Origin of the sequence: Francisella sp. XLW-1, assembly GCF_008711455.1 — a bacterium.
Lineage (GTDB): Bacteria > Pseudomonadota > Gammaproteobacteria > Francisellales > Francisellaceae > Francisella > Francisella salimarina.
The window spans coordinates 230,687-346,029 of record NZ_VXKP01000004.1; the positions used below are offsets into that span (position 1 = coordinate 230,687).

Below are 115,343 nucleotides of genomic sequence, written 5' to 3' on the forward strand. Positions count from 1 at the left end.
AGAGGCTAGTATTGTATGATTATCTATGTAAGAATTAGCTCTCTCGTAAGCAAAGTTGATCTTATCTAAATCTAAATATTTATAGCCATTGAGAATTAAAAACACAAAAATACCTATACTTAAAAAAAAGACTAAAATAAGCCTTTTAACAAGTAAGGAATTTATGAATTTCACAAGATTTTATAAAGAAAAAAATTTGATTAGAATACTCAATTAAGCTAAAGCAGCTTTTGCTTTTTCAACAACAGCAGCGAAAGCATCTTTGTTGTATACAGCTAATTCAGCTAATGCTTTTCTATCTAGCTCAACACCAGCTTTGTTTAAGCCATTGATCAATTGGCTATAGCTAATATCATGTTGTCTAGCAGCAGCATTAATACGAACAATCCAAAGAGATCTGAATGTTCTTTTTTTAACTTTGCGATCTCTATAAGCGTATTGACCAGCTTTAATTACAGCTTGCTTAGCTACTCTATATACTCTTGAACGAGCACCATAGTAACCTTTAGCTTGATTTAAAATCTTCTTATGACGTGCGCGTGCTGTTACGCCTCTTTTTACTCTTGACATTATTTAGTCTCCACTTTAAAAATTGATAAACAAACTTATGCGTATGGCATCTGTTGAACTAGGCTAGCTTGATCAACTTTAGCTACTTGATTCATACCTCTTAAATGACGCTTTCTTTTAGTAGTCATCTTAGTATTGATATGAGCACGATTTGCACAACGGTGTTTGAAACCACCCTTACCAGTCTTTTTAAAGCGCTTAGCAGCACCACTCTTAGTTTTTAACTTAGGCATTTTAAATACTCCGCATTGTATTAATTGTTATTATTATTGATTTACTACTTTTTCTTAGGTCCTAAAACCATAATCATTTGGCGACCTTCCATTTTAGGTTGGTGTTCCACCGCACCGTATTCAGCAGCATCGTTTGCCATACGCTTAAGCATTTCCATGCCTAGCTCTTTATGTGACATTTCTCTACCTCTGAATCTAAGTGTGACTTTTACTTTATCGCCCTTTTCTAGAAACTTTATCAGGTTGCGTAGTTTTACCTGATAGTCCCCTACATCAGTCACAGGTCTAAGCTTTACTTCTTTTACCTGTGTCTGCTTTTGGTTCTTTTTAGCTTGTGCTTTTTTCTTACCCTGTTCGAATAAGTACTTACCATAGTCCATCAAACGACAAACTGGTGGATTAGCATTAGCTACCATTTCAACCAAATCAACATTAGCTTCTTCAGCTAATGCTAAAGCCTCATTGATAGATACAATTCCTATTTGCTCTCCATCAACACCAACTAAACGCACCTCTTTTGCTCTGATTTGCTCATTTATAGGTGCTTTTTTATCCGTTTTAATAACTTTTTTCCTCCACAGAAATTATTATTTTTTTGCTTTAATTTGCTCACTTAAGAAAGTGCAAAAATCTCCTGTAGACATCTGCCCAAGATCTTCACCGTTATGCTTTCTTATAGTAACAATCTTTTGCTCTTGCTCGTTTTTACCCAATATAACAAGGTATGGAACACGCAAAAGAGTATGCTCACGTATTTTAAACCCTATTTTTTCATTTCTCAAGTCTAATTTCGCTCGAACACCATTTTTTTCTAAGGTTTCAAAGACTTCTTGACAATATTCATCTTGATGATTACTGATACCCATGACAGCTACTTGCACAGGTGTTAACCATAACGGCATATTCCCTGCATAATGCTCTATCAGCATCCCAATAAATCTTTCTAAAGATCCCACAATAGCTCTATGTAACATTACAGGAACTTGCTTATTACCATTTTTGTCAATATATGTAGCTCCAAGTCTATCAGGCATAGAGAAATCCAACTGTATTGTTCCGCACTGCCAACTTCTACCAATAGCATCTTTTAAATGAAACTCAATCTTAGGGCCATAAAATGCACCTTCACCTGGCAATAGCTCATAATTCACATTATGAGCATCAAGAGCATTTTTTAGCATTTGCTCAGACTTATCCCAGATCTCATCATCACCTATTCTCTTATCTGGTCTAAGTGCGATCTTGACTGTAAAATCATTGAACCCAAAATCTTGATAAACCTCAAAACATTGTTTAAACATTAAGATCACTTCTTCTTCAACTTGTTCTGGAGCACAAAAGACATGGCCATCATCTTGAGTAAAACTGCGCACCCTTAATAATCCATGCAAAGACCCTGATGGTTCATTCCTATGCACTATTCCAAACTCAGCCATTCTAATAGGCAGATCCCTATAACTGTGAAGCTTTGTATTATAAACTTGTACACAAGTTGGACAATTCATCGGTCTAATTGCAAAATCTCTATTTTCAGATTTTGTTGCAAACATATTCTCAGCATATTTTGAAGCATGTCCTGACTTTTCCCACAGACTAAAATCTGCTATCAAAGGAGTCCTTATTTCACTACACCCATATTTTTTATTTGAAGCACGCATGTAATCCTCTACTTCACGCCAAATTCTAACACCATTATCATGCCAAAAAGCAATGCCTGGTGAATCTTCTTGAAAGTGAAATAAATCCAAAGCTTTACCAATTTTTCTATGATCGCGCTTTTCTGCCTCTTCTAACATATTTAAGTACTGATCTAAATCTTCTTTAGTCGCCCAACACGTTCCATAGATACGAGTCAACATTTCATTATTAGAATCACCTCTCCAATATGCTCCTGCTAACTTAGTAAGCTTGAAAGCTTTGATAACAGATGTACTTGGTATATGTGGACCACGACAAAGATCACTAAACTCCCCTTGAGTGTAAATCTTAATTTGTTGATCTGCTGGAATACTATCTATTATATCAACTTTATAATTCTCACCTTGAGCTTTAAAAAACTCTATAGCCGCGTCTTTAGAAACAACTTTATAACTTACAGGCGTCCCTTTCTTAGCAAGCTCTTTCATTTTCTTTTCGATCTTCGGCAAATCCGCCTCACCGATAGCTTCTTTGAAAGAAAAATCATAATAAAATCCATTGTCAACAACAGGTCCAATCGTAACTTCTGTATTTGGATACAACTCTTTGACTGCATGAGCTAAAAGATGCGCACATGAATGGCGTAAAATTTCTAAGCCTTCAGAATCTTTTGTTGTGATAAGCCTTAATTCACAATCATTCTCAATAATATCTTTAGCATCTGTTAACTGGCCATTTATGTATACTCCCACAGTTACTTTAGCCAAACCTGGAGAAATAGATTTTGCAACTTGTAATGAATTAACGCCTTTTTCAAACTCTCTTATCGAGCCATCAGGAAATTTAATATTTATCATATCTACTAAGTCTTATCTGTTTAATAAAGTTATCGAAAATTTTATAGCGTTTATTATATGTTATAGGCTTTGCTATGTAAATTACATAATCAATTCATGGAATATAATTTGACACAAGTCTACTCTAACAATTTCAACATATAATAATATTATCAACATACCTAAAGCCATAATATAAATTTATGCAAAGTTTGAATTTATAACCTCAAGTCAATTGATATTTTATAAAATCTCACTTTATTAAATAAAAATTAAAGATATAAATTAACCAGTCATAATATTCATTAATTTTTAATTTAAAAGTCCTTTTTATTAATTTTCTGTAACCCGAAAGTATTAATACACAGGCATTTCAATTTACTTTTAGTAATTGATAATATAGAAATACAGGTATTTTATTGATATCTGTATTATTAGATAATGTAGATAAGGAGTCTTATTATGAAACTTAACAAAATCACTTTGACTACCGGGTTAATTTTATTAGCAAGCACACAAGCTTACTCACACGGATATGTTGAAAGTCCAGCTTCTCGTGCGCTGTTATGCAAAGAAGGGAAAAATAAAAATTGTGGAGCTCGTGCTCAGTACGAACCTCAATCAATTGAACAAGCAGATGGATTATTCAACTTAGGTGCTTTAGATAATAATATAGGTAGTGCTGATGTGGCAGGTTTTGAGCCATTAGATGAGCAAGAGCAAAGTCGCTGGGCAAAAACTGTAGTGCGTCCAGGACAACCACTACAAATAAAATGGTTCTTTACAGCTAATCACAAATCTAAGCATTTCAAATTCTATATAACTAAGCCTAATTGGGATCCAGACAAATTACTTACACGTGACAGTTTTGAAGAGCAACCTCTAAATTGCTACAACCCACAACCAACATGGATAGCTCCTAACCAGCCACCTCAGGAGGGTCTAACATTTACTTGTACACTACCTAGTAGATCAGGTTATCAAATTATAATGGCTGAATGGGATGTAGATGATACGAGAATGAGTTTTTACAATTTATTAGACTTAGACTTTACAAACGACAAGCCTGCTGGATCTGTTATCTTACCAAATGGTGATACTACCAACCCTAATGATAATTCAGGTGAATCTAGTATTCCTATATACGATCCTGCTAAATCTTATCCAACACCAGGAACAGAGGTCATCTTTGAAAATAAAATATATCAAAACAAATGGTATGTAAATCCTGGGCAAAAGCCTGGTGCTGGACAGTGGGGACCATGGGAATACGTTAGAGACCATGAACAACAAAATGATCCTACAGATAAGTTTCCAATAGAGGCAACTAAATTCACCATCAACCCTTTAAATATTAAAGAAGGCGATAAGATCACTTTACAACTGTTCAAAGATGGTACTATGTATGAATATCCTTTGCTAACGGTACCAAAAGCTATGAGCACAAGTGATTTATTTACACAGCTAACAAATAAGATAAATACTCTTAGCGCTACTGACTTAGATAATCATGTTATCGCAGGTGTTAAAGATGAAAACAATGATGTTGTTCCAAACAATAACGCTGTTTATGTTTATCAAACTGCTAACAAGCCATACAGTCAAATTAGTTTCTACTATCATCAAGCAGATCAAAATGTTAAAAATGAACTGCATTTGATGGACTTCAATAGTGAATATAGCGTTGGATCTGACAATAAACTATATATAAATGCTAAAATAATGTCTCACAGTTCAGCTAATGCAAATGTATCTGTTGTATTGCAAGATCAAAATGGTAATCAAGTTTATAGAAAATCAGATATTGAAATATCTCCAATGGATACATATAACTTAGCACTACAAATAGACAATATCAAAGCCGGAAATTATAAAATTGTTATTTCTAGTGAAATACCTGGAGCTGAAGCTTGGCAGAAAGATCTCAATATTAAAGTAACAAATTCAGAAGACTCAGGAGATACACCTCCTGCAGTCGACAAAGAAATAAATGTTACTATCAACGCGAATACTCCTTTCTATCAAGTTAATTCAGATGATAGTGTAACTGCACGAGCATGGTCTAGCAGCCTAGGAAATATAAATCTAGCTAATAATCAGATAACTATTACCCCTTGGAATAAAACTACTTCATCTAAAGGTAATGACAGCTCTGCATACATAAAATGTCCATTACCTACAAACAACCAAACAAGTGTTACATACCTGGTCAATGGTGACTTAAACAACATCTCTTGTGTAATAAAATAATTCTTAGATCTATTTATAACCACATATAAAATTATTCATATTTACATAGCTCTTATTAACTATTATGATTATCTAGATTATCACGATATATAAGGTGCATTGTTGCCAATGCATTATTCGTATTATATAGACCCTGATAACCATTCATTTTTGCATTGCACTTATTATTATATTTCTTGTTACACTTATCTAAGTAGTAAAGACAAAAGTCTAAAGATATTTTGGTATGAGTTTCATACTCTATACCTTTTTTAGGATTATATATTTTGCAATAATTAAGGTATTCATCACTAGCTTGACCAGATGATATAAGTAAAAATATAGAAATAAATAAAAAGAGTTTATTCAACATGACTCCTGTAATCTTCAGGGAGTAATAATTCTTCAGCCTCTCCAGGTTGAGACATCTCAATTTCAAACAACCATCCCTTTATATAGCACGATTGGTTAATCAACTTTGGATTATCTATCAACTCTTTATTTATACTTATAATCTTCCCTGATAGAGGTGTATAAATATCTGATGCCGTTTTAACAGATTCTATTACACAAATTTCATCATCTTTTGTATATTGATTACCTAATTTAGGCAAATCAACATAAACGATTTCTCCAAACTCATTTTGAGAATAATCATCTACTCCTACTCTTGCAGTATTATCCCTGATTTCAACCCATAAGTTAGAGTCTGTGTATAAGTAGTTTTGATTTATTTCAGCCATAATTCCTCTTTAACAAAACATCTTTATATTTTAGCTAATAGATGATAATAACATAAAAATCCTTTAAAATTAATTTGAAAATCAAAAGTTAATTTGTAGGTATTTATGAGCTTGAAAAACAAAAACATAATTATTACCGCTGGTGGTACTGGTGGACATATATATCCGGCTCTTGCAGTAGCTGAACTATTAAGAAAATACGAAGCTAATGTGATATGGGTTGGAACTCCTAATAGTATGGAGGCAGAAATTGTACCTACACACTTTAACATGCAACATATTAAATCTTCTGGAGTGAGAGGCAAAGGGATTATAAGAAAAATAACTTTTCCATTTAAACTTATATCAAGCACTCTAAAAGCACGTAAGATACTCAAAAAACTAAAAATAAACTTAGTTATAGGTTTTGGAGGTTATGTATCTGGGCCTATATGCCTAGCTGCTGCACAAAAAAATATTCCTATAATAATACATGAACAAAATGCAAAAATTGGCTTAACCAACAGAATACTAGCTAAACTTGCAACAAAAATATGCTTAGCCTTCGAGATACAGGATATACATGAACGACTTAATTCTAAACAGATGGCAAAAACAAAGATTGTTGGTAACCCTATTAGAGACGATATTGTTAATCTTAATAGTAAAGTAAAAAATATAACTAAAAACAGTGAATTAAATCTTCTTATTTTAGGAGGCAGTCAAGGAGCTAAAAGTATAAATGAGATTATACCAGAGCTAATTATCAATGCTGCTAAACAAAAGATAAACATAAATGTATGGCACCAAACAGGTAAGCTATCTTTTGAAGCCACTAAAAAGAGCTATGACAAAGTACCTCAAGGTCATATTAAGGATATATCTGCATATATAACAAATATGACCGAAGCTTATGAGTGGGCTGACATACTAATTTGTCGAGCAGGAGCTCTAACTGTTTCAGAATCTGCTATAGCTGGCGTCCCCGCAATATTTATACCATTACCATCAGCTGTAGATGATCACCAGTTTTTTAATGCTCAAACTATGGTAAAGAATCACGCAGGATTCTGTCTCAGACAAGATCAAATGACTTTAGAGAATTTAATAGATATAATAAAGCCACTTTATGATGATAAAAATAAACTCCAAGAATTATCAGAAAAAGCAAAAAAAACATTGATAAAAGACTCTAGTGAACAGATATTAAGATCTGTAGAAGAAATTTTGAATAAAAAATAAGGATTAAAAATGAACTTTGATATGTCAAAGCTAATGCAGCAAGCTCAAAAAATGCAAGAACAAATGAAAAAAGCTCAAGAAGAGCGTGAAAATATGGAAGTAACTGGTGAATCTGGAGCTGGACTTGTTAGCATAATAATGACTGGTAAGTATGATGTTAAAAAAGTCACTATAGATGACTCTCTACTGTCGGAAGATAAAGAAATGCTAGAAGACCTAATCGCAGCAGCGATAAATAGTGCAGTGAAAAAAGTAGAAAGTGACTCATCTTCTGCAGATATTGGTAAAATGGCAAAGGATGCCGGTATAGATTTACCTAATGGATTTAACTTCCCTTTTAAATAATGGACAGTAAGATATTCTCTCCTAAAATCACTGCTGTAATGGAGTCTTTACGTAAATTACCAACTATTGGTAAAAAATCATCACAAAGACTCACTTTACACCTGCTTGATAAGTCTCCAGAAACGGCTGTTGCAATTGCTAACTCACTCTTAGATGCGGCTGAAAACATCAAAAAATGTAAATACTGCCAATCTCTTACAGAAGAAGACATTTGTCAAATTTGTAGTAGCCAAAGTAGAGATGAATCTAAACTATGTATTATTGAGAGTATGCTAGATTTGATTGCTATCGAAGAAGCTGGTTTTTTCAAAGGGAAGTACTTTGTACTAAATGGTAGAATATCTCCTCTTGATGGTATCGGACCAAACGAGCTTAAACTTGATATCTTAGAGCAAATTATTACCGATAGAGATATCAGTGAAATCATCTTGGCAATTAGTCCTACCGTAGAGGGAGAGACAACAGCTCACTTTATTTCCCAAATGATTGATAAAAGTATAAAAATCTCTAGAATTGGATTTGGCGTCCCTTTTGGTGGTGAATTAGAATACTTAGACCAACAAACATTAATCCATGCTTTTAATGCTAGGACTAACATTTAAATAAAATTTATTTATTTATTTATTTAAGATTCTCTCAATATCCACACAAACATCTATTTTTCTTACTAAACGGATTAGTAAATATAACTCTCTTCTGTTCCTGACAACTACTACACAAGCAAGTTTCGCATGCTTTTTGTCAACAAACATCATATCAAAGCTTCTAATATTCACTCCTTCTCTTGCAAAAGTAGCCGTTATCTTAGCTATAGCTCCTGGAATGTTTTTGAGAGTAATAGAAAGTCTAGCTCTAAAACTAGGATCATCATCAGCATTTGTAAACCAGTCAGCATTGATTTGTTTTACTTGCCCATCTTTAGTTTTAGAGTAAAGTTCATTACAGCTTTTTCTATGCACCTCAACATTGCCATCATCGTTAACAATACCGATTATTTCATCATTTGGTAATGGTAAGCAACAATCTGCTATACGTGAATCATCTCCATAGCGAATTTGTATTTTAGACATAGATGATTTCTTATAAGCACTACGCATATCATTGAAGTTTTTAACAATAAAATCGATAAAATTATTAGGATCAATTAAGCCAAGCCCCGTATCTAAATAAAAACGATTTATAGTATCTATTCCTTCATAATTAAATAAAGCTCCATCTACAATTTCATTAGGAACCTCTCTCAAGTCTACACCAAGTAATCTAAGCTCCCCTTCTACAATATCTTTTCCTCGAATATAATCTATATTTTTATATTGTTGCTTCAAGAAATCTTTTATAGCTGATTTCGCCCTACTAGTTTCTGCAAACTCCAACCAAGCAGGGTTAGGATCAGCAACAGCTGAGGTTACAATTTCAATATTGTCACCCTGTTTTAAGCGATAATTTAGAGGTACTGGCTTTCTATTTACTCTAGCAGATATAGATTTATTACCAATATCTGTATGAATAAAGTAAGCAAAATCTATACATGTAGAATTAATAGGTAACTCAACGATATCTCCTTGAGGAGTAAATACAAACACATCATTACTAAATATATCTGATTTGACATTTTCTAAGAACTCAACTGAGCTAGCTGTATAAACATTTATATCTGATATCTTTTTAAGCCATCTTTGCAATGCTTTGTTAGTTTTCTCGCTTATTTTATAGCTCCAATGAGCTGCGATACCGTACTCCGCTTGACGATCCATATTATTTGTTTTTATCTGTATCTCTAAAGGTATGTTATATGGCCCTAAAACAACTGTATGTATAGAACGATAGCCATTAGCTTTTGGTGTAGCAATATAATCTTTAAACCTTTGAGGAATAGGCTTATAAAGCTCATGAACTTTACCAAGAGCAACATAACAATCAATTCTATTAGGAACAATAACTTTATAAGCATACATATCCATAATTTCATCAAATGAGATACCTTTTTTACGCATTTTATTATAAATGCTATATAAGGTTTTTTTACGTGCTTTGATACCATCATCGATAACAATACCACTTAGCTTATCAACCAATGCATCCTTAACTTGCTGAAAAACTTTTTCCTTATTTTTTTCTACTTTTTTTACTTTTTCTTCTAATATATGGTAACGGTATGGATTCATCCCTTCGAATGCAAGAGTTTCTAACTGCTCTTTAAGAGTGTTGATACCTAGCCTATGAGCTAGAGGAGCGAATACATCTAAAGTCTCTTTAGATATCCTACGCTTTTTCTCTGGCTTTAGTGGAGCCAGTGTTCTCATATTATGCAATCTATCAGCAAGTTTAATAAAAATGACTCTTACATCTTTAGTGACCGAAAGCAGCATTTTACGAAAATTTTCTGCTTGCTGCTCTATTTTGTTTTTATGCCTAATTTGTGTAAGCTTAGTTACTCCTTCAACCAGTTCTGCTACTTTATCTCCAAATAAGTTAGCAATATCCTCTGCTGTATGATCAGTATCTTCAACTACATCGTGTAGCAATGCGGCTATAATAGTGTCAACATCCATATGAAGTTCAGCAAGTATACAAGCTACAGCTACAGGGTGAGTAAAATAAGGCTCTCCTGAACTTCTTACTTGAGTTTCATGAGCATCAGCACCGAATATATATGCTCTAGCTATCTTAACTCTTTCTTCAATAGGAAGATATTTAGAAATTAAATGGTTTAGGCTATAAAAACAAAACATATTTAACCAATATTTTTTAATAATATCTAGTTAAATGATAAATTGAATTTAAGACCAAAGCAATTTATAACTACTTTGATTTGAAAGAAATTAAATATTTTCTTGAAATGAATGCCATAAAGGCTATCAATGCAATATCAATAATAAGTAATGCTGCTGCTAATGTAGTATTATATTTTTTCTGCGAGAACACAGCCCCCTGTCCAGGTGGAACTACAGTAGTTGGATTATAAGTCATACCATATGTTTTAATGATACTAGAGTTTATATCTCTAACATTTACTACAGGTATATCATCTTTCAAGAAATTAACAGCTACAGAGTTCACTTTACTATATTCAGGAGGGAGCTTAGTAGTTACTCCTGTAGGGAAACTATGTAGTTTAAGAATTTGCTCATCAGAACTTTTAGTAGTTGGTTTTTTATCTTTCTTTGACTTCTTATCAGAGTCTTCAACTTTTACTTTTGGCTGCTTCAAACCAATAGAAGCCATATTACCACCTACATTTACGTAAGCTTTTATACTATCCTCGCCTGCAGCTTCTTTGTACATTTTAAGACGCTTTGCAACAGAGGTGTTTGTAGAATCTTTATATGGAATATTAATTACCTTAAAGTCATTCCTTTTTATCGCATCATTTAATTTAAGTATAGCACCAGGAGTCATTCCATAACCATTATCATGAGAACCTCCCAAAGTAATACCTATAACATCATAATCAAAAACTCCTTTTTCAACTAAGTTCTTGTATATGTCAGGCCATGTAAATCCTGGTCTATTTGCACCAAACTGCGATGCTCCAGCTGAAAATATAATTAAAGGCTTAAGCTTCAATGTCTTAATAGCTGATAACATAGCTATATCTAATGCAGGGTACGACCCTGTTTCTTGTAATGCAACTGTATCGCCTTCTTTTAGATTGAGCTGGCTTAACCAACTAACAAATATAGCAGCCATATTAGGGTTGACAGAAGATCTTTTTGCATACAAATCACCAGAATCTGTAGTAATCTCAGTCATAGATAAACCTATAAGCCCTGTACAAGAGACATCACCCATCTTTCTACATAGATACCCTTTTGACATAAAGTATCTTTGAGTCAAATTGAATGCTTTTTCTGTCAATTCTGCTGCTTGCAATTTTTGAGTGTAACCCTTAGTTTCAACAACTAGGTTTTTCTCAACTATGTATAAAGATATAATCATAAAAATACTTAAAAATAAGATGATATACCTAGATAAAAATTTACGGTGCCAATACATCGTTTTCATATTATATTCCTACTATTTGAGGTCCAATTAAAACTATTAATAACAAACGTATAATAATAGAAGCAATCAATAAAGATCCTACTGTTTCGATAAGACCCTGTCTATCTATTGATAAAGTTATAAGTCCTGGAATAATATATCCTATAACCTGAATCTGATTTGAATAAAAACTCGTTGTCAGATATTGTGAGAACAATATATTAAAAATTGTGCCCAGTATAAATGATAAAAGGACTGTTATAGCAATTCTTCTTCTACCATAAATAATCATGAATTTTGACATAAATCTAACTATACCAAAGATTATGATTGATATAATAATAGTTACTATAACTCTGTCAGGAGCACCCATCTCTAGTGCAAAGTAACCTGGTACAACCATACCACCTGTAGATAAACCTAAAAGCGATACAAAAACTAAACCAACAATAAGACCAATACCTATCGAGAGCGTTAATGGATCCATATTTTCTCCTGTTTATTTTAAAAAATTATAAATTATGCTTTTGCTTATGACTCTGATCACAATAATCAACTAAGCTCATACCAATATCTTTAATATTACCAACTCCTACAAGCATATATGAGCCCGCGGGTTGTGTGGCATTAATCTTTTCCAAAATCTCTAAAGGCTGCATATCTTCACACACAGTAACTTGAGCAGGCTTAATACCTAAAGATTTAGAGTATTTTTTATAAAAGGAAACAAATACATCTGTACCAGTACCTATAAGAGTAACCAGGTCTGGTTTTTCCCAATTTAGTATAGCTTCTGCAATTTGCTTAGATCTATCTTCTCTATCAGCTCTACAGTTTACAACTAAAACTTTTTTATCACACTCTTTATATTTTTCATAAAGTTTATCCCAAAGCATCTTAGTTGAGACAGGATCATTCGCAGCAAAAGCATTAGCAAAATTCATTTCAGAATCTTTAATATTAAAATTATACTCCGTCATAGCACCAGGATCTGGAGTAGCCTCCCACATACCTTTAAGTGCGACATCTCTAGGAATCCCTAGATCATCAGTTATTTTTAAAGCTAGAGCAACATTAATTTTAAATTCAGAATAAACAAACTTATTGATTTCTTCTTCTGAAATTAACTCAGCATCATCTGCTGTAGCTACAACAAGCTCTGTACCTCTATCTTTACAAGCATACTCAAAAAAATCAATATGCACGTCTTCTGCTGTAAAGTACTTAGACTTTACAGGAACTGTTCCAGCTAAAGCTTTTGCTACATCTCTTTCAGTTGGACCCATAACATCTAAATGATCTGGGCGAGCATTAGTCAAAACACCATGAGTTGCTTTAATCAATTTCAATTCACACAACGATTGAAGTAATGGTTGAAGAGCCATACATTCAATTATTATAGCATCTGCTTTCGCACGTCTTGCTTTAAACATAATTTTAACCTGTTCAGCAATATTACTGAAACCAATCCTAAAAACTGGCGTCTCAGATCCATCAACATCTATATATCTAGCCAATGTACCGGTAGTTTTTGCTACAGTTCTATATCCTCCAGCCCTAACTCCAGCAGCAATTAACCTTGCAACACTTGATTTACCTCTGGTGCCATTTACATGAATTCTAACTGGAATGCTTTTGATACTAGCATTATGTACAATATTCTCTATTATCAGGTACAAACATAAAATTATGAATACTATTATAATTAACCAAAAATCCAAAGCATCTACTCCGTATATAACAAAATTCAAAAATAATTATAACACTATGATTAATAAATATACAGAACGAGAAAACTAAATTTATTTTTCACTAAACTTCCAGATGTCTTGTTTCAGGCATGAGATATACTACAGGTATCATGCATATTGAAGCCACAATCAAAAGCCATGCCGGAGCTAATAAACTTCCTGTAGACACAACTAGCGACGTTGCAATAAATGGGATTGTACCTCCAAAAAATGAATTACCAATATTGTAACTTAGACCATTACCACTATAACGATACTTCGTACTAAATAACTCTGGCGCCGCTGCACCATAAGCTCCCCATACAGCCATTAACGGTACACTCAGAACAATCATTGAAAGTACAAGTGCTGCAGTTCCTGTACCCATAATCATGAAACTAGGATAAGAAAAAAATAAATAAACTATAATAGAAAATTTGACCAATGGCTTCCTGCCTAAACGATCACTCAAGTATCCCCACAAAGGTGCTGAAAAAGAGAATATCAAACTAAATATGGTTACCACAGCTAAAGAGAAGAACTCAGAATAATTTAATTCAACAAAGTAATTACTCAAATAAGATAGAACCAAGTAATACATAATGTTCGCATACGCAGACAAAGCAATTGCAAAAAAGAGAGGTTTCTTTTGAATACTAAACATTTCCCTAACAGGCTTTACTGAAATATCACCTTGAGCCTCTAACTCTTCAAAAGAATTACTTTCGGGTATAAGCAATCTCATTACTAAAGCAAGTAATGCTAGAACAAGCCCAATAACATACCCCACTCTCCATCCCCACAGTTCAAGAACCTCATGACTAAATACCCCAAATAAAATCATTGCGACTAATGATGCTAAAAACACTCCCGTACCTGAAGACATCGTAGCAAAACTTGCAATAAACCCTCTTCGATCTGGTTTCGTAGACTCAATCATAAAAACCATAACACCACCATAAGATCCTCCAATAGAAAACCCTTGTAGTAGCCTCATCACAACCAAAATAATTGGAGCCAATACTCCAATACTTTGATATGTAGGAAGTATAGCGATTACAAATATTGGTAATATCATCATAACCACAGAAATAATTAAGGCTTTTTTGCGACCAAAACGGTCACCAAAACTCCCCATAACCATACTGCCAATAGGACCCATAAAGAAGCCCGCAGCAAAAACACCAAAAGTCATCAATATAGCAGTATATTTGCTAAAATCTGGAAAAAACACGCTTGCAATGATAGGTGTTAAGTAAGCAAAAAGCATAAAATCATACCATTCAACAATCGTACTTGCTGAAGCAAAAAAAACGTGTCTTTTTGAAAAACGATTCATTTATTATAAAAAAGTTTATATATTTGAGAATTATACTTTATATTTAAATATATGACTTTTCAATCACAAAATAGATATGATAAAAACTTTGTGAATATTTAAAAATAAATAGATATTTTTGTGGTGCGGACGGGGAGACTCGAACTCCCACGGTTGCCCGCTGGAACCTAAATCCAGTGCGTCTACCAATTTCGCCACGTCCGCAATATTCTGGGGTGATTGATGGGACTTGAACCCACGACAACCGGAATCACAATCCGGGGCTCTACCAACTGAGCTACAACCACCATTACAAATTGCTAATTTACATTGTAATGGCACGTCTGGCAGGATTCGAACCTGCTACCCTCGGCTTAGAAGGCCGATGCTCTATCCAGATGAGCTACAGACGCATCAAAAAATGGTCGGAGCAGAGGGATTTGAACCCCCGACCCTCTGGTCCCAAACCAGATGCGCTACCAAGCTGCGCTATGCTCCGACAATCTTAACTTAATGGTGGCCTGAGGCGGAATCGAACCACCGACACGAGGATTTTCAATCCTCTGCTCTACCGACTGAGCTATCAGGCCAATGACGAGTATTATACATACACCTACATGTTTAAGTCAACACTTTTATAAGTATTTTATTACATTTTTTCTTCATAAAAAGTTTTTAGATCATTTCCATCTGCATAAGCATATAAGGTCTGTGCTACAGATGTCGATCCTGAACAAATATTTCCTTTTTTATCAATAGCTATAAGACCAACATAATCTCCATAAACATCACTCTCAGCAATAGATTTATCTATTGCTTGCGATAATGACATCCCATCTTTGACTCTTGTCGCTATTTTTGCAGCTACTGCTTGATTGATAATATGCTCGCCAATACCAGTACATGATATACCCATACATTCGTTCGCAAAATTACCTGCAACAGTTGGACTGTCGCCTACTCTACCAGGATATTCAAAGCCTGCTCCTCCAGTTGAAGTAACTGCACAGATTTTGCCTTTAGAATCTAAAGCTACAACTCCTATTGTACCTGTGTAACCTTTTTTAAGTTCTAAATATTCTTGATATCTTTTTTTAGTCATTGGATCATATTCTGCTAAACCCATGACATCATGCGCAAATGTAGTAGCTTGATTCCCACCCAAAACACTATGATGTTGTTGCATTAATCTATTTGCAACATCTATAGGATTCTTTATATTTTGAATATTTATTACACCCGCAAACTTTTGTTTTTCGCTATCGATTATAGATGCAGACATTCTAATTTGTCCGTCTTGCTGAACTCTTGAACCTGTACCAGCATTAAATATCTCATCGTCTTCGAGAAGTTTAGCTGCAAACACTGCAGCCTCGTTTGCATCGTCGATATCTCTTAGGTAATTATATGCTTTTTGAACAATTGGTAATAAACGTTGGTGATAGTCGCCAAATGATGTGTTTTTATCTTCTCTAGCTCCACACCCACCATGAATTATAATTTTTTGCATAATAGCTCCAGTTTCAAATTATCACTCCATATTAAATAACGATTATATCTAAGATACTTAAAATGTCACACAACAAATATAAATGAAACTGGCTAAAAGATTAGAAGATAAATAAATTAGGTATAAATAAAGTATTAGAACTCTACAAGACAAGTATTAAGATCAAACTTTTGACCTTCTAAAAGCATATGCATACGAATATCAACTAAACTAATAGGAGCATTGTTGCGAGCATTATGTAGTGATGAATGCTTAAGGTGAGAGAAGTCTATAATAGTTACCATACCAGAACCAACAACCTCAATCACATTTTCAGAATTTAGTAATGCTGATGTATCTTCATCAATACCAACACCAACCATGTAAGGATTGTATGATAATGCAGCTAGAAGCCTCCCTAATCTATCTCTTTGAGAAAAATGCTGATCTACTAATAATTTATTAGTTAAACCTAATCCAGGAGCAAGGTTAACCATATTGCACCTAGGCATAAGACCTGCCTGACCACCTGCAATCATAAAGCCAGATATAAAGGCCGCACCAGCAGAAGTACCTGCAACATTTACACCTTTTGCATTTAATCTACGAATAAGCTGTGCTATTGGGGTACCACCAAGAGTAGTAGAAAGTAAAAGTTGATTCCCGCCTGTCATAAAGATACCTGTGCTTTGAGCAAGCTGATCTTGATAATCTTTATTAGTAGTCGCATCTAAGCGAGTTTCAATCTTTAGATTATAAACATCTTTGACTCCCATTTTAGAGAAAATATCAACATATATATCTCCTGTATCTGGCAGTTTTGATGCTGTAGGAATAACAGCTATCTTTGCGTCGCTTCCACCTGAAAGCTCAACAAATTTCTCTAGTACCGTTGGGCTTGCAAACTTATCTTCTCCACCACCAATTGGCATAATATACCCACGGTGATCTTTTTTTACTGGCTTAGACGGCATCTTGGAATTCTCCTTTTATAAAATTTATAAAAACTATGCATAATAATATTTTGTTAAAATAATACTAATTTATTAAACATTTTTCTATAAAAAAGGTTTATTTTTAGCATATAAATTGATACGCAGTTAATATTATTTACCCTTATTGTAATTGATGGTATGCTATGCGGTAAATATTACTATTAATTTTCAAGTATCTGTGAAATGAAAAAGATCAAAGCTCTAACAATCGGTGGCGCAACTCTTGACACCATTATAGAATATGAAGAAATGTTCACTATGAATATGCAAAAAAAGGATACAACTCAATCTTTTATGCTTCTCGAAGAAGGAGCTAAAATTGAAGTTACTGAGCAAAAATCTTTTTCAGGTGGTGGAGCAACTAATGCGGCAGTCTCTTTTAAGAAACAAAATATAGACGTTAGTTTCTTTGGAAAGATTGGCAAAGATATTGCAGGTGAACAAATAACTAACGAACTTAAAGAACACGGTATTGACATTTCTAACATTCGTTATTCAAACAGTTATGGTACAGCAACATCTTACGTTGTACCCACTCTAAGTGGAGATAGAACAATTTTTGCCTATAGGGGTGCTAACAAAGATATTTTGCAAGATGACCTACCATCCAAAGCAATTATAGAGAGCGACTTTATCTATATCACGTCGCTGAGCAAATCATCTGCTGCTAGACTACCAGAGATAGTCAAATTAGCAGCGGATAACAACACAAAAGTAGCCATAAACCCAGGTTCTAGTCAGCTAAGCGTTGGTGAAAGTTTTATCAAAGATTCAATGTTTGGTATAGATATTCTCGTTTTAAATTTCCAAGAAGCTCAAAAACTGATGTTGTCACTTTTGTCATCTGATGACAAAGATATTATAGAATCAAAAGATAGGCTGGAAACTCCTCTTGACAGTAATAAGAGTGACTTTTTGAACTCTACCTTTAGACTTAAAGATTTCTTTAGAATCTGTTTAGATTTAGGTGTAAGAATAATTGTAGTTACAGATGGTGCTAATGGTGTATATGCTGCTTCTAAAGACAAAATATACCATAGTGAATCTTTGAGAATTAATAACGTTGTTAACACTCTTGGTGCAGGTGACTCATTTAGCTCAACATTCTGTGCAAATATTTATAAAGATAAGCCTATAGAAGAGGCTATCAAATATGCTCTAATTAATTCTAGCCATGTAATACAGCACTCTGATGCAAAATCAGGTTTACAAACATCCGAAAATCTTGAAAAGATAAAATCAAAAATGAACAATGGTTTAGATAAAAAAATTACAATTACCTCTTGGTAATTTAATTTTAGGACTATTCACCTCGTCTCTCCCTCTATTTCACTCCATCATTCTCTTGTAGATGGGAATCTCATAAATCATAAGTACTAGCCTAAAGATACTCGCCTGCACGGGTATGACTATACATTTTGTAATTCTCTCGTATGAACAAATCTCTAAACATACGCCCTATCTAGGAGATCCTGAATCAAATTCAGGATGACAGTATCATTTGTTGTTATCTCCTAGCTAAATAATCACCCCCAAAAAATGACTCCACATCTGCGACATAATAATCTATTTCTTGATTATCATAAAAATTAGCCTCTGACTTATGATCATCTGCATGAACTAATACAGTTTGCATACCTAAATGTTTGGCAGGTATTAAATTGTGTGATGAATCTTCAAAGAATATTGCATTGGTAAAATCAATATCAAACTTGTCTCTACCTATCTCAAAATATTTAGTCTTTGGCTTGCAAACTAAGCCCGTATCTTCTATGGTTAAGATACCATCAAAACTCTCACCTAAACCTAACTGTTTTAAAACTCTATAAGTATGAAAGTTAGAAGCATTAGTAAAAATATAAGTACGATTATTTTTTCTTAAATCATTAATATGTTTATTTAATTTCTCATTTGGCTTGAAATGACTAATCTCAATATCATCAATATAATCAAGAAATTCTTTAGGTTCGATATTGTGATAACGCATCATGCCAAGCATAGTTGAACCAAACTCATAATATAGTTCATCACGAATTGCATTAGCTTTGTCGGTATCTGAAATATTTAGTTTTAGTTTGATATAATCACTCATTCTTGCCATTTGGCAATCAAACAAACCATTATTATATGGATATAGTGTATTATCCAAGTCAAATATGTAGGTTTTCATTTCATTCCTTAAAATTTTCTATAATAAATTAAGCTTTTTAAGTTCATCTTGGACAATACTCGCTGTCTTATCCCAATTAAAATCTTTTGCCCTATTTAGTGATTTACTTACTTTCTCAGCATACATTTTTTTATTATCTACAATCTGTTGCATCTGCTTAATCAACTCATCTGCACAATAAGGATCAAAATATAAGCCAGCATCTAATGCTATTTCCTGTAAGACTTCTATTTTAGAGGCTAAAACAGGAGTTCCACAAGCCATAGACTCTACTAATGGTAGCCCAAACCCTTCTTCAAAAGAAGGTAGTATAGTTGCTGTTGCTAATTGATAATATTTTGCCAAAACTTCATCAGTAGTGTCTAACCCTACTGTTTGTATCTTTGAAAGACAAATATTATATTTATGAGCATAGCATCGTAGTTTATGATCGACCTCTCCTGAGAATACTAAGTTATACTCATCATAATATTTAAAGTTTTTAAATGCTTTAAATATTATCTCAACATTCTTATGAGGACGTCTATTACCAATATATAAAAAATATTTTTGTTTAACTATAGTCGGGTTGTAATCAAAAGCCAATGATATTCCATTATAAGCAACTGTAATTTTATTACTGTTGATACCCGACCATGCTAGTATTTGATTTTTTGAAAAGTTTGAAACTGTCATAATTTTGACATTTTCTCTCTTAATAATCGGCTTTAGTATTTTTTCAAAATAGAGTTTTTTTATAAAGCTGCTCTCATATTTAGATGTAACCGGTATAAGATCATGTATTGTTATAAGTAGTGGTTTATCTGTTTTCAAAAATATTGATAACGGAACATTCGCAGCAAAAGTATAATATCCCTTAACTTCTTTTTTTCTAATCAAAAAACTTAAATAAAATAAATCTTTTAGTGAAAATGGTTTTATATGCTTGGAAGTAGCGATAAAGTTCTGGGGTAAATATTTGATTATTTCACAAGCATATCTACCTATTCCATGTTTACCTTGCCAGCGCATGTCTATTAATAATTTTGGCATAGCTATTCTTTAGTAATTCTTTTTGCGTTTAAGGTTTTTCTTAGCTTTTTCATAAAAAGATATATTCTCGCCATGAAATTAGGAAAGTAAAAAAAAATTTTATAATGTAACTTTACCTTAACTTCATTTTTCTTAGCTTTTTTATAATAAGACCTATACAAGAGTAATAATTTTTCTTTCATCACATTTTTGTTCTTATAACTATATGCATAGTGACCCACTAATGGTTTTAGTATACTCATGTAGATTAAGCTTGATAAATTAGGGTATTTTTTTAGTAGCTCTACAGTTTGTCTTCCATAAGCATATTTAAAACTATTATACTGGTGAATATTAAACTTCTCAGAAATACTCCCAGAAAGACCACTGTTTCTTTGAAAATAAAAGTACCCGACCTTATTACTGACTATAGCGATATCAATCCTTTGTAAAATTCTATAAAAAGCTTCAATATCTTCAAAAACAATTCCCTCCTTATACCTAATATCTCTAAATATTTCTTTATCCGCAAGCCAACCACAAGAAAAGCCTGGAATTATTCCTTTTGAATACGCTATTATAATCTGTTCTCTAGAGTATATCCTTAAAGTCTCTTTATCATAACCATTATATCTGCACACTGAATTTACACATTTCACATATGCTAAAAAAGAGATCTCCGCATCGCTTTCCATCAGATTTAAGTAAAGACTCTCGATATAATTCTTAGAAACCCAATCATCACTATCTATAAAAGAAATATACTGTCCATTACACACATCTAATCCCGTATTTCTAGCACTAGATAAACCTCCATTCTCTTTATCTATCAATATTACGCGATCATCTCTATTTGCATATTGTTGACATATTTCTAACGAATTATCACTAGACCCATCATTTACGATAATAATTTCTAAATTCTTATATGTCTGATTAATAATAGAATCTAAGCATCGATACAGATATTTTTCAGTGTTATATACTGGGACAATTATAGAGATCAAAGACAACATCTAGTACCTTTTTTTAAAATACGCTTTAAATACATTATAGACTTTAGTACTTCCAAACATATTATAGCTAAAAACTCTAAAAGCTTTATAAAAATAAAAGATATTTGCACAAAAAATATTTTTACCATTTTTTATAGCAACATTTTTACTTTCTCTTAATGTTTTCATTTTAGCTATACTACTTATCCCCTCTACAGAGAAATAGCTGAAAGCTTTATCTATAAAAGCACCACTATTAGTTTGTATAAGGAGCTTATTCAAAAAGTCTAAATCTGCAGCAATTTTAAAACTGGTGTCAAATTTAATATTTCTCACAAAATGGCTCTTAATAAATAAGCTCATATGAGACATTGGCATATATTGATACACTTTTTCTGCAATTTCACTTTCTGCTGTAACAAGCTCTTTCTTATCATTTTTGAAAAAATAAGTATTTGAGTATATATAATCATTATTATTGCTTTTCAAAGACTTGTTATACTCTTCAAAAATATTATTAGCATAATAATCATCTGAATTTAAAAAGCCTATATAATTACCCGTTGCTAGTGCTATACCTTTATTCATAGCATCATAGATACCATTATCAGGTTCTGAGATTAATACATCGATTATATCTTTATAATTTGAAATAATCTCTAAAGTCTTATCTGTTGAACCACCATCAATAATAATATACTCAATATTTTTATAAATTTGATCTTCGATACTTTTTAGAGTTCTTTGTATAGTTTTTTCTGAGTTGTAGCAGACCGTTATTACTGTGAATTTCATCTCTTCTCTATTCATTGGGTTTCTCAGATATTATCTGCTCATATAATCTAATATACTTCCTAGCAACTACTTCACTATCAAATTCTTTTAAGACTTTTTCACGAGCATTTTTACAAAGATCATTATAGTTTTCGTTGTTCAAAACCCACTCTATTCCACTTGCTAAATCTTGACTATCAAATGGTTTTGCTAAATAGCCATTTTTTTTGTGATCTATAATATCTATCAATCCGGTAGTTGCAAAACACACTACAGGAGTAGCACAAGATATAGACTCACAAGCAACTTGCCCAAATGCTTCTTGTATACTTGGAACAAGAGTCACATCCGCGGCATTATATAGAGTAGCCAAACTAACATCATCATTTAATACACCTACATAATGTGTCTTAAAATCAAACTGTGGTGGATTTTTAGGCTTACTACTGCCAAAAACGATCAGCTCAACATTTTTAATATTTAATCTACTAACTGCTTCTAATAAATAAATAAACCCTTTATTCATATCACTTGTGGCTCTCATTGCTCCAAAAAGTATTAACTTTTTGTTACTAGGTAAATTCCATAACTGCCTTGAAAATTTTTTATCAAACTGACTATAAACTTCAGTATTTATAGGGTTTGGAAGATTTATATGGTTTTTGTCTTTTAGCAATGGACTATCACTCGCAGTTTTACTTAGCCATTTACTAAGTCCAACAATAATCATTTTTTTTTGTTGGTATGCTTTTTGCTTTCTTTTAAACACCTTATTACTCAAGTCTTTAGTATTTTTACTAGAAAGTATTGGACAACTACCACAACTATTTTTATATTTCTGACAGTTCCACATTACATGGCATCCACCTGTAAAAGCCCAATTATCATGAAGTGACCATACTATTGGAGCTTTTATTTTAGACATATCTTCTATCTTTAACATCGCCTCATTAATCCAATGTAAATGGACAATATCAGGGGCAATGTGATTAATTTTCTTCACAAGACTTTTAGAAATTATATTAGCTGGACTAAAAAGGGATTTTTTCTTATTTTTATACTTTAATTTTACAAATATTTGTTCGACTCTAGGTTTTAAAAAGGCAGCTATTTTTTCAAATTTAGATTCTGGAGCTAGTACTATATAATCATCACTTTTTTTATCCATAACCAACATTTGACTATCAATACCTGCATTCAATAAAGACTGATGTAGTCTATAAGCAGCCCTTCCAGCACCTCCATAAATATCAGTATAATTTACTATTAGGATTTTCATTTAAAACCATATACAATTAGCTTACTAATTTTTACAAAAGATTCTATCACAGAAGTAGAAATATGCTCCTAACCAATTTTTTTTATAAAAAAAACACTTTAATAGTGATAACTTACTATATCCTATATTTCTATATGAAATAGCAAAAAATCTTTTAAAAATCTCTTTTCTAATAAATTTTATCTCAAAATCACTACCATAACTATAGAATTCAAACATTAACTTGTCAAAGTAATTGTCTAATTTATTCAAATTTATTATTTTACTATTTTCTATGTGTGCCAAATCTAAACTAAAGTGTATATTTTTTTCATATTCACTTCTTATAAAATTAGGATTAACTTCTTTAAGAAAACTATCTACTATCTTATTTAAAATCTCTTTTCTTTTATCTAAATTGTTTTTTGTATTTGCATTTTGGGTTATGCTCTCTCTGTGAACCCTATAATTTAATAAAACTTTTGGGATATTACTAAACTTAGTATGTTCAGCCAAATCCACCCAAAGCTTATAATCTTCAGCATCTTTATAATTTTCTCTGTATCTTAAATTATTTTGAATAAGAATACTTTTTCTGATAAACACTGATGGGTGTGCTACAGGCACTGAAAAAAGCAGCAAACTTTTTAATTTTTTATCATCTTTCTCAAGCTTCCAAACATATGTCTTAATATTTTTCCCAAACTTCTTTATCCATGATCCACATACTCCAATTTGTGGATTTGCATCCATAAACTCAACTTGATTAATAAACCTATCTGGTAAACTTATATCATCAGCATCCATCCTAGCAATATACTTTCCTCGAGATAATGCAATTCCCTCATTTAAAGAGTAAACAATGCCCTTATTTTCTCTACTGACAACAATGATTCTTGAGTCTATCTTTTTATATTCTTCTATTACTTCAAGACTTCTATCAGATGATCCATCATTTATAATAATAAACTCAAAATCTATAAATGTCTGGTTTAATATACTTTCAATCGCATCACTAATATATTTCTCAGCATTATAGACAGGCATTACTACAGATATAATAGGAGCATTTTCAACACTCATATTTTTAACCATCCATCGCACACAATATCTTGACTTTGCTCTTGCAATACAGTGGCTGCAAACCAGTTTTTTGGAGCTATCACGATCTTATTATCATCTTGATTAATCCAAGCACCCCACCAGCTAAAACTACTATTTGCTATAATGTTATTATTACAAAGACTCATAAGATAAATATCTTCATGAGGTACTCTGCCATGATTATCCACAAAAAAGATTTTATCATTATTAAAGAATTTCTTGCACCATACTATATCATCAGAAAAAATAAAAAAATTTGTGCATGGGTTATATGAGTTCACTATATCTATCGCTTTCATATAATAGTCTATAGAACAAACACCATGTACATTTATATTTTTATCACTAGTATAGTCTCCTCTACGGATATGCACTGAGCAACTCTTGTTTTTAGATATTTTTTCCTCCATAAGTCTTGTGTATTTTGATAATGGCTCCTGTATTATAAACTCTTTCAGAAGAATATTTCTTATATCTATAAAATATCTTTCACTTTGAAAGTATCCTTCTACATATTGCTTATTATTAAGATTTAAATATTTTGTGTCAAAATCTAAACTTTCTTCCTTTATAAAATAAAACTTTTTTATAATTTTATTCCTAATTTTTTGGAAGTAACTCTTTTTATCATAAATGGTATGAATAGATATACCATACCTATTAAGTTGATAACCTCCATGAAGTTTATATTTAGAAAACTCAGATATATCTATTTTTACATCATATCCCCTAGATTCCAAAGCTCTAGCATATGCATATTGAAACATCTGATTTCCTAAACCTCCAACAATTTTAACTATTATCATCTAAGTCCTTAACTATCTCACTTACAATTGTATTAGCAAAGACCTCAGCTCGAAACTCATCAACTTTATCACTATTCAAAAAGTCTTCAATTGCATCTAAGAAGCCAAAATATGTATTTTTATCCATTTTACTCATATAGTTATATACTTCTTCAAAAGAATTATATTTCCTTTTATCTATAAAACAATTTTCTGGTATGTAATCTGTTATATTTTTTGCTCCCCAATAAATCGGGATACATCCAGCAAAAAAACAATCAAAAATTTTTTCTGTTATGTATCCACTTTGATCTTTTATATTTTCATAACATATTGCAAATTTATAGTTTTGCATAGTTTCAAACTTAGATTTAACCAAACCTTTATAGGATTTAAAATAATTTTTTTTTCTTAAAAATTTTATTCGATTTAGTTTTCTACCTATATAGCCATGCCCAAATCTATATTGATCCCACTCCGTCCCATACAAATCAAAATCATCTAAATGATTTTTTTCAAACCATTTTATAAACTGAACTCTTTTAGTATAAAGTTCATCTGGATGATTTGCAGATTTATTCCCAGCAATTACACAACACAGTTTTCTATTATCGAATTGCTTAGGTATGGATTTAGGTATATCAAAAGCATAATTTACTTTAAAATATTTCTTATTATCTATTAAATCATCATTCCAAGTGAATATTTTTTTAAAGAGTTTATGACTTGACGTATCAATTAATGTACTATCTACATGGGGACTTTCAATGAGTAACAAATAAAGATTTCTATATCTGAACATTTTAGATGCTTCAATGGCTAATCCATTAAACAAAATAATAGTAGTATCGTTATCGTTAGGTTGATAATTATACTTAGTAAAAAAAGTGAAGCTATTTTGTTCAAACTCCTTCTTTAGCTTATAATAGAAAAAGTTACAATTGTCTCGACTATATCCAAAATAATCAGAGCAAGAATCATCGGTACAATTACTATAAAAAACAATATTATTCAACTTTAATTAAATCCCTTAACTTATAAAAACATGAACGCAAATATGTAGCTCTTTTAAATCTTCTAAAAGAAATTATTTTATAATTTATATTTACATTTTTTTCTGAGAAACCTTGCCACGTGTAATTAACACGATTATATTTGTGTAATTGCCAACTATTTGGAGTCGTATCGTTATACACAAAAACTATTTTTTCTTTATTGTATAATAATTCTCTTAGTCTATTAACTCTTTTTTTGTACTTATCAAATACTTGAGTGTAGTCATTTATGCCACGAGCTGAAAAATCATGTACGAAAAGCTGATGATATCTTTTACAATATACAGGTGTTACCATATCTTCACAGAGCTCATTATCCTTAAAAAGAAATCTTTTCGTTGGCTCTAGAAACGATAAATTAGAAAACTCTAAAAAACCTTCAAAGTCATTATTTATTAATTCTATTGAACTTGATATCGGAGAGACAATCCAATCAAAAGGAAAAGCTTCTCTTCTAAGATTTATACTCCTTAGATAATAAGCTACGTCACAATCTATACCTATAGGTACATAAATCTTTTTTGACCTGAACAAAAACATTAAAACATCCTTTCATAAGAAAAAGCATCCATCATTTTATAGTGCACTTTTTCTATGGTTTTTATTTGTTTTTGGCTAAGGTACTTTTTCCAGTCTTCCTTCTCTCCACTTCTTAAAAAACTAGCATTTTGGCGGTCATTTTTTTGCATAAATTCCTCTTTTTTAATTTTGAAGCTTTGTCTTTCTATTACACTTTCCAACTTATTTTTTGAGTAATTAATACCAAGCTCTTGAAGAATTCTTTCCATCACTACTTGAGTGTTTTCTAATAAATCCTCATATCTAACAATACAAATATCTTTTTGATTACTCCAAAACTCTACATGATTACTCCAGTTACCAACTTTCATAGCACCAGATCTATTTTTAAAATCATTAATTCTTGCTAAAACTGTTTTGTTCCAAGCCTTGTTAACATTAGCTATCTCAAAGTTAAATAAAAGTCTCATTAAAAATGATTTATTAATGTTTCTTTCTTGAAGACTTCTAAAATTATGAAAGAAAGCTGAAACAAATACAGCTCGAGGATCTCTTAATATATATATTTTTTTGCTTTCTAAAACTTTACATAAATCATTTGCCACATGTATTTTATGAATTATAAAATCTCCAGTCTTACCTGAGCTGTTCTCACTACTATTTATAAAATCATTATCAGACTCAACATATATATTGGAGTTAGTAATATCAGCCATAAGTCTTGATAACCAAGTATTTCCAGACTTTGGGAATCCAATAACATAAATTTCTTCCTTTAAATACATATTTTAGCTTTCCTATATTTATTTAATCTATTTTTAAACCAGAGAGACATCGACATACATAGTTTCGAATATCTGATTGCTCTTTTGTTGAATTGATAATAGCTCTTTCATTAGAATCATTTAGAATAATGAACCTCTTTTTGCTTAAAGCAACCAAAGCAACTTACAATCTATCCATATTGGTATACTCTGTAAACATTAAGCATAATTTTATATAACCCTAAGAAAATCTCAAACATATTCCCTTGACATAATAACTATATCATCTCAATATATACTTACCAGATATGTTCTTCAATATATAATAAAAAATATTATATTGGATTACCACAAAATAGGTAAGTTTGAACATTATGATTTTACTTAAAAAAACACTTAGGTTATTTTCATATATTTCAAAAAAAATCCTGAATTTTCTATTATGTGCTAAATAATTTATAGCAATGCTCTACCTATTCTGGGCTTTATATTTGTTAGATAAGCTTATATTTCCCTCATTAACACTATAAATCTTATCATATCCATCTATAGTAGAAAGTCTATGTGCTATTGTTATTATAGTTATATCTTTTAACTCTTTTATCACATTTGTTATTTCTTTTTCGGTGTCATTATCAAGTGCTGATGTTGCTTCATCCATAACTAATATTTGTGGATTTTGATATAATGCTCTAGCTATACCAAGTCGTTGGCGTTGACCACCTGATAGCCTAATACCATTCTCGCCAACAAAAGTATCCAAACCTTTATTCAAATTACTAACAAAATCATCAAGCTGTGCCATTTCTAGACATTTCCAAATTTTAGTTTCATCTAGACTTGTATTTGACTCACCAAAAGCAATATTTTCTTTGATAGATGTATCATAGAGTATAATTTGTTGTGGAATATATGCAAATAGTCTTTGTATTACCTTAGTACTATTAATTTGCTTATCATCTATATAGATACTACCACTTTGTACTGTATAGAAACCCATTAACAAATCAACTAAGGTACTTTTACCAGAGCCTGAAGGTCCTATAAGAGCTGTTTTTTTACCTTTTCCTATTGTCACAGAAATATTTTTCAAAGCTGGAGTACCATCAGGATAACTATAGCTAATATTTTCTAGATGAATATTCTTTTCAAACTTTACATCTGAAACAAAACTATCTTCTATGCTATTTGTATAGTTTTGATATTTTTCTAACTCTTCATATATTACCCTCAGAGCTGGAGCAGAATATTTGATACTGGTAAGCGCTTGCATAATCCTATTAAGTGCCGGTAGCAACTGTGTTGCAGCAACCCCAAATACAGATAATAATATAAAAATTGAATTTGTCGACTCACCAAAGGCTATAAGAGTTAATAAAGTAATTAATACAAATGTAATAGCTATAGCTTCTATAAAAAACCTTGGAAGAATTTGAAATATTTGATTAAATTGTAATGACTTATTGAGCATGGTTGCTTTTTCACTAAACTCATTCATGAATACTTTTTCTTTGTTATAAAGTTTTATTTCCTTGATCCCTAATAAGCCATTCATAGTTGTTTTAGTCATGCTCTTTAATGCTTCTGCTCTTTGCTTACCATATTTAGTTAAAATTCCTTTTATTTTTAACATAAAGATAAATAATGAAACTCCCAAAATGAGCAAAGTAAAAAAACTAAATAAGAAGTTTATATATAACAATAAAGCAACTATAAATATACACGAAAATAAATCAGTAGCTAATATTCCTAGAGAATTAATTATTCCTCCAGATAATTGATTAGTTTCCGAGTTTATATTACGTATAAGAGTTGGTGTGCTTCTAGTTAAATGAGATTCATAATCCATCGATATATATAGCTTAAATAGCTTTTTCTGAATACTTAGGACTATAGAATTTAGAAATTTGGTTTGAAACCAAAATAGTAGAATACCGATTATATTTTTTATCCAAAAAGCTAAAATTAATAAAGCTATACTTATTAGTATTATTTGAAAATGACTAAAGCCACTCAGAAAATGTATATTATCAAACTGATTTGGATTGACCAAAATACTCACAAAAGGAATAACAGCTCCAACACCTAGTATCGAAGATATTGAGCCTAAAAATAATAGAACAAGGTATAAAAAAAATCTTTTTTTCTGAGTAGAATCTAAAATACCAAAAAAATATTTAAAAAATTGTTTCACTTTACACCACTCTCTATCACTTCATCATAAACCGACTTATAACTGATTACCATCTTATCCAAACTAAAAACATCATCAAATCTAGCTTTAGCATTAGCTCCATACTTTTTAGCCTTTTGTTCATCTTGCCAAAGTTCTTTGAGCTTTTTAGCTAAATCTTGACTATCATCTGACTTGGCTACTAATCCTGTTTGTTTATCCACATTCACAAAAGTTGTACCTGTACCAATCTCGCAAGTTATCATTGGTTTAGCAAATATACTTGCCTCTAACAAAACTAACCCAAAGGCTTCTGTCCTTATATTTGAGGGTAACACCAGAGCACAACTTAGCTTTAGTAATGATAGCTTATCCTTATCATCTAATGCACCGACAAATTTTACATTCTGCAGATTATTTTGCTTAACTTTTTGCTCAAGTAACTCCCTTTGATCACCATCACCAACTATAACAAGTGGATAATCTTGTCCTTGCATAGCATCAATCAAGACATCTAAGCCCTTGTAATACCTCAACCCACCAATATAGATGAAGAATTTCTTAAAACTAATATTATTTTTCCAATATAAATAGTTTTCCTCATCAATATTATAATCTGATTTATCCAAACTCATTGGAATAACTCTTTTACAAGCTTTAACTTGTTTGAGTATTTGACTACTCTCAAGATAATTAGGAGATGTTGGTAAAATATATTTTGCACCATTGAGAAACTTTCTCATTAAAGGTTTATACAATATCATCAACTTTTTTTGCTTGATAATATCTGAGTGATAAGTGAGTATATATGATTTATTTACTCTACAAATAGTCTGCAACAAGTCAGCATAAGGATATGGAAAGTGATAATGAATAATATCAACTTGTTTAGCTAACTCTTTGAATTTCTTAATTGCCGAGAATGAAAAAGTTGTTGAGGCTATATTCAAATTTGTTTTAGCAAAATGCAAAGTATAAAAATCTTTGTGTATAGTTTGATTCTCTTTACCCATAGCCAGAATATGTATATCTAAATCATACTTTTTAACCATAGCAACTGATAGCTCATGTATAAACTTTTCTATACCACCATAAGTCTCTGGATAAAATGATTTAAATACATGTAGGATTTTCATTTTCTAAATATCATTCTCTTTGGCGTAACTCTGCCACCTAACAATATCAATACATATATCATCGATAGTTTTTTGTGTCTCAAAACCTAGCTCTTGTTTAGCTTTGTCAACACTCGCGTACATCTCTGTAATATCACCAGCTCGCCTAGCTACTATTTGATATGGAATCTTTTTACCAAGTGCATTCTCATAAGCTGTGACAATCTCTAGTACGCTACATCCATGACCTGAGCCTAGATTATATGCTCGCCAATCTGGCTCAACCTTTGAGATATGCTCAATTGCCAATATATGCCCTATAGCCAAATCTACCACATGGATATAATCTCTGATACAAGTACCATCCCTAGTATCATAGTCACCACCAAAAATGCTAAGTTTAGGCAATTTACCTGACCCCACTTGCCCAACATAAGGCATTAAATTATTAGGAATACCTTGAGGGTCTTCACCAATCAATCCACTACTATGAGCCCCTACAGGATTGAAATATCTGAGACATGTAATATTAAAATTATTATCAGCCTTATACAGATCTGCTAGAATATTCTCTATCATTAGCTTAGTAGCACCATACGGATTAGTTGCACTAAGTTGCATGTCCTCTACAAATGGTGGTGTATTGTTCATGCCATATACAGTTGCTGAAGAACTAAATACGAAATCATAAACTTGGTACTCTTGCATTAACTCAAGCAAATTTAGTGTACTTAATAGATTATTATAATAATAAGCCAAAGGCTTCTGTACACTCTCGCCAACAGCTTTGAGACCTGCAAAGTGAATCACCGCATTTATACTATGCTCTTGAAAGACTTTCTCTAACTTATCTTTGTCTAAAAGATCTATCTGATAAAAATCAAAATCTTTGCCTGTGGTTGTCTTGACTCTATCAGCTACAGATAGTTTGCTATTTGAAAGATTATCGACCACAACAACTTGATAGCCTCTATCAAGAAGCTCGACGACCGTGTGACTGCCTATGTAACCTGTACCACCTGTTACTAATACTTTTTTATTCATATCTATACTCTATATAATTGACATTTACTTGATTCACCACTTTGGTATTTACTACTTTCTTCTTAGGCAAAAATATTTCTAATATTTTCATAAAAATGACTCTTACTGTCTCGATAATAATAAGTAAATCAAAAACAAAACTCCATCTTCTAATATATACAAGATCAAGCTTAAGTTTATTCTCAGGAAGAGTTGCATAGCTTGTCAAAACTTGAGCGTATCCTGTAATCCCTGCTTTAACTTTGGTTCTACATAAGAACTCTGGAGTCTCTTTTGCAAACTCATCAATTAACTCTCGTCTTTCTGGGCGTGGCCCCACTATAGACATATCACCTTTTAAGACATTAAAAAACTGCGGTAGCTCATCTAACCACACAGGCCGAATTATCTTACCAACCTTAGTAATTCTATCGTCATCACTACTTGCCCACACGGCACCTGTGTGAGATTCGGCATCTACTTTCATGCTCCGGAACTTTATCAGTTTAAATTTTTTTTCGTTTTTAGAAACTCTTTCTTGAACGAAAAAAGGAGACCTCTTATCTTCTAAAAATATAGCCAAAGCAACTATCAACATAATTGGAGCAGTCAGAATAATAATCACAACACTAAAAATCATATCAAAAATTCTCTTTACTGCTTGAGCTTCAAATGACAAACCAAAATTTTTAACACTCATCGCTAGACTATCACCAAGAGGTATAAGTACAGCTCCCCAAATAGATATTTCATACTTTCGAGGAATAATCACCATCTCAACATTACACTGACTCAAAAGTGATAAATCATTATCACCAAGTTGCTTTAGAGCTTTATCTGAAATAAAAACTTTAGTATAACTTTTGATAATATCAACCAACGTTAAACCATCCATATCTATACATAGGTAGCCATTCACGGTTTCATTAGGCAACTTAGAATGCATTGCTTTATCAAAAAGCCAATCTTGTTCACCATGACATCCTATAATCAATACACTGTTATAAATAGTATTCCGCATTAGCCTCCTAAAGTAGACACGTAATAACGATAAAGCTATAAACTGAATAATAAAACCAATAAGAATAATACTACGAGGGAAAGCAAAACCTCTCAGAAAAAAGGCTAAAGATGTAATCACTATTGCTATCGTAAATGAACATAATATTACTTTTAGTATATTTCTTGATTTTGAAATCTTCTCACCATTTGTGTATTCAGCGATAAGAAATGTTAGCAGTGCAATAGCTACTATAAATGATGCTAAAAAGTTAAAGCTACTAAAGTTGCTAATATCATAATCAAAAATATGTAGAGGTATAAAATAGCTCAATAAAACTATTATTACAGAAAAAAAGAGTTCTATAATTTTAAGCTTAAGTATCATACTAGATTTTCTTGAGCTCATCTCTCATCTTATCAATAGTTTGTTTGTAGCTATCTGAGTTAAAAATAGCCGACCCAGCTACAAAAGCATCAACTCCGCAAGCTGCAATCTCTGCAATATTATTAGGGTTAACGCCACCATCTATCTCTAGTAAGATATCTCTACCAGTTGATTTAATCCACTGAGAAACTTCTTTAGCTTTATCTAGCATTGCTGGTATAAATTTTTGACCGCCAAAGCCTGGATTTACTGACATTATCAATATCCTATCAATATGACTTTCAACATATTTTAGACAACCTATTCCTGTAGCTGGATTTAGAGCTAGGCCCGCATCAATATCAAAGGACTTGATAAGCTGTAAACTTCTATCTATATGCTCACTAGCTTCTGGATGAAATACAATACTACTAGCACCAGCTTTAGCAAAGCTCTCAATCAAGCTATCTACTGGTTTAACCATAAGATGAACATCCATGCCAGCTGTAATACCATAATCTCTCAAAGCCTTAAGAACCATAGGGCCAAACGTAAGGTTAGGCACATAGTGATTATCCATTACATCAAAATGAATATTATCAGCTCCTGCTTCCAAAACTGTCTTAACATCATCTCCTAATCTTGCCAGGTCAGCAGATAGTATCGAAGGGTTAACCTGAAATTTTCTCATTGCTAATTATCTAAACATATAAAAATTAAAAATAATTTTAACATAACAATAAAAAATATTTGAGCTAATAAATCTCAAAAACTATAATATCTAGTGCTAATTGCTTTTTATAATAAATAAAGGAAAATAACAAAATGGATCATATTCAAAACGCCAAACAAACATTTGAACTTGAAATACAAGCTTTAGAGAAGTTAAAGGAATCTATTGGTGATAACTTTAAAAAAGCATGCAACATTATTTTGAGAAATAATCAAGGTAGAGTGATTATAACTGGTATGGGAAAATCAGGCCAGATTGGTAAAAAAATTGCTGCCACACTTGCAAGCACAGGAACACCTGCTTTCTTTGTCCATCCTGGCGAAGCTGGTCATGGTGATTTTGGTATGATTACAAACAAAGATGTTGTAGTAGCAATATCTAACTCTGGTAATTCTAGTGAGATTATGGGAATTATGCCGATGATCAAACATCTTAATATACCTATAATTTCTATTACTAGTAATAAAAATTCACTAATGGCTAAAAATAGTGATGTAACACTCGATTTAGGCGTTGATAAAGAGGCTTGCCCCCTTAACCTTGCGCCCACATCTAGCACAACTGCAACATTAGTTCTAGGTGATGCCTTAGCAATCGCTTTGCTTAAGGCTAAGAATTTTTCTGCTAGAGATTTTGCTTTTTCTCACCCTAGTGGCGCACTTGGTAGAAAACTAATACTAAAAGTTGAAAACATTATGCGCAAAGGTAATGAAATACCAAAAGTCAAATCTACAGATAACATACGTAAAGCAATATTAGAAATAAGTGATAAAGGAGTCGGCGGCACATTGGTTGTTGATGATGACAAGCTCTTAGGCATATTTACTGATGGTGATTTAAGAAGAATGTTTGAAGCCGAGAGCTTTAATTCTCAGAGAGCGATTAGTGAAGTTATGAGTCAGAATCCTAAAGCAGTTTCAAGTGATGAAATGGCAATTATAGCACTTGAAGAAATGGAGAAATTTGAGATCACTAGTTTAGCAGTAGTTGACGGTAAGAATAATGTTGAAGGTATAATCACCATGCACGACCTAGTTAAGTTAGGGCTTAGATAACACTAGTTTCTTATAAAAATTTTCTTCAGCCAATGGTCAGCACTTACGTATCTTCCACCACCGTATAAAAATAATGTAAATAACATGATGAAGTATGTAACAGAAAACTCCATACCACCATTAAGCATTACAGGATCACCTAGCGCAGTAACATAGTTATATCTATCTGGGAAGTTTTGTGATAACCATACAAATAGATCATTTAGTCTCTGTGTAGATTCTGCAGTTTTATCTGCAATCGCAGGCCATCCATGAGCCCAGTGAACCGCAGCACCAGCAACACCCATTACAAACATCATTGGAATAGAAACAAGTCTAGTAAATAAGCCTAATGCAATACCAACACAGCCGATAACTTCTGCAGAAGTTGCTAAGAATGCCATAACTTCTGGCATAGGCATACCTAAACCACCTTGAGAAGCTGGAGCACCAAACCATGCCACAGTTGTACTAAAGCCCTCTATTTTTGATCTAGCCCCTACAAACATAGTCGGTACTAAATAGAGTCTTATACCTAACAAAAGTAAAAAGTCGATAGACTGAAACTTTTGGATAATCTTGTAATATATATCATATATTCTATTTATCATAAATTGCTCCTTATACTGATAAAGTAATCATATTTTGGTTATGCCAAGAGACTAAACGATTAATTAAGTACTCTTGTTGTTCATTTTTTATTTGCTTAAAATCATCTGATTCAAAAATATCTACTCCTTTTTCTAATGCTGAACTTAACACAGCATATTCAAGTGTAGATATTCTTTGGTATGAAGTTCTATGGTTTATATTGCGATAAAGCGCATACATAATACTTTGCTCTGTGCTTATTTCTTCATCCAAATTATTTATATCAAAAGGAAGTAGTATAAAAGTTAGTGTCGGATTTTCTTTTATATTTCGGATATCTTTAAAACTTATATTTCTAGTGATTTCTATATTTTCAACGACTTTAGATTCATCTATTTCTATAGAGAAAAGTAGCCACTCAAACTCTATTAATTTGGATAATTTTTCATTCATTTTCACGGACTTTGAAGATTTTAGTATCTCTGTAGCTATTTGATGAAATGCTGGCTCAGATGATATATTGTCCTCAAAAAAAACTTTTAAAATCTTATCTTTTAACTCTTGAGAAGCATGTTTATTAAAATAGGGAAAAGTATTTTCTAAAACACTAGATACATTACCAACAATAAACTCTCGATACATTTGTATCTTTTCATCACTAGCACTACCGTAACGAATAGCATGAGTAAAGTTTTGCATTTTAGTCTTGATAGATTCTGATATATTCATATTTTGTCCTCTATAACATCTGTTATGCTATTTAACTCACTCACCAAATCATCAAGCTTTGGTACAAAATGATCCCGCTCAAGTAACATTGGGTGCCAACCATGTTGCTCCACAACAAACTTAGCTAGCTCTTTTACTTCCTGTATTACATCTTTACCATGAGTATCTAAAATGAAATCATCTTTTTTATAATGTCCTGCTATATGGTAATAATTGACACTACCCTTATTTATACCTTTTATAAATTCATAGGCATCATAGTTATGATTATGCCCATTAACATAAACATTATTTATATCAAGAAGCATTTTCGCACCACTTTTCTGTAGAATCTCATTAATAAAATCTAGCTCATTCATATCTTTATCATATTGGTAGTAATATGAGATATTTTCTAATGTAAGTGGCCTTTTTATAATCTCTTGAACCTGCTCTATGCGATTGCAAATATAAGAAATATTTTCTTTCTCTCTAGGAACTGGTAAAAGATCATATAAGTACCCTTTTTCATCATCAGAAAAACATAAATGATCACTATATATCTCTATACTGTAATCATCCAAGAATGCTCTAATTTCATTCAGAAATTTCTTATTAAGTGGCTGAAATCCACCTATAGATAGGTTCAAACCATGAGCTATGATAGGATAAATACTAGCGACCTTGTCAAGGTAGTATTGCTTAAACCCGCCTAAGCCCATCCAGTTTTCTGGAGAAAGCTCAAGAAAATCAATCCCTTCAACTTTTTGTGTTGATAGTATTGATTGATGTTCAGATCTTAGACCTATACCTTGACATTTACCGATCATTGCCCACAAACTCCATTAGAACATTTACCCAACTGTGCTATCTCTTTTTTATCTTGCTTACCATAACTTTTACAGACCTTTGTACCACAGTTACCATCTCTTGCTCTGACAAGTTTTCCATCTTGCTCATCAGCATCAACATCAACCACACCAAATTTTTTAAGTGAGCCACATTTACCACTCGCGCATTTACCTTCTCCTTGAGCTATTGGACTACTCTCAGATGAATCCTGAACACTTTGAGCTTGTGTAACTGGAGCTTTAGCCTCTTCTGCTAAAGCAATACCAAACGACATAGAAGCTGTTAAAGCAATTGTTAAAGGTATTTTTTTCATATTAAATTCTCCTATTTAACTCCATTAACTGGGAAGCATGCTAAATCTCGACCTTCATAAACAGGTCCTTTATAATACTTTTTAACTATTTTTGTTGATTCATCTTTAAGCACTAAACCTTTACCTAAGAAATGACTTAAAACTAATGCTTTTGGATTAACTGCTGCAGCAACTTGTCCAATGACTGATGGTTTAGCATGTAAGAAACTACCTGCTGCATCAGCACTTTCATCAATCGGCATTGGCATCATTAGAATATCTGCACCTTTTGCAAATTTAACAAACGCATCTCTAAACTTATCATGATCATTACTACCACCGGCACCTGTTACAACGATAGTACCTTTCTTAGATACAATCTTATATGCCAAAGTTGGAACATCACCTTTAGGAATACCTAACGCCCAAACAGTAAGCTCATCATTTGAAAAGACCTTCGTTGGTTCTAATTTTGTATAGTCAATATTTTTTACAGGGTCAAGCTTAAATGGGAAACCATCAGTAGCTGTAAGTATTCCATGTAAATATGCAAAAGAACCATGCTCTTCACCAAAAACTCGTTGAAGAAAATCAGTCGCACTAGGGAATAAGCCTGAGCCTGTAGGGCCTGAAAATGGGAGATTCTCTGTTCTTTTGGAGAAATATGCTCCTTTTAATATCGCTGGAATATCTGCTGAATGATCCGCATGAAAATGAGTCATATTGATCGAATCTAAATCTTCTAATCTAGCTCCTGATTGACCAAATCTAAGATATGTACCACCACCAGCATCAATCAAAACTTTAGATTTTCCATCAATCCATATTAACTCACCTGCTGACGCTCTAGCATCATCTGTAATCGGTCCGCCAGAACCAAGAAGCTGTAGAGTGAAAGATTTATCTAAACACTGTGGATTTGTTTGTGCAACACCTTGCGATACTCCAAAAGCACATATTGAAGCAAACACAAAGTTTAAAGCTCTTTTTTTCATAAACAACCTTATAAATTTAATTTTGTAAGGTTATTATCAACGATCAGAACAAATAATTAAAACTAATATTTTTTATAAAATATATCAATTTTTATTATATTAGATATATAAGATTGAGTTAGATAAAACTAAATTAAGATATTTTAGAACTAAAGAACATTACCCATCAAAACACTATGATAACCAGCATCAACGTGAATATTTTCGCCTGTAATACCAGAAGCCATATCAGAACAAAGAAAAGCAACTGTATTACCGACTTCCATAATATCAACGTTTTTCTTAAGTGGTGATACTGTAGCATTATAATCTAACATCTTTTTGAAGTTAGAAATACCTGAAGCTGCCAAAGTTTTGATCGGACCTGCTGAAACGCAGTTTACATTTATTCCATCTGGACCTAAAGCAAGAGCTGTATATCTCATAGTAGCTTCTAAAGATGCTTTAGCAATACCCATAGTATTATAACTAGGCATAGCTTTTTCAGCTCCAATGTATGTAAGACCTACGATAGAGCCTTTTCTACCTTTCATCATTTCACGGCCTTCTCTAGCTAGAGCTGCAAAAGAATATGCACTAATATCATGAGCTATAGAGAAACCTTCACGAGTTACAGTATCAACGAAATCCCCACCTAACTGATCACGTGGAGCAAATGCGATCGAATGAATAATACCATCTAGACCATCCCAAACTTTACCAAGTTCCACAAATAGATCTTTCATCTCTTGATCAGAGGTTACATCACAAGGCAAAACTGCAGCTGGATTAAACTCATCACTTAATTTTTCAACTCTTTCTTTGAATTGACCAACATAAGTAAACGCAAGTTCTGCACCTTCTCTATGAAGAGCTTTGGCAATACCATAAGCGATTGATTTATTACTTAACAGACCAGTAACAAGTATCTTCTTTCCTGCTAAAAAACCCATTTAATATCTCCTTTAGTAGATTAAATTTAAACTCCGCCTGAACATACATAACCTGCATCGACGATGTAGTATTATCTCAAGCTAATGGATATAATTATATAATAATTTAATAGTATTATAAAACACTAGTTTAATTTAAAGGCGATTATCAATGCATTGGAAAGAAAAAAAAATAGTCTCGGCACCATCTAGCGAAATGGGGTTTGACAAGGCTAAAGCCAGTTGGGATATTATGAAAATATCATCTGAACTTGTCGAAGGATATGAAAGATTAGATAAGATATCTCCGGCTATCAGTATATTTGGTTCAGCAAGAATTTCCGAAGATGACAGGTACTACAAAGATACTGTTGAACTAGCTAAATCTTTGTCAAATCATGGCTTTGCGGTTATCACAGGTGGTGGTCCTGGAATTATGGAAGCAGGAAACAAAGGTGCACAGCAAGGCTCCTGCTCCAGTGTTGGTCTTAACATAACGTTACCGCATGAGCAAAAACCTAACAGCTATCAAGATGTCTTTTTGATTTATAGATATTTTTTTACGCGTAAGGCGATGTTTATCAAACACTCTATGTCATATATAGTTATGCCTGGTGGCTTTGGCACTCTAGATGAGCTTTTTGATATTACAACTCTGATACAAACAGGTAAAAAAGTCAAAATGCCAATTATACTGTATGGTAAAGATTTCTGGGGCGGATTAATGGAGTGGATAAAAACCACCTTGGTTCAAAAAGGCGTAGTTAGTAAAGAAGAAGTTAACCTTCTAACCCTTGTAGACAGTATTGATGAAGTATTAGAAGTAGTAGCTGAACATTATATGCATACCTATAGTTCAAAAGCACACTCAAAAATTGTATTTTAAAGGTTTTAATATGGATGTAAGTACTATTTCAACAACATTAATCAACAATTCACTACCCATTATTACTGCCTTTACAGTTTTGATTCATATTTTTTGTGGTTTAGGGATAGCTAAAGATATCCCTAGAGTCTTAGACAGAAGAATAACCACAATACTTTTACCAAAAAATATTTGGATACTTGTTGGATTAGTCTTTGGTATATGGGGCTTGCTTATATATTGGTTATTTCATCACTCAACTATATCAAGAGGTTAAAATAAACCATGAGCAATAATAATTTATGGGAACCAAAAACATATAACTCAATAGGTAAATTTGTCACAGAATATGGTAATGAAATTGTTGAGCTTCTAGGCCCTCAAAAAGATGAGAAAATTTTAGATATTGGATGCGGTACGGGTGAGCTTACCAATAAAATAAAATTACAAGGAGCTAGCATAGTCGGTATTGATGTTTCAAATCAGATGTTAAATCAAGCTAAGAAAAATTATCCAAATATAGAGTTCATAGAAGCAGATGCTCAACAAAATTTACCATTTAACTCAGAGAGTTTTAATGCTGTTTTTTCAAATGCCGCATTACATTGGATGCTAAATCCAACAGCTGTCATAAAAAATGTAAATAAAATTTTGAAGAAAAATGGCAGATTTGTTTTGGAGATGGGCGGTAAAGGAAATATAAAAAATCTATTAGCAAGTTTAGATAAAGTATCTCAAAAATATGCTATCCAAGACTATAGTCTCGAGAATTTTTACCCAAGTATTTCGGAGTATACTTCTCTACTTGAAAGTAATGGCTTTTTAGTCAAATATGCCATCTTATTTGAAAGACCCACTCTACTAGAAGGCTCTGATGGCTTTAGAAACTGGGCTATGACTTTTAGAAAGAATTTATTAGATAAAGTAACTAATACTGATGAATTCTTAGAATATGCTGAAAGAATTGCTAAACCATATCTGTATAAAAACAATAATTGGTATGCAGATTATGTCCGATTAAGAATTATTGCCTATAAGGCACAATAGCTAACAGACTTCTTCTCCACCAAAAACTTCTTTTCTCAAATTCTCAATATCTTTTCTAATAATATCTTCAACTACCTCTTTAGTCAGGGTATGATCTATTCCTTTGATTAGATTGACACTTCCCCAAGTACTCTCAAAGAATTTATTATCAACAACGTTATCGTTCTCAGCTAAAGTAACCTTTATTGCTTCATGGAATTTCCCAAGTTTGCCATTAAACAATAGTAATAAGTATGCTCCTAACATCTTTCTAATCTTGATCTTACCAAGAACTCTCATTGTTTTATGATGAATAAAAAATGGTGTAATTAAGTGTAGTCTTTGATACAAGGCTTCATCAATTAAAGATGAAATCCCAGCAGACATTGATATCGCGTAGATAAGATCGTAATTATCAGCACTAACTTTATACTTATTGATAATTCTTTTAAGCTTACGCTTTACAAATACTGGTCGACCTAAAGCCACAGTTGTTACTTTAATTTTGATACCATCAATATCAATATGCTCAACACTATCGCCTTTACTATAGTATCCCCTAATTACTAGTATATTTAACTTGTCTTTATTCATTAATCGATAAGCTCTATTTGATAACCATCTGGATCTTTTATAAATGCTATAACTTGCGTACCACCTTTTACAGGACCTGCTTCACGAGTTACAACCCCGCCCTTTTCCTTGACATCTTCACATGCCTTATAGACATCATCCACCTGCATACACAAATGACCAAAAGCATTACCATGATCATAATCATGATCGCCCCAGTTATATGTCAGCTCCAATACAGTATGATCCGAAACATCCCCATAACCAAGAAATGCTAAAGTATATTTATACTCTGAGTTATCCATCCTTTTTTGAACAGTCATACCTAATATTTTTGTATAAAAATCTATAGATCTATCTAAATCTTTAACTCTCAACATCACATGAGCAAAACGCATTTTAACTCCTTTATAAAGTTTATTTGTTATTGATAAACTATTTTGCTATATTATAGCAGATTTTTGATCCCCTGTTCGTAACTATCCAGGGTTAACAAAACTAAAGGAATATAAATGACAAATTTCAATCTTTTAATACTATTTACTTTTGTAGACTTCTTTGTCTTGTTTCTAGCTTATAAGCTTTTTGGTAAAAAAGGATTACATGTATTTATAGTTATTAGTGTTATTGCCGCAAATATCCAAGTTAACAAAGGCGTTGCTTACGATATTGCTGGTTTTCATATTGTTGCAACACTCGGTAATGTAATGTTTGGTGGCATATTTACAGCAAATGACTTGCTTAACGAGAAATATGGTCGGCAAGAAGCACGCAAAGCTGTCCTAAAATCGATCTTTTTCGGTCTATCATTCGTGCTTTTGATGTTTATCTCAACGCTATTCAAAAGCTTAAATGATGATTTCTATAATGATATAAATAACTCTTTAAATTTATTTTTCTCAATAAATGGTGGCGCTTTAAAAGCTGTAATTATCGGAAACCTAGTTTATCTTGTATCTCAACTATTTGATGTACTTATATACTCTAAGATAAAAAACTTTAGTTCTGATATAAAATGGTTATGGCTAAGAAACACTGGTTCAACTTTGATATCTCAAATTCTTGATACTACGCTTATAACTTATGGATTTGCATTTGCTGGGATTATCCCAATGGAATATGTTTTTGAAGTTATAATTTCAACATTAGTTATTAAATATATAATTGCGCTTATAAATGCTCCTCTTTTCTATATTTTAGCATTTACAAAGCCTAGAGAATCATAACTATAAGTATAATAATCATAATCACTAAATAAGCCCTATTTTGTATTTTTTGAGAGACTCTACCTGATAAATTAACTCCCATTGATACCCCCATGAATGATCCAACTATCAAACTAATCGCTACTGGTAGATATACAAATCCTAAGCAATAATCAGGTAGATTTGATAACCCATAACCAGCTACAATATATGAGATAGCTCCAAAAAGTGCTAAAAAAGGTACTATTGATGATGCAATTGCAGCTGCTGTTGTGAGTCTATAGTTACGGCTTCTTAAAAAAGGAACAATAATTATACTCCCTCCAATACCCAATACAACTGAAACAAAACCTGTAAAAATTCCATAAATATACAGCAGTATCGGCAAAGGTTTATCTACATTAGTATCATATTCATCAGCTGTGGATTTCGCACTATTCAGCATTTTTAAGACTAACTTAATAACTGTATATATCAAAAATATTATAAACAAAGATTCTAATAGATTGCTAGAAAGATAACTTGCCATAGTAGCTCCTAAAACTGTACCAATTATTAACCCCATCTTTAACTTTAAGGCAATACTCCAAATTATATTGTTAGCTTTATAGTGAGCATATGTTGTTTTTATAGAGGTAAAAAACATAACAAATAAGGATGTCGCAACAGCAATATGCATAGAATTAGATACAAATAATGATTCATGAATAGAGATAAATGTTACAATTGCTGGAACAATAATTAAGCCTCCTCCAAAGCCAAACATACCTGCTAACACACCCACCAAAACACCAATTAACACAAAGCTTAAAACTATAACAAACATATTCAACACCCAACCTATTAAACAAGATCTATATCAAGAGACTACTTAGATAAAAATAAGACTGACAGAGTTACTTTTTAGTAATTTTTTCAAGCAACAAAGTATCTCCGTCAATATTTTCTGTAACCAAACCAACACCTTTGCAATAAATCTCATAATCTATTGTATGATGACAATTCTTACTATTATCTTCTTTATTCTTGAAACAGTTATTAACGTTATTATCCATACGTATACAATCTTTATATGTATTCTTATTTATTACTATCTCTGGAATTACTTTAGTAAATACCGAAGTCCCTTGACTATCAGACATCTCATTAGAATAATTTATAATTTCAGTCTTATTAAGAATAATTTCTTTAGGAAAAAGCTCTTGTGGTTTACTATCAATATTTTCTATTGTGCCACCAGGTTTACCACTTTTAATAGATGAGAAATAAACTACACCATCTTCAATTTCATATACTGACTCATTAGCTAAATAAGATTTATCACTACCCATTTTAGTTACCGTATCATAAACACATTTTGTCTTAGATTCATTACAGCTTTTAACAGTCATATCAAATGCTGCGGTAAGTTTAGCAGGGTTATCTAAATGATTGTAAACATAAGTATAAGTAGATCCAACATCTGTTGTAATATAATCACTGCCTTTCAATGTTTCTTCATCTGCATAGGCTGTTGATAAAGCCAAAAAACAAAAAGCTAATACAGCTAACTCTCTTTTCATTGTTAACTTTCCTTTTTACCATTTTTAGTTATTGAATGTAAAGATTGAACAACATCTTTTTGACCCAAAACATATTCTCCCTTGTAATTAAACATGCTGTATTTACGATATACCTCTCCAATACCTTCACAGTAAATGATCTTAGACTTGTATATTGTATCTTTGTCAGGATGATCTTTAAAATCAACAACATTATTTAATTCGAGTTGCACACAATTTTTGTAGAGATTATCATTAATACTAATTTCAGGAATCAATTTAGTATATTTTGATGTTTCTTTAATAGTATAGTTATCATAAGTTTCTATGCTAGTTTTAGCTTTGTTTAACTCTATTTTTTGAGGAAATAAAGGAGTATCTTGAAGTTCAGAATCTCCAAGCTTCACTGTCCGAATAGCGCCATCATTATCTTTAATTTTCATGGTATTCGTTTGAAAAACTGCACCATTCTTAATGACATAGGTATACTCACTATATCCATTAACCTTACCTTCTTTATCGTAGTTTCTTAACTGATAAGTACACTCTATTTTGTTTTCATTACAATTTTCAACAACTGTTTCAAATTTTTGATCAGGAGTGTTTGGCGATATATAAGTATAGATGGTTCCCGTATCTGTTGATATTAAATCAGAGCCCTTTAAAGATGTTTGATTTTGATCTGCTGCTAATGCTAGTAGAGGTAAAAAACTTAGAGTAAATATAATTTTCTTATTCATTTATCTTCCTTTTTTTGTTAATTTTAGCCCCCACCACCAAACAAACTATAGAAGAATAAAGTCTAAATCAAGCCTAGCTTTAATAAACCATAATATACACCATCATTATAGTTTGCTTTAGTTATTAGACTTGCTTTTTCTTTTAATTGAGGGGAAGCATTATCCATAGCAACAGCCACATCAACTCGATCAAACATTTCTAGATCATTATTACCATCACCAAATGCGTATGTCTCATATCCTTCAAGATCTAGATATTCTACAACCTTATTTATACCATCTGCTTTGGTATGTCCTGCTAAATAGCAGTCAACATAACCATTTTCATTATGCGGAGCTATCACACACTCGTCTCCAAGCGTATGTTCTAAAGCTACAGTATCAACATTTCTGCCCAAAACTAAAGCATTATAAATTGTTACGTTATATAAGTTACGTGTTGTGATAATCTTATCTTTACTTACTATCACATTATCATAAAAGTAACTAAGATCTTCTGATTCAAGGTTGTTCACATACGCAAATTCACCTTCAAAAAGCCAATCATGATTATGTTTTTCACAAAACTCTAAAACATTATCAATCGCACTTTGTGGGAATAGCTTCTCATAAACAAGTTTATCACCAACACTAACTACAGAACCATTAGCTGTAACATAACCATCCATAGGCAAATCAAGAACTGCTGAAGGAATGAAACTCGGTGATCTACCTGTAGCTATAAAAGTCTTATAACCTTGCTTTCTTAACTTTTTGATTGCTTGGATATTTTTATCTGAGACAAAAAGCTCTCCTTTATGTTCGTATACTAGAGTGCCATCAATATCAAAAAAAAATGCTTTCTTCATTGTCTAACTAACTTAATTTTCATTAATATTGATAATAATAAATTACTAAAAGCTAAAAGGATATAGCTGTCGCAAAGATTTTGAACCTAACAGTCCTCAGATGATATAGTGATAAATGTGGGACCATTGAATTTGAAAGCTTGGTCCAAAGAATCTTTATAGTTTATTCTACTAGTCGTAATAGTTTTCGCGCCAAAACCTTTAGCTATACTACTCAAATCTAATCGTGGATTTGTAATATCCATTCCTACATAGTCTTTCTCTGGTGTTTGTGGAACCTGCAAGTGCCATAATTGTTTTAAGATTTTATACTCATCATTGATAGTACAAATAAATATAATAGGAATATTATATCTAGCGGCGGTCCAAATACTATGAATAGAATACAAACTACCACCATCACCAACAAAACATATAGTATGTTTATTAGTATATAAAGAAATACCTACAGATAGTGGCATTGCCATACCTAAAGCACCTCCACGAGGTTCATAATAGACCTTTGAAAACTTTAATATATATATTAATTCTTCAAGATGTGTCTGGTTCGTAGAACCCTCTATGACAATAGCTGTATCACGATAACAATAATCTAAAATATCAAATAAGATGCTATCTTTATTTGTATTAATTTCCTCCAATTCAAAACTCTTTTTATATTTAGTTTGTTTAGTATCGAAATGATCAGCAATGATCGAAAGGTTATTACCAATTTCCCCTCTAATAACATAATCGAAAGGATAATCATATCTAGTCCTTATATTACCATTACTAAACTGAATTAAAGTATTTTGTTGGGGTATTGTTTGCTTTTCATGATACAGAAAAGACTGGATTTTTTCTCCCAATAAAACAACTGTTTCATATTTAGATAATATATTATTAGCCTCTAACGAAACAGCTGGTAAAACGCCTTTATAATTATCAAAACTCACATCAATAGAAGTTTTGACAGCAAATGGTGCTAAATAGATATCGGCGCCTACTTTATTACTAAGCTGATGAAGATTTGATCTGGTTTTAGCACTCCAAATAACCTCTGCATCAACAACAAAAACAATACTTTTACATTCTTCTAAATGGTTAATAATCTCTGTTAAATCTGTTGTTTGAGTGTCATTTAGTATTTTAGTCTTTTTAAAATATCCTGTACTACACTCATCCGTATAAATTTCCATTGGTATAGATAAAAAAGTAGGCATTTTAGATTCTAACGACTCCAAATAACATCTTTGTAATGCAATACTTAAATCTGATACGTGTTGAACTTCATACTGTGTTTTTGTTGCTGTTTTTGCAAGTTCAGTTAAATTTCCTGATAATATAGGCTTATGAATAAGATGACTTCTGTTTTGCTGTCCAGCTATTACAAACAGTGGAATCCCTGCAGCATAAGCATTAAACATATTACTCATAGCATTTGCCAAACCTGGATAAGTATGTATATTTAATACCGAAGGTTTCCCACTTTCCAAAGCATATCCAGCAGCAATACCCGTAGCGACAGACTCGTGTAACCCCAAGATATATTTACAATTATCACTTTGAGCAACCACATCTAAAAATGTAGTTTCTGTAGTTCCTGGATTGCCAAAAACATATTCTATATCAAATACATCAAAAAAATCTTTTAATATTTGTTTACCACTTCTTAACATGAGTCCTCTCCTTAGCGAATAAAGCTATACTTCTTAAAGAATAGTTATATTCTTAATCAACATCAACTATATTTCTTGAATCGTGACCTATGCTTCTTGTCACATCTCTTGCTGCATGTCCTATTGAGTCACCCATATCCTTGAAGTTTCCTTTTAAAGATCCATTATTGCTTGAACTATCTCCACTATCAGAACATGCTCCTAATAGAGCAACTAACATAACACAATAAACCAACTTTAGATATTTCATTTTTAAGACTCCTTTATTATAACTATCAATTACCATCTACTATATTTCTCGTACCATGACCTATACTTCTAGTTATATCCCTAGCAGCTTCACCTATGGAGTCACCCATATTTTCAAAATTTTCTTTAATAGATCCATCACCATTATCATCAACTATATTTTTCGAATCATGGCCTATACTTTTAGTTACATCTTTAGCAGAATCTCCAACAGAATCACCCATATCTTTAAAATTACTTTTAATTGATGCATTACTGCTAGCATCTGAAGTATCTTGCTCATTTGAGCATGAACCTAATAAAACAATTGATATTACAAACACTACTGTTTTTAAGTACTTCAATTGAAACACCCCTTATTTTTTTAAAAAATAAACATCGCATCACCATAACTAAAAAATCTATATTTTTCAGCTATAGCATGCTCATATGCTTTCATAATCTTTTCTTTATCTGCAAATGCACTGACTAGCATAATTAGAGTAGACTTAGGCAAGTGAAAATTAGTAATCATTGCATCAACGATATTAAACTTTTTACCAGGATATAAGAAAATATCAGTCTCACCTTGATAGGGCTGAATTTCTCCACTTTGACCTGCTGTTTCAAGTGAGCGTACAGAAGTTGTACCAATAGCTATTACTCTACCACCATTAGCTTTAGTTTGGCGAATTTTCTCACAAACATCTTCAGATACAGATATAACTTCTGAATGCATCTTATGGTTATTGACATCATTAACTTGGACAGGTTTAAAAGTTCCTGACCCAACATGCAAAGTGATATAAGCTATATCAGTACCTTTAGCTTTTATTTGTTGCATTAGCTCTTCTGAAAAGTGCAAACCAGCTGTTGGAGCAGCAACAGAGCCTAAATCTTTTGCATAAACTGTCTGATATCGTTCAGCATCAAACTCTTCATCATCTCGCTTCATATACGGAGGTAAAGGAATATGCCCAAACTCTTCCATCAATTGATAGATATCTTTACTACCCTGCAGTTCAAGTAGATACATTCCGCCATCTTTTTCTAATACTTTTGCTAAAGTGTCTTGGACATATATTTCACTGCCTATCGCTGGTGAGCGATTTGCTTTAACATGTGTTTCAAAAATTTTAGGTGTTTTAACTCTTTCTATAAGATATTCAAGCTTTGCGCCTGTAGTTTTTTCACCATATAGTCTAGCTAGCATTACTTTACTATTATTAAAGATAAGCAGATCTTCAGGATTGATAAAATCAATAAAATCAGTAAATTTATGATCTACGATCTCGCCAGTTTGCTTATTCAACTTTAGCAACCTACTAGCATCTCTGTTTTCTAAAGGATAGCTAGCAATTAACTCTTCTGGTAACTTATAATCAAAATCGTCCGTTCTCATTTAATAAATTTATTTAAAAAAAATCTTTTGAGCAAAATATTATCATATCTTAGATAATAGATATAACAATTTAGGCCATTATCATCCTAATATGCTATTATCCATATATAACAATTTAAATATACATATTTATGTTATTTTCAGACTTAAACTTAAGCCAAAACATCATAGAAATATTAGAAAATAAAAATATTAAAACACCTACGAACTCACAGATTTTAAGCTTTGAAAAAATCTCAAATGGAGAAAATATCTGGCTAAAGTCACCAACTGGTAGCGGTAAAACACTTGCTTATATTTTGCCAATTATAAATAAACTATTAATAGATAAAAAACCTCTTACACAAGTTGTTTTTTTCACACCCACTCATGAGTTAGCCATTCAAATTAGTAATTTTATAAATGAGACATTCTCAAGTATAGGCATTAAATCACTAGCACTAATTGGCAAAGCATCGATAGACAGACAAAAAGAAAAATTAAAGAAAAAACCAAATATTGTAGTTGGCTCTGTTGGGAGGATTCTAGAACTTATCGATCAAAAAAAACTAAAGGCTGCTCATCTACAATACTGTATCATTGATGAAGCGGATCGTATGCTTGAAGATGACAGCTTAAAGCTTTTAAAACAAATCATCTCTAAACCCACAAATCTACAATATATATTAGGCTCTGCTACTATCAAAAACCACGCCTTTGATATTGCGAGTAGTTTTATCGAAAATTTAGAGCTTATTGATAACTCCAAAGAAAAAGAAACTATAGAACATAGATATATCACAGCTGATGGTAATCGTAAAACCGATACATTACGAAAGTTACTAAACAAAATATCTCCTTCCAAATCTATAGTATTTCTACATAGAAACAATGATGTTGATTTCGTCACAAAAAAAATAGATAAACTAGAGTGTGGGGTTGGCTCTATTCATGGTGAACAAAATAAAATTGATAGAGCTAATACCATCAAAAAATTCAAAAGTGGACAAATCAAAGTTTTAGTTGCCTCTGATGTTGCAGCTAGAGGACTTGATATTAATGATGTTGATTTTGTAATAAATTATGATATCCCATCCAAAGCAGAAGATTACCAACATCGAGCAGGTAGAACAGGTCGTATGGGTAAGTCAGGCAATAGCATTCTAATTATTAAAGAAACTGAATTCTCTTATGTTGAAAAACTACAAAAGAAGTTAGGAATTGATATTAAGAAGTTTTAATATTTGTAAATTCACCTATTTAAAAATCTAATTTATAATCAAAATCATCTATTTTTATATTTACAACAATATAAAGTTACTGTTAGAAGTGATAACCAAGTGATAAATTTATAAAGATTTACTCTTAACTAATATTTCCTATACATCTGAATATGTTAATATAATTTTCCAAAACTAATTTAATACCCAAAAAACTAACTATGAAAAAATTTCTATCCATTACAATTATTATATTTGTAACATTATCAGCCTCTTTTGCTAGTAACTGGCCTAGTGGGTATATACCCAAAAATCAAATCATAAATATAGATAGTATTATCGGAGCTCCTCCAAGTACAGATTCATTAGCATTTTCTAGTGACAAAGCGATATCAGAAGCAGTATTTAGCCAAAATAAAAATACTACTGATTACAAAATAGCAATTCATGACGCATCTAATGACCAAGACGTTCATATCGCTGATTTTAGCAAAGCTTTTGGCCAAGAAATTACTAAAGACAAAACCCCTGCAATATACACTTTATTAAATAGATCAACGACTGATGTATCGAATATAAAGCAATCAGCTAAAGAAAAATACAAGAGAATAAGACCCTTCGTATTTTTTGATAGAAAACCTTGCGATCCTGATGAGGATCCTAATAGCTATTCATACCCTTCTGGACACTCATCTAGAGCTTGGAATTACGCTATGATTCTAGCAGAGCTAAAACCTCAAACAGCTAAGCAGCTTTTTGAGTTAGCTGATAGAAAATCCCAAAGTCGGGTTATTTGCGGAGTACATTGGAAAAGTGATATCCAAGCTGCTAGAACTGTAGCTTTGGCAAACTTTGCAATTTTGAATGGAAACCAAGAATTTCTAAAAGATTTAGAAAAAGCTAGACAAGAAATTAATCAATAAGTCTACAACGCCTGTTTTACTACCAAACTTTTGACGATACTATATTTATCAACAAACTCAAATCCAGCTCTACGAGCTTTTTTAATATAGTCACTCTCACTACCAAATACTTCTTTAAAAGCTTTCATAAGAGCTATCATCTTAGTATTATCAAGCTTTCTTTCGCGTTGGTATTTATCTAACGTTGAGATATGGCCAATTAATCTACCTTTAGCAAAAGCTTCACTTACAACTTTACTCAAAGCTATAACATCCTTAAAGCCAATATTTACACCCTGACCTGCTAAAGGATGGATTGTATGGGCAGCGTCACCGACTAGTACAACATTACTTTTATTATAGCTCTTAGCGTGACGTTGAATTAGTTCAAAGCTAAATCTTTTTGATAAAAGTTTTACACTCCCAAGAGTATTATTAATTACTTTTGCTAACTCTAATTCAAACTTCTCATCAGCTAAACTCATCAAGAAATCAGCATAATCAGTTTTTACAGACCAAACTATCGAAGCTTTATTAGAATTTTCTAACGGTAAAAATGCTAAAACTCCCTTATCATAAAACCTTTGATATGCAGTTTGATTATGTTGTTTTTCAAGCTCAAGAGTTGCCACTATCGCAGTATGTTTATATGGTTTAATTTTAGTTTCAAAATTAAAATAATCTCTAACAAAAGAGTTAGCTCCATCTGCGCCGACGATCAAGCTAGTTTCGACAATTTTATCAGCTAAAACAACTAGTTCCGTGTTACCATTCTTTTGGATCTTTTCAATCCTCTGATTCGCATAAATTTCAATACTTGTATTACTAATTTCAGTAATGAGAGCTTGTGTTATAACATCATTTTCTACAATATTACCCAAACTATGCTCAGATATTTCTTCTGCTGAAATAGTAATACTTTCACTAGGAACATCATCCCAAACACACATTTGATAATATGGTGATATACGATTGCTTTTAATAGCATTCCAAACACCCAAATCTTGTAGCAATCTCTTAGAGGTATGATTAACCGCACTTACTCTAGTTTCTACTCTATCTGAATTGAGATGCTTATAATTCATTTCTCTTGCTTCTATTACAGCGACTTGTAGACCATTTTGATGCAAAGATAGAGCCAAACTAAGCCCAACCATACCTCCACCAACAATCACCACATCTTTTTGGATATTTTTAATGTTCATCTTCAACCACCTTTCTCATTAGTGTTGAACCTCTCGTCAGCTTACCCATCATCACTCGAGATAGAACTTTTTTGGCTAATTTGCTTCTTTGTAACAAGTGTAATCCAACATTTCTACTTGCCACAAATTTAAAATCATTTGAAACAAACCATTTCACAAATCCATGTGTAATATTAATTGTTCTATCATGATCTGGTTTTCTAACTTTGGCAAACTCTTCTAAAACTACTGCTATAGAGCTTTGTGAAAAATCACTTTCAACAAGTAAATCATATAAAAAGCCGATATCTCGAATACTTAAATTCATGCCTTGACCAGATACAGGATGTAAAAAATGCAAAGCATTACCAAAAAATAGTACATTATCTTTATATACATCATTTGATTGAACAAGATATAAAGGAAAAACAGCAGGCTTAGTAGCAACTTCAATCTGACCTAATCTATAACCAAATCTATCTTGAACCAGTTCCTTAAACTCTTTTTTACCTAAGTTTAACTTTGCTTTTGAGTCTTCTCGATCAACAGTCCAAACACAGCCCATTGTAGTTTTTGACTTAGGAAGCATTGCAAGCACACCATCAGTCATAAACCTCTCAAACGCTGTATTATCATTATCAAGATCTGTTTGGATATCAAAAACTACTGCATCTTGTTTATAATCAGTAGTTTGAGCTCCTACATTTAGCATTTTACGTATACTTGAGTTTGCACCGTCACAAGCAATTATTAGCGAAGCCTGTATTATTTTATCTTGTTGTTCTTGCTCAACAACTAGCGAATAATCATCAGCATTCTTTTGCAAACTAACGACATTAGTCTTAAAAGCTTTTTCGATGTTTTCATTTTCAGCAACATTCTGCAATGCAACTGCTAATAGTTCTCGCATTGGAGCAATAGCCCCAAGAAATGGCAGATTCTCATCCTTAGCAAAAATCTCAGCTCTACCATATCGTCCTTTATCAGAGACATGAACTTTTTTTATGGATTGAGTTTTACTAGCAACTTTATCCCACAAACCAAGAGTATTCAGAAATGCTATCGATGAATAAGACACAGCGATACTACGGTTATCATTTTTGACTTCTAGTTCATCTTTTTCAATATGAATAATTGTACAACCTGTCTTTGCAAGGGCTAAGGATGTAAGTAAACCAACAACTCCGCCACCAACAATTGCTATATCGTATTTAATATTCATAGAATAACCTAAACTTTTTCGCTATCAATCAATAACACTGCAACCTTTGTATACTCTAACAACTCTATAAAATCTTGTTCACACTCATCATTATCCTCAAGAGCTTCATAATCCATATATGATATTTGCATTAAATCATTAATTGCTTCTTTTACTTCTTTATCTTTTGAATTTTCGAAATCTAGTCCAAATAATCCAACACCTGATAAAAAACCCTTTATCCAATATGTAAGAGCTTCTGCTTTATAAGTTAGCTCTTCTTCATCTTCTGGTAGGAAAAGGTCAAAAGTTAAACCTTTCTCATCAAATTGCGACTTTGTATAATCATATAGTTTTTTCATAGTTTGTAGTGCCGATGTAGCTACTAAGTCTCCTTCTTGTATAGACTTTGTCATCAAAGAATCCGACCAAGCAGTAAATTTAACTTCAGCACCAAAACTAAATAATGCACACAGTAAGCCATGTGCTTCTGAGGCAGAAGTCAAGGCTTGCATTACTTTTAGAGCTTCTACAACATCTTCAAAATTAGGTTTCTCATTTTTCATAGATAGAATTTATTTTATATATTACTAACTGATATTTTACTTCATATAGATAATTAGTTATAGGTCTTTTTTAATAGTATTAGTCTAAAAAAATATTCATTTCTTAAACAAAAAAACAGATAGCTTAAATCAAACAAAGTCAAGCAATATATCTATAAACTTTTTACCATAAATCATTCAAACGCCGCATTTAGTCGTTTATAATAATCACGTATTCAAAAGTTTAGTTGTCTGGGTTATTGGTGATTTAGCTACAATCTTGAGCCGATACTACTTAGAATAGGGAGTCTTGGTATCCCAACTAGAGAGCAAGCTTTGGTGCCTAGCACTTACAAAGAAGCCCAACGTTGAGATTATGACACCCACTTGATACCAAATGGGATCAAGAATATTGGGCTAAAACGGTAATCCGGACAACTAATTATTTATAGTCTTAGTCATGAGTAAAGATAATACACGCCAAAAGCTCTTAAACATTAGAAATAGTTTAAATAACAAGGATAAGTTATCCTCTAAAATAAACCTAAGAGTTATAGACTATATTCAAAACAACTTTTCAGATCCAAAAATAGCTAGTTTTGTTTCACTCAAAAATGAAGTCAACACATCACTGATCAATGACAGCTTTAAAAATATTTATTTACCTATAGTTCATCCTTTCATAAAGCATGGAATGTGGTTTGCTAAGGATTCAAAAAAATATTATTTAAATAAATATAAAATAAAAGAACCTAAATATTCAGCAAAGGATATTATCTCAGCTTGGGAGCTTGATATTGTTATAGTGCCAATTGTTGGTTTTAATCGTGACAAATTCAGAATGGGAATGGGAGGAGGCTTTTACGACTATACTCTAAGCTTCAAAAAGAACTCTAACTCCCCTTTAACTATAGGCATAGCCTTTGATGAACAGCAAAATAATGATATTATCATAGACATATATGATATTAAGCTTGATTTAATTATTACACCGACAAGGATATTATGAGACATGGATAGTACAGCTGTAGCAACTCAAATTAAAAGTGAAATACTATCCAAAATTGATTCTCAAGCATTAATTGAAGTAATAGATGAGACGCACAAGCATACCAAACATAAAGGGTTTGTTGAAGGCAAATACCATTATGTCATTAATATCTCTTCTAAAAAGTTGAGTGACACCTCAAAAATCAAAGCTCATAAGGAAGTATTTAAATCTGTAGAAAAGCTCATGCCATATATCCATGCGTTATCAATAAAAATCAAGCCGGAGTAAAGTAATGTTTGATTTTATTATACACTTTAATGAATACATAAATTATTTTATAGATATGCTAGGCGTGTGGTTTTATATACTACTGTTTTTTATAGTTTTTTGTGAAACTGGCATAGTTCTAGGTATTTTTTTTCCTGGTGACTCGCTTTTATTCACAATAGGCTTAACTGCCGCTGCAACAAGCATCAACATTCATTTAGCAGTTCTGTCAATCTGCTTAGGAGCTATTTTAGGAGACTCGTGCAACTATATTACGGGTAAATTTATAGGAGAGAAACTATTTAGCACACATGCTAGAATTCTCAAAAAGGCATACTTGATCAAAACCAAAGAGTTTTTGGACAAATATGGTACAAAAGCAATAATTTTTTCACGCTTCATAGCTTTTGTTAGAACAATTACTCCTTTTGTTGCTGGAGTCAGCAATATGAACTATGCAAAATTTGTCACATTAGGTATCATATCGGCAGTTATATGGTCTTTCTCAATTACCTATACAGTATACTTTTTTAGTGATAACCATTTTGTTAAACAATATCTAAGCTTGATTATTGTTATAGTCATAACAGCAGTTATGATTCAAATGATTCTCAAAGGCATTATAAATAAAATAAAAGCAAAAAGAGCTTAACCTTTAAGTATTATTTTTTTATAATCTAACGACAAAACATTCAAAATGAATAATTTATGGATACCATTTCAGCGTTGTTTCATATTATCCTGCATCTAGATCAATTTATTAGCACATATATTAATATACTTGGTGACTGGACTTACTTGTTACTTTTCTTAGTCATCTTTTGCGAAACAGGACTTGTTGTAACCCCTTTTTTACCAGGTGACTCATTACTCTTTGCACTAGGACTTACAGGTGCTGCGACTAGTTTAAATGTGCACATATTAGCTCCGATACTTGTAACTGCTGCCGTTTTTGGTGACTCCTGCAATTATTTCCTTGGAAGAATGGTTGGTAAACGGATATTTAAAGATGATGCAAAAATCCTCAAAACAGCTCACTTACTTAAAGCACAAGAGTTCTTTAATAAGTACGGCGCTGCAGCAATTATATTAGCAAGATTCACGCCACTTGTAAGAACATTCATGCCTTTTACAGCTGGTATGGCACGCATGAAATATCCTAAATTTGTATTAATGGGAATTATAGGTGCTTTTATATGGGTTTATTCTATTATTTACCTAGCATTTTTCTTTAGCAACAATGCTTTTGTCAAAAAATATTTCGGTTTATTTGTCATTTTAATTATTGTTGTATCTTTAATACCACCTACAGTATCCTTCATCAAAGCTTTTAAGAACAAGCTATCTAACAAAACATAATTACAAAGACTATTTTTTGCCCAAATTCAAATAATCTATCAAAAGTTTGCGGCTTTTTAATTGCTTACCAGCTAAAGCATAATCAATATGGGCACGAGTAACTTTAGAAATGGCTTTTAAATCCTCAGCTGTCCATGAACTGACTGATTGACTGATTTTCAAGAGGCTTTTACCCACAATGCTATTTGGTATAGCCGATAGAGTTCTTTTAAATCCAGTGGCATATATCGAATAATTAAGACTTTCATCAATAGGCACACCATCGACATCACAATCAACATAAACTCCCTGTCCAAGACTATCTAGTAACTCAAGCTCAAACATTCTCAGCAAATATTTATAATTAATTTCATTTATATTTTTTAGAATAAAAGCATATTTTTCAAATAAAAACTCCTCTTCATGAGAATAGTTTAATAACAAATGTATCAACTCATTCATGTACTGCAGTGACAATAAATTAATATATGAATTTTGATAAAATGATTCAACAAACTCAACATTATAAATTTTACATAAACCATCTGACTTTTTAGCGACACTAATCTGTCCTCTTAACTTGACCAAGGGTTGATATAAATTTATTGTTTTTTTATTAACTCTTATTAATCCAGAAATTTTGCCAAATTCTCGAGTAAATATACTCACTAGTAGAGAATTCTCTTTATACTTACGTTGATGTAATATATAAAATTCATATAATTGTTGCATTGATTTTCTCGATAAGCTCGATTAGTTGAGAAGCGTTTCTATATTTAAAATCAGGCAAGTTAAATTTATCTACAAGCTGTTGGATCGTTATTTGTTTAATATCATATTTACTCTTTAGCTTTTGCTGTAGCCATTTTGTCATTGCGACTATATAAGCATCTCCATAAACCCTAAATGATATCTTTTTATCACAAATATACATCTGTATTGTCGAAAAACTATCCTTTACTTCATACCTAATTTGCTCAGGTAGAATAATAGCATCATCAAAGTTAACATCTAATAGAAATTTTTTTACTATATCATTATACATTCTCTTCTCCTTCTGGAGATATAGCTCTTAAAAGTTGTACTTTTTCAACCACTTTATTAGCTGCAAAGATAACCTGCTCTTTTGATGTTTGCAAACCGAATGAGATTCTTATTGTAGATTCCGCTTGATCTGCACTCAGGCCGATAGCAGCTAAAACATGGGATGGCTCAACAGCCTGAGAATTGCATGCAGACCCCATAGACATACAAATACCATCAAGCATTGCTAATAAAGTTTCTCCTTTTACTCCAATAAAAGTAATGCTTAATATACCTGAATAGCTATTATCAAGTTTTGTATTTATCTTTATATCATCAGTTTCTTTAATAATGCCCAAAAAAATATCTCGTAAATCCTTTATGTACTGAAGATTATTCTGTCTATTAGCAAATATCTCTTTAGCAGCTTCAGCTAAAGCAAATATTTGATAGTTCGCCAGTGTTCCAGCCCTTAGATTAAACTCTTGCGCACCACCATGAATCTGTTTTTCTAGTTTAACTCTTGGTTTTTTAGACCTTACATATAAAAATCCCACACCTTTTGGGGCATAAAGTTTATGACCAGATACTGATAGTAAATCAATATTCATATCATTTATATTAATATCAACCTTACCATACCCCTGAGCAGCATCAACATGGAATATCACACCGTTTTGCTTAGTTACCTGACCAATTCCATAAAGATCATTTAGAGTTCCTAGCTCATTATTCACGGCCATTAAGCTTACAAGTATAGTCTCTGGTTTAATAGCATTTTTAAGTTGCTCTAAATTAATCTGTCCAAATTCATCAACATCCAAATATGTGACCCTGAAGCCTTGAGTTTCTAAAGACTTACATACATCAAGTACAGCCTTGTGCTCAACTTTTGAAGTAATTATATGATTACCTTTATTTTGGTATGCATAAGCAACTCCTTTTATTGCAAGGTTATTCGACTCAGTAGCCCCTGATGTGAAAACAATCTCTCTAGGCAAGACGGACAAAGTTGTTGCAATTGATGATCGAGCCTCTTCAATTTTATTACTAACAAACTCAGCTTGTTCATATGTGGACGACCCCGAGTTAAAAAAGTCAACATCATTATTAATTGAGCTTAGCATTAAATTTTTAACGTTTGCACTGAGAGGCGTTGTCGCTGCATAATCTAAGTAAATAAGACTCATTAAACCCAATAATTCTTTTAATTAATATCTAATATTGCTATTATATCAAATAATTGCGTACATAGTACTTTAACAAAATCGCAAGCTAAATTGGCGCTTGACTAAAGATGGTAAATTTGGTCGGTTTCATATTTAAAGAAATAGCCTGTTAGCACGATTTATTAAAATGGCCGAAATAGGTCTAAACAAAACGAACTAACTCGTTAAACAGTTAGTTATGAACATTATATTACTGAAGGAATTAATAAAAAAATGAAGAAAATACTAATAAATAGTAAAAGTAGTGAAGAAACAAGAATTGCTACTCTAGATAACGGAAAACTTATTGATCTAGATATCGAAAACGTAGATAGAGAACAAAAGAAAGCTAACATTTACAAAGGTTACATATCTAGAATTGAACCTAGCTTAAATGCTATATTTGTTAACTATGGTGAAGATAAAAATGGTTTTTTACCATTTAAAGAAGTTTCTGAGTATTATCTAAAAGATGTGCCAAATGGTGAAAATATAGCACCTCTTCTCTCTGAAGGACAAGAATTAATCGTACAGATTGACAAAGAAGAGCGTGGTGATAAAGGTGCTGCACTAACTACATTTATCACACTAGCTGGTTCATACATGGTTTTACTGCCAAACAACCCAGATGGTGGCGGAATTTCTCGTCGTGTTGAAGGTGAAGATAGAGAGAAATTAAAAAAATATCTAAAGGACTTAAATATCCCTAAAAGTATGAGCGTAATCGCAAGAACTGCTTGCGTAGAATGCTCATTTGAAGAATTAAAGCATGACTTCGACAATCTAGTTGAATTATGGAGCTCAATATTCAAGGCTTATCACAAAATCAAAAAGCCTGCCCTACTTCACAAAGAGAGCGACATAATTGTAAGAACAGTTAGAGATCATCTAAAAGAAGATGTTAAAGAAATTATTGTAGACTCTAAGGAATGTTTTGCAGATGTTAAAAGGCAGCTTGGTCTACTTAGACAAAGCTTTGACACAAACAAGGTTAAACTGTACAACGAAGAGCTACCGATATTTGCTCAATTTGGTATCGATCAACAGATAGAAAATGCATACAAGAGAGAGATTAGATTACCTTCTGGTGGATCTATTGTTATTGATACTACAGAAGCTTTAGTTGCAATTGATGTTAACTCATCTCGAGCTAACAAAGCAGAGGATGTAGAAACTACTGCTTTCAAAACAAACTTAGAAGCTGCTGAAGAAGTTGCTCGTCAACTTAGAATTAGAGACCTCGGAGGACTTGTTATAGTTGACTTTATCGACATGTCATTCTATCCAAATAGAAAGCAAGTTGAAGAAAAGTTAATGGAAGCTCTACAGCAAGATAAAGCACGTATCCAAATGTCTCGTATATCTAAACTTGGACTTGTTGAGATCTCTAGACAACGTTTGAGTTCATCAATCAACGAGAGTGTAATGCAAAAGTGTCCTCGTTGTGACGGCCATGGCTTTATTAAAACTACTCAAGCTACAGCACTTACTATTTTACGTAAAATCAGAGCGGAAGCTATCAAAGAAGATACTAATGAAATACGTGTCCAAGTACCTGTGGATATAGCTGCATATATCCTAAATGAGAAAAGAGATAGTATTGTTGAGATTGAAAGAATCTCTGAAGTTAAAATAATGCTAATTCCTAACTTCAACATCGAATCTCCAAAATTTCAAATGCAAAGAATCTGGGGAGCAAGCTACAAGTCTAATCGTACAAGCTCTGATTTGATAGAAGATGTATACAATGTTGAAATTCCTAAAGCAGGTAAAAAGAAAGTAGCCGCTGTAGAGCTAAGTAAGACAACATCAAACAGTGAAAATCAAGCTCCCAAGGAAGATAAAAAAGCCCAAGATAATATAGCTAATAAAAATACTCAGAACACTAAAAAAGAGGCTATCAAAGAAGAACCAAAGAAAAAAAGTTTTTTGAGTAAATTGCTAGGTAAACTTGGTGGTAATGCTGAAGATACGACTATTGAGAAGACTAAGCCTCAAGATAAAAAACACAAAAATAAAGGTCAAAGGCCTCAACACCCGAAATCTCAAGGTAATAGACAAGAAAAAGATAACAGCCAACGTAATGACCGTAAAAACGATAACAAAAACGATCGTAGTGATAATAAAAATAATAACAAAGGTCAAAAGCCTCAACATCAGAAGTCTCAAGATAATAGACAAGAAAGAGATAACGGCCAACACAATGACCGTAAAAATAATGACAACAAGAATGATCGCAATAAGAATGATCGCAATAAGAATGATCGCAATAAGAATGATCGTAACAAAAATAGATCAAGTGATAAATTTGATAAAAAGTCAAATAACCGTAGCAATAACAGAAGCAATAACTTAAATCTTAATAATGCAGAAGAAGTTGTCGATATTACTCAGCTCAAATATCAAAATCAAACAGCTGAAAAAACTGATAACATCAAAAAAGTAATATCTAAAAACCCTGAAGAGTTCGTCTCTGTTATGGTTAAAGATGTTTTAGAAAATTATGATAGTCTAAAAGATGATGGAGCTACTAAGGTTGCTACTCAGGAAAGAGCTAAAACAAATAAATATCTAAAATTTGATACTGTTTCTGTAGATAAAGAAATAAGTACTTTGAAAGCTGCACAACAAGCTAGTAATGTAGAAGCTGATAATAAAAAAATTATAGAGACTGACAATGTTCAAGAAGAGCAAGTAAAAGAAACAGTTGAAGTAGTAGATAAAGTTGTCGTCAAAGAGGAGCAGCCAAAAAGAATAAAAAAAATAGATAAAAGTAATGAAACTTCTGAACAAAATGATCTTAAAAAAGAAAAGCCTAAAGCTGCTAAAAATAATAAAAAAGAGAAAGTGGTAGAAAAAGCTAATAAACAGGATCAAATTAAGCCAGAATATATAAATTACTCTCCAGCTATTGATTTTGAGTCTCAGACAATAATCTAAACTAAAAGGCTATTAAATCTAATGTTACACTACCCTCAAATTGACCCAGTTGCTTTACACTTAGGTCCAATTAAAGTTCATTGGTATGGTTTAATGTATTTGTTCGGTATTTTTGCTGGATGGTATTTGATGAGGTATCGCGCAAAAGTTAAAACTTGGGCACCTATCAAACCAGAGCAAGCAGGAGATTTAACATTTTATATTGCCTTAGGTGTTATATTGGGAGGTAGGATTGGATATATAATCTTTTACAACCTTCCTTATTACTTCCATAATCCAGCTCAAATGTTTTTCTTATGGGATGGTGGCATGTCATTCCATGGGGGATTTATAGGTGTATTAATAGCATTTGCACTATATGCACGCAAACTTGGAGTAAACTTCTTTGACCTTGGTGAATTTGTAGCTCCAGTTGTGCCTATAGGTTTAGGTGCTGGCAGAATTGGTAACTTTATCAATGGTGAACTGTGGGGCAAAGTTACGGACTCACCAATAGGTATGGTATTTCCCACTGGAGGTCCTTTACCTAGATACCCTTCCCAGCTCTTTGAATTCTTCTTAGAAGGTGTTGTACTATTTACAGTATTATGGATAGTTAGTATCAAAAAAAGACCACGCTACTTAATATTAGGGTTATTTATGTTCTTATATGGTAGCGCTAGGTTTATTTGTGAATTCTTTAGGCAACCAGATCCTCAATATGGCTATATATTCTTTAACTGGATGACTATGGGACAAATATTATCTATTCCAATGATAGTATTAGGAGCTGCAATTCTTATTATGGTATTTATTAAAACAAGGAAGAGTAAATGCGAGAGTATCTAAATTTTCTCAAGTATATTAAAGAAAATGGTACTATAAAAGGTGATAGAACTGGTACTGGGACTAAAAGTGTTTTTGGCTATCAGATGCGCTTTGACTTACAAAAAGGTTTCCCCTTAGTTACTACAAAAAAAATTCATATCCCAAGTGTGGTTCATGAACTATTATGGTTTTTAAGTGGTAGCACAAATGTAAAATATCTAAACGATAATAAAGTTAGAATATGGAATGAATGGGCAACTGAAGATGGAGAGTTGGGTCCGATATATGGTAAGCAATGGCGTGATTTTAATGATCAAGGTATAGATCAAATTACTGAAGTAATTGAAATGCTAAAAACCAATCCAAATTCACGCAGAATCCTAGTCTCAGCATGGAACCCTTGTGTTGTACCTTCAGAAAAAATTTCTCCTCAAGAGAATGTTACAAAAGGTAATTCTGCCCTACCACCTTGTCATGCAATGTTCCAATTTTATGTTGCTGATAACAAGCTATCCTGTATGCTCACACAGAGAAGTGCAGATGCGTTTTTAGGAGTTCCATTTAACATAGCAAGCTACTCATTACTAACGCATATGGTTGCTCAGCAATGCGACCTTGATGTTGGTGAATTTATTTGGTCTGGTGGCGATTGCCATATTTATAACAACCATATTGAGCAAGTAAATGAGCAGCTTAGTAGAGAGCCTTTAGGCTTACCAACACTCAAAATCTTAAGAAAGCCAAGCTCTATATTTGATTACAAATATGAGGACTTTGAATTTCAGAATTATAAATATCACCCAGCTATAAAAGCAAAAATTTCTGTATAAGGATATTATAAAATGAGCCAACTATCTCTTAATAAAAAGAAAATTCCAATTCTTCTATTAGAAGGTATTCACTTAAATGCTCTTGAGACATTCAAAGCAGCTGGATATGAAAATATTGAACTACTAAACACAGCTCTTGAGGGCGAAGAACTTATCAATAAACTCAAGGATTTTAAAATTGTTGGTTTGCGCTCTCGTACGCAATTGACAAAAGAAGTACTTGAAAAATCCCAACATCTAACAGCTATCGGTTGCTTCTGTATTGGTACTAACCAAGTTGATCTAAAAACAGCTCAAAATCTAGGAATACCTGTATTCAACGCGCCATTTTCAAATACTCGTAGTGTCGCTGAGCTTGTATTAGCTGAAGCTATCTTATTGATTCGCAATGTAATTGATAAAAATGCTAAAACTCATCGTGGTGAATGGCACAAATCAGCTGACAATGCTAATGAAGTGAGAGGTAAAACTCTTGGAATTATTGGCTATGGTCATATTGGTATGCAGCTTGGTATATTAGCTGAAAGTGTAGGCTTAAATGTCATCTTTTATGATGTTGAAGAAAAGCTTCCTTTAGGTAATGCCAATGCTGTAGAAAGTTTAGAGACTCTACTTAAAAACTCTGATGTTGTTTCACTACATGTACCTCAGTTATCTACAACTGCAAATATGATTTCTACCAAAGAATTGAGCTTTATGAAAGAAAATTCTGTATTGATAAATGCATCCAGAGGAAATGTGATCGATATCGCAGCTTTAGTTGAGGTTTTAGAAAGCGGTAAGCTCAAAGGTGCCGCTATAGATGTTTTTCCTAAAGAACCTTCTGCAAAGGGTGAAATATTTGAAAGTCCACTAAGAGGTTTTGATAATGTTTTCTTAACTCCACATATTGGTGGTAGTACTATTGAAGCACAAGAAAACATTGCTAATGAAGTTAGTGCCAAGCTTATTAAATATTCTGATAATGGTTCGACCCTAAATGCTGTAAACTTTCCAGAATTATCATTACCTAGTCATACTGAAACACATAGAATACTACATATACATCAAAATATACCTGGTACTATGAATGAGCTAAACAAGATACTGGCAGCAAAAAATATTAATGTTGAAGGTCAATATCTTAGAACTCTAGAAGATATTGGCTACGTTGTAATGGATATTAAATCAACATCTGATGAGGCAAGAGACCTTGTTGATGAATTCAAAAAAATAAAAACAACAATAAAAGCTCGTTTTCTTGTATAAATGTCTCTAGATAAAACTCAGATTATCTCTCAAATTTTAAAACATTCCCCTTCACACATAATTATCGGTTATAGTGGCGGTGTAGATTCTAGTGTTTTATTAGATATAGCAAAAGATTTAGATATTCCTATCATAGCAGCTTATGTTAATCATAATATTCATCCTGATGCACTAAAATGGCAATTACATTGCCAAGCAAAATGTAATAATACAAATATAAAATTCATAGCTCACTCTCTAGATCAAGCCCCCAAAGGAGAAAGTTTTGAAGCTTGGGCAAGTAAGCAAAGAATGGATTTCTTCATTGAGGTCATGAGTCAGTATTCTAATCCGATTCTTCTACTAGGTCATCATCTAGACGATCAAGCTGAAACATTCTTAATCCAGGCAATAAGAGGGTCAGGATTAGCTGGCTTGGCTAGTATGCCGTACTATAAAGAATTAAATCATGGGAGCGTACTTCGCCCTCTTTTAGATTATACAAAGAAAGATATTCAAGACTATGCAAACCAAAACAAGATTAGTCACATCTATGATGATAGTAATGAGGATATAAAATATCGTCGAAATCTTATTCGTAATCAGATAATGCCAATATTAGAGCAAATTAATCCAAATATTAGCAGAACTCTTTCTCGTAGTGCTAAGATCTGCGCAGAAAGTAATAACATATTACAAAAGCTACTTAATGAAAAATTACAGAAGATTTCTAAAGATAATAGCCTATTTATCTCTGAATTACTTACCTTAGATAATGATATACAAAAAAGTTTGATTCATCATTGGTTTAAAGAAACAACAAATCAAAGTCTAAAAAGTAAACAAATTGAAGAAATACATAAAGCTCTTAGCAATATTCACACTGGTTGGCAGTTTGATATCAGTAAACAATATCAAATATCCGTAGAATATAATCAACTAATAATTAAAAGTAATAACCAATTAAATTTAATCTTAAATAATAAAGACATAATTGAATGGCTCAAAGAGAAATTGAATAAGGACTTTAATACTAAGGAGATTATAGTCAGAAAAAGACAAGCTTCTGATAAATGTAGATATCAAGGCAGAAACAAAGCAAATAAGTTAAAAGTACTATTCCAAGAGCTGAAAATACCAGCATCAGAACGCTCTAAAGCAAGAGTTATATTACTAAATGATAAAATAATCGCAGTTTATCCTTTTTTTATCTGTAACTAAAGTTATTATCTTAGTTTTTTTATAAGAAATGCTACTATAAACCATAGTAAAATAGTCATGCCTAAGATAATCATAATATGAGTAAACAATCCTTCAAATAAATGAGCTTGCTTAACTAAATCGATATCCTCACCCGCTCCTTTAAATGCTGCTAAGTCAGCAACTTTTGCCCCTATGAATCCTGCAACACTTCCTGTAAAAAGCATATATGATGCTGCTAAAAAACCTGTATATTTTTTATCTTCAACGGAGGTAATCTCAGAAAGAGCAATAGGATCTATAAATAATTCAGATATTCCTAAGAATGCCAAAGCAATAATTACCAATAGCGCTGATGTCGTACCATCCAAACTAGCATTTTTGGCGGTTATAAAGAATAAAATAAAACAGATTAGTTGAAATATAAAGCCAAATGAAAATTTTATCATCCTACCAAAATCATCATCTAAAGACTTTACTCTCTTCCAAATCCAAGCAAGAATCAAACCTCCAAATAATATTGACAGAGAATTCATAGAAGTGAATGTACTAGCCGGTATATCAATCCCGAACAAGTAAGTATCAACATTTCTATGTATAAATATTTCGACAGAAGTATACAACTGCTCATCAAAAACCCAGAAAACTATACCAAATATATAAAAAGGTAATAAAGTAACTAATGATTTACGCGTAGAGAAATCTGTCTTAATAAAAATAATTATAAAAAATAATGTTGTTATACAAGCAACCACGGCTAAAAGATAACCATCAAAAAGATACTCTAAAGCAAAATACGCAAGCACAACCATAATAACTATACTTAAAAGAAGTATAAAGCTATTAAAATATCTAGGTAAGGGTTTCTCAGGAAGAATATCTGGAATATATTTAGAACCGAGCATAAATACTATTAACCCAAATATCATACCAATACCAGCGACTCCAAAACCATAGTGCCAACCATAATAATGGGCTATCAAGCCACATATCATAGGAGCGAATATACCTCCAAAATTGCCTCCTAAATATAGTAATGTAAATGCTGAATCTTTTTTAGGATCATGGGAACTATACTGCTGCCCCAGTAGGCATGAAACATTACTCTTAAAAAAACCATAACCACAAACTATAAAAGCCATTCCTAGATATAATTTAGCATCTCCTCCAAAACCTAAAATAATATGTCCAATAGACATAAGTGCTGCTCCATAAATAACAGCTTTCTTATACCCTAATACTCTATCTGCGACAACTCCTCCAACAATCGGCGAAAGATATACCAGAGTCACATACGCCCCAGCAATTGCATAAGAGGTTGTATCACCAAACTTAAGGTGATCAACCAAATATAATATTAACAAAGCTCTCATCCCATAAAAGCTAAAATACTCCCACATATAAATTGCTATGATATACCACAAAGCTTTAGGGTGTTTATTTGAATGGTGGACTGTTTCTTCCATTAACTAACAAGTTTGATTTATATCTAAATAGATTATAAATAAACAAGTTAGTCAGTGAAAGTTTAATTTCAGCTATTAAAAATTATATATTGGCATCAAAATATGAATGGTATTAGTTTATTAAAACTATGCTAATATCAGCATAGCTAATATAAACAAAGGATAGTTATCAATGAAATCTTTACTCAAAAAATTTTACCTATATTTCTTTATTATTTATGTTATTTTCGCAATCTATAGCATGTACAGCTGTAACTCTAGTAAATAAAAAAGGTGATGTAGTATCGGGAAGAACCATGGAGTGGGCTCTTGATTGGAACTGGCAGCTTCTCTACATTCCTAAAAACACTTCTCACTATTTAACAGCTCCTAGTAGCACTAACCTGCCGAAACAGGAATACAAATCGAAATATTCAGTATTAGCCACAGGCTTATCAGAAAATGGACAAACTCTTGTAATTGATGGACAAAATAGCCAAGGGCTAAGCCTAAGCGCAAACTATTTACCTGGATTCACAAAATATCAGACTGTAAATAAGAGTGATTCCAAATATGCATCAGTAATTGAGTCTACCACCCTTATATTAGGTCAATTTGCCAATGTTAATGAAGTAAAGCAAGCCTTAAAAGAATATAAAGTATGGTCTGATAAAAATATAGAAATTGATGGAATATCTCCAGAAGTTCATTTTTTAATAACAGATAAAAATGGTGCTGGCTTAGTTGTTGAGTACATAGATGGTAAAGTTAAATTCTACAATGTAAACTCAAACGTTAAAGTAATGACAAATGCACCAACATATGACTGGCAATTACTAAACTTAAAGAATTACTTATCACTAGATAATAAAACCCCAACAAATCTTAAAATCAGTGATGTTATAAATACTGAAAAACATGAAAGAACAGTTCAAGATATCAGTGGCTTTCTAGGTGGCGGATTACTTGGAATTCCTGGAGATTATTCTCCTCCATCAAGATTTGTTAGAACAGCTGCAATTGCTTATTATACAAATAACAAAAGTCCTAAAAATGATGATAATCTTGTATCAAAAGTAACTCATATATTACATAATGTTGATATTCCGAAAGGTGTTGTAGCCGATGAAATACAGAATAAGAAAATGTTTGATCATACAGCATACGTAGTAATCAAAGATTTAAATAATAATAAACTATACATAACAACATATAACAAACCTAATAATTCTGTTATTGTAGACTTAAATACTCTAGATAAAGATAATACAAAAAGTTTTGATGTTATCTTAGAAAAACTACCATTCCCAAATAATGATATTACAAATAAATTAGTTACTATGAATAAAAACTAAACAGTATATCTAATCACTTTCTTTTCAAAAGTTGGTTATAAACCTGCTGAATTCCTTCAGCCTCATTTTGGATTTTATATTTTGATGACACCAAATCATAGCCATTTTGAGCTATTTCATATCTTAATTCATCATTAGACATTAAGGTATCTAACTTTTCAGCAATCTGTTGACTTGATTTTGGTTCTATTAAATAGGCGTTCTGAGCATCAGAAATAATCTCAGGCCAAGCACCAGCTTTAGTAGCAATCACAGCACATTTAGATGCCATAGCTTCAAGAGCAGGCAAGCCAAAGCCTTCTTTATGACTAGCACAAACTACGATATCTAATGCTCTATACCAGCTTGGAATATCTTTGCTATTCTTGATAAACCCTGTAAATATTATCCGTTCTGACAAACCTGCTTGCTGAACCATTTGCTCTAGTTGTTTTTTGAACTCTAAATCTTTAGGTGTTGCTTCACCAATAACTACAGCTGTCCAATCAGGATATTTTATTAGCATAGCCACTACTGCTTCAATAAACTCATAAGTTCCTTTAGACTTTCTGATTCTGCCAAATATTCCTATACCGTATTTACCTGGTAATTTTCTATTTTGCCACTCTTGAGCCTTATTGTCAGCAGGATAAAAAACTTCCGTATTAACTCCATGCGGCACTATATATGGCGGTCTCTCAAGATATTTTGCAGATATTTCAGATGGACATATAACTGCTTCCATTCTGTTTATATAAAATTTTGTCAGTTTTTTATGATGCCTTTGTGCTACAGAAGTAAAAACCAATATTATCTTATATCTAAAAACGTATTTTAAGATAATGCCCACAAGCATATCGATATTTCTACGTGCATGCCAAATACGCCATTTATCACGCCAACACTTAAATAAAAAATCTCTAAATCTAATTGTCTTAATACCATTAGAATCAATATTATAGCCCATGCCTACAATATTTATTAGCTTAGCTTGCTCTGGCATCACAGCCAGCATACTAGCATTAATCCCAGAAAATCTACGACCTAATGACAAGGCAACAACTTCAATATCTTTTATATCTTTAGTTTCCACTTATTTAATTATAATAATAGGTTATATCAGACATACTAAAGCAATATCTGATTATTTACAAGAGTCTCAAAATCCAAGAAATAGTGATTACTAATATTTATTAATCTCTAATAATTGTAATCTAAGAATTACTGGCTTAAAGTGTTATAATGTTTTCATATATTAGTTATTTGTTTGAAGTAATAGATGTCCTTTTTAAAAAAAATTTGTAATATTTTTTCTTACAAAAAACCCATCATAAAAGACAATACATTCTTGCTATGGGAGCCTTGCACACACAGCCATGCTGAAATAGTTCCTGGATTTGCGAAATACTTACTTGATTTGGGTTACCATGTTTCTATCCTAATCAATCCTAAAAGATACAATGAAGGGTTATTCTGTAGATTTGATAATGAAAATATCTCGTACAATAAAATGTCTAAAAGACAAATTCGCAAGTTTTTCAAAAAAAATAGTTTGGCTAATGTACAAGGGGTACTAATCACAACAATTGGTAAACTATATGATGGTAAAGACCTAAACCAAGCATATAACTCGTTTAATAAACAAATAGATAGAAATAAACTTTTCTTTGTTGAACATGAAATTGATAGCTACTTTGATAATAATTCTGAAACACGTAAGAATATTATCACACTTAGAACAATGGACTACAAAAATGCGACTACTATAGCTGTTAACCCCCACTATTTTGGACAGTTCAAGCTAAATAACAAAAACTCTCTGACAACTTTTATTACTATTGGTGCAATTTCAGAAAAAAGAAAAAGTACTAAACTTCTTGTAAATGCTGTAGAAGAACTAGTAAATACGGGTGTTACTAACTTCAAAGTTGTCGTTATTGGTAAAGGAAATATCAAAGATTTACCAACACACCTGCAAAAGTATTTTGATATCAAAGGACGTCTTGATTTCAAAGAAATGTATACTGAAATTGAAAAAGCTGACTTTATCCTATCAGCATACGAAGATAATCCTGATCATATCAAATATATTACTTGTAAGACTAGTGGTACATTTCAACTTGTCTATGGTTTTCTAAAGCCAATTATTATTAGAGAAAGTTTTGCTCCGATAAATGGCTTTAATCAAGATAACGCCATATTATATAAAAAAGATGATAATTATGCAGAAGCTATGACTAAAGCAATAGAGTTATCTCAGCACGATTATTTGCAAATGCGCGAAAACCTCAAAGAATACTCAGATCAACTATATTGCCAATCGCTGAAAAATTTACAATGCGAAATTAAAAATAGACATTAATTCTTGAATTGCTTTTCGTTCTTAATTATTTTTCTAATAAGAAATAAACTACGAGTTGGTTGTAATAGGATATATTTGATACCTGTCAATCTAGCCTTATTAAGCTTACCTTCAAGATAGAGTGAATCGATAATATAGCGCCCTTTTCTCTTATTAAAGAATTTTGATTTAATTCTATCAATTTTTCCAGAAGCAAAACATTTGCCAGTAAACCAGCATAAAGAATAATTACCAGCAAAATTTTTCTTTAGATTTACATGAAGGTCTTTTTTATATGAACGATTATACTCAGGCTTTATAAACATCGCGTTTTGATGTGTATATATCGCATCTTTTATATATGGAAAAAGCTCAAATCTAAAGTTATTTATATTATTAGCACCTGAGTGTAATGGAGTCTTTTCTTGTTGATTAACTGTTAGATTAATTGCTTTGCCCAACAAACCTGGACCTGTGATGCTTAAAGGATCATTACCATAAAAACCATTCTTTGAATTCTCTACTATCATATCAATAGCTTTTTTTAGGAATGGATGCTTTGGCTTTGAGCACATAAACGCCTGATAAATATAGCCATCAAACTCATAGTCTGATTTATATTTATCTTTAACTGAAGCAAACTCAATATCATAGCATAAAACATCATCAAGACCAACTAATAACTCTTGCTTAATATCACTATATACCCCACCATGAATATACAATACACAATATCGCCATAAATCACATTTATAAGCCCCAGGTATTATATTATCATATGCATCAAGCACGTCTTTCTCAAAGTTCTCTTTAAGAAACTCGCGACACGCTTCATCATCAAAGAAATGAAATTCCCAATCAGGATTTTTATCAATCCATGTATAAACTGCATTATACATCTCTTGACTTACTTCACTTGTTCTCCAAGTTTTAAAAATCTTTTTGGGAATATACTGATATTCTATAGAATTTGATGATTTAGCTCTTGAGGGAATAGAAGCCGGAATTTTTTTAATCGAAGTTGACATAAATAAAAGTCCAAATAGGTTTAATGTTTATACGCTAAGTTATTCCAGTATGAAATTTAACAAATACTATGAAAATATACTAACTCAAAATACGTTTTTTGCAAATATAGTAATAAGATTTAAACTATTAAGAAGTTATAATATTAGAATCTTTATTCTCTTCACACTTTCTTTGAGCTAAGAATATTGCCGTTAAGTTAGCAAATAAAATAACCATTATCTGTGTAGTAAAGAAATAATCAAATAAACAACCAATAAACATTGCTAATATTAAAACTCTAAAATAGACTCGATTTCGATAGTCCAACCATCTTGCTTCAACAAAAAATGCCACAAAACATAATAAAAGGGAAACTCCAGCGACTATACCTGCCCTAAAAATATAATTGATAAATTCATCATGAGCCATAATACCGTCATTAACTACACGAGGATCATCTCTTAATCGTTTATTTTCATTTATCAAAATTTTAGTACATTGAATAACATCAGTAGTACTTGTAAGATAAGGACACCCCAGTATATAAAGTTTAGGATATTGTCTTAAAACCTTAAATGAAGAGCTATAGTATAACAATCTAAGCCCTGTCGAAGTCTCATATTGTTTCCTAGCATCTATATTGTTATAGTCTTGATTAAAGAACACTTGCGACTCTTCAACAGAGGTTTGTAATCTATAATGGAAAATGCCAGAGAACTTATAAACAATTCCAAAGATAATAATAATCACTATGATGCAGGTAGTTACAATACTAACCAAACGTTTTATACTTAACTTATTATGTTTAAAGCTAAAGTATTTTAAGGCTATGAATGAGTAATAAATAAATACTACAAATTCAATAACATAGCCTGCCTTACTACGATTTACAAAAAGATCAATAAAAATTACTAATAATCCAGCAGCAAACATCAATATTTTTAACAGTAAATTTGGCATTCTAATAGCTTTACCAATAATTACCACAGCAGAAAAAGGAAATGTCAATGCCACTATTGACTGGATAACACTACCTCCATGTATCCCAAAGTATATCTGACTAACTACAAAATTTGCATGTAGTACATATCTAAATAACGCATACAAAGAAAATATAACTACAATAGCTAGATAAAAATTCAAAAGATAATTAGCATACTTAGTATTTTTAGATAGAAAGTAACTAGCTGAACATATGTATAGAAATATAAATATAGGGTTTGAAAAACCCAATATTGACTTAATATCTAAATTGCCACTAGCAAAAGATGCATAAATTATGCCAATATTTATCATTATCGCAGATAACAATAAAAACTGAAGTGACTTATTGTTTTTGAGGACTTTAAAAACCTCTTTATTAAAAAGAGAGAAAAAAATAATTAATATAAACCCTACCGAGATAAAAAATCTAGCAAAAAAGAAAATACTTACAAACATTACCAACATAAGCAGAAATACTATCTTGGTGTATATTTCAGATCTCAAAACTTTTCTCCCAACATAAAATATATAATTTTACTGCGATACTACAAATTATAGTATAACAGCTCTTATTTTTAATAATAAAACGATTCTGTTAATTAAATTAAAGTTTTTAGTAGTTTAAATATTTCCTTAAATGACTTATTTGGCTTATTTTTCTCAATCTCTTTATGATGATTTCTAATTAACTGACGTAACTTCTGTACATCTATGTTAGCATATTCTTCTATAAGCTTATCTAAAGTAGCGTTAGATTTGCTAGGATCCAAAAGATTACTACGAATATTCTCTAAGCGTTGAAGCATAAGGTTTGTACTTTTATCTTTATTCACTAGAACATCATAAGCTTGATAAATTTCTTCTAGATTGTCTGTTTTTCTTAGTAGCTTACCTATGAACTGTATTTGTCTTTTTAAAGCTATCTTTTGTAAATTTTTAGCATTAAGAATATTATTTTTTAGATTTTCATCTATTGGTAACTTACTTAACTGTTCTTTACTTAGTTCAGTGAGAGATTTACCAAAGTCAGTTATTTCTAAAGCATCTTTTTTTATAGTTGTTTTACTTTTTACAGCTTTATAATGAGAATTTTCTTCTTCTCGCTCTAAACGTTCTATTTCATCTAAGTCAATTACTTTGCTCATGGCTATTATTTTAATTTGCTAATATATATATATAATATAAGCTATAATTTTAAACGTTTAATTTATTTTATCCACCTAAAAGATATCAGGAGACTACCAAATATGTTTAGCTTTGAAAAAAATAGCTTAAAAAACACTGATAAAGAAATATTTGATGCTATAGAGCTTGAAGTTAAAAGACAACATGAACATGTTGAACTTATTGCATCAGAAAACTATGCTAGCCCTGCCGTAATGGAGGCTCAGGGTTCTCAACTTACAAATAAGTATGCCGAAGGATATCATGGTAAAAGATATTATGGCGGCTGTGAATTTGTTGATATAGCTGAGAAACTAGCTATTGAAAGAGCTCAAAAGCTATTTGGCGTTGACTATGCAAATGTTCAGCCTCATTCTGGTTCACAAGCGAATGCCGCGGTATATAATGCTATACTAAAGCCAGGCGATACTGTCCTTGGCATGGATCTTGGTGCTGGTGGACATTTGACTCATGGTAGTAAAGTGAATTTTTCAGGTAAGATTTATAATTCTATCCAATATGGTCTAAATGAAAGTGGTGACATTGACTACAAACAAGTAGCTGAACTGGCTAAAGAACATAAGCCAAAAATGATAATTGCTGGATTTTCAGCTTTTTCAGGAATTATTGATTGGAAAAAGTTCAGAGAAATTGCAGATTCAGTAGATGCTGTACTTATGGCTGATATTGCTCACGTTGCAGGTCTTGTAGCAGCAGGGTTATATCCGAACCCTTTCCCTTATGTCGATGTTGCAACCACAACTACTCATAAAACTCTAAGAGGACCGAGAGGTGGATTAATACTTTGTAACAATAATCCTGACCTAGCTAAAAAATTCCAATCTGCTATTTTTCCAGGTATTCAGGGTGGACCTTTGATGCACGTAATCGCAGCTAAAGCAGTTGCATTTAAAGAAGCATTAGAACCTAGCTTTATTGACTACCAAAAGCAGGTATTGAGAAATGCAAAGGCTATCGAAAAAGTTCTAAAAGAACGTAATATTAATATTATTTCAGGCGGTACGAATAATCACCTATTATTACTAGATATAACAAATACAGGATTCTCAGGCAAAGAAGCTGAGGCTGCTTTAGGTAGAGCGAATATCACTGTGAATAAAAACTCTATACCGAATGACCCTCGCTCTCCATTTGTGACAAGTGGTTTAAGAATAGGAAGCCCCGCTATTACAACTAGAGGATTCAAAGAAACTGAGTGTGAACAAATCGCAAATTGGCTAGCAGATGTAGTATACAACTGCGGAGATAAGAACGTTGAAACTGAAACAGCTGCAAAAGTTTTAGAACTTTGTGACAAATATCCAGTTTATAAGTAAAAAATCTCTTTTCGTATAATAATTTTTAATTTAATATCTTTTAATTTAAATCACTCAACATCTTTTTTAAGAAACGATCTAAGCTTTACTTTAGTAGTCATTAAGTATCGCAAACCTCAGTAATTGAGGGATTGAGGGACACTATCTAGACAAATCAAATAAAGGATAAGCTGTTACACAATTTCTAACATAATAGATATATTTTAAATCCTACTAGTATCAGCACCTCCAACTGAAACAAATAGTTGCTAATAAGACAAATTATTAATACTAACAGCTAAAACTAGGTTTACATAACTATAGAAAAGAAATAAAAGTCATTCTTAAATTTTTACATTAGAGCAATTGTTTATTTACGACACATACCACCTTCTTGCCAATATTCACTACCTACACAGTGATGACAGTAAAATAAACCATTCGGATCATATTTGTTTTTGATTTTAAGAAGCTTATTATAATTATCACCCCAAAAAACTTGTTGCCAGTTTTTTTGGAAATAATCTGCCTCATTTGCATAGGTTCCCGCATTAGGAGCTAATGCCATTATCATTCCCATAGCCTTATAAATATTATCTACTTTTTGTTGTATTTGTGGAGTCATTTTTGGTTTGCCAAGCTGAGGTTTATCTGTACTATAACTCATGATAGCCAAAGCTCCAGCATTATAAACACCTGGATGCATAGATGTCTGCTTAGTTAACTTTAGAGCTTGTTCAGAAGCTCCTGCTAAACCTTTGTTAATTTGAATAGACACAGGTGCAAGCTGAGAAACCTTGTAAAAAGTTTCTGCCGTTTTATCAATACTTTCAGGATCAAACAACTTCTCAGGTAAGTACCAAGACTGATAAGTATACCAATATGCAGAAACTTCTCCTGTATTAGAAGCCCACCAAAACTCTCCATCACGTGCATCTTGACCAGTATTTTTAACAACCATATCAGGATAATTTTTATGCCAATAATCATAGTCCCAAATCTGTGTTGGTGGAATATCTATATATTTAACCTGATAATGAAGATCAGGTTGATTTTGTACCCACTTTTTAAATGGCTGCCAAATTTCTAAAGCCTCTTTTTGACTTAAATCTTGTGTAACCATGGCTATTGTCATTTTATTATTTGGACGAAAAGCAAACTGTTCACCCCAGTTTTCATTATTCAAATTGGAATAATAAAATGAAAGAAACTCTTTTATCAAAGCCTTATATGCTTCATCTGAGCTCGCTGTTATTTCACCACTAATTAAACCAAAGTGACTAGGAAGCTGATGTGTTCTTAGTGTTAAATTTGTAACAACTCCATAAGTTCCACCACCACCACCTTTAATTGCCCAAAACAAATCTTGATTTTGACACTCATTAGCAATCACTGTCTTACCATCTGCAGTAACAACCTCAGCCTGTACTATTCCTCCTGCACCTGTACCATATTTTTTAGACCAGCTACCAAAACCACCACCTTGAGGAAAACCACCAGCTGCCCCAACAGTTGTACAACCTCCTCCTTGGACATATTCATGATGTTTGTTAGTAACAACATCATAAGCCTCAAGCCATCTTGTCCCAGCTCCAACTGTAACAGCTGAATACTCTTTATCCTTTGGACAACTCTGAGGGTGAAAATGCTTATCATATTTAATATTACGCATATTGTGAGTCCATATTAACAAGGCATCTGGAGAGCTAGAACGCCCTAGATAGTCGTGTCCAGCCCCTTTGATAACAATACGTAGATTATGTTTTCTAGCAAAGTTAATAGCATTCACAACATCTTGAGTATCCTCTGCTTCAACAGCATAGCTACTTGGCTGAATATGCCATGCTCCATACCACCCTTGAGATTCATTTCTACTAGAATCTGACTGCATATAAAAAGGATTTTTCATATTTTGTAAAATTGATTTACAGCTATCATTTTCTGAATCTTTTTCACATGTGGAAAAAAAAGAAGTTGGCTTTATGAGTTTACCTTTAAGTGATTTTGCTAGATCATCCCATTGTTTAGAATCAGGCCAGCATACCTCTGAAGGTAAGCAACGACAACTAGACTTTGAAGTCTCATTTGAGAGATTTGAAGATGTTTGACTATGAGCAAAACCAAATATTGAGGTTAAAATACAGCTTGTAATAATTTTTTTGTACATTTTACCAAGAAATTACTCTGTGATAATAAATATACTAAAGGATTAATATTTTAAAGAAAAGTTATCATGCGTTTTCAAAAATAAATTTTCCATATTTTTTTTACAACCAACCAAACCATCTATCAAACCAAGTGGGATTTTCTGTACCATCTGGACGTAGGTTATTTACAAATTTATTTTTAGGATAATTTTTCTTAAGCACTCGTATATTTGCTTTAGCCTGATCATACAATCCAAGCTTATTATAAGCCTTAATTGTTAATACCAAAGCATCTTGAGTTGCGGTACTCTGAGGATAGTTTCTTATAATTTGAGAAGCTCTATCCAAAGCCGCGTTATATGCGCCCCTTTTATAGTAGAAAATAGCAATATCATAATAATGCTCCGCGATTATGTTATTTATATACAACATTCTGCGCTTTGCATCAGGGACAAAACTACCTTTAGGATCAAGCTTTATCGCTTTTTCAAAGTTAACATAAGCATCTTGATAGCCGGTTGGATCATGATAGTTCATATCATAAGGAGCATAAGTTTGTAAGATACCCCTACCATCTTCAAACCCAACAACACCAATCATATAGTATACATAGCCCTTATATGAACTATACGGATACATCTTAATAAATTGTTGTCCTAATGCTAGAGCCATAGTTGATTCATCATCCATATAGTAAACATAAATCAAATCAACCATACCTTTCTCAGCTAGTGGAGTAAACGGATACTGTGCGACTAATGACTTGTATGATCGAATAGCATCAAAGTACTTTTCATTTTGCATTTGCTCATGAGCTTTTGCATAAATGAAACTTGCCGTAAAACCTGTATAAACTTGCGGAAGCTCACTATCTTTTTTGGGTCCACAAGATACTAACATCATTACCATAGATATAATGGTTATTAAATATAAAAACCTTTTCATTTAATTTAACTATCCTTAGAATTTTCTTATATAATTCTACGTAAAAATCAATTTATTTAATAAAAAATACTTATATTAAGCATATAACATGGCAAATAATACACTATCTAACGAATTTCATCAAAAATTTATGATGCATCCAGATTATGCAGGCAAGAGAATCGACTCGGCAGTAAACGAGATGTTTGATCAATTTTCCCGTTCACAAATACAAAAATGGATTAAAGATGGCCTAATTACGGTTAATGGAAAAGCTACAAAGCCTAAATATATCATATTAGGAGATGAAGAAATTGATATCAATGTCGAGCTCTTACCAACAAATGAGTGGATAGCTGAGGATATTGATTTAAGTATCGTATTTGAAGATGATGACATTGTAGTAATTGATAAACCTATCGATATGGTTGTACATCCTGGTGCTGGCAATATAACTGGCACCATATCAAATGCTTTACTCCATAAATATTCTAATCAAGACAAATTACCAAGAGCAGGTATCGTTCACCGTCTAGATAAAGACACTTCAGGCTTAATGGTTGCCGCTAAAAGTAGTATTGCTTATCATAGCCTAGTTCAGCAGCTATCAGAAAGACAAGTGTCTAGAAAATATCTTGCAATAGTAGAGGGTGAAATCTATGAAGAAGGAACAGTTAACCAACCCATAGGAAGAGATCCAAATAATCGCACAAAAATGGCTGTCAATTATAGAGGTAAAGAAGCTATTACTCACTATAAGCCTGTAGAGGTATATGATGGTTTCACTCTAATTGAGTGCCAACTAGAGACTGGAAGAACTCATCAAATAAGAGTTCACATGAAAAGTATCAAGCATCCTTTAGTTGGTGATCAAACATATAACAAATCATCAACAAAGCTAGAAAAAATTGGAATAGAAAATATACATAGACAAGCTCTACATGCATATAAACTTTCTTTCATCCACCCTATATCTCAAAAGATGGTACGATTTAAAAGCAAACTTCCTGAAGATATGCTAAATTTGAAACTAGAACTACAACAAACAATCGAAGTCTACGATGACTATGAGGAAGATTATTACGATTATGAGTAATATAGATAACAAACTAATTCTAAAATATTGCCTTTATTTACTACTCATAATCATATCAGCTGCAATACTATCATCTATAAATAGCTCCAAGCATGAAAAAATGAACTATTTTTTAGAATCTAGAGCTCCTTTTATAGTCAAAAAACCTAATTTTTCTGAAATAAAAGACTTCAAAGAAAGAAAAAAAGCTTTTATATCATATATGCTCTCTGCTATTGAAAAAGCTAATAATGAAATATGCTTACAAAGACAGCAAATACATAAACTACAAAAAGATTTGGTTGAAAGCAATACTCTTAGTAGCAGACAGCTTAATAAACTAGATCTATATTTAAGATATTATAAAATTGATCCCGCGCATAATACTACTGATGAATTAAGTTATCTTGATATTAAAGCAGAAAGAATTCCAACGAGTTTTGTGCTAGCTCAAGCAGCTCTTGAAAGTGGCTGGGGAACGTCTAGGTTCTCCAGAGATTATAATAATTACTTTGGATTACACTGTTTTTATGAGGGCTGTGGTGCCAAAGCTAAATCAGCGAATGTTTATCTTGAAACATTCAATAGTGCCGCAGAAAGCGTTCTTGGGTATTATTATAGACTTAATACCGGCTCTAAATTTAAAGACTTTAGAATAATTAGAGATAAAATCAATAATAATGAACTTCCCGAACAAGACTTATTGAATACTCTAGAAAACTACTCTGCTCTCGGTGGTGATGAATATAAAAACAGACTTATTTCAGTTATTGAGCATAACAATTTGACTCAATATGACTCTATTAAATACTGCAAATAGCCTGCTTCTAGTTGGTATTAGTGATAATTTTTAGTATATTTGATTAATAAAGATAATACTATACAGAAAATAAATGGAAATAATAATCAAGCAAAATACTATTTATTTTGAAGGTATATTAACTCTAAAACAAATTGACTCTAAGCTCATTGATAAAAAAATAAGTCGTAATAAAGACGATATAAAACAAGTTGATTTAACTAAAGTTACATCATTAGACACTGCTGGTGCTTATATAATTATCAAAACAGCAAAGGATCTAAGCTTATCAAAAGAGAATATTATTTTCGCTAATGAGAAAGATAAAAACCTTGTAGATATTGTATTTAAAAACTTCCCAACTACTGCTGAGGAACAATTATCGAATAAATCAAACGTTGTTTTCAATAGTATCTATACTCTTGGTAAAAACACAAATAACTTATTATCAGAAGTTAAAACAAGCATAAGCTTCCTCGGAGCTATCTTTTTAGGTTACATAACGTTAATTCGTAGACCTTATAAAGCTTTTTTTTCAATTGTTCTAAATATTTGCTACGACTCTACAATCAGAGCATTAAGTATAGTAATACTATTATCACTAATTATAGGCTTGGTATTAACCTATCTTCCTCTTAATTTACTAATGCAGTATGGAACTCAAATATTTGTAGTTGATATGCTTGGAATCTCCTCATTTAGAGAATTTGCTCCACTATTCACAGCTATAATAATTGCTGGTAGAAGTGGCTCAGCATTTACCTCAGAAATAGGCATAATGAAAGTTAATGAAGAAATCGATGCTCTACAGACAATAGGTGAAGACCCTATGCAACGTCTTGTTTTACCAAGAATAACAGCACTAGTTATCAGTTTACCCGTACTCACGGTTATAGCTATGATTGCTAATATCGCTGGTGGTATTATTATTGCCGACCTAATCGCAGGAATCACACCACTACAGTTTATAGAAAGACTATTTTCCAATGTAAATGTAAATCACTTCTATATAGGTCTTCTAAAGACACCTTTTTTTGCATTAGTAATTGCTGGAATAGGTTGTCATCAAGGATTATCTGTTAAAAGGGACTCCCAAAGTGTTGGTAAAGCAACTACTACAAGTGTTGTTTACTCAATATTTTTGATAATACTGGTTGATGCTATCTTCGCAGTAGGTCTAAATGGATCTTAGGAGAAAAAGATGAATGAAAGCCTAATTCAAGTAAGAGATTTGAGTACAAAGTTTGGTAAGGAGTGGATTCATAAAGATCTAAACTTAGATATCCACTTCGAAAAAATCAGCTGTATTATCGGTGCTAGTGGTTGTGGTAAGACGACCTTAATGCGAGAAATTTTAATGTTGCAACCAATATACTCTGGCAAGATTTTTTTGTTAGGTCAAGAGATCTCAAAACTAGCAGACAATCCGATTAAGCGTAAAGCAATATCAAGCACAATGAGTATGATGTTTCAACATTGTGCCCTCTTTTCATCTTTAACAAACTTACAAAATGTAATATTTCCACTTAAACAACATACAAACCTCCCATTAGATATTTTAACTGATATAGCTATTATCAAATTAAAGATGGTAGGATTAAAAGAAGAAGCATTCCATAAATATCCGTCAGAAATAAGTGGTGGTATGCTCAAAAGAGTCGCTCTAGCTAGAACTATAGTACTAGATCCCAAGGTTGTATTTTTGGATGAACCGAATGCGGGTCTAGATCCATATTCTGCTAGGGCTATGGATGATCTTATTTTATATCTAAAAGAAGAGCTTAAGATGTCTGTTGTGATGATTACTCACGATTTAAACACTATTTGGCATATTGTTGATGATATTATATACATGGATGAAAAAAAGATTATGCTTCATGATACTGTTGAGTTCGTATCACAACAAACTCAATATGAAAGTATCAGGAAGTTTTTTGACTCACATAATGATGGTAAGTATTAGGAGCTTATAATGAATGAAAATAGTATAAAAAACCTAATTGCAGGACTATTTGTGATTTTTATGGTATTCGTAATGGTGTTTATAGGTTTTTTTCTATCGGGAGGTTTTAAAAACCAAGATACCACCACATTTGTCACAAACTTCAAAAGTATTTCTGGACTGAATATAGGTTCTGATGTCTCATACAAGGGATTTAATATTGGTAAAGTATCTGATATTTCAATAAATAAAGAAAACCCTAAACTTGTTAGTGTTTACATGAAAATAAATAGTCAAATTCCCATATACAAACAGACTGTAGCAACTCTACAAAGTGTAGGTATCACAGGCCAATCTAAGGTTGAGCTTTCACTAGACATTTCAGAGAAAAACACTAGCTTGGATTTAATTGACTTAAGAAAAGGGCAAATACCAGAAATAAAATCAAAGCCATCACAGCTTGAAACTATTTTAGGTAAAGTCAATGGCATTGCTGGATCTCTAGAAGAGATCTCTAGTAAGTTTAATAAGATGATGTCTAAGAAAAATATTCAAAGATTCAACGAATTTACAGATAGTTTGAACATTCTTCTATACAACCTAAGTAATTCATCAATATATTTCAATAGAACTCTTATGAACTTTAATGAAACAATGATCGAAGGACAAGAAACTCTAACTAGGCTTAATAATGTAGTTAGTGTTTTGGAATATGATCCTTCGACAATTGTTAGAGGTGTAACCCATAAGGATGAGGATTAGAATAATGAAAAAATATATAATATTATTTACTATACTTTTACCCTTTCAATTATTTGCTTTTTCCATATTTGGTGACCCTTTAGAGTTACCTGCACAAAAACAATATGTAATTTATAATCAAGAAATGGAGTCAAAAAAGCTTCCTGATACCGGTGATGCTTATATAAATACAACTCTACTTATCTATAACATCCAAACCCAAGCATCTAAATCAACACAGATGTTCTATATCAAGGGTAATCGTTTATACACCTTTAAAAATAGTGAGTGGGCTTTACCTGTATCAAAAATGCTTACAGTTGCTACATTTGAATATATTTTAGATAATAATATTGTCAAGAATCTTGCTTTCCAAGATATAAATATCAGACAAGAGTTCACATTATCCGGAACCACCACTTATGGTCCTATACTAGATTTAGACAATAAACAATTCTTCTTCTATATTACTTTCTATTTAAAAAATGAAAAAACGGGCTATACAGATATAAAAACTATAAAGTATCATCATAAAATTGATAGTGATAACATAACTCCTAATAGTTATGCTGAAATGACAAATAAGGCTTTAGTTCATATATTCTCTGAATTAAAACCTTGGTTATTAGAAAACCTTGAAAAAGAAAAACATAAAAACAAGCAAATTGAGAAACGACAAAAAACTATGCCTAATAATATCCAAGCTTTATTGACAACTAAGCGATAAAGCTAGCTACTAATCCTATTATACCGCCAAAAACTCCGCCCCAAACAACTAACCAACCTAAATGTTCACGAATTATTCGTTGAATTATTTCTTTTACCATTAACGGCGTTAACTCATCTAGTCTATTATCAATAAGTTTTTCTATTTTCTCAGATGCTTTTTGAGAAATTTTATTAGTATCAATATCTATCTCATCTAAAAGGTTAATAATCTTAGCATCTAGCTTATTTATAAATGGCTCACGCAAGCCTTCTAGGGCATCTTTACCACCCAAGAACATATCAATCATTGAACCATATTTACTACTCATTAACATATCAACGAAACTATCAAAAATCTTGTTATAATCAATTTTTGCGGCTATATTATCTGCAATATACTTTTTTATATCATTATTACTAAGAAATTTACTCAAATTATGTTGAGAGAAAAATTGCTCCATAATCATCTTTTTTATGGCTTTTTTAAAGCTTTCAAACTTATTGGGAATTATTCCTGAGCCGTATAGAAACGGTATTTTTTCAAAAAGCATATATATTGCTATCCAATTAGTTAAGGCTCCTGACAAAGCATAAAAGCCTATATTCTTAATATGCTGCTCAGCAAAGTACCACCCTGCTACTGCCAATATCACAGCAACAATATTAGTAACAAAACTTTTATTAAAAATACCCATAAATATACCCTACTCTTTAAATGATTTAGAATTTATAATAAGAACAGTATTCTATCAAATTTTAACTTTATGAGAACAATTCGAGGCTTTTTTGCAGAAATTTCAACAAAAACAATGCATATCTCAATCACTGGTGAATATTACAACTATTTTAAAAATGTACTAAGACTCAAAAAATCAGATTCTGTAGAGTTATTTAATAATAGTGATGGCTTGCAATACAAAACAAAAATCATTGATATAACTAATAAAAATATAGCATTACAAGTATTAGAAAAAAAAGAAATCCATAATGAAAATGACTACATTACCAATATCTATCAAGCTATTATCAAAAATGAAAACTTTGATCTTATTGTACAAAAAGCTACTGAGCTCGGTATAGATAATATCTATCCGATTATCACAGAGTTTACTAACCACAAATTTGATAAGAAAGGTTTTGATAAAAAGTTAGATCGTTGGAACAAAATAGCTATAGCTGCAGCAGAACAATGCGGTAGAGTCTTTGTACCCAAAATACACCACCCTACTGAACTTAAGACTATACAACTACCAGATAATTATATTAATTTAACTCTTTGCCCATATTCAGATACCCCCAAAAACTTTGAGTGCATTATCAAAGACAATGATAAATTTAATATTTTCATAGGTCCTGAAGGCGGTTTTAGTAGTAAAGAAATGGATTTTTTTAAGATTAAGAATTTCAATACTATAAATTTAGGTAAAAGAATACTCAAAGCAGAGACTGCCCCAATAAATATTCTTTCAATAATCAACTTCATCAAATAATATAATGCCTGACATATAATTATTGCAAAACATCTGTTGTAATGATTTAATTAAGTATCTAAATACTGTTAATTTTCAGGGTACATTCATGGATAAAAATTATCATACCTTATCTCGTCCTTTTTGGATAGTTTGGGCAATTGAGTTCTGGGAAAGATTTGGTTTCTACGGTTTTCAGGCGATTATCGCATTATATTTCACCCAACAGTTACATCTTAGCGAATTAGAAACTATTTACCTAATGGGGTCTTTTTTTGCTTTTACATATGGATTTATATGGGTTGGTGGCATTATTGGTGATAAAGTTCTTGGAACAAAACGTACAATACTTATTGGGGCGGTGATCCTTTGTTTATCTTACCTAAGCTTCATTTTTGCTAATGAAAAATCAATATACTACATATTTGCAGGTATAATTGTTGGTAACTCTCTATTTAAAGCAAACCCTTCTTCTTTAATATCAAAAATGTTTGATAAGGGTGATGGTCGTTTAAATAGTGCTATGACACTTTACTACCTTGCTATCAATATGGGTGGTCTTTTGTGTATGGCCTTAACCCCTGTAATATCTCAGGCCTATGGATACACAGAAGCTTTTATAATTTGTGGTGTTGGTTTGCTTATAGGCATACTAGGTTTTATTATGTTCTTCAAACATCTTGAAGACTTAGGATCAGAGCCAGGTAAAAAACCTCTAAACATTACTCATGCAGCATATGTAATAATTGGAAGCATCATATCTATAATTTTCATAGCAAATATTCTTCCGAACACTGGATTATGTATCACAATAACAGCTATTGTTGTTATTGTTGCTACTATTTATTTTTTAGAAGTAGCGATAAAACTCAATCCATACGAAAGAAATAGAATGTTAGTTGCATTAGTACTAATTATTGAAGCAATATTCTTCTATGCGTTGTACTTCCAGATGCCAACAACTCTAACATTTTTTGCACTACACAATGTTGACCTATCTATATTTGGATGGCATGTACCAGCTGCACAATACCAGTTCTTAAACCCTCTTTGGTTGATGCTACTGTCTCCGATTCTTGCTATTTTATATAAGAAAAGCAAAATGACTCATGCAACTAAATTCAGTATTGGTATAGCTCTTATGTTTGTTTCCTATGCTATCCTTTATTGCACAAAATATTTTGCTACAAATGGGATTATTTCAGGATACTGGCTAATTCTAACTTATGCTTCCTCATCTCTTGGAGAACTATTAATATCTGGTCTAGGATTAGCTATGGTTGCAGAACTATGTCCTGCAGCGATATCAGGCTTTGTTATGGGATTCTGGTTCCTTGCAACAATGGTAGCTTCCTATTTAGCTTCATATATCGGATCATTTATAGCTTTACCTCTATTTGATAACAATATCACTAGTCAACAAAGCTTAGATACTTATACATCTGTATTTGGATATGTCGCTATATGTATATTAATAGTTACTATTATAATGGTTATTTTAACACCAATACTTAATAGATATATTAAAAAAATAGATGTAACTGACGATCATAGAGCAGATGCTCCTAGCGTTGTAATTAAACAAAAATAACAACAATCACTCACATACTTATATTCCTTCATAGATTTAATTTCTTAAAATCATTTCAAAACGCTCTATTTTTGCTAGAATATCTAATAACACATTAGAAATAATATTGACTATGAGTACTTTTTCTAGCAAGACTTGGATATCAAATTATCCAGAGTATGCACCAGCAAATATCCAAGAAAATCAATTTACAATCCTTGATATGTATGAAAAGTCGATTATGCAATTTCCATATAGAGACGCAGTTTCATGTCATGATGTAAATTTATCATTCTCCAAGCTCGATGACTTAGCTACCAGAGTAGCAAGTTTCTTACAAAATGACTTAAAGATTGAAAAAGGAGATAGAGTAGCTATTGTACTACCTAATTGCTTGCAATTTACAGTTTGTTTATTCGCTTGTATCAAAATTGGTGCTGTTTTTGTAAATACTAATCCACTTTACAAAGCTGATGAGCTCGAATCAATTTTTAATAATTGTGATATTAAAGCAGCTATTGTCATGGATATGTTTGCTCACCACATTCAAAAAGCTAAGCTAAATATTAACTCATTAGAAAATATAATTGTTACAAATATTGCTGATTTATACCCATTCCCTAAAAAACAAATTATTGGCTTCGTATCGAAAAACTTAATAAAAGATAAACCAAAGTATAACAAAAAAATCTTTATCCCATTTACTAAAGCTATTAAGGCTAATAAAAAACTATATAAAAAACCAGATATAGATAAAGAAGATATACTATGCTTACAATACTCAAGTGGCACTACTGGCAAGCCTAAGGGAGCAATATTAACTCACAATAATCTTGCCTCCAATATTCAACAAGTATGGGCTTGGGTAAAACATGATATGGACATGTCCGATCAAGTTATAATAACAGCTTTACCTCTCTATCATATATTCTCTTTGAGTGCGAATTTATTGTGTTTTTTCTTTGCTGGAGCTAAGAATGTTTTGATTCCTAATGCTAGAGACATAAAAGATTTGATTAAAACCATGTCAAAAAATGAGTTTACTATTTTTAATGGCCTAAATACTCTTTATATGGCCATGCTAGAACATCCTGACTTTGCAAAAATAAATAAGACAAGATATCAGTATTCACTAAGTGGAGGCATGCCTATTTCTCGTAAGATATACTTGCACTGGCTAGATAAAACTGGTGTAGAACTCAAAGAGGGATATGGAATGACAGAAATGTCTCCAGCTATAGCCCTAAATAAGTTTAATGAATCAGAAGATGATTACTTTGGCACATGCGGCTATCCTATCCCAGGCACAGAACTTAGCATCAGAGATATTGAGACAAATCAAGAAATAGATGAATGCTACAAAGAAGGAGAAATCTGGCTTAAAGGACCTCAAAAATGTCATGGTTTCTGGAATGATAAACAGAATAATGAACTATATTTTACAACTGATGGTTGGTTAAAAACGGGTGATATTGGCTATATAGATAAAAAAGGTCGCCTAACCATATCAGATAGAATAAAAAACATGATTATTGTATCTGGATTTAATGTTTATCCTCGTGAAATTGAAATATGCATTCTAAAACTAGATTACATAAAAGAAGTTGCCGTAACAGGTGTTAACTCTAAAGTTTCTGGAGAAAGAGCAATCGCTTTCATATCTTTAGAAAAAGGTTCTAAGGCAACGGAAGATGATATTATAAAGCACTGTAAGGAAAAATTAGCTAGCTATAAAATCCCTAAATCATGTATTTTTGTCGAGACTTTACCAAAAAACAACACAGGTAAAATAGATATCAAAAAACTAAAAAAAGACTTTTTATAAAAGATATTATTAATTTTCTTTAGAAAAGTATTGCTTTGGTGTTTTTCCAAAAGCCTTACGGAACATGGCTATAAAATTACTAGGTGATGCATAACCAAGTGAATCTGCAACTTCAGTAACTGATATATCTCTAGCTAACATATCTAATCCACGTGCTAGCTGAGCTTGTTGACGCCAACGTGAAAAACTAAGACCTGTTTCAGATAAAAAGACTCTTCTTAACGTTCTAGCTGACATTGCACCAAATGAAGCCCACTGCTCTAAACTTGTTGCTATTGATGGATTATCAATAATTGCATTAGCAACTTTTAAAGCCCTTTCAGTCTTTGGCATCGGTAGGTGAAGAGCCTCTTCCGGCGCAGAGCTAATTTCACTGCAAATAATCTTTGTAATATATTCTTGATCTACTTTTAACTTTTGTTTTTTATCCCATTCTGTAGCTCTAAGTGCAAGTGCTCTAAGTACTTCACTCATTGGAATAACCCTAGAGCTTTTCGGCATTTCCTCACACACACTAGGTAGTATAAAAATAACCCAGCCAGTTACTAATCCACTTATACGAATTTTATGAGATGTACTAGGTGGAATCCAACCTGCCCTATTAGATGGGAGCACCCATGACCCATCAGGCGTACTTACGTGTACTAGTCCAGATTCAATACAAAATATTTTACCTCGAGAATGTTCATGCCAGTCAGTTTCTTGATTACTTATTCTATTTTCACTATCAGAAGTATTACCACCCTTTATAGCAATTATTGACGGCCCATCAAGCCATTGACTATAATTTGATATTTCTTCATCAATAATATTTTGGCCAATTTTCAATATTTATTGTCCATACAATGCTATAATACATTACTAAAATTGTGCAATAATTCTACAATAAAATAAACTGTAAAATTAAATTCCTTAGTAATATAGCTAAAAGCTATAGTATATTAACAAGATTCTAACTATAAAATAATAGGTTATGCAGACTGATAATACAGCAAACACTGGCTTCTGGAGTCAGAAAAGAACAATAGTTGCACTAGCAATAAGCTTGTTAGCATTAGCTGAAATTGTTGACTTAACAATTGTAGCTGTTGCCATACCTCAAATCATGGGAGCAATTGGTGCAAACGTTGAAACTATTGCTGATGTTACTACAGTATATATTGTTACTGCAGCAATCTTTATATTATTATCAGGGTTAATTATAGAGAAATATGGCATAAAGCGTGTAGCTTTAGTTTCATCTGTAATTTTCGGAATTTCATCAATCATGTGTGGGCTATCAACATCTCTAGCTGAAATGATTGTATTTAGAGCTTTTCAGGGTATGGGAGGAGCATTTCTACCATCAGTAGCACAGACATATATCTCTACAAACTTCAGAAATGAAGAATACAACAAAATGATGACTGTATACAGTATGGTTATCGTTATGGGACCTATCATAGGGCCTGTTCTTGGTGGAGCTATTTGTGAAAATATGTCTTGGGAATGGATCTTCTATGTAAACGTTCCTTTATGTGTTGTAGCTTTTATAATTATTTTCTTTATGATGGAAGCCACAAAAATCAAAAAAATCAAAATTGACTACATTAGCTTTGGATTTATGGCTATTGGTGTCGGATGCCTAGAACTTTTCATAGATAATGGAAATACCAATGGTTGGTTCTCTTCTATAGAGATGATTATACTTTTAAGCATATCGATTGTTTCATTAGGATTTTTTATCTGGAGAGGTTTAATATACTCTTCTGTTGTAAAATTCAGAATATTTAAGAATTTCAATTTCATTTTAGCATGCTTTTTATGCTTTATGTTTGTACTATTATTTTCTGCTGCTATGGCGTACTTACCAACAATGCTACAACAAGTATATGGCTACCCAGTTGATTTAGCTGGTTACATAACAGCTCCTAGAGGAGTTGCCGCAATTTTTGGTGCTGTAATCACACAAAATTTTTTAGTGAAAAAACTGGGAGTTAGGACAACGATAAGCTTAGGAATGCTTACATTCGGAGCCTCTTGTCTAATGCAAGCAAGTTTCTCACCCACAGCTAGTGAATTTGATATAGTCTTAACTACTGCTATTCAAGGACTAGGCATGATGATGTTTTTCGTTCCATTCATGAGTGTGCTTGTCGTTGGAGTAGCTGATGAAGATATGGGCGATATGTCAGGATCATTCAACTTTTTCAGGAACTTTGGTAGTTCGGTAGGTACTGCTTTTGTAGCAACTTTCATATCAAGAAACCAACAAACCACATATCAAGAACTATCACAGAATATTTCATATATGAACGATAGTTTTCAAAATTGGACTAGCACATTACCAATAGCCAATAATACCGAAGCGATGGCCATGGCAAAGCAACAAGTGTTACATCAAAGTAGCTTATTGAGTTATGTCAATTCTTTTTATGTTGTAGGTATTCTTAGCTTATTACTAGCTATTGTACCATTTTTGCTAAAAGAACCTCCTAAAGACGCTGCTGTTCCAGCAATGCATTAATTTTATTATAGGAATAATTTAAAATGTCAGAAGAAAAGAAACTTGATAATCAAACATCAAAAGAAGAGCAAAACCCTAATACTAAAAAAGAGTCTAAATTTTCAACTAAGAAAATAGCTATTGGATTAAGTATAATCACAGCAACAGCTTTTGGTATCTATGGATATTATAAATATAATAAAGTTTTTCCAAATACTGATAATGCTTATGTAAAAGCTGATGTTATTAATATTTCTCCAAAGGTTGGAGGATATATTGAAAAGGTGTATGTACAAAATAATCAGTATGTACATAAAGGCGACAAGCTAGTGCAAATAGATCCAAAAGATTATCAACTACAAGTCGCTAATGCTAATACAAAAATCATACAAGCCAAAGGCCAGTTAGCCGTAGCTCAAGAGCAAGTTAGTGTTGCAAAATCAAACCTTACTAAAGCCCAATCATCTCTGGATACAGCTACAAGTATGGCTGATAGATATATAAAACTCTATAAAGAAGATGCCGGTTCTTTACAAGATGCTCAAAAATACATAAACCAGAAAATACAAGCCGAAAAAGCTAAAGATGAAGCATACTCATCTCTTAAACAAGCTCTTGTACAAGTAGAAATAGCTAAAGCTCAAGTTAGTGCTGCAAAAGTTGGTTATGATAACGCAAACTTAAATCTCAGCTACACAACTCTTTTCGCTCCAGATGATGGTTATGTTTCTAACCTAAAAATATACAAAGGACAGCTAGTTTCAACAGGGCAACCTTTATTTGGTTTTATCGATAACAGAACATGGTGGATAGATGCTAACTTTAAAGAGACTGATCTTGATAGAATCAAACCTGGTCAGCCAGTAAAAATTGAACTAGATATGTATAGTCATACATACACTGGTAAAGTAAATAGTATAAGTTATGCCACAGGTTCGGTATTTTCACTACTGCCTCCTGAAAATGCCACTGGCAACTGGGTTAAAGTTACACAACGCTTTCCTGTCAAAATAGTGCTTAAAAATGATCCTAAATATCCATTAAGGGTTGGTGCAAGTGCAACAGTAAAAGTAGATACTTTGTAGGTGGCTATACTATGATAAAAAATAAATTTATTTCATTTACATTAATTACAGCAACATTATTAACCTCTAGCTGTAGTTTTTTTAATCCCAAATATGAAAGACCTGAGGTTAAATCTCCTGCTCTTTGGAATAGCCAAGATAAAAACATTGAAGTAACAAAAAACTGGAATCTTACAAAAATTGCATGGTGGAGAGAATTTCACGACCCTGTATTAAATAATCTTATAACTACAGCATTAAAAGATAACAACAAGTTACAAGTTTCTATAGGAAATATTCTCCAAGCTAACGCTGAAATAAATAAGGCTAATTATGGTTGGTTACCCACGGCAAGTGTTGGTGGTGGCGGATTTGTAGCTCAAGCCTTTGATATCAACTCAAACTCAAGTATCCCTCAACTCAACAATGTTGGCACTCAAACTGCTGGTGGTTCTTTAGTAGGTATCATCCCCAGCTATACAATAAATATTGCTAGACAGTTTAAGCTAGGAGAAATCTCTAGATTAAGCAAGAAAATGCAGGTCAACCTTAAAAATACTACAAGACTATCAATTATAAGTCAGGTCAGTGCTGCTTATTTCTCACTAATCACTGCTCAAGAGCAACTAAAATTACAAACTAGAATGGTAAATCAATTAGAGCTACTCTTTCACTATGCCCAAAACCAGCACAAACTTGGAGCTACTTCCCCAATGCTTGAAGAAATAATAAGACAACAACTTGAGGCTCAAAAAGGGAAAGTAGCTATGATCGAAAATGATATAGTCCATTTCCAAAACACTCTCAAAATTTTGATGGGTAGAAATCCGGGTAAAATTGTGACTTCAAGAACCCTTGATGACATAAATGCAAATGTAAAAGTTCCTGTTAATATGCCTTCTCAAGTACTAGAAAATAGACCTGATGTGGGTATTGCAGAATACAAACTTGAAACAGCTAATGCTAATATTGGTTTAGCCAGATCTCAATTTTTCCCAAGCATTGATTTAACAGGTACTTTCGGAAACGCCACTTTAGCACTTGGTGAGCTAGCTACAATGAATGCATGGGCATGGGCTGCTGAAGCTGTAGCTGCTGTACCAATATTTAACTTGAGCATCCTAGCTGACAGTGACAAAGCAAAAGCTCAGTTCTATCAAGCGTACTATGATTATATAAATACTCTACAGAAGGCATTCCAAGATGTTGACGACACCCTGTCTGAAAGATCTGCAAATGAAAAAAATTATAAAAAACAAACAATCTCTCTAAAATCAACTGAAACGCAAGAGAATATATTTGCTAAAAAATATAGTTCAGGTGCTATTAGTAAAGCTCAATATACAGGTATCACGCTCAATGTTCTATATCAGCAAATGCAAGTAAATCAAGCTAAACTAAAATCTTTAATAAGCATCGTTAACCTATATCAAGCTCTAGGTGCTGGCTATAATGTAGACAACTATAAAGATCCTCATTATAACAACCCTGCTTTTGATAAATAACTCCTTCTAAATAGGTATATATATTAATTTCGTAATATTTTTTGTTATGATAGAATCCCTGCAAATTTAAAAAAAACATCTAATAAAGGCTATATAATCATGAAAATAGTAAAAAACTTTATTGTAGAACAGTATTCTAATAATTTAATAAAATGGTTAAAAGAGACTTGTATAAAATATCCTGCTGAAGGTTTTGTGGTTGGTGTTAGTGGTGGTATAGATTCGGCAGTAGCCGCATCTTTAGCAGTCAAAACAGGATTACCTACAACTGCTCTAATATTACCATCGAAGAACAATCAAGACCAAGATATGCAAGATGGAATAGAACTAATCAAAAATCTTAATATAGAGTATCATACTGTTTCAATACAACCTGCTTATGACACGTTTATAGAGTCAACATTTAACTTTACAAACTCACAAAATGATCGCCAACATGTTATCAAAGGAAATGCTCAAGCCCGTCTTAGAATGATGTATTTATATGCTTATGCTCAGCAAAATAATAGAATTGTTATAGGTACAGATAACGCATGTGAGTGGTATATGGGGTATTTCACTAAATTTGGTGATGGTGCAGCAGATATATTACCACTTATTAATCTCAAAAAATCTCAAGTTTTTGAACTAGGTAAATACTTAAAAGTGCCAAAAAACATTATCCAAAAAGATCCTTCTGCCGGTCTATGGCAAGGTCAAACTGATGAGGATGAAATGGGTGTCACATACAAAGAAATTGATGACTTCTTAGACGGTAAAGAAGTATCAGAAAAAGCTCTCGAAAGAATAAGCTTCTGGCATAATCGTAGTCACCATAAAAGATCCATGGCTTTTACCCCTAATTTTTAATAAAGCTTATCTAAAATTATATTTGACTAAAATCAAAAAACTAATATATCATAATTAAAAATAATCATCTAAAAATCATTATGAAAAAACTATTTACAATATCTCCTCTTCTACTGTTACTCATTGCGTGTGCTCACCTGGACAACAACTACAAAATGACCAAGCTTTATGTTGATAAGAAAACTCCAAATATCCAAGATATAAGCTTTAATAAATTAGGTACCCTTCCAACAAATATAGAACACCAAAGCTATTACAACGTCATAGTTTCTGGCTCTGCAATAGCTAACTGTAATGTTTTTGATTATGGTAGTAAAAAAATCGATGAACCAGGAAAAAGTCAAATATTTATAGGTGATGCTCGAGACTGGGATATTGTTAGGATTGATTGTCGTAAAAATAATGGTAAAGGCAAAGCTGGTGAAATATATGATCTAAAAATAAAACTTCTTTCAAATGATACAACTTACTATGCTTCAACAAAAATCAGACATGGATAAGTCCTAAAAGAAGCCTAGAGAAATAAATTAATAGAATAACTAATGTTAATAAAAATTTGAAGAAACTAGTTCTAATAAAAACTACTTACTATTCAAAAAATTTCTTGGCATAATCTTTGACGTTATCAAACCAAGTTTTGCTTTTTGGAGAATGTTTATTTTGGTAATCTTCACCTAGACTATTAGCAAATTTTTCTAATAGCTCTTTTTGTTCTGCATTTAGATGAATAGGCGTCTCAACAACTACTTTACAAAGAAGATCACCTCTTCTTTGGCCTCTTAGAGACTTCATTCCTTTTTCTCTTAAACGAAAAACTTTACCTGTTTGTGTTTCGGGTATAACCTTAAGAACCACCTCGCCATCAAGAGTTGGTACTTTGATCTCACCACCAAGGCAAGCTTTTGTGAAACTAATTGGCATTTCACAATATAGATTCATATCTCTTCTTTCAAAGATTTTATGCTCTTTAACTAATATCTGTACGTACAAGTCACCACTCATAGAGCCATCAGATCCAGAATCACCCTCGCCTTGCAGCCTGATTCTATCACCGTTATCAACACCCTCAGGTATCTTCACTCTTATAGTTTTTTGCTTTTTAACTTTACCACTACCATAGCAGTCATCACAAGGATCAGCGATACTATTACCACTACCATTACAAACAGGGCAAGTTTGCTCAAAAGCAAAAAACCCTTGCTGTCTACGAATAGTTCCCTGTCCGTGACAAGCATGACATGTTGTTTTAGTTTTAGATTTAGAACCTGTACCTTCACAACTATCGCAAGATTCCATTCTTGGTACACTTATCTCTTTTTCAATACCAAAAAAAGCCTCTTCCAAACTAATCTCAATAGTATACTCTAAGTCACTACCTCTAGAGGCTCTAGATCTACCTGAACCACGTGATGTACCACCACCAAAGAATGTATCAAAAATATCTTCAAAGCCACCAAAGCCGCCAGCTCCTCCAGCACCACCTTGCTGATTAACTCCAGCATGACCAAATTGATCATATCTAGATCTCTTACTATCATCGCTTAAAATTTCATAAGCTTCTGATACTTCTTTGAATTTTATTTCTGCTTCTTTATTATCGGGATTACGATCTGGATGATATTTCATTGCGAGCTTTCTATAAGCTCTCTTGATTTCAACACCCGAAGCTGTCTTAGATACATTTAAAATTTCATAATAGCATTTCTGTTGCATTTTACCTAACCTAAAAATTTTGGACAGAGTATTATAACAAAAAGAAAAGTGTGGATAAACCACACTTTGTTGACTTGTTTAGATTTTATTTATTTTTTGTCTTCTTCAACATCTTCAAAATCAGCATCTACCACATCATCATCTTTCTTTGGCTCTTCGGCTTGAGCATCACCTTGAGCACCTGCAGCTTGAGCTTGTTCAGCATATGCTTTTTGAGCAATTGGAGAGAATACTTCCTCTAGAGCTTTTGTCTTAGCTTCAATAGCTTCTCTATCATCACCTTTAATTACAGACTCAAGATCCTTACAAGCTTCTTCAACTTTTTCTTTTTCTTCTACAGTTACTTTTTCACCTAACTCAGCAATAGCCTTTCTAGAGCTATGGATTAGATTATCAGCTGTGTTTCTCGCAGATACTAATTCATGGAACTTTTTATCTGATTCAGCATTAGCTTCTGCATCTTGTACCATTTTTTCGATTTCTTCTTCAGATATACCACCACAAGATTTAATCACAATATTTTGCTCTTTACCTGTAGCTTTATCTTTTGCAGATACATTCATTATACCATTTGCATCCACATCAAATGTTACCTCAATTTGTGGCATACCACGTGGTGCTGGTGGAATATCTGCCAAGTCAAACCTACCTAAAGACTTGTTCGCAGAGGCCATTTCACGCTCACCTTGAAGAACATGTATAGTTACTGCCGGCTGATTGTCTTCAGCTGTAGAGAATACTTGTGACTTCTTAGTAGGAATCGTTGTATTTCTCTCAATAAGCTTAGTCATCACACCACCCATAGTCTCAATACCTACAGACAAAGGAGTTACATCAAGTAATAGTACATCTTTAACATCACCAGAAAGTACACCACCTTGGATAGCTGCACCAACTGCTACAGCTTCATCAGGGTTTACATCTTTACGTGGCTCTTTGCCAAAGAACTCTTTTACTTTTTCTTGTACTAGAGGCATACGAGTTTGTCCACCCACTAATAGTACTTCTGTAATATCAGATTTGCTTAAACCAGCATCTTCAAGAGCTTTTTTACAAGGCTCTAAAGATCTAACTACTAAGTCAGAAACTAAAGACTCAAACTTAGCTCTAGTCACTTTAATATTTAAGTGCTTAGGTCCAGTAGCATCTGCTGTAATATATGGTAGGTTAACATCAGTTTGCTGAGCTGAAGATAATTCCACCTTAGCTTTTTCAGCTGCTTCCCTTACTCTTTGTAAAGCAAGCTTATCATTATGAAGATCTATACCTTGCTCTTTTTTGAACTCATCAATTAGGTAGTTCATTAAGGCAACGTCAAAGTCTTCACCTCCTAAGAAAGTATCACCATTTGTTGATAATACTTCGATTTGGTTATCACCGTCGACATCAGCAATCTCAATAATTGAAATATCGAATGTACCACCACCTAGGTCATATACCGCTACAGTTTGCTCGCCTTTCTTAGAGTCTACACCATATGCTAGCGCAGCAGCTGTAGGCTCGTTAATGATTCTTTTTACTTCAAGACCTGCTATTTTACCAGCATCTTTTGTCGCTTGTCTTTGACTATCATTGAAATATGCTGGCACTGTAATTACAGCTTCTGTAACTGACTCACCCAGATAGTCTTCTGCAGTTTTTTTCATTTTTCTTAGAACTTCTGCAGAAACTTGTGGTGGAGCCATTTTTTTGCCTTCTTTAGTAGCAACCCAAGCATCTCCATTATCAGCTTTAACTACCGCGTAAGGTACTTTCTTCTTAATATCATCCTGAACGACTTTGTCGTCATACTTACGACCAATTAGTCTCTTGATTGCAAAGAATGTATTATCAGGATTTGTTACAGCCTGTCTTTTAGCTGCCTGACCTACCAAAATTTCTCCTCCATCTGTGTATGCAACAACAGATGGTGTAGTTCTATGGCCTTCAGCATTTTCTATAACTTTAGCATTCTTACCATCCATGATAGCAAGACAAGAGTTAGTAGTACCTAAATCTATTCCTATAATTTTTCCCATGAAAATTCTCCTGTATTATTTTAATTTTATTTTTTAAACTTTTTTCAATCTCGACTTATAGATGGGTATATCTATTAGCTTTTCAAGTATTTTTTTTAATTTTTTACTATAACTACTTTAGCAGCTCTAACTACACGACCATTCAACATATAACCTTTTTGAAATACATCAAAAATAATATTATCTTCAAGCTCCGGATTAGGAACCATAGCCATAGCCTCATGAATATTGGGATCAAACTTTTCGCCTTTTGGATCTAGCTCTTCCAGGCCATTTTTCTTAAGGATATCCACAAGCATTTTAGATGTTAGCTCAATCCCCTCTTTCATTGCTATAGCTTCTTCAAGCTTAACCTCATGCTTTAGAGCTTGTTCAATACTATCAATTACAGGCAAAAGTTCCTTAGCAAATTTTTCTATGCCAAATTTACGAGCATTAGATACATCTCTTTCGGCTCTCTTACGAATATTCTCCATCTCTGCTTTAGCTCTCAAAGCTTCATCTTTAAAAGAATCGCAAGTTCCCTCTAATTCCTTAATCGTATCTTTTACTTTGTCTAGTTGCTCTTCAATAGATATTTCTTCAACAGAATTATTAGAAGAATCCTGATTCACTTCTTCTGCGTTATCTAGAACCTTATCTTCTGTATTATTTTTTTCTTCTTTACCCATAAAACAACCTTTTCTTTTGATCTTGTTAATACTACAATTTGTTAGATGTTTTTATACATAGTGGTTATTTTTATATTTTCAAGAAATTATTGGCATTTTTTATTATGAATATTAAAAAAGTAAAAGAGAGTTTTAAAAAAATAGGTGTTATAACTCTTCTAATTCTCATAAGTAGTTGTACCAATATAACAGCGCAGCGCTATCTATCTAAAAAATACTCTGATAAGGTTGATTATAAAAAAGCAACTTTCAATGACTTAAATAATTGGAACTCTAACAACCATCTTATATCTTTTAATACATTTAAAAAGTCATGTGTAAAAATAATTGATGAAAACAAGTCAGAATATGCAAATTGGATAAACATTTGTAATAGAGTAATAAATGCTAAAATAAAAACAGAAGATGAAGCTAAAGCATTTTTTGAGCAGAACTTCACCCCATACCAAATAGTATATAAAAATAAAGATACTGGAACATTCACCGGATACTACGAACCTACCATAAAGGGTAGTTTAGTAAAAACTCTACAATACACTATACCTATATATAGAACTCCCAATGACTTAATTAAAAAATCTAAAGGTGATGATTCTTTTGCTTTTGGCAGATACAAGGATGGCAAATTTGTTCCTTACTACACGCGCGCAGAAATATCAAATGGTAACCTGCTAACAAAAAAAGATGTTTTGGTATGGGTGAAATCGAAAGTTGATAGAACATTCCTACAAATTCAAGGTTCTGGAAGAATAGAAACAGATAGTGGTGATATCTTAGTTGGTTACGATAGTCAAAATGGACATGAATACAAACCGATTGGAAGGTATCTGCTCGATAATGGCTATATGAGTAGAGATGAGATGTCAATGCAAGCAATTAAAGCGTGGCTAAGAAAGAATAAAAGTAAAATGGATGAAGTTCTAAATTATGATCCCTCTTTTGTATTCTTTAGATATGTAGATCGCAAGAATGCGGTTGGTGCTCAAGATGTTGAATTAACTCCTGGTTATTCTTTAGCCGTTGATGACAGATACTATTTGTATGGAGTTCCTCTTTGGCTAGAAACCGATTACTACGAAGATAACCATCATGACACTAAACCACTTGATAGATTAATGATAGCTCAAGATACGGGAGGAGCAATTCGAGGTCCTATACGAGGTGATGTATTCTGGGGGCATGGCCAACAGGCTGAATTTAACGCTGGACACATGAACAATCAAGGTAAACTATGGATTCTGTTACCAAATGAATAATCTTAAACATTTTGATACTATAATTATTGGTGCTGGTATCTCAGGCATATCTCTTGCACAAAAACTATCTAAAGCAAACATTGAAAGCTGCATATTTGAGTCAGATAGTATCGGAGGTTGTATAGACTCACAAAGATATAAAGACTTTTGGTTTGAGATGGGGGCACATACAATATACAACTCTTATAACGAAACTATAGACTATATTTGTAATAACTCTCTTGAACAAAACATTCAATCAAGGAAAAAAGCTCCGTTCCTATTTGTACAGCCTAATAATAAAATTCAAAGTATTTTTACTAATATAAATCCTTTTACGGCTGCTTTTAGTTTCTTAAAGAATAGAAATATCTCAAAAGAAGATAAAACTGTTAGCGAATATGCAATAAAGCTATTTGGCAAAAAAAATTACAACCGAACATTAAAGTTTTGTTTTGATGCTGTATTATCTCAAAATAGCCAAAACTTCCCAATGGAATACCTATTTAAAAAATATGATAGAGATACTTCTTTACCACGAAGTTTCACATTCAAAAATGGCTTATCTGAATTATTTAATAATCAAAAACAAAAAATTATCAAAGAAAAAGTTATCAAGATTTCAAAACAAGATACATGGATAGTTGAAACAGACAGTGCTAATAGTTATCACTGTGATAACTTATGTATTGCAACACCATGGAATGTAACTGAGTCGTTACTAGAAGATATACTACCAAATATAGCAAAACATCAATACCGACCTGTCATGTCAAACCTAACAAGTATAGGAATTGTTACTAATAAAGAATCATTAAAACATATTAAAAGTATTGCTGGCTTAATTGGTAAAGAACAGTTCTTTTTCTCAGCCGTCTCCCGTGACGTCGTCGATAACCCCAACTACAGAGCTATAGTATTTCATTGTAAAGGTAATTACTCTCAAAAAGAGTTAACATATAAAATCACAAAACTTCTAAATATAACTGACGAAGATATTCTCCATACATATACAAAACAAAACACATTACCCTGCTATCATCGTAATCATAGCACTTTCCTACAGGATTTAGAAAAAGAGCTTTCTCAATTATCTAACTTATATATTACAGGTAATTTTTTTGATAGATTAGCAATTGAAAACTGTATTAGAAGGTCAAACAAAGAAGCCGATAGATTAATCTGCTCTCAAAAAGAATGAGCTAAATCATACTCAGCTCTAGGAGCCACAAACCAATGATAAAAACCCTTGCTGTCAACAATTATCGTTCATTATTAAACCTAGTAATACCATTATCACAACTAAATATTATAACTGGTGCTAATGCAAGCGGTAAGTCAAATCTATACAAAGCTTTGAGACTACTAGCAGAAACAGCTCAAGGGGGTGTAGTAAACTCACTTGCTAAGGAAGGTGGTCTACCCACAACATTTTGGGCAGGTCCTGAAAAAATTTCCAAAGAAATGCTTGAAGGTAAAATTCCAATACAAGGAGGACCCAAACAAAAAGAACCTCGTCTACGCTTAGGGTTTAGTGATGAAACATTTGGCTATGCTATTTCTCTCGGCTACCCAGGCCCGCTAACTGCAACTTCTTTTTCTCTAGATGCCGAAATCAAGCGTGAAACAATTTGGGTTGGTGAAAATTATAAGCATCCAAGCACCCTGGTCGATAGAGATAGTCATATCATAAAGATCCGAGAACAAAGACAATGGCAAGTCATCGAGCAACACTGTCCTAAATATGAAAGTATATTTACTCAAGCTTCGTATATTGATAAAACACCTGAAATTATAACCCTACGAGAGAAAATCAAACAATGGCGTTTTTACGATCACTTTCGCACAGATATTGATGCTCCAGTACGGGCTCCTCAATTAGGCACTCTTACAACAGTACTAAGTCATGATGGCCACGATCTTGCCTCAGCACTGCAGACTATTATTGACATTGGAGACCAACAATCTCTAAATGAAGCTATCGAAGATGCTTTCCCAGGTAGTAATCTAAATATCAGAAAACATGCTGATGGGCAATTCATTACAGAGCTAAGTCAACACGGTCTACTTCGCCCGCTATCCGCTTGTGAACTTTCTGACGGAACACTACGATACTTATTATTAACAGCTGCGCTATTCACTCCAAGACCTCCTGAACTTATGGTTCTAAATGAACCTGAGACGAGCTTACATTCTGACTTGATACCTCCTCTTGCAAGACTAATTGCAAAAGCATCTACTAAAACTCAAATTTGGGTAATCTCACACTCTAAAGAACTCATAAAATATCTAAGACAACTACCAACCCATAGCATAATTGAAATAGAGAAAGAACTTGGACAAACTAAAATTATTGGACAAAATCTCCTGAATACTCCAAATTGGAGGTGGCCAGATACAAAATAAGCTATATATAATTTTTCTGTATCAATTTTATTTGCTTATCTCACATAGACAGTGTACCATATAGACCGCTTAAATTTTTAAAGTGTGGTGAACTGTATCTGTTCACAAAATTAAGAATTTTTTGCAAAAACTGAGTAATTGACAACAATAAAATAAAGGAAAAAAGATGAAAACGTTTACTGCAAAACCATCAGACATCAAAAGACAGTGGCTTTTGATTGATGCTACAGATAAAACTTTAGGTCGTCTAGCTACAGAAGTAGCAATGATCCTAAGAGGTAAAAATAAACCAGAATATACTCCTCACATGGACACTGGTGATTATGTTATTATCATCAATGCTGAAAAAGTAGCTGTAACTGGTAACAAAAGAAAAGGCAAAATTTACCACCACCATACTGGATATATTGGCGGTATCAAATCAATCTCTTTTGAGAAGCTAATTGCAACTCATCCAGAAAGAGCTATTGAAAAAGCTGTTAAAGGCATGCTTCCTAGAACTCCTCTTGGACGTGCTATGTACAAAAAGTTAAAAGTTTATGCTGGTGAAAATCACCCACATACAGCTCAACAACCTCAAGCTCACAATATTTAATAAAGGATGGTAAAAATGTCAGAATATAATTATGGTACAGGTCGTCGCAAAAGCTCTGTAGCTCGTGTATTTATGAAAAAAGGTACTGGTCAATTCATCGTAAACGGACTTCCATTAGAACAGTACTTATGTCGTGAAACAGATTGCATGGTTGTAAAACAACCTTTAGAGTTAACTAACAACACTGATAGCTTTGATTTTAAAGTAACTGTAAAAGGTGGTGGGACTACAGGTCAAGCTGGTGCTATTCGCTTAGGTGTTACTAGAGCTCTTATCGAATTTGATGAAGATTTAAAACCAGCTCTTCGTGAAGCAGGCTTTGTGACTCGTGATCCACGTAAAGTTGAGCGTAAGAAATTTGGTCTTAGAAAAGCTCGTAGAAGAAGACAGTTCTCTAAGCGTTAATATACGTCATACTACCTTTCTATTATTCTTTTTATTTTTTATCACTAGGAGGATAAAATCTTGTTATTATATACAAAAAAGGATGATATCTATAGCGACATAGTTCGTATGATTCTTCTTATCAAAGGAGCTAATGCAAAGATTATAGATGTTTCTGAAGAAGAAAACTCCAAACACTTAGAAGAATTAAATATCATAACGCCTAATGGTAACATCCCTACTCTTAGTACAGATGAATTTGCTGTATATAGGCTTAGTGTTATTATAGAGGCTATAGAAGATTTGTACCCTTTTCCTCCGATGTTTCCAGTTTTTCCAAAGCAAAGAGCTAATGCAAGAATATTATTAGAATATGTTAATAAAACATTTCTACAAAATATTATTAAATTACAGAGCTCTGATTTGACAGACGAAGAAGCATCTGAGATAAAAGTAAAAATGCAAAAAGATATTATTAGTACTTATAAAACAGTTGTTAGCGAAAGAGAGACAAATGCAGAAAGTAATCCTGATGCGCAAAACATTAACGTTTTGACTCTCATCATAACCTTCGTTTTTTATTACTTTATTAAGCTTAAGATTTCTATACCTACAAAAGATAAAAATATTATTAAAGAAATCAAAGAGCTACTTAGTGAGCCTAATTTCATTAAAACAATTAAAGCACAAGGAGCTTGATATGGCTATGCTTAGAGCTTATGTGGCTAAAGCTACATACAACTGGCTAGTTGATCACGGATTTACACCATATGTCTTAGTTGATACTGAATATGAAGGTGTAATCGTACCTAACAACTATATTGATGAAGATAATAAGATCTTACTAGACCTATCTCCTCAAGCAATACAAGGCTTAGAAATTGACGATAATCATATTAGCTTTGATGCTACTTTTGATGGTGAACCAATTTCGATAAATATTCCTATGGAAGCTGTTTTAGAAGTTTTTTCTAAAGAAACAGAACAAGGAATGTATGCTCGAGAATTTGGTTATGGAATCAATATTAATGAAGGTGAAGATGATGAAACAGTTAATCCTAAAAAATTAGGAGAAACAAACTCAGATAATGTTCTTTCACTAGATTAATTCTCTAGGAATTTTTCCTATCTTATCAGAAATTTCATGTAGTCAATTTATCTGAAACAATATAGCCATCTTTAATTATTAATTTTATGCTTTCATTAGGATTTACCAATAAGTCTATATCCTCTAAAGGGTTTCCTTCAAATACAATGATGTCAGCAAATGCACCTGATTTTATTATGCCTAGTTTATCTACCATATTTAATAACTCTGCATTTTTATAGGTAGCTGAGTATAGAGTTTGGAATGGTGTTTCAACTTGAGATCTAATCTTAAATTCAGTATTTTGATACCTCATTATACCTCCCAATAGATCTGTCCCAAAACCAACATTAATACTATAATCATGCGCAATTTTAATAGCCTCAAGACTATTTGATCGAACTCCACCTAACTTCTCTAAGACATGATCTGGGGTATTAAACTCTTTACCATGAAGATAAAATGCTTCATAAATTGCTAACGTAGGTACAATGAAAGCATTATTTGCAGCAATTATTTTTGCTGCCTTTTCATCAAGGAGATTCGCATGCTCTAAAGATCTTACCCCTAATTTAACGCAGCGTATTAAAGCTTCTGGAGTATAAGCATGTGCCATGACATAAGTTCCATTACGTTTAGCTTCATCAACAATTGCTATTATTTCATCATCAGAGAATTGTAAGTTAGTAATTTTATCTGCTGGTGATGCAATACCTCCAGCTGCCATAATTTTAATCTGAGTAGCACCTTCTCTTAGCTGCTCTCTTGTAGCTTTTAGTACCTCTGGCACACCATCACATATTGTAGAAACATTTGAACCACTGACTTGACAAGAACAAATTTTTGATTCAGTAGTTCCTCTAAAATCTCCATGACCTCCAGTAGCACTGAGGGCCTTACCACTATAAAACAATCTTGGTGTTGTTGCTTTTCTTTTTTCAAAAGCCCGAGCTATTCCATAACCAGCTCCGCCAGCATCTCGTAATGTCGTAAATCCTCTCAGCAATGACTCTTCTGCTGCTTGTAGTGACTCTATAGCCATGAAATCATTTGATATATTATCATTTGCTAGATCCACTGATGCTGCTGAAGATAAATGCACATGAGCATCTATAAGCCCAGGCATCAAAAACCTATCTTTTAAATCTATAATTACCTCAGCACTAAAATTAGAAATTTCATTATCAGTCAATGATAAAATCTTATTATCTTCTACATAAACATAATTATAGTGATTAATTTGATTGTCTTTACCATTAAAAACATTTGCATTTTTTAATATAATCTTAGCCATTTTATATTACCTTTTTTTGATTATTTAGATTCTTTTTCGGTTTTATCAACATTTGTTAAACTTTCTAGATTAATAATCATCTCATCTAGTTGCTTAGTAAAGATATTTAAATCTTTATTATCGATATGTCCCAAAGACTTTTGCCAATTTATGTTTATAAAATCTTGAGTCTTAACTGAAAACTCTTTTCCTAGTTCTGTTAATTCAAAACGCACAACTCTTTTATCTTTTGTATCAACATATCGCTTCAATAACTTCTTAGATAGCAAGCCATTAATCGCTCTAGTAATACTCTGAGGCTCACATCTCATATAGTTAGAGATATCCGACTTTGAAGGTTTATTAAGTGATAAAGTAGCTAGTAAAACAATAGACTCTGTGTAGGTAAAATTTCTTTGCTCCAAATAGTTCATGAATATTTTATACCATAAGGCATTAATTCTTCTCCATTGTTGACTTAAATTTGTAAATTTATCTTGTAACATAAAAGATATATATTTTTTACTTATAATTATATGAAGCATTGCGTTATATTTCAACTAATGATAATATCTAATCCGTAATTATCTAACTAGTCTTGAAACATGATCACATTAAATCAAAAACAAATCTTACTTGACAAAGCTATCATGCAACAAAAATCACCTTTTTTCATAAAAGATATTGCTGGCAAATATATATATATCAATCATCAAGCAGCCGCACTAGCAGATTTAACTCCAGAAGATTTTATAGGATTCGATGACTCAGAAATTTTTGGGGCTAAAATTGGGGCTATATATCGAAAAAAAGATCAAGATATAATTGCTGGTAAAGACATTAATCCTATTGATATTTTCACTGATAAAAAAGGCGTTACAAGAGCATATTTTATATTAAGACAACCTATCTATGATAAGGATAAAATTATCGGAGTATCTGGAATTAGAGCTGATATAACTAACTTCATAGAAAAAATTGCAGCCATCAAAATTTAATTTATATGACAAAAAATATTTTCACAGATAAAAATAATTATATTTTTGCTTCGACGATTACAGCTTCTGTATTTTTTTCTAGCTTAAGCTCATCCTACCTTTACAATCATCAAATGCCACCTATGATTTGGGCTTTTGTTTTTGGGATATTTCTACCTTTTTATCGCTTTGGAAATACTAAGCTTGAACAAATCAAAAGCCTAACCACAAATACAATTCTAGTTCTAATAATGATACTTCTAGCATCTTTTGTCAGTTTGATAAGTTCGCCAATACTGCAAGAACTAGCTCGTGGAATTTTAGTTTTTAATTGTCTATGTTCACAACGATATTTCAATGGTGGGCGTATTTTAATTATATTCTTGATAGTATATGTACTACTTTTTTTCTATCTTGATCCAATTCTATCTGAGAATACTCTATTACCTTCTCTTAATTACTGTCTAACTGGATTATTAATGGGCTACATACCAACCTCATTATTTACAATAATTATGCCAAGTGTTGATATCAAAACTCCGACTATTAATAATGACTCATTTGTTTTTAAACAAGCTATTATCATTACCATCCTTATAGTCTCTGTTTATATAACTGCTAGATTTATACATATAACTAATCCAGCTTGGATTTGCTATTCTATAGTTATAGTATCTACAGGAAATTATATAATATCGATAAAAACATCTCTGCATCGATTAATTGGTACTCTTATTGGTGCCGTTGTAGGTATTGTATTATCACATTTTATTTTTGATAAATATCCATTAGCAATATACTCCTGTTTTATCTTCATTTTTCTTACATATTTTATGATTAATCATAATTATGGACTTGGTATTGTTTTTGCAACGATTTGGTTAATTGCAGTATTTTATTTTCTCAAATCAGATATGACAGTAATCAGATTTACTATAGCACGAATTTTTGACACGCTAATTGGTATAGGTCTTGGAATATTTGCTGAATTCATATTACTTAAGAAACCCAGAAACAATAGACTATAATTTTTTAAAATATCCTAATACCACAGGCAAATACCCAATCATAAAACTTAAAGGTATACACACACTTGCCCAATAGAAAACAAAATCATCTTGATTAAAAATCAAATAGCAACATAAAGCACTTATCACACCTATTACAGTACTTAGAATAGCTCCTAATAAATTAGTCTTGTTACCATAAAACCCATATAGCAAACTAAATGCTAAGGCAGCTATAGGAATATTAAAAAGCAACATTTTATCAAGAACTTGGTCTATAAAAGTATTAGCAAGTATGTAGCTAAAAATTGCAATAATAATTACTGTAATGATATTTTTGTGCTCGCTTTTATTATCTTGAAAATGCACAGAACACATCGAGGCCATAGTATTCCATAATGCTGCTATAGTTGTCAAAGCTATCATAAACATCATAAGATAAAATATAACTAACATAGGTCTACTAAAGAGATTTCGTACAATATACACAAATGCTTCATCAGGATTTGTAGAGCTAATCACTCCTGCATATTTAGCCGTAGTATAGACAGCTATCAAATAAATCAAACTCACTATAAATGATGTAATCAGGACAGCATAAAAAGCTACTTTCTTAGATTTTGCAGCAAATATTTTTTGTCCATACCATGGTGAAAGTATGTAAGTAAATGCTGTAAGAATTGCTAAAGATATAGAAAAAGAAACTGGTAAAGTTGGTATTTGTGCATTATTAATATATCCAAGTGCAGAAGCATCAGCATTATATGCTGAATACCCTAAATATATAAATAGAACTATAGATAATAAAAAGCTCAATTTATCTATTTTTACTATCATCAGTAGCCCATCTCTTATGGTAAATAACAACATTAAACTACAAGCAACCCCACTTATTAACCAATGATTATAAGCAGGAAAAATCTCTTGTAGATAAATTGTAGTAGAGTATATAAAGTTAGCTCCAAACCCCGCCATCGCAGTTAACAAACATAATGCTACTACTAATCCAAATATTGGATTATAACGTTGAGAAAAAAATTCAGAAACACTAATTGCATCAAAGTTTTTCCACTTTTTAGCGACACTAAAAGAATAAAATAATAATCCAGCTAAAAACACAATTCCTAGAGATAGTGCTGAGAATCCATATAAATATCCCAAGCTCGAGAAACCTATTAGAGTTGATACATTTAACTCTGTCATTACAAGAGTAGCTGTAAGTGCAAAAAGTCCTAAACTCTTTCCTGCGGTGTAGTAGTTTTCAGAGTTATTCATTTATAACAATAGTTGAATTGGTTTATAGCTTTTTCTGTGGATATTTAATACACCATATTTTCTTATATTTTCAAGATGCTCTTTTGTCGGATAACCCTTATGCCTGGCAAAACCATATTGTGGAAATAATCTATCATGCTCAAGACAAATATTATCTCTATGTACTTTTGCTAATATTGAAGCTGCAGATATTTCTTGAATTTTTGAATCACCTTTCACAATAGCTTCTGAATTATAATCCCAGTTTGGTAATTTATTACCATCGACCAGCACTTTGTCAAATTGTCCTTTTAAATTATCTGCAACTTGATTCATCGCTTTGAGCGTTGCTTGAAGGATATTTAATTCATCAATTTGCTGAGGTGAAACTTCAACTATTGTATATGCTTTTGCATGAGAAATTATTTGTTCATATAGTGATTGACGTTTTTTTTCTGTTAATTTTTTAGAGTCTGCAAGACCATCAATAGTTTTTTCAGGATCTAGTATTACTCCAGCAGCAACTACAGGTCCTGATAATGGTCCACGCCCTGCTTCATCTATACCAAGGATAATCATTTTAACTTACCCTGATTATCTAATGATGTCAAAAAGCCTCTCAATATATTAACCTCTTGACTCTCTAATTCAGATCTTTGAAAAAGTCTACGCACCTTATCCATTACATGACCAGGTTTATCTTTATCCAAAAATCCAGATTGAAGCATACTGTCTTCAAAATGTTGATATAACCCTTGCAGCTCTTTGACAGAAGCTTTTTTATGCAAATGAGTATATTCAGGAACTTCTTTTAAGTCACTAATCTCTACAGCTTGCTTATAAATCTCATAAGCTACTAGTTGTACAGCTTGGGCTAGATTAAGAGATGTATATCCTTCATTTGACGGAATATACGCATGCACATTACTCATCAAAAGCTCTTCATTTAATAGTCCTGTTCTTTCTCTGCCAAATAATATTGCTATTTTTTCATCAGATTTTTGGATTTTATTAAGTATGTTTGTAGCAACTTTATATATAGGCTCTATAGGCAGAGATACTCTACGCACTCTTGCACTAGTCCCTACTACATAATCTATACCGTCAAGTGCTTCTTGAAGATTAGGTACAATCCTAGCATTTTTCACAACTTCTGTAGCATGACATGATAATGCTATGGCTTCGTCATCTATGCCTTTTTTAGGATTGACTAGCCACAAATTTGTTAATCCCATATTCAGCATTGCTCTAGCAGTGGAACCTACATTGCCACTGTGAGAAGGCTCTACTAAAACTATACGTATATTATTAGATAAATTAGTCATTGTTAGTATTAATAATTAAATTATACAAATCATCAGAACTTTCAGCTTGCTGAAAATATTGCTGGGTTCGATCCTCTTTTAGATAAAGGGCTAACTGCTTTAATAATTCCATATGAATATCTGATATCTTATCTGGAAAGAAAACACCAATAGCTATTTTAATATCATCGTCTATGGAATTATCATAATAACTATTTTTCAATGTAACTATCATTATTCTAGTAGTCATAAGGTTTTCAACCCTACAATGAGGAATATAAATATTCTTGCCAATATATGTATTACCGATTCTCTCACGCTTATAGATGTTTTTTAGAACGATATCTTCACTTATATCTGGATAACTATCAGATACTCGATTTGCTAAAAACTCAATTAAGCGCTTTTTTGACTCAATATTTAAATTTAAAATTATATCTTTTTTACTTATTAGAGCTTTTAAGTTCATGAATTTTATATAGAAAAATATAACAAGATACTTATTCAGAATGACCAGTCGCGTGGTTATCTCTCAATTTATTCTTATGTTTTTTTATCTGACGAGCCAATTTATCTTCAAGCATATCAATAGCTGCATATAAATCTTTATCATCCGCCTTCGCCACAAATTCACTACCTGGAACTGTAACTATAGCTTCTGCCACTTGATGATCTTTTTCAACATCTAAAATTACTTTTGTTGAAGTGATGTTGTCAAAATAATGTCCTACCTTACCAATTTTCTCATTAACATAACTTTTGATTGGATCAGTAACTTCAACATGTCTACCAGTAATTTGAATATTCATATAAACCTCCAGATTTTGAATAACACGCCCACAGAATTATATGGAGCTCTGTTTTAATAACCACCTAAGTGATATACTTGTATTCATATTATACAAGCTAAATACTATAAAGCAAAGCAATGAACAACAATGTAAAACAAATTTTAACCTCTCTAGGTCTTATTGCGGTAGCAGTTATATCATTTATTATTTTTGCTCCTTTATTTGTTTTTCTAATTATTTTTTTTATGATTTTCTCATTTTTTATACGTAGGAAAATAATTAAAGAAAATCCCGATTTTTTTAAGCAATATACAAATAAAAAAGGTCGTGTGATAGATCAAGAAGAAGATGATACTGATATTAACTCAAACTACAAAATAAAATAAATATGTATACTAAAGATACTATAGTTGCAGTTGCAACACCCCAAGGTAATGGTGGTATAGGTATAATACGTATCTCTGGCGTAAATGCTTTATCAATAGCCGAAAAGCTCACAAAAAAACGTCTCAAACCTAGATATGCCACATTCTGTAATATTTATAATGCAAATGAAATAGTTGATCATGGTATTGTAATATTTTTCAATTCTCCTAATTCATATACTGGTGAAGATGTTGTTGAAATACAAGCACATGGCAATCCTTTTATACTTAACTTAATAATCAAAGCCACCCTAGAATGTGGCGCTAGAATGGCAAATGCTGGAGAGTTTACAGAAAGAGCATTTCTTAATAACAAGCTTGATTTAGCTCAAGCTGAAGCTGTAGCTGATATTATTAATGCATCTTCAGAAATAGCTGCAAAATCAGCAGCAAAGTCTCTTCAAGGAGATTTTTCTAGAGAGATTAATAGTCTTTTAGAAAAACTTATCTATCTACGAATGTATGTTGAGGCATCTATTGACTTTCCAGAAGAGGAAATCAACTTTTTAGAAGATCAAAAGATTCATACCAGTTTACAAGAAATATATAAAACAATTCTCGATGTCAAAAATAGTTGTAAACAAGGAGCGATCCTTGTTGAAGGCGTAACACTAATACTAGTCGGTAAGCCTAATGCCGGTAAATCTAGTCTTTTAAATGCTCTAGCTGGTAAAGAGTCTGCCATTGTAACATCAATAGCAGGTACAACTCGAGATATTGTAAAGGAGCATATTCAAATAAATGGTGTTCCAATGCATATTATCGATACTGCTGGATTACGTAGCAGTGATGATGTTATCGAAAGCGAAGGAATCAAAAGAGCAATCAAAAAGATTCAAGAGGCAGATCAAATATTATTTGTAACTGATGACTATACAAATAGCCAGGTTAAATTTAGTGATATAAAGGATATAATACCTGAATTTTATAATCAAATACCTAAAGATATAGATATTACTTATGTTCACAATAAGATAGACCTTCTTGAAGAAGCGCCTATGAATCATAATAATCATATTTATATATCCGCAGGTAACAACATAGGTATTGATAAGCTAAAAGATCATATTCTTGCCAAAGTTGGTTATACAACTCAAAATGAGAGTGTTTATACAGCTCGTGAGAGACATGTTACAGCTATAAATAATGCTTTTGAACATATCAAACTTGCTAGAGAGCAATTAGAACTTGGGAATGGAGAACTCTTAGCAGAAGAATTATTAATAGTTCAAGAGCATCTTAACTCAATCACAGGAGAGTTCAGCTCTGATGACCTATTAGGAGAGATTTTCTCAAGCTTTTGTATTGGAAAATAGTATAAAAAACTTCTTTTTTACTTATAATTAGTTTTAACCATAGTTATATCATCTTCTAACTGACGACTATTAAAAGGTTTGTTAATATTCTTATCAACCTCTACTGTTTTAACTTTACTGCTAGTTATATTTAATGAATTACCAGCTACTATCGCATACAAATCTGCACTAATAATCAATATAACAAAAACTACTAATACTTTATTCATTTAATAATCCTGCAAACAAACATTAACAAATTTAACAAACTCTTGCTCAAGATTATTTCTAACTCCAGTTGCTCTTACCAAATAAAAGTTAGTTTCGCCAAAATAATAATCATTAAGCACTGGTAATATATCTAATTTACTATTAGCAAAAATATCCAAAGTATTAACAATCTTATTACACTTAGTTGCTAAACTAATATCGAATATAAGATTATTAAAAAATAGATTTGGATTAATACTAACCTCCTCTTTAGAGTCATCTCCCTCTAAAAAACCTGTCAAACTAGTCTGATATTTATCATGACTTAAGAATCCAACAACATCATGATTTTCTAAATCTTTCAGAGATTTTGGCTGTCCATATTTTTGAATATACTCTTCACTAGCGTAAAGTTTATTTTTGGCTCTTACTAACGTTTTTATAGTACAGTTTGTAACTAAAGGTTTTTTAATAGTAATTGCTATATCGAAATCATCCTTAACCAGATCTACTACTCCTGCAGTATAACTAAATACTAATCGGACATTTGGATATCTAGCATAAAATAAATCCAATCTATCAGCTAGTATGTTATCAAGAAAAAGTTTTGGTATACCTACCTTTAAAGTTCCCGTTATTTCTTTAGATTTATTCATTAGCTGCTGAAATATTGAACTTGCTTCTTGCTCAATATCTTTAAAGTTTTTATAGAATGACTCTCCATCTTCAGTCATTTCTATTAAGCCTCTTGAGTTACGCTTAATCAATTTCATATTTATAGATTCTTCTAAGCTTTGAATTCTACGAGAAACTGTACTTTGAGAAATATTTAAATGTTTAGCTAATTCTGTAAATGTACCTATATTAATAAGTTTAATAAAAATAAAAATATCATCAAAATTCATCACTAACCTCATTTGCGCATAGCTGTTATGCATTTTTTGCTACAGACAAATTAATACTACTACAAATATAATAGCCATGTAAGCTGATAAATTAACTTTAGCTTTTTAAACAACAAATAAGGAAATAAGTAATGAGAAAAACACTATCAAAAATTATTTTAAGTAGCGCAATATTAGCAACATCAATACCAGCTATGGCTTGCTCCGAAATTAATCATGACTTTGGAGGTAACGTAGGAGCATACACCACAAGAACTATGGATATGTTCATAGACCTTAAGCCAAATTTGACTGTATATCCAAGAGGTACTAAAGAAACTGGTAATTTGAGAGATAACCAAATGAGTTGGACAGATAAGTACGGATATGCGACCATAGAAGAAACTTTACCTATAGATTTTTCAGCCGAAGGGGTAAATGAGAAAGGATTAGCTGCTCACCTGCTTTATTTAGGAGATACTGTCCAACCTAAAAGAGATCTAAGCAAACCAGGAGTTAATGGATTTAATTGGATTAACTATGTGCTAGGAAACTACTCAACTGTGGAAGAAGTTCTAGAAAATCTAGATAAATACCAAATATATGTACCGA

121 protein-coding genes, 5 tRNA genes, 1 other RNA gene and 1 pseudogene (2 of these 128 running past the window's edge) are annotated in these 115,343 nt (G+C 32.2%); 51 read left to right on the forward strand and 77 right to left on the reverse strand.

Annotated elements, in window-relative coordinates:
• The 5 genes in view from F3D59_RS07600 to thrS are tightly spaced (at most 44 nt apart) and all read right to left on the reverse strand, a layout consistent with a single transcriptional unit that may run on beyond the window.
• Positions 1 to 174: the beginning of a TVP38/TMEM64 family protein gene (locus tag F3D59_RS07600; protein ID WP_191092454.1), read on the reverse strand. The gene continues 528 nt to the left of window position 1, outside the view; 174 of the gene's 702 nt are visible here — the first part of the coding sequence; it begins with the start codon at positions 172 to 174; its stop codon lies off the left edge, out of view.
• 39 nt (positions 175 to 213) lie between these two features.
• A complete protein-coding gene (gene rplT / locus F3D59_RS07605; protein WP_013922899.1) occupies positions 214 to 570 on the reverse strand; it encodes a 50S ribosomal protein L20 in 357 nt (118 codons plus the stop codon).
• 35 nt (positions 571 to 605) lie between these two features.
• Positions 606 to 803, reverse strand: a complete 198-nt coding sequence (gene rpmI / locus F3D59_RS07610) for a 50S ribosomal protein L35 (protein ID WP_013922898.1) — start codon at positions 801 to 803, stop codon at positions 606 to 608.
• A gap of 44 nt (positions 804 to 847) precedes the next feature.
• Complete coding sequence (gene infC / locus F3D59_RS07615) at positions 848 to 1,384, reverse strand: translation initiation factor IF-3 (protein WP_146421990.1); 537 nt, start codon at positions 1,382 to 1,384, stop codon at positions 848 to 850.
• A gap of 6 nt (positions 1,385 to 1,390) precedes the next feature.
• On the reverse strand, positions 1,391 to 3,298 hold the full coding sequence (gene thrS / locus F3D59_RS07620) for a threonine--tRNA ligase (protein WP_150464399.1): 1,908 nt from the start codon (positions 3,296 to 3,298) through the stop codon (positions 1,391 to 1,393).
• 441 nt (positions 3,299 to 3,739) lie between these two features.
• Here thrS and F3D59_RS07625 point away from each other — a divergent pair, with 441 nt between their 5' ends.
• Positions 3,740 to 5,527 carry a lytic polysaccharide monooxygenase gene (locus tag F3D59_RS07625; protein WP_150464400.1) on the forward strand — a complete coding sequence of 596 codons (1,788 nt, stop codon included), beginning with the start codon at positions 3,740 to 3,742 and terminating at the stop codon, positions 5,525 to 5,527.
• Positions 5,528 to 5,582: 55 nt separating this feature from the next.
• Here F3D59_RS07625 and F3D59_RS07630 read toward each other — a convergent pair whose 3' ends face one another.
• Positions 5,583 to 5,879 carry a hypothetical protein gene (locus tag F3D59_RS07630; protein ID WP_041263714.1) on the reverse strand — a complete coding sequence of 99 codons (297 nt, stop codon included), beginning with the start codon at positions 5,877 to 5,879 and terminating at the stop codon, positions 5,583 to 5,585.
• Complete coding sequence (gene gcvH, locus F3D59_RS07635) at positions 5,869 to 6,249, reverse strand: glycine cleavage system protein GcvH (protein WP_150464401.1); 381 nt, start codon at positions 6,247 to 6,249, stop codon at positions 5,869 to 5,871. Before gcvH ends, F3D59_RS07630 begins: the two co-directional genes overlap by 11 nt.
• 105 nt (positions 6,250 to 6,354) lie before the next feature.
• On the opposite strand from gcvH, the gene murG reads away from it, so the two are divergent.
• From murG to recR, 3 genes are read left to right on the forward strand one after another with little or no spacing between them, the layout of a single operon-like run.
• Positions 6,355 to 7,470 carry an undecaprenyldiphospho-muramoylpentapeptide beta-N-acetylglucosaminyltransferase gene (gene murG / locus F3D59_RS07640; protein WP_150464403.1) on the forward strand — a complete coding sequence of 372 codons (1,116 nt, stop codon included), beginning with the start codon at positions 6,355 to 6,357 and terminating at the stop codon, positions 7,468 to 7,470.
• A 9-nt stretch (positions 7,471 to 7,479) separates the two neighbouring features.
• Positions 7,480 to 7,815: a YbaB/EbfC family nucleoid-associated protein gene (locus F3D59_RS07645; protein ID WP_146421985.1), complete on the forward strand. Its 336-nt coding sequence runs from the start codon at positions 7,480 to 7,482 to the stop codon at positions 7,813 to 7,815.
• Positions 7,815 to 8,417, forward strand: coding sequence for a recombination mediator RecR (gene recR / locus F3D59_RS07650; RefSeq protein WP_013922890.1), 603 nt, complete (start codon positions 7,815 to 7,817; stop codon positions 8,415 to 8,417). The genes F3D59_RS07645 and recR overlap by 1 nt, the downstream gene beginning before the upstream one ends.
• A 15-nt stretch (positions 8,418 to 8,432) precedes the next feature.
• Here recR and F3D59_RS07655 read toward each other — a convergent pair whose 3' ends face one another.
• The 12 genes from F3D59_RS07655 to F3D59_RS07710 form a co-directional block, all read right to left on the reverse strand.
• Positions 8,433 to 10,547, reverse strand: coding sequence for a RelA/SpoT family protein (locus F3D59_RS07655; protein ID WP_150464404.1), 2,115 nt, complete (start codon positions 10,545 to 10,547; stop codon positions 8,433 to 8,435).
• 70 nt (positions 10,548 to 10,617) lie between these two features.
• Complete coding sequence (pgsW, locus tag F3D59_RS07660) at positions 10,618 to 11,820, reverse strand: poly-gamma-glutamate system protein (protein WP_150464405.1); 1,203 nt, start codon at positions 11,818 to 11,820, stop codon at positions 10,618 to 10,620.
• Between the two features lies 1 nt (position 11,821).
• On the reverse strand, positions 11,822 to 12,286 hold the full coding sequence (gene pgsC / locus F3D59_RS07665) for a poly-gamma-glutamate biosynthesis protein PgsC (protein WP_149368463.1): 465 nt from the start codon (positions 12,284 to 12,286) through the stop codon (positions 11,822 to 11,824).
• Positions 12,287 to 12,311: 25 nt separating this feature from the next.
• A complete protein-coding gene (gene pgsB / locus F3D59_RS07670; protein ID WP_150464494.1) occupies positions 12,312 to 13,520 on the reverse strand; it encodes a poly-gamma-glutamate synthase PgsB in 1,209 nt (402 codons plus the stop codon).
• A gap of 91 nt (positions 13,521 to 13,611) precedes the next feature.
• Positions 13,612 to 14,868: an MFS transporter gene (locus F3D59_RS07675; protein WP_150464406.1), complete on the reverse strand. Its 1,257-nt coding sequence runs from the start codon at positions 14,866 to 14,868 to the stop codon at positions 13,612 to 13,614.
• A 121-nt stretch (positions 14,869 to 14,989) separates the two neighbouring features.
• Positions 14,990 to 15,072 (reverse strand) — tRNA-Leu (locus F3D59_RS07680).
• A 7-nt stretch (positions 15,073 to 15,079) separates the two neighbouring features.
• A tRNA-His gene (locus F3D59_RS07685) sits at positions 15,080 to 15,155 on the reverse strand.
• A 28-nt stretch (positions 15,156 to 15,183) separates the two neighbouring features.
• A tRNA-Arg gene (locus tag F3D59_RS07690) sits at positions 15,184 to 15,260 on the reverse strand.
• Between the two features lie 9 nt (positions 15,261 to 15,269).
• Positions 15,270 to 15,346, reverse strand: a tRNA-Pro gene (locus tag F3D59_RS07695).
• 15 nt (positions 15,347 to 15,361) lie between these two features.
• A tRNA-Phe gene (locus F3D59_RS07700) sits at positions 15,362 to 15,437 on the reverse strand.
• A gap of 59 nt (positions 15,438 to 15,496) precedes the next feature.
• A complete protein-coding gene (locus F3D59_RS07705) occupies positions 15,497 to 16,357 on the reverse strand; it encodes an isoaspartyl peptidase/L-asparaginase (RefSeq protein ID WP_150464407.1) in 861 nt (286 codons plus the stop codon).
• Between the two features lie 134 nt (positions 16,358 to 16,491).
• Complete coding sequence (locus tag F3D59_RS07710; protein ID WP_146421981.1) at positions 16,492 to 17,310, reverse strand: cyanophycinase; 819 nt, start codon at positions 17,308 to 17,310, stop codon at positions 16,492 to 16,494.
• Positions 17,311 to 17,514: 204 nt separating this feature from the next.
• Between F3D59_RS07710 and F3D59_RS07715 the strand changes: the two genes are divergently transcribed.
• Positions 17,515 to 18,621 carry a carbohydrate kinase family protein gene (locus tag F3D59_RS07715; protein WP_150464408.1) on the forward strand — a complete coding sequence of 369 codons (1,107 nt, stop codon included), beginning with the start codon at positions 17,515 to 17,517 and terminating at the stop codon, positions 18,619 to 18,621.
• A 217-nt stretch (positions 18,622 to 18,838) separates the two neighbouring features.
• Here F3D59_RS07715 and F3D59_RS07720 read toward each other — a convergent pair whose 3' ends face one another.
• The 15 genes from F3D59_RS07720 to rpe form a co-directional block, all read right to left on the reverse strand.
• Positions 18,839 to 19,501 carry a pyrimidine 5'-nucleotidase gene (locus F3D59_RS07720; protein ID WP_150464410.1) on the reverse strand — a complete coding sequence of 221 codons (663 nt, stop codon included), beginning with the start codon at positions 19,499 to 19,501 and terminating at the stop codon, positions 18,839 to 18,841.
• An 18-nt stretch (positions 19,502 to 19,519) separates the two neighbouring features.
• A complete protein-coding gene (locus tag F3D59_RS07725; RefSeq protein ID WP_150464411.1) occupies positions 19,520 to 20,533 on the reverse strand; it encodes a glycosyltransferase family 4 protein in 1,014 nt (337 codons plus the stop codon).
• A gap of 2 nt (positions 20,534 to 20,535) precedes the next feature.
• Complete coding sequence (locus F3D59_RS07730) at positions 20,536 to 21,528, reverse strand: glycosyltransferase family 2 protein (RefSeq protein ID WP_150464413.1); 993 nt, start codon at positions 21,526 to 21,528, stop codon at positions 20,536 to 20,538.
• Positions 21,529 to 22,317 carry a glycosyltransferase family 2 protein gene (locus F3D59_RS07735; RefSeq protein ID WP_224721174.1) on the reverse strand — a complete coding sequence of 263 codons (789 nt, stop codon included), beginning with the start codon at positions 22,315 to 22,317 and terminating at the stop codon, positions 21,529 to 21,531.
• The gene (locus F3D59_RS07740) at positions 22,310 to 23,560 is read right to left on the reverse strand and encodes a glycosyltransferase family 4 protein (protein WP_150464415.1); all 1,251 of its coding nucleotides are present in this window, start codon (positions 23,558 to 23,560) and stop codon (positions 22,310 to 22,312) included. Before F3D59_RS07740 ends, F3D59_RS07735 begins: the two co-directional genes overlap by 8 nt.
• 24 nt (positions 23,561 to 23,584) lie before the next feature.
• A complete protein-coding gene (locus F3D59_RS07745) occupies positions 23,585 to 24,622 on the reverse strand; it encodes a glycosyltransferase family 2 protein (RefSeq protein WP_150464416.1) in 1,038 nt (345 codons plus the stop codon).
• On the reverse strand, positions 24,619 to 25,449 hold the full coding sequence (locus tag F3D59_RS07750; protein WP_150464417.1) for an alpha-1,2-fucosyltransferase: 831 nt from the start codon (positions 25,447 to 25,449) through the stop codon (positions 24,619 to 24,621). The genes F3D59_RS07745 and F3D59_RS07750 overlap by 4 nt, the downstream gene beginning before the upstream one ends.
• Positions 25,436 to 26,443 (reverse strand): glycosyltransferase family 10 domain-containing protein, encoded by a 1,008-nt coding sequence (locus tag F3D59_RS07755; RefSeq protein ID WP_150464418.1) that lies wholly within the window; start codon positions 26,441 to 26,443, stop codon positions 25,436 to 25,438. Before F3D59_RS07755 ends, F3D59_RS07750 begins: the two co-directional genes overlap by 14 nt.
• The gene (locus F3D59_RS07760; protein ID WP_150464419.1) at positions 26,436 to 27,023 is read right to left on the reverse strand and encodes a DUF1796 family putative cysteine peptidase; all 588 of its coding nucleotides are present in this window, start codon (positions 27,021 to 27,023) and stop codon (positions 26,436 to 26,438) included. Before F3D59_RS07760 ends, F3D59_RS07755 begins: the two co-directional genes overlap by 8 nt.
• On the reverse strand, positions 27,023 to 27,787 hold the full coding sequence (locus F3D59_RS07765; RefSeq protein ID WP_150464420.1) for a sulfotransferase domain-containing protein: 765 nt from the start codon (positions 27,785 to 27,787) through the stop codon (positions 27,023 to 27,025). Before F3D59_RS07765 ends, F3D59_RS07760 begins: the two co-directional genes overlap by 1 nt.
• A 448-nt stretch (positions 27,788 to 28,235) precedes the next feature.
• Positions 28,236 to 29,960: an ABC transporter ATP-binding protein gene (locus F3D59_RS07770; RefSeq protein WP_150464421.1), complete on the reverse strand. Its 1,725-nt coding sequence runs from the start codon at positions 29,958 to 29,960 to the stop codon at positions 28,236 to 28,238.
• Positions 29,957 to 31,075, reverse strand: coding sequence for a glycosyltransferase family 4 protein (locus F3D59_RS07775; protein WP_150464422.1), 1,119 nt, complete (start codon positions 31,073 to 31,075; stop codon positions 29,957 to 29,959). Before F3D59_RS07775 ends, F3D59_RS07770 begins: the two co-directional genes overlap by 4 nt.
• Before the next feature lie 3 nt (positions 31,076 to 31,078).
• Positions 31,079 to 32,098, reverse strand: coding sequence for a UDP-glucose 4-epimerase GalE (gene galE / locus F3D59_RS07780; protein ID WP_150464423.1), 1,020 nt, complete (start codon positions 32,096 to 32,098; stop codon positions 31,079 to 31,081).
• Positions 32,091 to 33,485 carry a sugar transferase gene (locus F3D59_RS07785; RefSeq protein WP_150464424.1) on the reverse strand — a complete coding sequence of 465 codons (1,395 nt, stop codon included), beginning with the start codon at positions 33,483 to 33,485 and terminating at the stop codon, positions 32,091 to 32,093. The genes galE and F3D59_RS07785 overlap by 8 nt, the downstream gene beginning before the upstream one ends.
• Positions 33,466 to 34,134: a ribulose-phosphate 3-epimerase gene (gene rpe / locus F3D59_RS07790; protein WP_150464425.1), complete on the reverse strand. Its 669-nt coding sequence runs from the start codon at positions 34,132 to 34,134 to the stop codon at positions 33,466 to 33,468. The genes F3D59_RS07785 and rpe overlap by 20 nt, the downstream gene beginning before the upstream one ends.
• Positions 34,135 to 34,268: 134 nt before the next feature.
• On the opposite strand from rpe, the gene F3D59_RS07795 reads away from it, so the two are divergent.
• The gene (locus F3D59_RS07795; protein WP_150464426.1) at positions 34,269 to 35,231 is read left to right on the forward strand and encodes an SIS domain-containing protein; all 963 of its coding nucleotides are present in this window, start codon (positions 34,269 to 34,271) and stop codon (positions 35,229 to 35,231) included.
• 2 nt (positions 35,232 to 35,233) lie between these two features.
• On the opposite strand, the gene F3D59_RS07800 is transcribed toward F3D59_RS07795, so the two are convergent.
• From F3D59_RS07800 to F3D59_RS07825, 6 genes are all read right to left on the reverse strand, one after another.
• Positions 35,234 to 35,821, reverse strand: coding sequence for a DoxX family protein (locus F3D59_RS07800; protein ID WP_004287493.1), 588 nt, complete (start codon positions 35,819 to 35,821; stop codon positions 35,234 to 35,236).
• Positions 35,822 to 35,831: 10 nt separating this feature from the next.
• Entirely contained in the window at positions 35,832 to 36,530 is a 699-nt protein-coding gene (locus F3D59_RS07805) for a putative DNA-binding domain-containing protein (RefSeq protein WP_150464427.1), read from the reverse strand.
• A complete protein-coding gene (locus F3D59_RS07810) occupies positions 36,527 to 37,339 on the reverse strand; it encodes a DUF692 domain-containing protein (protein ID WP_191092455.1) in 813 nt (270 codons plus the stop codon). The genes F3D59_RS07805 and F3D59_RS07810 overlap by 4 nt, the downstream gene beginning before the upstream one ends.
• A complete protein-coding gene (locus F3D59_RS07815; protein ID WP_149368490.1) occupies positions 37,336 to 37,674 on the reverse strand; it encodes a hypothetical protein in 339 nt (112 codons plus the stop codon). The genes F3D59_RS07810 and F3D59_RS07815 overlap by 4 nt, the downstream gene beginning before the upstream one ends.
• An 11-nt stretch (positions 37,675 to 37,685) precedes the next feature.
• Positions 37,686 to 38,648: an MBL fold metallo-hydrolase gene (locus tag F3D59_RS07820; protein WP_150464429.1), complete on the reverse strand. Its 963-nt coding sequence runs from the start codon at positions 38,646 to 38,648 to the stop codon at positions 37,686 to 37,688.
• Positions 38,649 to 38,797: 149 nt separating this feature from the next.
• Entirely contained in the window at positions 38,798 to 39,580 is a 783-nt protein-coding gene (locus F3D59_RS07825; protein ID WP_013922865.1) for an enoyl-ACP reductase, read from the reverse strand.
• Positions 39,581 to 39,731: 151 nt separating this feature from the next.
• Between F3D59_RS07825 and F3D59_RS07830 the strand changes: the two genes are divergently transcribed.
• The 3 genes from F3D59_RS07830 to F3D59_RS07840 are packed head-to-tail and all read left to right on the forward strand — an operon-like array spanning position 39,732 to position 41,471.
• Positions 39,732 to 40,445: a TIGR00730 family Rossman fold protein gene (locus F3D59_RS07830; RefSeq protein WP_013922864.1), complete on the forward strand. Its 714-nt coding sequence runs from the start codon at positions 39,732 to 39,734 to the stop codon at positions 40,443 to 40,445.
• Between the two features lie 10 nt (positions 40,446 to 40,455).
• Entirely contained in the window at positions 40,456 to 40,701 is a 246-nt protein-coding gene (locus F3D59_RS07835) for a hypothetical protein (RefSeq protein ID WP_013922863.1), read from the forward strand.
• Positions 40,702 to 40,709: 8 nt separating this feature from the next.
• Entirely contained in the window at positions 40,710 to 41,471 is a 762-nt protein-coding gene (locus F3D59_RS07840) for a class I SAM-dependent methyltransferase (protein ID WP_150464431.1), read from the forward strand.
• Here the strand turns inward: F3D59_RS07840 and F3D59_RS07845 are convergent, their stop codons facing one another.
• Both F3D59_RS07845 and gloA read right to left on the reverse strand, forming a co-directional pair.
• Positions 41,472 to 42,044, reverse strand: a complete 573-nt coding sequence (locus F3D59_RS07845; protein ID WP_013922861.1) for a hypothetical protein — start codon at positions 42,042 to 42,044, stop codon at positions 41,472 to 41,474. It abuts the gene before it with no gap.
• Complete coding sequence (gene gloA / locus F3D59_RS07850) at positions 42,044 to 42,421, reverse strand: lactoylglutathione lyase (RefSeq protein WP_146421957.1); 378 nt, start codon at positions 42,419 to 42,421, stop codon at positions 42,044 to 42,046. Before gloA ends, F3D59_RS07845 begins: the two co-directional genes overlap by 1 nt.
• 114 nt (positions 42,422 to 42,535) lie before the next feature.
• Between gloA and F3D59_RS07855 the strand changes: the two genes are divergently transcribed.
• Positions 42,536 to 43,249, forward strand: a complete 714-nt coding sequence (locus F3D59_RS07855) for a queuosine precursor transporter (protein WP_150464432.1) — start codon at positions 42,536 to 42,538, stop codon at positions 43,247 to 43,249.
• Here the strand turns inward: F3D59_RS07855 and F3D59_RS07860 are convergent.
• The 8 genes from F3D59_RS07860 to queA form a co-directional block, all read right to left on the reverse strand.
• A complete protein-coding gene (locus tag F3D59_RS07860; RefSeq protein ID WP_150464433.1) occupies positions 43,236 to 44,054 on the reverse strand; it encodes a sulfite exporter TauE/SafE family protein in 819 nt (272 codons plus the stop codon). The two genes, F3D59_RS07855 and F3D59_RS07860, sit on opposite strands and share 14 nt — an antisense overlap.
• 70 nt (positions 44,055 to 44,124) lie before the next feature.
• Positions 44,125 to 44,790, reverse strand: a complete 666-nt coding sequence (locus F3D59_RS07865) for a hypothetical protein (protein WP_150464434.1) — start codon at positions 44,788 to 44,790, stop codon at positions 44,125 to 44,127.
• A gap of 2 nt (positions 44,791 to 44,792) precedes the next feature.
• Entirely contained in the window at positions 44,793 to 45,509 is a 717-nt protein-coding gene (locus F3D59_RS07870) for a hypothetical protein (protein ID WP_150464435.1), read from the reverse strand.
• A 62-nt stretch (positions 45,510 to 45,571) separates the two neighbouring features.
• A complete protein-coding gene (locus tag F3D59_RS07875) occupies positions 45,572 to 46,357 on the reverse strand; it encodes a Cof-type HAD-IIB family hydrolase (protein WP_150464436.1) in 786 nt (261 codons plus the stop codon).
• Between the two features lie 86 nt (positions 46,358 to 46,443).
• Entirely contained in the window at positions 46,444 to 48,015 is a 1,572-nt protein-coding gene (locus F3D59_RS07880; RefSeq protein WP_150464437.1) for a thiamine pyrophosphate-binding protein, read from the reverse strand.
• A 52-nt stretch (positions 48,016 to 48,067) separates the two neighbouring features.
• The gene (locus F3D59_RS07885) at positions 48,068 to 48,265 is read right to left on the reverse strand and encodes a hypothetical protein (protein ID WP_224721175.1); all 198 of its coding nucleotides are present in this window, start codon (positions 48,263 to 48,265) and stop codon (positions 48,068 to 48,070) included.
• A 25-nt stretch (positions 48,266 to 48,290) separates the two neighbouring features.
• Positions 48,291 to 48,617 (reverse strand): hypothetical protein, encoded by a 327-nt coding sequence (locus F3D59_RS07890; protein WP_224721176.1) that lies wholly within the window; start codon positions 48,615 to 48,617, stop codon positions 48,291 to 48,293.
• Between the two features lie 11 nt (positions 48,618 to 48,628).
• Positions 48,629 to 49,645, reverse strand: a complete 1,017-nt coding sequence (gene queA, locus F3D59_RS07895; RefSeq protein ID WP_150464440.1) for a tRNA preQ1(34) S-adenosylmethionine ribosyltransferase-isomerase QueA — start codon at positions 49,643 to 49,645, stop codon at positions 48,629 to 48,631.
• A gap of 131 nt (positions 49,646 to 49,776) precedes the next feature.
• Here queA and F3D59_RS07900 point away from each other — a divergent pair, with 131 nt between their 5' ends.
• Together F3D59_RS07900 and F3D59_RS07905 are read left to right on the forward strand one after the other, a co-directional pair.
• Entirely contained in the window at positions 49,777 to 50,865 is a 1,089-nt protein-coding gene (locus tag F3D59_RS07900) for a DEAD/DEAH box helicase (RefSeq protein ID WP_150464441.1), read from the forward strand.
• A 200-nt stretch (positions 50,866 to 51,065) separates the two neighbouring features.
• Entirely contained in the window at positions 51,066 to 51,767 is a 702-nt protein-coding gene (locus F3D59_RS07905; protein WP_150464442.1) for an acid phosphatase, read from the forward strand.
• 2 nt (positions 51,768 to 51,769) lie between these two features.
• Here F3D59_RS07905 and F3D59_RS07910 read toward each other — a convergent pair whose 3' ends face one another.
• From F3D59_RS07910 to F3D59_RS07920, 3 genes are read right to left on the reverse strand one after another with little or no spacing between them, the layout of a single operon-like run.
• Positions 51,770 to 52,951, reverse strand: a complete 1,182-nt coding sequence (locus tag F3D59_RS07910; RefSeq protein ID WP_150464443.1) for an FAD-dependent oxidoreductase — start codon at positions 52,949 to 52,951, stop codon at positions 51,770 to 51,772.
• Positions 52,941 to 54,152, reverse strand: coding sequence for an FAD-dependent monooxygenase (locus F3D59_RS07915; RefSeq protein WP_150464444.1), 1,212 nt, complete (start codon positions 54,150 to 54,152; stop codon positions 52,941 to 52,943). Before F3D59_RS07915 ends, F3D59_RS07910 begins: the two co-directional genes overlap by 11 nt.
• A gap of 8 nt (positions 54,153 to 54,160) precedes the next feature.
• A complete protein-coding gene (locus tag F3D59_RS07920; RefSeq protein ID WP_013922847.1) occupies positions 54,161 to 54,697 on the reverse strand; it encodes a UPF0149 family protein in 537 nt (178 codons plus the stop codon).
• 225 nt (positions 54,698 to 54,922) lie between these two features.
• On the opposite strand from F3D59_RS07920, the gene ssrS reads away from it, so the two are divergent.
• The 5 genes from ssrS to F3D59_RS07945 all read left to right on the forward strand — a co-directional run bounded on the left by ssrS (position 54,923) and on the right by F3D59_RS07945 (position 57,293).
• Positions 54,923 to 55,117: non-coding RNA, 6S RNA (ssrS, locus tag F3D59_RS07925), on the forward strand.
• Positions 55,118 to 55,136: 19 nt separating this feature from the next.
• Positions 55,137 to 55,685: a 5-formyltetrahydrofolate cyclo-ligase gene (locus F3D59_RS07930; RefSeq protein WP_150464445.1), complete on the forward strand. Its 549-nt coding sequence runs from the start codon at positions 55,137 to 55,139 to the stop codon at positions 55,683 to 55,685.
• 3 nt (positions 55,686 to 55,688) lie between these two features.
• Complete coding sequence (locus F3D59_RS07935) at positions 55,689 to 55,955, forward strand: BolA/IbaG family iron-sulfur metabolism protein (protein ID WP_149368504.1); 267 nt, start codon at positions 55,689 to 55,691, stop codon at positions 55,953 to 55,955.
• Between the two features lie 4 nt (positions 55,956 to 55,959).
• Complete coding sequence (locus tag F3D59_RS07940) at positions 55,960 to 56,586, forward strand: VTT domain-containing protein (protein WP_150464446.1); 627 nt, start codon at positions 55,960 to 55,962, stop codon at positions 56,584 to 56,586.
• A 56-nt stretch (positions 56,587 to 56,642) separates the two neighbouring features.
• Entirely contained in the window at positions 56,643 to 57,293 is a 651-nt protein-coding gene (locus F3D59_RS07945) for a VTT domain-containing protein (RefSeq protein WP_041263707.1), read from the forward strand.
• Positions 57,294 to 57,302: 9 nt separating this feature from the next.
• Here F3D59_RS07945 and recO read toward each other — a convergent pair whose 3' ends face one another.
• The 3 genes from recO to F3D59_RS07960 are packed head-to-tail and all read right to left on the reverse strand — an operon-like array spanning position 57,303 to position 59,485.
• Positions 57,303 to 58,004, reverse strand: coding sequence for a DNA repair protein RecO (gene recO, locus F3D59_RS07950; protein WP_150464447.1), 702 nt, complete (start codon positions 58,002 to 58,004; stop codon positions 57,303 to 57,305).
• A complete protein-coding gene (locus tag F3D59_RS07955; RefSeq protein ID WP_149368506.1) occupies positions 57,988 to 58,317 on the reverse strand; it encodes a hypothetical protein in 330 nt (109 codons plus the stop codon). The genes recO and F3D59_RS07955 overlap by 17 nt, the downstream gene beginning before the upstream one ends.
• Complete coding sequence (locus F3D59_RS07960; RefSeq protein WP_150464448.1) at positions 58,310 to 59,485, reverse strand: cysteine desulfurase family protein; 1,176 nt, start codon at positions 59,483 to 59,485, stop codon at positions 58,310 to 58,312. The genes F3D59_RS07955 and F3D59_RS07960 overlap by 8 nt, the downstream gene beginning before the upstream one ends.
• Positions 59,486 to 59,737: 252 nt before the next feature.
• On the opposite strand from F3D59_RS07960, the pseudogene F3D59_RS07965 reads away from it, so the two are divergent.
• The 5 genes and pseudogenes from F3D59_RS07965 to tilS all read left to right on the forward strand — a co-directional run.
• Positions 59,738 to 62,119, forward strand: a pseudogene (locus F3D59_RS07965) (Rne/Rng family ribonuclease); the annotation flags it as partial.
• A 345-nt stretch (positions 62,120 to 62,464) separates the two neighbouring features.
• Complete coding sequence (gene lgt / locus F3D59_RS07970; protein ID WP_146421942.1) at positions 62,465 to 63,271, forward strand: prolipoprotein diacylglyceryl transferase; 807 nt, start codon at positions 62,465 to 62,467, stop codon at positions 63,269 to 63,271.
• Complete coding sequence (locus tag F3D59_RS07975; RefSeq protein ID WP_146421941.1) at positions 63,256 to 64,080, forward strand: thymidylate synthase; 825 nt, start codon at positions 63,256 to 63,258, stop codon at positions 64,078 to 64,080. The genes lgt and F3D59_RS07975 overlap by 16 nt, the downstream gene beginning before the upstream one ends.
• Positions 64,081 to 64,092: 12 nt before the next feature.
• Positions 64,093 to 65,328: a phosphoglycerate dehydrogenase gene (gene serA / locus F3D59_RS07980; protein WP_146421940.1), complete on the forward strand. Its 1,236-nt coding sequence runs from the start codon at positions 64,093 to 64,095 to the stop codon at positions 65,326 to 65,328.
• A complete protein-coding gene (tilS, locus tag F3D59_RS07985) occupies positions 65,329 to 66,528 on the forward strand; it encodes a tRNA lysidine(34) synthetase TilS (RefSeq protein WP_150464450.1) in 1,200 nt (399 codons plus the stop codon).
• Positions 66,529 to 66,533: 5 nt separating this feature from the next.
• Here tilS and F3D59_RS07990 read toward each other — a convergent pair whose 3' ends face one another.
• Positions 66,534 to 67,973, reverse strand: coding sequence for a peptide MFS transporter (locus tag F3D59_RS07990; protein ID WP_150464451.1), 1,440 nt, complete (start codon positions 67,971 to 67,973; stop codon positions 66,534 to 66,536).
• A gap of 218 nt (positions 67,974 to 68,191) precedes the next feature.
• Between F3D59_RS07990 and F3D59_RS07995 the strand changes: the two genes are divergently transcribed.
• Positions 68,192 to 69,307 (forward strand): linear amide C-N hydrolase, encoded by a 1,116-nt coding sequence (locus F3D59_RS07995; RefSeq protein ID WP_150464452.1) that lies wholly within the window; start codon positions 68,192 to 68,194, stop codon positions 69,305 to 69,307.
• Positions 69,308 to 69,320: 13 nt separating this feature from the next.
• Here the strand turns inward: F3D59_RS07995 and F3D59_RS08000 are convergent, their stop codons facing one another.
• Positions 69,321 to 70,379 (reverse strand): glycosyltransferase family 4 protein, encoded by a 1,059-nt coding sequence (locus F3D59_RS08000; RefSeq protein ID WP_150464453.1) that lies wholly within the window; start codon positions 70,377 to 70,379, stop codon positions 69,321 to 69,323.
• 186 nt (positions 70,380 to 70,565) lie between these two features.
• On the opposite strand from F3D59_RS08000, the gene F3D59_RS08005 reads away from it, so the two are divergent.
• Positions 70,566 to 71,648, forward strand: a complete 1,083-nt coding sequence (locus F3D59_RS08005) for a hypothetical protein (protein WP_150464454.1) — start codon at positions 70,566 to 70,568, stop codon at positions 71,646 to 71,648.
• On the opposite strand, the gene F3D59_RS08010 is transcribed toward F3D59_RS08005, so the two are convergent.
• The 3 genes from F3D59_RS08010 to yjgA all read right to left on the reverse strand — a co-directional run bounded on the left by F3D59_RS08010 (position 71,645) and on the right by yjgA (position 74,764).
• Complete coding sequence (locus F3D59_RS08010) at positions 71,645 to 72,655, reverse strand: glycosyltransferase family 32 protein (protein WP_150464455.1); 1,011 nt, start codon at positions 72,653 to 72,655, stop codon at positions 71,645 to 71,647. The two genes, F3D59_RS08005 and F3D59_RS08010, sit on opposite strands and share 4 nt — an antisense overlap.
• Positions 72,656 to 72,782: 127 nt before the next feature.
• Entirely contained in the window at positions 72,783 to 74,123 is a 1,341-nt protein-coding gene (locus tag F3D59_RS08015; protein ID WP_191092456.1) for a hypothetical protein, read from the reverse strand.
• Positions 74,124 to 74,218: 95 nt separating this feature from the next.
• Complete coding sequence (gene yjgA / locus F3D59_RS08020) at positions 74,219 to 74,764, reverse strand: ribosome biogenesis factor YjgA (RefSeq protein WP_150464456.1); 546 nt, start codon at positions 74,762 to 74,764, stop codon at positions 74,219 to 74,221.
• A 102-nt stretch (positions 74,765 to 74,866) separates the two neighbouring features.
• On the opposite strand from yjgA, the gene glyA reads away from it, so the two are divergent.
• Entirely contained in the window at positions 74,867 to 76,120 is a 1,254-nt protein-coding gene (gene glyA / locus F3D59_RS08025) for a serine hydroxymethyltransferase (protein WP_150464457.1), read from the forward strand.
• Positions 76,121 to 76,469: 349 nt separating this feature from the next.
• Here glyA and F3D59_RS08030 read toward each other — a convergent pair whose 3' ends face one another.
• Together F3D59_RS08030 and F3D59_RS08035 are read right to left on the reverse strand one after the other, a co-directional pair.
• Positions 76,470 to 78,266, reverse strand: coding sequence for an FAD-dependent oxidoreductase (locus F3D59_RS08030; RefSeq protein WP_150464458.1), 1,797 nt, complete (start codon positions 78,264 to 78,266; stop codon positions 76,470 to 76,472).
• Positions 78,267 to 78,366: 100 nt separating this feature from the next.
• Positions 78,367 to 79,191 carry an outer membrane protein assembly factor BamD gene (locus F3D59_RS08035; protein WP_013922825.1) on the reverse strand — a complete coding sequence of 275 codons (825 nt, stop codon included), beginning with the start codon at positions 79,189 to 79,191 and terminating at the stop codon, positions 78,367 to 78,369.
• An 88-nt stretch (positions 79,192 to 79,279) separates the two neighbouring features.
• On the opposite strand from F3D59_RS08035, the gene rluD reads away from it, so the two are divergent.
• From rluD to F3D59_RS08065, 6 genes are all read left to right on the forward strand, one after another.
• Positions 79,280 to 80,266 (forward strand): 23S rRNA pseudouridine(1911/1915/1917) synthase RluD, encoded by a 987-nt coding sequence (gene rluD, locus F3D59_RS08040; RefSeq protein ID WP_146421931.1) that lies wholly within the window; start codon positions 79,280 to 79,282, stop codon positions 80,264 to 80,266.
• Positions 80,238 to 81,065: a glucosaminidase domain-containing protein gene (locus tag F3D59_RS08045; RefSeq protein WP_411961540.1), complete on the forward strand. Its 828-nt coding sequence runs from the start codon at positions 80,238 to 80,240 to the stop codon at positions 81,063 to 81,065. The genes rluD and F3D59_RS08045 overlap by 29 nt, the downstream gene beginning before the upstream one ends.
• A 73-nt stretch (positions 81,066 to 81,138) precedes the next feature.
• Positions 81,139 to 82,236: an MlaE family ABC transporter permease gene (locus F3D59_RS08050; protein ID WP_013922822.1), complete on the forward strand. Its 1,098-nt coding sequence runs from the start codon at positions 81,139 to 81,141 to the stop codon at positions 82,234 to 82,236.
• Positions 82,237 to 82,245: 9 nt separating this feature from the next.
• Positions 82,246 to 83,007, forward strand: coding sequence for an ABC transporter ATP-binding protein (locus tag F3D59_RS08055; RefSeq protein WP_146421928.1), 762 nt, complete (start codon positions 82,246 to 82,248; stop codon positions 83,005 to 83,007).
• 9 nt (positions 83,008 to 83,016) lie between these two features.
• Positions 83,017 to 83,748 carry an MlaD family protein gene (locus F3D59_RS08060; protein WP_150464460.1) on the forward strand — a complete coding sequence of 244 codons (732 nt, stop codon included), beginning with the start codon at positions 83,017 to 83,019 and terminating at the stop codon, positions 83,746 to 83,748.
• Positions 83,749 to 83,752: 4 nt separating this feature from the next.
• Entirely contained in the window at positions 83,753 to 84,454 is a 702-nt protein-coding gene (locus F3D59_RS08065; protein WP_150464461.1) for a hypothetical protein, read from the forward strand.
• On the opposite strand, the gene F3D59_RS08070 is transcribed toward F3D59_RS08065, so the two are convergent.
• Positions 84,444 to 85,130 carry a DUF445 domain-containing protein gene (locus F3D59_RS08070; protein ID WP_150464462.1) on the reverse strand — a complete coding sequence of 229 codons (687 nt, stop codon included), beginning with the start codon at positions 85,128 to 85,130 and terminating at the stop codon, positions 84,444 to 84,446. The genes F3D59_RS08065 and F3D59_RS08070 overlap by 11 nt on opposite strands.
• Before the next feature lie 69 nt (positions 85,131 to 85,199).
• On the opposite strand from F3D59_RS08070, the gene F3D59_RS08075 reads away from it, so the two are divergent.
• From F3D59_RS08075 to F3D59_RS08085, 3 genes are all read left to right on the forward strand, one after another.
• Positions 85,200 to 85,925 (forward strand): 16S rRNA (uracil(1498)-N(3))-methyltransferase, encoded by a 726-nt coding sequence (locus tag F3D59_RS08075; RefSeq protein WP_149368520.1) that lies wholly within the window; start codon positions 85,200 to 85,202, stop codon positions 85,923 to 85,925.
• Positions 85,926 to 86,013: 88 nt separating this feature from the next.
• Positions 86,014 to 87,495 carry an oligopeptide:H+ symporter gene (locus tag F3D59_RS08080; RefSeq protein WP_150464463.1) on the forward strand — a complete coding sequence of 494 codons (1,482 nt, stop codon included), beginning with the start codon at positions 86,014 to 86,016 and terminating at the stop codon, positions 87,493 to 87,495.
• A 112-nt stretch (positions 87,496 to 87,607) separates the two neighbouring features.
• Entirely contained in the window at positions 87,608 to 89,299 is a 1,692-nt protein-coding gene (locus tag F3D59_RS08085) for a long-chain-fatty-acid--CoA ligase (RefSeq protein WP_150464464.1), read from the forward strand.
• Between the two features lie 9 nt (positions 89,300 to 89,308).
• Here F3D59_RS08085 and F3D59_RS08090 read toward each other — a convergent pair whose 3' ends face one another.
• Complete coding sequence (locus F3D59_RS08090; protein ID WP_150464465.1) at positions 89,309 to 90,130, reverse strand: AraC family transcriptional regulator; 822 nt, start codon at positions 90,128 to 90,130, stop codon at positions 89,309 to 89,311.
• 142 nt (positions 90,131 to 90,272) lie between these two features.
• Here F3D59_RS08090 and F3D59_RS08095 point away from each other — a divergent pair, with 142 nt between their 5' ends.
• From F3D59_RS08095 to F3D59_RS08115, 5 genes are all read left to right on the forward strand, one after another.
• Entirely contained in the window at positions 90,273 to 91,805 is a 1,533-nt protein-coding gene (locus F3D59_RS08095) for an MDR family MFS transporter (RefSeq protein ID WP_150464466.1), read from the forward strand.
• Between the two features lie 23 nt (positions 91,806 to 91,828).
• Entirely contained in the window at positions 91,829 to 92,869 is a 1,041-nt protein-coding gene (locus F3D59_RS08100) for an HlyD family secretion protein (protein ID WP_013922812.1), read from the forward strand.
• Between the two features lie 11 nt (positions 92,870 to 92,880).
• The gene (locus tag F3D59_RS08105; RefSeq protein WP_150464467.1) at positions 92,881 to 94,353 is read left to right on the forward strand and encodes a TolC family protein; all 1,473 of its coding nucleotides are present in this window, start codon (positions 92,881 to 92,883) and stop codon (positions 94,351 to 94,353) included.
• Positions 94,354 to 94,452: 99 nt separating this feature from the next.
• Positions 94,453 to 95,202: an NAD(+) synthase gene (gene nadE, locus F3D59_RS08110; protein ID WP_150464468.1), complete on the forward strand. Its 750-nt coding sequence runs from the start codon at positions 94,453 to 94,455 to the stop codon at positions 95,200 to 95,202.
• Positions 95,203 to 95,282: 80 nt separating this feature from the next.
• Entirely contained in the window at positions 95,283 to 95,702 is a 420-nt protein-coding gene (locus tag F3D59_RS08115; protein ID WP_150464469.1) for a hypothetical protein, read from the forward strand.
• An 88-nt stretch (positions 95,703 to 95,790) separates the two neighbouring features.
• On the opposite strand, the gene dnaJ is transcribed toward F3D59_RS08115, so the two are convergent.
• From dnaJ to grpE, 3 genes are all read right to left on the reverse strand, one after another.
• A complete protein-coding gene (gene dnaJ / locus F3D59_RS08120; RefSeq protein ID WP_150464470.1) occupies positions 95,791 to 96,915 on the reverse strand; it encodes a molecular chaperone DnaJ in 1,125 nt (374 codons plus the stop codon).
• Positions 96,916 to 97,004: 89 nt separating this feature from the next.
• Positions 97,005 to 98,933, reverse strand: coding sequence for a molecular chaperone DnaK (gene dnaK / locus F3D59_RS08125; RefSeq protein ID WP_150464471.1), 1,929 nt, complete (start codon positions 98,931 to 98,933; stop codon positions 97,005 to 97,007).
• A gap of 95 nt (positions 98,934 to 99,028) precedes the next feature.
• Entirely contained in the window at positions 99,029 to 99,604 is a 576-nt protein-coding gene (gene grpE, locus F3D59_RS08130; RefSeq protein WP_150464472.1) for a nucleotide exchange factor GrpE, read from the reverse strand.
• Positions 99,605 to 99,708: 104 nt separating this feature from the next.
• Between grpE and F3D59_RS08135 the strand changes: the two genes are divergently transcribed.
• From F3D59_RS08135 to F3D59_RS08165, 7 genes are all read left to right on the forward strand, one after another.
• Positions 99,709 to 100,860 (forward strand): murein transglycosylase A, encoded by a 1,152-nt coding sequence (locus F3D59_RS08135; RefSeq protein ID WP_150464473.1) that lies wholly within the window; start codon positions 99,709 to 99,711, stop codon positions 100,858 to 100,860.
• Positions 100,853 to 102,040, forward strand: a complete 1,188-nt coding sequence (locus F3D59_RS08140) for an NAD(P)-binding protein (RefSeq protein WP_150464474.1) — start codon at positions 100,853 to 100,855, stop codon at positions 102,038 to 102,040. The genes F3D59_RS08135 and F3D59_RS08140 overlap by 8 nt, the downstream gene beginning before the upstream one ends.
• A gap of 35 nt (positions 102,041 to 102,075) precedes the next feature.
• Positions 102,076 to 103,245: an AAA family ATPase gene (locus F3D59_RS08145; RefSeq protein WP_150464475.1), complete on the forward strand. Its 1,170-nt coding sequence runs from the start codon at positions 102,076 to 102,078 to the stop codon at positions 103,243 to 103,245.
• 166 nt (positions 103,246 to 103,411) lie between these two features.
• Positions 103,412 to 103,840: a 50S ribosomal protein L13 gene (gene rplM, locus F3D59_RS08150; RefSeq protein ID WP_013922802.1), complete on the forward strand. Its 429-nt coding sequence runs from the start codon at positions 103,412 to 103,414 to the stop codon at positions 103,838 to 103,840.
• 15 nt (positions 103,841 to 103,855) lie between these two features.
• Positions 103,856 to 104,245 carry a 30S ribosomal protein S9 gene (rpsI, locus tag F3D59_RS08155; RefSeq protein WP_013922801.1) on the forward strand — a complete coding sequence of 130 codons (390 nt, stop codon included), beginning with the start codon at positions 103,856 to 103,858 and terminating at the stop codon, positions 104,243 to 104,245.
• A gap of 60 nt (positions 104,246 to 104,305) precedes the next feature.
• Positions 104,306 to 104,923 (forward strand): glutathione S-transferase N-terminal domain-containing protein, encoded by a 618-nt coding sequence (locus tag F3D59_RS08160; protein ID WP_146421916.1) that lies wholly within the window; start codon positions 104,306 to 104,308, stop codon positions 104,921 to 104,923.
• A gap of 1 nt (position 104,924) precedes the next feature.
• The gene (locus F3D59_RS08165) at positions 104,925 to 105,332 is read left to right on the forward strand and encodes a ClpXP protease specificity-enhancing factor (protein ID WP_013922799.1); all 408 of its coding nucleotides are present in this window, start codon (positions 104,925 to 104,927) and stop codon (positions 105,330 to 105,332) included.
• A 34-nt stretch (positions 105,333 to 105,366) separates the two neighbouring features.
• On the opposite strand, the gene F3D59_RS08170 is transcribed toward F3D59_RS08165, so the two are convergent.
• Positions 105,367 to 106,605, reverse strand: coding sequence for a metal-dependent hydrolase family protein (locus F3D59_RS08170; protein WP_224721177.1), 1,239 nt, complete (start codon positions 106,603 to 106,605; stop codon positions 105,367 to 105,369).
• Between the two features lie 20 nt (positions 106,606 to 106,625).
• Positions 106,626 to 107,090, reverse strand: a complete 465-nt coding sequence (locus F3D59_RS08175; RefSeq protein WP_224721178.1) for a MarR family winged helix-turn-helix transcriptional regulator — start codon at positions 107,088 to 107,090, stop codon at positions 106,626 to 106,628.
• 99 nt (positions 107,091 to 107,189) lie between these two features.
• On the opposite strand from F3D59_RS08175, the gene F3D59_RS08180 reads away from it, so the two are divergent.
• Together F3D59_RS08180 and F3D59_RS08185 are read left to right on the forward strand one after the other, a co-directional pair.
• Entirely contained in the window at positions 107,190 to 107,582 is a 393-nt protein-coding gene (locus F3D59_RS08180; RefSeq protein ID WP_150464477.1) for a PAS domain-containing protein, read from the forward strand.
• Positions 107,583 to 107,587: 5 nt separating this feature from the next.
• Entirely contained in the window at positions 107,588 to 108,589 is a 1,002-nt protein-coding gene (locus F3D59_RS08185; RefSeq protein WP_150464478.1) for an FUSC family protein, read from the forward strand.
• Here F3D59_RS08185 and F3D59_RS08190 read toward each other — a convergent pair.
• The 5 genes from F3D59_RS08190 to hpf are packed head-to-tail and all read right to left on the reverse strand — an operon-like array spanning position 108,584 to position 111,935.
• Positions 108,584 to 109,843, reverse strand: a complete 1,260-nt coding sequence (locus tag F3D59_RS08190; protein WP_150464479.1) for a sodium:solute symporter family transporter — start codon at positions 109,841 to 109,843, stop codon at positions 108,584 to 108,586. The two genes, F3D59_RS08185 and F3D59_RS08190, sit on opposite strands and share 6 nt — an antisense overlap.
• The gene (rnhB, locus tag F3D59_RS08195) at positions 109,844 to 110,401 is read right to left on the reverse strand and encodes a ribonuclease HII (RefSeq protein WP_150464480.1); all 558 of its coding nucleotides are present in this window, start codon (positions 110,399 to 110,401) and stop codon (positions 109,844 to 109,846) included.
• A complete protein-coding gene (locus F3D59_RS08200; RefSeq protein WP_150464481.1) occupies positions 110,398 to 111,147 on the reverse strand; it encodes an RNA methyltransferase in 750 nt (249 codons plus the stop codon). Before F3D59_RS08200 ends, rnhB begins: the two co-directional genes overlap by 4 nt.
• Positions 111,140 to 111,595, reverse strand: a complete 456-nt coding sequence (locus F3D59_RS08205) for a PTS sugar transporter subunit IIA (RefSeq protein WP_013922790.1) — start codon at positions 111,593 to 111,595, stop codon at positions 111,140 to 111,142. Before F3D59_RS08205 ends, F3D59_RS08200 begins: the two co-directional genes overlap by 8 nt.
• Positions 111,596 to 111,626: 31 nt before the next feature.
• Positions 111,627 to 111,935, reverse strand: a complete 309-nt coding sequence (gene hpf / locus F3D59_RS08210; RefSeq protein ID WP_150464482.1) for a ribosome hibernation-promoting factor, HPF/YfiA family — start codon at positions 111,933 to 111,935, stop codon at positions 111,627 to 111,629.
• Positions 111,936 to 112,054: 119 nt separating this feature from the next.
• Here hpf and F3D59_RS08215 point away from each other — a divergent pair, with 119 nt between their 5' ends.
• Positions 112,055 to 112,303, forward strand: a complete 249-nt coding sequence (locus tag F3D59_RS08215; protein ID WP_013922788.1) for a hypothetical protein — start codon at positions 112,055 to 112,057, stop codon at positions 112,301 to 112,303.
• Between the two features lie 2 nt (positions 112,304 to 112,305).
• Positions 112,306 to 113,658, forward strand: coding sequence for a tRNA uridine-5-carboxymethylaminomethyl(34) synthesis GTPase MnmE (gene mnmE / locus F3D59_RS08220; RefSeq protein WP_150464483.1), 1,353 nt, complete (start codon positions 112,306 to 112,308; stop codon positions 113,656 to 113,658).
• A gap of 17 nt (positions 113,659 to 113,675) precedes the next feature.
• Here mnmE and F3D59_RS08225 read toward each other — a convergent pair whose 3' ends face one another.
• Positions 113,676 to 113,867, reverse strand: a complete 192-nt coding sequence (locus F3D59_RS08225; RefSeq protein WP_149368537.1) for a hypothetical protein — start codon at positions 113,865 to 113,867, stop codon at positions 113,676 to 113,678.
• Entirely contained in the window at positions 113,868 to 114,752 is an 885-nt protein-coding gene (locus tag F3D59_RS08230; RefSeq protein WP_150464484.1) for a LysR family transcriptional regulator, read from the reverse strand.
• 131 nt (positions 114,753 to 114,883) lie between these two features.
• Between F3D59_RS08230 and F3D59_RS08235 the strand changes: the two genes are divergently transcribed.
• Positions 114,884 to 115,343: the beginning of a linear amide C-N hydrolase gene (locus F3D59_RS08235; protein ID WP_150464485.1), read on the forward strand. It continues 590 nt past the right edge of the window; 460 of the gene's 1,050 nt are visible here — the first part of the coding sequence; its start codon is at positions 114,884 to 114,886; the stop codon falls past the right edge of the window.

Bases quoted from the DNA above. Each gene is read 5' to 3' on its own strand.
- rplT (WP_013922899.1), bottom strand. From the start codon at position 570: ATGTCAAGAGTAAAAAGAGGCGTAACAGCACGCGCACGTCATAAGAAG.
- rpmI (WP_013922898.1), bottom strand. From the start codon at position 803: ATGCCTAAGTTAAAAACTAAGAGTGGTGCTGCTAAGCGCTTTAAAAAG.
- thrS (WP_150464399.1), bottom strand. From the start codon at position 3,298: ATGATAAATATTAAATTTCCTGATGGCTCGATAAGAGAGTTTGAAAAA.
- F3D59_RS07625 (WP_150464400.1), top strand. From the start codon at position 3,740: ATGAAACTTAACAAAATCACTTTGACTACCGGGTTAATTTTATTAGCA.
- F3D59_RS07630 (WP_041263714.1), bottom strand. From the start codon at position 5,879: ATGTTGAATAAACTCTTTTTATTTATTTCTATATTTTTACTTATATCA.
- gcvH (WP_150464401.1), bottom strand. From the start codon at position 6,249: ATGGCTGAAATAAATCAAAACTACTTATACACAGACTCTAACTTATGG.
- murG (WP_150464403.1), top strand. From the start codon at position 6,355: ATGAGCTTGAAAAACAAAAACATAATTATTACCGCTGGTGGTACTGGT.
- F3D59_RS07645 (WP_146421985.1), top strand. From the start codon at position 7,480: ATGAACTTTGATATGTCAAAGCTAATGCAGCAAGCTCAAAAAATGCAA.
- recR (WP_013922890.1), top strand. From the start codon at position 7,815: ATGGACAGTAAGATATTCTCTCCTAAAATCACTGCTGTAATGGAGTCT.
- F3D59_RS07655 (WP_150464404.1), bottom strand. From the start codon at position 10,547: ATGTTTTGTTTTTATAGCCTAAACCATTTAATTTCTAAATATCTTCCT.
- pgsW (WP_150464405.1), bottom strand. From the start codon at position 11,820: ATGAAAACGATGTATTGGCACCGTAAATTTTTATCTAGGTATATCATC.
- pgsC (WP_149368463.1), bottom strand. From the start codon at position 12,286: ATGGATCCATTAACGCTCTCGATAGGTATTGGTCTTATTGTTGGTTTA.
- F3D59_RS07675 (WP_150464406.1), bottom strand. From the start codon at position 14,868: ATGAATCGTTTTTCAAAAAGACACGTTTTTTTTGCTTCAGCAAGTACG.
- F3D59_RS07705 (WP_150464407.1), bottom strand. From the start codon at position 16,357: ATGCAAAAAATTATAATTCATGGTGGGTGTGGAGCTAGAGAAGATAAA.
- F3D59_RS07710 (WP_146421981.1), bottom strand. From the start codon at position 17,310: ATGCCGTCTAAGCCAGTAAAAAAAGATCACCGTGGGTATATTATGCCA.
- F3D59_RS07715 (WP_150464408.1), top strand. From the start codon at position 17,515: ATGAAAAAGATCAAAGCTCTAACAATCGGTGGCGCAACTCTTGACACC.
- F3D59_RS07720 (WP_150464410.1), bottom strand. From the start codon at position 19,501: ATGAAAACCTACATATTTGACTTGGATAATACACTATATCCATATAAT.
- F3D59_RS07725 (WP_150464411.1), bottom strand. From the start codon at position 20,533: ATGCCAAAATTATTAATAGACATGCGCTGGCAAGGTAAACATGGAATA.
- F3D59_RS07730 (WP_150464413.1), bottom strand. From the start codon at position 21,528: ATGTTGTCTTTGATCTCTATAATTGTCCCAGTATATAACACTGAAAAA.
- F3D59_RS07735 (WP_224721174.1), bottom strand. From the start codon at position 22,317: ATGAATAGAGAAGAGATGAAATTCACAGTAATAACGGTCTGCTACAAC.
- F3D59_RS07740 (WP_150464415.1), bottom strand. From the start codon at position 23,560: ATGAAAATCCTAATAGTAAATTATACTGATATTTATGGAGGTGCTGGA.
- F3D59_RS07745 (WP_150464416.1), bottom strand. From the start codon at position 24,622: ATGAGTGTTGAAAATGCTCCTATTATATCTGTAGTAATGCCTGTCTAT.
- F3D59_RS07750 (WP_150464417.1), bottom strand. From the start codon at position 25,449: ATGATAATAGTTAAAATTGTTGGAGGTTTAGGAAATCAGATGTTTCAA.
- F3D59_RS07760 (WP_150464419.1), bottom strand. From the start codon at position 27,023: ATGTTTTTGTTCAGGTCAAAAAAGATTTATGTACCTATAGGTATAGAT.
- F3D59_RS07765 (WP_150464420.1), bottom strand. From the start codon at position 27,787: ATGTATTTAAAGGAAGAAATTTATGTTATTGGATTCCCAAAGTCTGGA.
- F3D59_RS07775 (WP_150464422.1), bottom strand. From the start codon at position 31,075: ATGAAAATCCTACATGTATTTAAATCATTTTATCCAGAGACTTATGGT.
- galE (WP_150464423.1), bottom strand. From the start codon at position 32,098: ATGAATAAAAAAGTATTAGTAACAGGTGGTACAGGTTACATAGGCAGT.
- F3D59_RS07785 (WP_150464424.1), bottom strand. From the start codon at position 33,485: ATGAGCTCAAGAAAATCTAGTATGATACTTAAGCTTAAAATTATAGAA.
- rpe (WP_150464425.1), bottom strand. From the start codon at position 34,134: ATGAGAAAATTTCAGGTTAACCCTTCGATACTATCTGCTGACCTGGCA.
- F3D59_RS07795 (WP_150464426.1), top strand. From the start codon at position 34,269: ATGGATCATATTCAAAACGCCAAACAAACATTTGAACTTGAAATACAA.
- F3D59_RS07800 (WP_004287493.1), bottom strand. From the start codon at position 35,821: ATGATAAATAGAATATATGATATATATTACAAGATTATCCAAAAGTTT.
- F3D59_RS07805 (WP_150464427.1), bottom strand. From the start codon at position 36,530: ATGAATATATCAGAATCTATCAAGACTAAAATGCAAAACTTTACTCAT.
- F3D59_RS07810 (WP_191092455.1), bottom strand. From the start codon at position 37,339: ATGATCGGTAAATGTCAAGGTATAGGTCTAAGATCTGAACATCAATCA.
- F3D59_RS07815 (WP_149368490.1), bottom strand. From the start codon at position 37,674: ATGAAAAAAATACCTTTAACAATTGCTTTAACAGCTTCTATGTCGTTT.
- F3D59_RS07820 (WP_150464429.1), bottom strand. From the start codon at position 38,648: ATGAAAAAAAGAGCTTTAAACTTTGTGTTTGCTTCAATATGTGCTTTT.
- F3D59_RS07825 (WP_013922865.1), bottom strand. From the start codon at position 39,580: ATGGGTTTTTTAGCAGGAAAGAAGATACTTGTTACTGGTCTGTTAAGT.
- F3D59_RS07830 (WP_013922864.1), top strand. From the start codon at position 39,732: ATGCATTGGAAAGAAAAAAAAATAGTCTCGGCACCATCTAGCGAAATG.
- F3D59_RS07835 (WP_013922863.1), top strand. From the start codon at position 40,456: ATGGATGTAAGTACTATTTCAACAACATTAATCAACAATTCACTACCC.
- F3D59_RS07840 (WP_150464431.1), top strand. From the start codon at position 40,710: ATGAGCAATAATAATTTATGGGAACCAAAAACATATAACTCAATAGGT.
- F3D59_RS07845 (WP_013922861.1), bottom strand. From the start codon at position 42,044: ATGAATAAAGACAAGTTAAATATACTAGTAATTAGGGGATACTATAGT.
- gloA (WP_146421957.1), bottom strand. From the start codon at position 42,421: ATGCGTTTTGCTCATGTGATGTTGAGAGTTAAAGATTTAGATAGATCT.
- F3D59_RS07855 (WP_150464432.1), top strand. From the start codon at position 42,536: ATGACAAATTTCAATCTTTTAATACTATTTACTTTTGTAGACTTCTTT.
- F3D59_RS07860 (WP_150464433.1), bottom strand. From the start codon at position 44,054: ATGTTTGTTATAGTTTTAAGCTTTGTGTTAATTGGTGTTTTGGTGGGT.
- F3D59_RS07865 (WP_150464434.1), bottom strand. From the start codon at position 44,790: ATGAAAAGAGAGTTAGCTGTATTAGCTTTTTGTTTTTTGGCTTTATCA.
- F3D59_RS07870 (WP_150464435.1), bottom strand. From the start codon at position 45,509: ATGAATAAGAAAATTATATTTACTCTAAGTTTTTTACCTCTACTAGCA.
- F3D59_RS07875 (WP_150464436.1), bottom strand. From the start codon at position 46,357: ATGAAGAAAGCATTTTTTTTTGATATTGATGGCACTCTAGTATACGAA.
- F3D59_RS07880 (WP_150464437.1), bottom strand. From the start codon at position 48,015: ATGTTAAGAAGTGGTAAACAAATATTAAAAGATTTTTTTGATGTATTT.
- F3D59_RS07885 (WP_224721175.1), bottom strand. From the start codon at position 48,265: ATGAAATATCTAAAGTTGGTTTATTGTGTTATGTTAGTTGCTCTATTA.
- queA (WP_150464440.1), bottom strand. From the start codon at position 49,645: ATGAGAACGGACGATTTTGATTATAAGTTACCAGAAGAGTTAATTGCT.
- F3D59_RS07900 (WP_150464441.1), top strand. From the start codon at position 49,777: ATGTTATTTTCAGACTTAAACTTAAGCCAAAACATCATAGAAATATTA.
- F3D59_RS07905 (WP_150464442.1), top strand. From the start codon at position 51,066: ATGAAAAAATTTCTATCCATTACAATTATTATATTTGTAACATTATCA.
- F3D59_RS07910 (WP_150464443.1), bottom strand. From the start codon at position 52,951: ATGAACATTAAAAATATCCAAAAAGATGTGGTGATTGTTGGTGGAGGT.
- F3D59_RS07915 (WP_150464444.1), bottom strand. From the start codon at position 54,152: ATGAATATTAAATACGATATAGCAATTGTTGGTGGCGGAGTTGTTGGT.
- F3D59_RS07920 (WP_013922847.1), bottom strand. From the start codon at position 54,697: ATGAAAAATGAGAAACCTAATTTTGAAGATGTTGTAGAAGCTCTAAAA.
- F3D59_RS07930 (WP_150464445.1), top strand. From the start codon at position 55,137: ATGAGTAAAGATAATACACGCCAAAAGCTCTTAAACATTAGAAATAGT.
- F3D59_RS07935 (WP_149368504.1), top strand. From the start codon at position 55,689: ATGGATAGTACAGCTGTAGCAACTCAAATTAAAAGTGAAATACTATCC.
- F3D59_RS07940 (WP_150464446.1), top strand. From the start codon at position 55,960: ATGTTTGATTTTATTATACACTTTAATGAATACATAAATTATTTTATA.
- F3D59_RS07945 (WP_041263707.1), top strand. From the start codon at position 56,643: ATGGATACCATTTCAGCGTTGTTTCATATTATCCTGCATCTAGATCAA.
- recO (WP_150464447.1), bottom strand. From the start codon at position 58,004: ATGCAACAATTATATGAATTTTATATATTACATCAACGTAAGTATAAA.
- F3D59_RS07955 (WP_149368506.1), bottom strand. From the start codon at position 58,317: ATGTATAATGATATAGTAAAAAAATTTCTATTAGATGTTAACTTTGAT.
- F3D59_RS07960 (WP_150464448.1), bottom strand. From the start codon at position 59,485: ATGAGTCTTATTTACTTAGATTATGCAGCGACAACGCCTCTCAGTGCA.
- lgt (WP_146421942.1), top strand. From the start codon at position 62,465: ATGTTACACTACCCTCAAATTGACCCAGTTGCTTTACACTTAGGTCCA.
- F3D59_RS07975 (WP_146421941.1), top strand. From the start codon at position 63,256: ATGCGAGAGTATCTAAATTTTCTCAAGTATATTAAAGAAAATGGTACT.
- serA (WP_146421940.1), top strand. From the start codon at position 64,093: ATGAGCCAACTATCTCTTAATAAAAAGAAAATTCCAATTCTTCTATTA.
- tilS (WP_150464450.1), top strand. From the start codon at position 65,329: ATGTCTCTAGATAAAACTCAGATTATCTCTCAAATTTTAAAACATTCC.
- F3D59_RS07990 (WP_150464451.1), bottom strand. From the start codon at position 67,973: ATGGAAGAAACAGTCCACCATTCAAATAAACACCCTAAAGCTTTGTGG.
- F3D59_RS07995 (WP_150464452.1), top strand. From the start codon at position 68,192: ATGTTATTTTCGCAATCTATAGCATGTACAGCTGTAACTCTAGTAAAT.
- F3D59_RS08005 (WP_150464454.1), top strand. From the start codon at position 70,566: ATGTCCTTTTTAAAAAAAATTTGTAATATTTTTTCTTACAAAAAACCC.
- F3D59_RS08010 (WP_150464455.1), bottom strand. From the start codon at position 72,655: ATGTCAACTTCGATTAAAAAAATTCCGGCTTCTATTCCCTCAAGAGCT.
- yjgA (WP_150464456.1), bottom strand. From the start codon at position 74,764: ATGAGCAAAGTAATTGACTTAGATGAAATAGAACGTTTAGAGCGAGAA.
- glyA (WP_150464457.1), top strand. From the start codon at position 74,867: ATGTTTAGCTTTGAAAAAAATAGCTTAAAAAACACTGATAAAGAAATA.
- F3D59_RS08030 (WP_150464458.1), bottom strand. From the start codon at position 78,266: ATGTACAAAAAAATTATTACAAGCTGTATTTTAACCTCAATATTTGGT.
- F3D59_RS08035 (WP_013922825.1), bottom strand. From the start codon at position 79,191: ATGAAAAGGTTTTTATATTTAATAACCATTATATCTATGGTAATGATG.
- rluD (WP_146421931.1), top strand. From the start codon at position 79,280: ATGGCAAATAATACACTATCTAACGAATTTCATCAAAAATTTATGATG.
- F3D59_RS08045 (WP_411961540.1), top strand. From the start codon at position 80,238: ATGAGGAAGATTATTACGATTATGAGTAATATAGATAACAAACTAATT.
- F3D59_RS08050 (WP_013922822.1), top strand. From the start codon at position 81,139: ATGGAAATAATAATCAAGCAAAATACTATTTATTTTGAAGGTATATTA.
- F3D59_RS08055 (WP_146421928.1), top strand. From the start codon at position 82,246: ATGAATGAAAGCCTAATTCAAGTAAGAGATTTGAGTACAAAGTTTGGT.
- F3D59_RS08060 (WP_150464460.1), top strand. From the start codon at position 83,017: ATGAATGAAAATAGTATAAAAAACCTAATTGCAGGACTATTTGTGATT.
- F3D59_RS08065 (WP_150464461.1), top strand. From the start codon at position 83,753: ATGAAAAAATATATAATATTATTTACTATACTTTTACCCTTTCAATTA.
- F3D59_RS08070 (WP_150464462.1), bottom strand. From the start codon at position 85,130: ATGGGTATTTTTAATAAAAGTTTTGTTACTAATATTGTTGCTGTGATA.
- F3D59_RS08075 (WP_149368520.1), top strand. From the start codon at position 85,200: ATGAGAACAATTCGAGGCTTTTTTGCAGAAATTTCAACAAAAACAATG.
- F3D59_RS08080 (WP_150464463.1), top strand. From the start codon at position 86,014: ATGGATAAAAATTATCATACCTTATCTCGTCCTTTTTGGATAGTTTGG.
- F3D59_RS08085 (WP_150464464.1), top strand. From the start codon at position 87,608: ATGAGTACTTTTTCTAGCAAGACTTGGATATCAAATTATCCAGAGTAT.
- F3D59_RS08095 (WP_150464466.1), top strand. From the start codon at position 90,273: ATGCAGACTGATAATACAGCAAACACTGGCTTCTGGAGTCAGAAAAGA.
- F3D59_RS08100 (WP_013922812.1), top strand. From the start codon at position 91,829: ATGTCAGAAGAAAAGAAACTTGATAATCAAACATCAAAAGAAGAGCAA.
- F3D59_RS08105 (WP_150464467.1), top strand. From the start codon at position 92,881: ATGATAAAAAATAAATTTATTTCATTTACATTAATTACAGCAACATTA.
- nadE (WP_150464468.1), top strand. From the start codon at position 94,453: ATGAAAATAGTAAAAAACTTTATTGTAGAACAGTATTCTAATAATTTA.
- F3D59_RS08115 (WP_150464469.1), top strand. From the start codon at position 95,283: ATGAAAAAACTATTTACAATATCTCCTCTTCTACTGTTACTCATTGCG.
- dnaJ (WP_150464470.1), bottom strand. From the start codon at position 96,915: ATGCAACAGAAATGCTATTATGAAATTTTAAATGTATCTAAGACAGCT.
- dnaK (WP_150464471.1), bottom strand. From the start codon at position 98,933: ATGGGAAAAATTATAGGAATAGATTTAGGTACTACTAACTCTTGTCTT.
- grpE (WP_150464472.1), bottom strand. From the start codon at position 99,604: ATGGGTAAAGAAGAAAAAAATAATACAGAAGATAAGGTTCTAGATAAC.
- F3D59_RS08135 (WP_150464473.1), top strand. From the start codon at position 99,709: ATGAATATTAAAAAAGTAAAAGAGAGTTTTAAAAAAATAGGTGTTATA.
- F3D59_RS08140 (WP_150464474.1), top strand. From the start codon at position 100,853: ATGAATAATCTTAAACATTTTGATACTATAATTATTGGTGCTGGTATC.
- F3D59_RS08145 (WP_150464475.1), top strand. From the start codon at position 102,076: ATGATAAAAACCCTTGCTGTCAACAATTATCGTTCATTATTAAACCTA.
- rplM (WP_013922802.1), top strand. From the start codon at position 103,412: ATGAAAACGTTTACTGCAAAACCATCAGACATCAAAAGACAGTGGCTT.
- rpsI (WP_013922801.1), top strand. From the start codon at position 103,856: ATGTCAGAATATAATTATGGTACAGGTCGTCGCAAAAGCTCTGTAGCT.
- F3D59_RS08165 (WP_013922799.1), top strand. From the start codon at position 104,925: ATGGCTATGCTTAGAGCTTATGTGGCTAAAGCTACATACAACTGGCTA.
- F3D59_RS08170 (WP_224721177.1), bottom strand. From the start codon at position 106,605: ATGGCTAAGATTATATTAAAAAATGCAAATGTTTTTAATGGTAAAGAC.
- F3D59_RS08175 (WP_224721178.1), bottom strand. From the start codon at position 107,090: ATGTTACAAGATAAATTTACAAATTTAAGTCAACAATGGAGAAGAATT.
- F3D59_RS08180 (WP_150464477.1), top strand. From the start codon at position 107,190: ATGATCACATTAAATCAAAAACAAATCTTACTTGACAAAGCTATCATG.
- F3D59_RS08185 (WP_150464478.1), top strand. From the start codon at position 107,588: ATGACAAAAAATATTTTCACAGATAAAAATAATTATATTTTTGCTTCG.
- F3D59_RS08190 (WP_150464479.1), bottom strand. From the start codon at position 109,843: ATGAATAACTCTGAAAACTACTACACCGCAGGAAAGAGTTTAGGACTT.
- rnhB (WP_150464480.1), bottom strand. From the start codon at position 110,401: ATGATTATCCTTGGTATAGATGAAGCAGGGCGTGGACCATTATCAGGA.
- F3D59_RS08200 (WP_150464481.1), bottom strand. From the start codon at position 111,147: ATGACTAATTTATCTAATAATATACGTATAGTTTTAGTAGAGCCTTCT.
- F3D59_RS08205 (WP_013922790.1), bottom strand. From the start codon at position 111,595: ATGAACTTAAAAGCTCTAATAAGTAAAAAAGATATAATTTTAAATTTA.
- hpf (WP_150464482.1), bottom strand. From the start codon at position 111,935: ATGAATATTCAAATTACTGGTAGACATGTTGAAGTTACTGATCCAATC.
- F3D59_RS08215 (WP_013922788.1), top strand. From the start codon at position 112,055: ATGAACAACAATGTAAAACAAATTTTAACCTCTCTAGGTCTTATTGCG.
- mnmE (WP_150464483.1), top strand. From the start codon at position 112,306: ATGTATACTAAAGATACTATAGTTGCAGTTGCAACACCCCAAGGTAAT.
- F3D59_RS08225 (WP_149368537.1), bottom strand. From the start codon at position 113,867: ATGAATAAAGTATTAGTAGTTTTTGTTATATTGATTATTAGTGCAGAT.
- F3D59_RS08230 (WP_150464484.1), bottom strand. From the start codon at position 114,752: ATGAATTTTGATGATATTTTTATTTTTATTAAACTTATTAATATAGGT.